101 protein-coding genes, 2 tRNA genes and 2 riboswitches (2 of these 105 cut by a window edge) are annotated in these 115,343 nt (G+C 30.3%); of the genes, 45 read left to right on the forward strand and 58 right to left on the reverse strand.

Annotated elements, in window-relative coordinates:
• The 8 genes from H9I45_RS07860 to H9I45_RS07895 form a co-directional block, all read left to right on the forward strand.
• Positions 1-473, forward strand: the end of a protein-coding gene (locus tag H9I45_RS07860; RefSeq protein ID WP_176397606.1) for a RagB/SusD family nutrient uptake outer membrane protein. The gene continues 1,357 nt to the left of window position 1, outside the view; 473 of the gene's 1,830 nt are visible here — the last part of the coding sequence; its start codon lies beyond the left edge, outside the window; its stop codon occupies positions 471-473.
• 21 nt (positions 474-494) lie between these two features.
• Entirely contained in the window at positions 495-1,457 is a 963-nt protein-coding gene (locus tag H9I45_RS07865) for a BT_3987 domain-containing protein (RefSeq protein WP_088355383.1), read from the forward strand.
• Positions 1,458-1,696: 239 nt separating this feature from the next.
• Positions 1,697-2,692, forward strand: a complete 996-nt coding sequence (locus tag H9I45_RS07870; protein ID WP_088355382.1) for a GntR family transcriptional regulator — start codon at positions 1,697-1,699, stop codon at positions 2,690-2,692.
• A gap of 2 nt (positions 2,693-2,694) precedes the next feature.
• A complete protein-coding gene (locus H9I45_RS07875) occupies positions 2,695-3,585 on the forward strand; it encodes an aldose 1-epimerase (RefSeq protein WP_088355381.1) in 891 nt (296 codons plus the stop codon).
• Between the two features lie 12 nt (positions 3,586-3,597).
• Entirely contained in the window at positions 3,598-4,746 is a 1,149-nt protein-coding gene (gene galK / locus H9I45_RS07880; protein WP_088355380.1) for a galactokinase, read from the forward strand.
• Positions 4,747-4,765: 19 nt separating this feature from the next.
• The gene (locus H9I45_RS07885) at positions 4,766-5,788 is read left to right on the forward strand and encodes a UDP-glucose--hexose-1-phosphate uridylyltransferase (protein WP_088355379.1); all 1,023 of its coding nucleotides are present in this window, start codon (positions 4,766-4,768) and stop codon (positions 5,786-5,788) included.
• A 123-nt stretch (positions 5,789-5,911) separates the two neighbouring features.
• Positions 5,912-7,558 (forward strand): solute:sodium symporter family transporter, encoded by a 1,647-nt coding sequence (locus H9I45_RS07890; RefSeq protein ID WP_088355378.1) that lies wholly within the window; start codon positions 5,912-5,914, stop codon positions 7,556-7,558.
• Between the two features lie 147 nt (positions 7,559-7,705).
• The gene (locus H9I45_RS07895) at positions 7,706-8,473 is read left to right on the forward strand and encodes an NYN domain-containing protein (protein WP_088355377.1); all 768 of its coding nucleotides are present in this window, start codon (positions 7,706-7,708) and stop codon (positions 8,471-8,473) included.
• A gap of 71 nt (positions 8,474-8,544) precedes the next feature.
• Here H9I45_RS07895 and H9I45_RS07900 read toward each other — a convergent pair.
• From H9I45_RS07900 to H9I45_RS08010, 23 genes are all read right to left on the reverse strand, one after another.
• Positions 8,545-8,618, reverse strand: a tRNA-Asp gene (locus tag H9I45_RS07900).
• A 62-nt stretch (positions 8,619-8,680) separates the two neighbouring features.
• Positions 8,681-9,601, reverse strand: coding sequence for a DUF58 domain-containing protein (locus tag H9I45_RS07905; protein ID WP_088355376.1), 921 nt, complete (start codon positions 9,599-9,601; stop codon positions 8,681-8,683).
• Positions 9,602-9,603: 2 nt separating this feature from the next.
• Positions 9,604-12,162, reverse strand: coding sequence for a M1 family metallopeptidase (locus H9I45_RS07910; RefSeq protein WP_088355375.1), 2,559 nt, complete (start codon positions 12,160-12,162; stop codon positions 9,604-9,606).
• A gap of 25 nt (positions 12,163-12,187) precedes the next feature.
• Entirely contained in the window at positions 12,188-12,583 is a 396-nt protein-coding gene (locus H9I45_RS07915) for a VOC family protein (RefSeq protein WP_088355374.1), read from the reverse strand.
• Positions 12,584-12,681: 98 nt separating this feature from the next.
• Complete coding sequence (gene trxA, locus H9I45_RS07920) at positions 12,682-12,999, reverse strand: thioredoxin (RefSeq protein ID WP_088355373.1); 318 nt, start codon at positions 12,997-12,999, stop codon at positions 12,682-12,684.
• Between the two features lie 266 nt (positions 13,000-13,265).
• A complete protein-coding gene (metF, locus tag H9I45_RS07925; RefSeq protein WP_088355372.1) occupies positions 13,266-14,222 on the reverse strand; it encodes a methylenetetrahydrofolate reductase [NAD(P)H] in 957 nt (318 codons plus the stop codon).
• A 234-nt stretch (positions 14,223-14,456) separates the two neighbouring features.
• Positions 14,457-17,141 (reverse strand): methionine synthase, encoded by a 2,685-nt coding sequence (metH, locus tag H9I45_RS07930; RefSeq protein ID WP_088355371.1) that lies wholly within the window; start codon positions 17,139-17,141, stop codon positions 14,457-14,459.
• Between the two features lie 15 nt (positions 17,142-17,156).
• Positions 17,157-18,176, reverse strand: coding sequence for a homocysteine S-methyltransferase family protein (locus tag H9I45_RS07935; RefSeq protein WP_088355370.1), 1,020 nt, complete (start codon positions 18,174-18,176; stop codon positions 17,157-17,159).
• A 49-nt stretch (positions 18,177-18,225) separates the two neighbouring features.
• Positions 18,226-18,330, reverse strand: a riboswitch (SAM riboswitch).
• 76 nt (positions 18,331-18,406) lie between these two features.
• Positions 18,407-19,300: a cysteine synthase CysM gene (gene cysM, locus H9I45_RS07940; protein WP_088355369.1), complete on the reverse strand. Its 894-nt coding sequence runs from the start codon at positions 19,298-19,300 to the stop codon at positions 18,407-18,409.
• A 1-nt stretch (position 19,301) separates the two neighbouring features.
• Entirely contained in the window at positions 19,302-20,057 is a 756-nt protein-coding gene (gene epsC, locus H9I45_RS07945; RefSeq protein ID WP_088355368.1) for a serine O-acetyltransferase EpsC, read from the reverse strand.
• A gap of 6 nt (positions 20,058-20,063) precedes the next feature.
• A complete protein-coding gene (locus H9I45_RS07950; RefSeq protein WP_088355367.1) occupies positions 20,064-20,393 on the reverse strand; it encodes a 2Fe-2S iron-sulfur cluster-binding protein in 330 nt (109 codons plus the stop codon).
• 56 nt (positions 20,394-20,449) lie between these two features.
• On the reverse strand, positions 20,450-21,505 hold the full coding sequence (locus H9I45_RS07955) for an NAD(P)/FAD-dependent oxidoreductase (protein WP_088355366.1): 1,056 nt from the start codon (positions 21,503-21,505) through the stop codon (positions 20,450-20,452).
• A 21-nt stretch (positions 21,506-21,526) separates the two neighbouring features.
• A complete protein-coding gene (locus H9I45_RS07960) occupies positions 21,527-22,099 on the reverse strand; it encodes a precorrin-2 dehydrogenase/sirohydrochlorin ferrochelatase family protein (protein ID WP_088355365.1) in 573 nt (190 codons plus the stop codon).
• Positions 22,099-22,872, reverse strand: coding sequence for a uroporphyrinogen-III C-methyltransferase (cobA, locus tag H9I45_RS07965; RefSeq protein WP_088355364.1), 774 nt, complete (start codon positions 22,870-22,872; stop codon positions 22,099-22,101). The genes H9I45_RS07960 and cobA overlap by 1 nt, the downstream gene beginning before the upstream one ends.
• On the reverse strand, positions 22,865-24,970 hold the full coding sequence (locus H9I45_RS07970) for a ferredoxin-like domain-containing protein (protein WP_088355363.1): 2,106 nt from the start codon (positions 24,968-24,970) through the stop codon (positions 22,865-22,867). Before H9I45_RS07970 ends, cobA begins: the two co-directional genes overlap by 8 nt.
• Positions 24,971-25,125: 155 nt before the next feature.
• On the reverse strand, positions 25,126-26,382 hold the full coding sequence (locus H9I45_RS07975) for a sulfate adenylyltransferase subunit 1 (RefSeq protein ID WP_088355362.1): 1,257 nt from the start codon (positions 26,380-26,382) through the stop codon (positions 25,126-25,128).
• Between the two features lie 189 nt (positions 26,383-26,571).
• The gene (cysD, locus tag H9I45_RS07980) at positions 26,572-27,477 is read right to left on the reverse strand and encodes a sulfate adenylyltransferase subunit CysD (RefSeq protein ID WP_088355361.1); all 906 of its coding nucleotides are present in this window, start codon (positions 27,475-27,477) and stop codon (positions 26,572-26,574) included.
• An 11-nt stretch (positions 27,478-27,488) separates the two neighbouring features.
• On the reverse strand, positions 27,489-28,103 hold the full coding sequence (locus H9I45_RS07985) for a phosphoadenosine phosphosulfate reductase domain-containing protein (RefSeq protein WP_088355360.1): 615 nt from the start codon (positions 28,101-28,103) through the stop codon (positions 27,489-27,491).
• The gene (locus H9I45_RS07990; RefSeq protein WP_088355359.1) at positions 28,103-28,366 is read right to left on the reverse strand and encodes a DUF2061 domain-containing protein; all 264 of its coding nucleotides are present in this window, start codon (positions 28,364-28,366) and stop codon (positions 28,103-28,105) included. The genes H9I45_RS07985 and H9I45_RS07990 overlap by 1 nt, the downstream gene beginning before the upstream one ends.
• 214 nt (positions 28,367-28,580) lie before the next feature.
• A complete protein-coding gene (locus H9I45_RS07995; protein ID WP_088355358.1) occupies positions 28,581-28,994 on the reverse strand; it encodes an RrF2 family transcriptional regulator in 414 nt (137 codons plus the stop codon).
• Positions 28,995-29,023: 29 nt separating this feature from the next.
• On the reverse strand, positions 29,024-30,190 hold the full coding sequence (locus H9I45_RS08000; protein ID WP_088355357.1) for an O-succinylhomoserine sulfhydrylase: 1,167 nt from the start codon (positions 30,188-30,190) through the stop codon (positions 29,024-29,026).
• Positions 30,191-30,318: 128 nt separating this feature from the next.
• Positions 30,319-33,720, reverse strand: coding sequence for a bifunctional aspartate kinase/homoserine dehydrogenase I (gene thrA, locus H9I45_RS08005; RefSeq protein ID WP_088355356.1), 3,402 nt, complete (start codon positions 33,718-33,720; stop codon positions 30,319-30,321).
• Positions 33,721-33,760: 40 nt separating this feature from the next.
• Complete coding sequence (locus H9I45_RS08010; RefSeq protein ID WP_088355355.1) at positions 33,761-35,035, reverse strand: O-acetylhomoserine aminocarboxypropyltransferase/cysteine synthase family protein; 1,275 nt, start codon at positions 35,033-35,035, stop codon at positions 33,761-33,763.
• 121 nt (positions 35,036-35,156) lie between these two features.
• Positions 35,157-35,267: riboswitch (SAM riboswitch) on the reverse strand.
• Positions 35,268-35,629: 362 nt separating this feature from the next.
• Here H9I45_RS08010 and metK point away from each other — a divergent pair.
• The 3 genes from metK to H9I45_RS08025 all read left to right on the forward strand — a co-directional run bounded on the left by metK (position 35,630) and on the right by H9I45_RS08025 (position 40,876).
• Complete coding sequence (gene metK / locus H9I45_RS08015; RefSeq protein WP_088355354.1) at positions 35,630-36,886, forward strand: methionine adenosyltransferase; 1,257 nt, start codon at positions 35,630-35,632, stop codon at positions 36,884-36,886.
• 162 nt (positions 36,887-37,048) lie between these two features.
• Complete coding sequence (locus tag H9I45_RS08020; protein ID WP_088355353.1) at positions 37,049-39,541, forward strand: zinc-dependent metalloprotease; 2,493 nt, start codon at positions 37,049-37,051, stop codon at positions 39,539-39,541.
• 384 nt (positions 39,542-39,925) lie between these two features.
• Positions 39,926-40,876 (forward strand): tRNA dihydrouridine synthase, encoded by a 951-nt coding sequence (locus H9I45_RS08025; protein WP_088355352.1) that lies wholly within the window; start codon positions 39,926-39,928, stop codon positions 40,874-40,876.
• Between the two features lie 20 nt (positions 40,877-40,896).
• Here H9I45_RS08025 and H9I45_RS08030 read toward each other — a convergent pair whose 3' ends face one another.
• Positions 40,897-41,874: an endonuclease/exonuclease/phosphatase family protein gene (locus H9I45_RS08030; RefSeq protein WP_088355351.1), complete on the reverse strand. Its 978-nt coding sequence runs from the start codon at positions 41,872-41,874 to the stop codon at positions 40,897-40,899.
• Positions 41,871-43,514: a mechanosensitive ion channel family protein gene (locus tag H9I45_RS08035; RefSeq protein ID WP_088355350.1), complete on the reverse strand. Its 1,644-nt coding sequence runs from the start codon at positions 43,512-43,514 to the stop codon at positions 41,871-41,873. Before H9I45_RS08035 ends, H9I45_RS08030 begins: the two co-directional genes overlap by 4 nt.
• 92 nt (positions 43,515-43,606) lie before the next feature.
• Here H9I45_RS08035 and H9I45_RS08040 point away from each other — a divergent pair, with 92 nt between their 5' ends.
• Together H9I45_RS08040 and H9I45_RS08045 are read left to right on the forward strand one after the other, a co-directional pair.
• Entirely contained in the window at positions 43,607-44,011 is a 405-nt protein-coding gene (locus tag H9I45_RS08040; RefSeq protein ID WP_088355349.1) for a DUF4890 domain-containing protein, read from the forward strand.
• Positions 44,012-44,182: 171 nt separating this feature from the next.
• Positions 44,183-44,650: a DUF4890 domain-containing protein gene (locus tag H9I45_RS08045; RefSeq protein ID WP_088355348.1), complete on the forward strand. Its 468-nt coding sequence runs from the start codon at positions 44,183-44,185 to the stop codon at positions 44,648-44,650.
• A 188-nt stretch (positions 44,651-44,838) separates the two neighbouring features.
• Here H9I45_RS08045 and H9I45_RS08050 read toward each other — a convergent pair whose 3' ends face one another.
• From H9I45_RS08050 to H9I45_RS08065, 4 genes are all read right to left on the reverse strand, one after another.
• A complete protein-coding gene (locus H9I45_RS08050; protein ID WP_088355347.1) occupies positions 44,839-45,351 on the reverse strand; it encodes a gamma carbonic anhydrase family protein in 513 nt (170 codons plus the stop codon).
• A 61-nt stretch (positions 45,352-45,412) separates the two neighbouring features.
• The gene (locus H9I45_RS08055; RefSeq protein WP_088355346.1) at positions 45,413-46,261 is read right to left on the reverse strand and encodes a glucosaminidase domain-containing protein; all 849 of its coding nucleotides are present in this window, start codon (positions 46,259-46,261) and stop codon (positions 45,413-45,415) included.
• Positions 46,258-47,199, reverse strand: coding sequence for a 1-aminocyclopropane-1-carboxylate deaminase/D-cysteine desulfhydrase (locus H9I45_RS08060; protein ID WP_176397605.1), 942 nt, complete (start codon positions 47,197-47,199; stop codon positions 46,258-46,260). The genes H9I45_RS08055 and H9I45_RS08060 overlap by 4 nt, the downstream gene beginning before the upstream one ends.
• Before the next feature lie 52 nt (positions 47,200-47,251).
• Positions 47,252-49,171, reverse strand: coding sequence for an ABC-F family ATP-binding cassette domain-containing protein (locus H9I45_RS08065; RefSeq protein WP_088355345.1), 1,920 nt, complete (start codon positions 49,169-49,171; stop codon positions 47,252-47,254).
• 50 nt (positions 49,172-49,221) lie between these two features.
• On the opposite strand from H9I45_RS08065, the gene H9I45_RS08070 reads away from it, so the two are divergent.
• Positions 49,222-49,605, forward strand: coding sequence for a DUF983 domain-containing protein (locus H9I45_RS08070; protein ID WP_228455084.1), 384 nt, complete (start codon positions 49,222-49,224; stop codon positions 49,603-49,605).
• A 247-nt stretch (positions 49,606-49,852) separates the two neighbouring features.
• Here the strand turns inward: H9I45_RS08070 and H9I45_RS08075 are convergent, their stop codons facing one another.
• The 9 genes from H9I45_RS08075 to glpK all read right to left on the reverse strand — a co-directional run bounded on the left by H9I45_RS08075 (position 49,853) and on the right by glpK (position 63,445).
• On the reverse strand, positions 49,853-50,893 hold the full coding sequence (locus H9I45_RS08075; protein ID WP_088355343.1) for an NAD(P)/FAD-dependent oxidoreductase: 1,041 nt from the start codon (positions 50,891-50,893) through the stop codon (positions 49,853-49,855).
• Positions 50,894-51,159: 266 nt separating this feature from the next.
• A complete protein-coding gene (gene porN, locus H9I45_RS08080) occupies positions 51,160-52,014 on the reverse strand; it encodes a type IX secretion system ring subunit PorN/GldN (RefSeq protein WP_088355342.1) in 855 nt (284 codons plus the stop codon).
• A gap of 15 nt (positions 52,015-52,029) precedes the next feature.
• Entirely contained in the window at positions 52,030-53,562 is a 1,533-nt protein-coding gene (gene porM, locus H9I45_RS08085; RefSeq protein WP_088355341.1) for a type IX secretion system motor protein PorM/GldM, read from the reverse strand.
• Between the two features lie 46 nt (positions 53,563-53,608).
• The gene (gene porL / locus H9I45_RS08090) at positions 53,609-54,250 is read right to left on the reverse strand and encodes a type IX secretion system motor protein PorL/GldL (protein WP_088355340.1); all 642 of its coding nucleotides are present in this window, start codon (positions 54,248-54,250) and stop codon (positions 53,609-53,611) included.
• A 39-nt stretch (positions 54,251-54,289) separates the two neighbouring features.
• A complete protein-coding gene (gene porK, locus H9I45_RS08095) occupies positions 54,290-55,663 on the reverse strand; it encodes a T9SS ring complex lipoprotein PorK/GldK (protein WP_088355339.1) in 1,374 nt (457 codons plus the stop codon).
• Positions 55,664-55,768: 105 nt separating this feature from the next.
• Positions 55,769-56,929: a formimidoylglutamase gene (locus tag H9I45_RS08100; protein ID WP_088355338.1), complete on the reverse strand. Its 1,161-nt coding sequence runs from the start codon at positions 56,927-56,929 to the stop codon at positions 55,769-55,771.
• 37 nt (positions 56,930-56,966) lie between these two features.
• Positions 56,967-59,477, reverse strand: coding sequence for a type I DNA topoisomerase (topA, locus tag H9I45_RS08105; protein WP_088355337.1), 2,511 nt, complete (start codon positions 59,475-59,477; stop codon positions 56,967-56,969).
• Between the two features lie 121 nt (positions 59,478-59,598).
• A complete protein-coding gene (gene bglX / locus H9I45_RS08110) occupies positions 59,599-61,905 on the reverse strand; it encodes a beta-glucosidase BglX (protein WP_088355336.1) in 2,307 nt (768 codons plus the stop codon).
• Positions 61,906-61,954: 49 nt separating this feature from the next.
• Entirely contained in the window at positions 61,955-63,445 is a 1,491-nt protein-coding gene (glpK, locus tag H9I45_RS08115; RefSeq protein WP_088355335.1) for a glycerol kinase GlpK, read from the reverse strand.
• 112 nt (positions 63,446-63,557) lie between these two features.
• Here glpK and miaB point away from each other — a divergent pair, with 112 nt between their 5' ends.
• From miaB to H9I45_RS08160, 9 genes are all read left to right on the forward strand, one after another.
• Positions 63,558-65,012, forward strand: a complete 1,455-nt coding sequence (gene miaB, locus H9I45_RS08120) for a tRNA (N6-isopentenyl adenosine(37)-C2)-methylthiotransferase MiaB (RefSeq protein WP_088355334.1) — start codon at positions 63,558-63,560, stop codon at positions 65,010-65,012.
• Between the two features lie 68 nt (positions 65,013-65,080).
• On the forward strand, positions 65,081-65,422 hold the full coding sequence (locus H9I45_RS08125; protein ID WP_088355333.1) for an avidin-fold protein: 342 nt from the start codon (positions 65,081-65,083) through the stop codon (positions 65,420-65,422).
• 53 nt (positions 65,423-65,475) lie between these two features.
• A complete protein-coding gene (locus H9I45_RS08130; protein ID WP_088355332.1) occupies positions 65,476-66,702 on the forward strand; it encodes a sigma-54 interaction domain-containing protein in 1,227 nt (408 codons plus the stop codon).
• Positions 66,703-66,777: 75 nt separating this feature from the next.
• Positions 66,778-67,284 carry an LptE family protein gene (locus H9I45_RS08135; protein ID WP_088355331.1) on the forward strand — a complete coding sequence of 169 codons (507 nt, stop codon included), beginning with the start codon at positions 66,778-66,780 and terminating at the stop codon, positions 67,282-67,284.
• Between the two features lie 82 nt (positions 67,285-67,366).
• Positions 67,367-68,143 carry a DUF8458 domain-containing protein gene (locus H9I45_RS08140; RefSeq protein ID WP_088355330.1) on the forward strand — a complete coding sequence of 259 codons (777 nt, stop codon included), beginning with the start codon at positions 67,367-67,369 and terminating at the stop codon, positions 68,141-68,143.
• A complete protein-coding gene (secG, locus tag H9I45_RS08145) occupies positions 68,140-68,472 on the forward strand; it encodes a preprotein translocase subunit SecG (RefSeq protein WP_088355329.1) in 333 nt (110 codons plus the stop codon). Before H9I45_RS08140 ends, secG begins: the two co-directional genes overlap by 4 nt.
• Before the next feature lie 182 nt (positions 68,473-68,654).
• Positions 68,655-68,930, forward strand: a complete 276-nt coding sequence (locus H9I45_RS08150; protein ID WP_088355328.1) for a co-chaperone GroES — start codon at positions 68,655-68,657, stop codon at positions 68,928-68,930.
• 78 nt (positions 68,931-69,008) lie between these two features.
• Positions 69,009-70,643, forward strand: coding sequence for a chaperonin GroEL (groL, locus tag H9I45_RS08155; protein ID WP_088355327.1), 1,635 nt, complete (start codon positions 69,009-69,011; stop codon positions 70,641-70,643).
• A gap of 217 nt (positions 70,644-70,860) precedes the next feature.
• Complete coding sequence (locus H9I45_RS08160; RefSeq protein ID WP_088355326.1) at positions 70,861-71,631, forward strand: T9SS type A sorting domain-containing protein; 771 nt, start codon at positions 70,861-70,863, stop codon at positions 71,629-71,631.
• Between the two features lie 54 nt (positions 71,632-71,685).
• Here the strand turns inward: H9I45_RS08160 and H9I45_RS08165 are convergent, their stop codons facing one another.
• Positions 71,686-73,227, reverse strand: a complete 1,542-nt coding sequence (locus H9I45_RS08165; RefSeq protein ID WP_088355325.1) for a glycine--tRNA ligase — start codon at positions 73,225-73,227, stop codon at positions 71,686-71,688.
• Between the two features lie 153 nt (positions 73,228-73,380).
• Here H9I45_RS08165 and H9I45_RS08170 point away from each other — a divergent pair, with 153 nt between their 5' ends.
• From H9I45_RS08170 to H9I45_RS08180, 3 genes are all read left to right on the forward strand, one after another.
• On the forward strand, positions 73,381-74,076 hold the full coding sequence (locus tag H9I45_RS08170) for a ComF family protein (protein ID WP_088355324.1): 696 nt from the start codon (positions 73,381-73,383) through the stop codon (positions 74,074-74,076).
• 47 nt (positions 74,077-74,123) lie between these two features.
• Entirely contained in the window at positions 74,124-75,734 is a 1,611-nt protein-coding gene (locus H9I45_RS08175) for an Ig-like domain-containing domain (protein WP_088355323.1), read from the forward strand.
• Positions 75,735-75,800: 66 nt separating this feature from the next.
• Positions 75,801-76,592: a THC0290_0291 family protein gene (locus H9I45_RS08180; protein ID WP_088355322.1), complete on the forward strand. Its 792-nt coding sequence runs from the start codon at positions 75,801-75,803 to the stop codon at positions 76,590-76,592.
• On the opposite strand, the gene H9I45_RS08185 is transcribed toward H9I45_RS08180, so the two are convergent.
• Together H9I45_RS08185 and H9I45_RS08190 are read right to left on the reverse strand one after the other, a co-directional pair.
• Positions 76,589-76,768: a hypothetical protein gene (locus H9I45_RS08185; protein ID WP_088355321.1), complete on the reverse strand. Its 180-nt coding sequence runs from the start codon at positions 76,766-76,768 to the stop codon at positions 76,589-76,591. The genes H9I45_RS08180 and H9I45_RS08185 overlap by 4 nt on opposite strands.
• Positions 76,769-76,772: 4 nt before the next feature.
• A complete protein-coding gene (locus H9I45_RS08190) occupies positions 76,773-77,339 on the reverse strand; it encodes an RNA polymerase sigma factor (protein ID WP_088355392.1) in 567 nt (188 codons plus the stop codon).
• A 224-nt stretch (positions 77,340-77,563) separates the two neighbouring features.
• On the opposite strand from H9I45_RS08190, the gene H9I45_RS08195 reads away from it, so the two are divergent.
• From H9I45_RS08195 to H9I45_RS08250, 12 genes are all read left to right on the forward strand, one after another.
• A complete protein-coding gene (locus H9I45_RS08195) occupies positions 77,564-78,427 on the forward strand; it encodes a sigma-70 family RNA polymerase sigma factor (protein ID WP_088355320.1) in 864 nt (287 codons plus the stop codon).
• Between the two features lie 270 nt (positions 78,428-78,697).
• On the forward strand, positions 78,698-79,207 hold the full coding sequence (locus tag H9I45_RS08200; protein ID WP_088355319.1) for a hypothetical protein: 510 nt from the start codon (positions 78,698-78,700) through the stop codon (positions 79,205-79,207).
• 170 nt (positions 79,208-79,377) lie between these two features.
• A complete protein-coding gene (locus H9I45_RS08205) occupies positions 79,378-79,947 on the forward strand; it encodes a hypothetical protein (RefSeq protein ID WP_088355318.1) in 570 nt (189 codons plus the stop codon).
• Between the two features lie 164 nt (positions 79,948-80,111).
• On the forward strand, positions 80,112-80,627 hold the full coding sequence (locus tag H9I45_RS08210) for a YdbT family protein (RefSeq protein WP_088355317.1): 516 nt from the start codon (positions 80,112-80,114) through the stop codon (positions 80,625-80,627).
• 149 nt (positions 80,628-80,776) lie between these two features.
• Positions 80,777-81,406, forward strand: coding sequence for a hypothetical protein (locus H9I45_RS08215; protein WP_088355316.1), 630 nt, complete (start codon positions 80,777-80,779; stop codon positions 81,404-81,406).
• A 15-nt stretch (positions 81,407-81,421) separates the two neighbouring features.
• Positions 81,422-82,318, forward strand: a complete 897-nt coding sequence (locus H9I45_RS08220) for a GIY-YIG nuclease family protein (RefSeq protein WP_088355315.1) — start codon at positions 81,422-81,424, stop codon at positions 82,316-82,318.
• Between the two features lie 160 nt (positions 82,319-82,478).
• The gene (locus H9I45_RS08225) at positions 82,479-83,144 is read left to right on the forward strand and encodes a hypothetical protein (protein ID WP_088355314.1); all 666 of its coding nucleotides are present in this window, start codon (positions 82,479-82,481) and stop codon (positions 83,142-83,144) included.
• A gap of 152 nt (positions 83,145-83,296) precedes the next feature.
• Positions 83,297-83,992, forward strand: a complete 696-nt coding sequence (locus H9I45_RS08230) for a hypothetical protein (RefSeq protein WP_088355313.1) — start codon at positions 83,297-83,299, stop codon at positions 83,990-83,992.
• A 183-nt stretch (positions 83,993-84,175) separates the two neighbouring features.
• Entirely contained in the window at positions 84,176-84,874 is a 699-nt protein-coding gene (locus H9I45_RS08235) for a hypothetical protein (protein ID WP_140422783.1), read from the forward strand.
• A 160-nt stretch (positions 84,875-85,034) separates the two neighbouring features.
• The gene (locus tag H9I45_RS08240) at positions 85,035-85,448 is read left to right on the forward strand and encodes a hypothetical protein (protein ID WP_191141223.1); all 414 of its coding nucleotides are present in this window, start codon (positions 85,035-85,037) and stop codon (positions 85,446-85,448) included.
• A 165-nt stretch (positions 85,449-85,613) separates the two neighbouring features.
• Positions 85,614-86,591 carry a hypothetical protein gene (locus H9I45_RS08245; protein ID WP_140422792.1) on the forward strand — a complete coding sequence of 326 codons (978 nt, stop codon included), beginning with the start codon at positions 85,614-85,616 and terminating at the stop codon, positions 86,589-86,591.
• A complete protein-coding gene (locus tag H9I45_RS08250) occupies positions 86,581-86,757 on the forward strand; it encodes a hypothetical protein (RefSeq protein ID WP_176397611.1) in 177 nt (58 codons plus the stop codon). The genes H9I45_RS08245 and H9I45_RS08250 overlap by 11 nt, the downstream gene beginning before the upstream one ends.
• A gap of 146 nt (positions 86,758-86,903) precedes the next feature.
• On the opposite strand, the gene H9I45_RS08255 is transcribed toward H9I45_RS08250, so the two are convergent.
• Complete coding sequence (locus H9I45_RS08255) at positions 86,904-87,347, reverse strand: SRPBCC family protein (protein WP_088355503.1); 444 nt, start codon at positions 87,345-87,347, stop codon at positions 86,904-86,906.
• Positions 87,348-87,442: 95 nt separating this feature from the next.
• On the opposite strand from H9I45_RS08255, the gene H9I45_RS08260 reads away from it, so the two are divergent.
• The 5 genes from H9I45_RS08260 (at position 87,443) to H9I45_RS08280 (ending at position 92,205) form a co-directional block, all read left to right on the forward strand.
• Complete coding sequence (locus tag H9I45_RS08260) at positions 87,443-87,862, forward strand: winged helix-turn-helix transcriptional regulator (RefSeq protein ID WP_191141224.1); 420 nt, start codon at positions 87,443-87,445, stop codon at positions 87,860-87,862.
• Positions 87,863-88,005: 143 nt separating this feature from the next.
• On the forward strand, positions 88,006-88,407 hold the full coding sequence (locus H9I45_RS08265) for a GNAT family N-acetyltransferase (protein ID WP_191141225.1): 402 nt from the start codon (positions 88,006-88,008) through the stop codon (positions 88,405-88,407).
• Positions 88,408-88,590: 183 nt separating this feature from the next.
• Positions 88,591-89,991: an AraC family transcriptional regulator gene (locus tag H9I45_RS08270; protein ID WP_088355451.1), complete on the forward strand. Its 1,401-nt coding sequence runs from the start codon at positions 88,591-88,593 to the stop codon at positions 89,989-89,991.
• A 180-nt stretch (positions 89,992-90,171) separates the two neighbouring features.
• Positions 90,172-90,828: a ribulose-phosphate 3-epimerase gene (gene rpe / locus H9I45_RS08275; protein WP_088355450.1), complete on the forward strand. Its 657-nt coding sequence runs from the start codon at positions 90,172-90,174 to the stop codon at positions 90,826-90,828.
• The gene (locus tag H9I45_RS08280) at positions 90,829-92,205 is read left to right on the forward strand and encodes an exonuclease domain-containing protein (RefSeq protein WP_088355449.1); all 1,377 of its coding nucleotides are present in this window, start codon (positions 90,829-90,831) and stop codon (positions 92,203-92,205) included.
• A gap of 117 nt (positions 92,206-92,322) precedes the next feature.
• Here H9I45_RS08280 and H9I45_RS08285 read toward each other — a convergent pair.
• The 4 genes from H9I45_RS08285 to H9I45_RS08300 all read right to left on the reverse strand — a co-directional run bounded on the left by H9I45_RS08285 (position 92,323) and on the right by H9I45_RS08300 (position 94,173).
• Positions 92,323-92,396: transfer RNA gene (locus tag H9I45_RS08285), tRNA-Arg, on the reverse strand.
• Positions 92,397-92,412: 16 nt separating this feature from the next.
• Positions 92,413-92,865 carry a GatB/YqeY domain-containing protein gene (locus tag H9I45_RS08290; protein ID WP_088355448.1) on the reverse strand — a complete coding sequence of 151 codons (453 nt, stop codon included), beginning with the start codon at positions 92,863-92,865 and terminating at the stop codon, positions 92,413-92,415.
• Positions 92,866-92,880: 15 nt separating this feature from the next.
• Positions 92,881-93,336: a retropepsin-like aspartic protease gene (locus tag H9I45_RS08295; protein WP_088355447.1), complete on the reverse strand. Its 456-nt coding sequence runs from the start codon at positions 93,334-93,336 to the stop codon at positions 92,881-92,883.
• Positions 93,337-93,384: 48 nt separating this feature from the next.
• Positions 93,385-94,173 carry an alpha/beta hydrolase gene (locus H9I45_RS08300; protein WP_228454806.1) on the reverse strand — a complete coding sequence of 263 codons (789 nt, stop codon included), beginning with the start codon at positions 94,171-94,173 and terminating at the stop codon, positions 93,385-93,387.
• Between the two features lie 123 nt (positions 94,174-94,296).
• Here H9I45_RS08300 and H9I45_RS08305 point away from each other — a divergent pair, with 123 nt between their 5' ends.
• On the forward strand, positions 94,297-94,758 hold the full coding sequence (locus tag H9I45_RS08305) for a Na(+)-translocating NADH-quinone reductase subunit F (protein WP_088355445.1): 462 nt from the start codon (positions 94,297-94,299) through the stop codon (positions 94,756-94,758).
• An 85-nt stretch (positions 94,759-94,843) separates the two neighbouring features.
• Positions 94,844-95,035, forward strand: coding sequence for a hypothetical protein (locus H9I45_RS08310; RefSeq protein ID WP_088355444.1), 192 nt, complete (start codon positions 94,844-94,846; stop codon positions 95,033-95,035).
• Positions 95,036-95,379: 344 nt separating this feature from the next.
• Here the strand turns inward: H9I45_RS08310 and H9I45_RS08315 are convergent, their stop codons facing one another.
• From H9I45_RS08315 to H9I45_RS08370, 12 genes are all read right to left on the reverse strand, one after another.
• Positions 95,380-96,111 carry a LytR/AlgR family response regulator transcription factor gene (locus H9I45_RS08315; RefSeq protein WP_088355443.1) on the reverse strand — a complete coding sequence of 244 codons (732 nt, stop codon included), beginning with the start codon at positions 96,109-96,111 and terminating at the stop codon, positions 95,380-95,382.
• A gap of 5 nt (positions 96,112-96,116) precedes the next feature.
• On the reverse strand, positions 96,117-96,842 hold the full coding sequence (locus H9I45_RS08320; RefSeq protein ID WP_088355442.1) for a sensor histidine kinase: 726 nt from the start codon (positions 96,840-96,842) through the stop codon (positions 96,117-96,119).
• Between the two features lie 63 nt (positions 96,843-96,905).
• On the reverse strand, positions 96,906-98,000 hold the full coding sequence (locus H9I45_RS08325) for a tetratricopeptide repeat protein (RefSeq protein ID WP_176397609.1): 1,095 nt from the start codon (positions 97,998-98,000) through the stop codon (positions 96,906-96,908).
• 398 nt (positions 98,001-98,398) lie between these two features.
• The gene (gene nqrF / locus H9I45_RS08330; protein WP_088355440.1) at positions 98,399-99,709 is read right to left on the reverse strand and encodes an NADH:ubiquinone reductase (Na(+)-transporting) subunit F; all 1,311 of its coding nucleotides are present in this window, start codon (positions 99,707-99,709) and stop codon (positions 98,399-98,401) included.
• Position 99,710: 1 nt separating this feature from the next.
• Positions 99,711-100,436 carry an NADH:ubiquinone reductase (Na(+)-transporting) subunit E gene (gene nqrE, locus H9I45_RS08335; RefSeq protein WP_088355439.1) on the reverse strand — a complete coding sequence of 242 codons (726 nt, stop codon included), beginning with the start codon at positions 100,434-100,436 and terminating at the stop codon, positions 99,711-99,713.
• An 82-nt stretch (positions 100,437-100,518) separates the two neighbouring features.
• On the reverse strand, positions 100,519-101,163 hold the full coding sequence (locus H9I45_RS08340) for an NADH:ubiquinone reductase (Na(+)-transporting) subunit D (RefSeq protein ID WP_088355438.1): 645 nt from the start codon (positions 101,161-101,163) through the stop codon (positions 100,519-100,521).
• A 1-nt stretch (position 101,164) separates the two neighbouring features.
• Entirely contained in the window at positions 101,165-101,959 is a 795-nt protein-coding gene (locus H9I45_RS08345) for a Na(+)-translocating NADH-quinone reductase subunit C (protein ID WP_088355437.1), read from the reverse strand.
• A 2-nt stretch (positions 101,960-101,961) separates the two neighbouring features.
• On the reverse strand, positions 101,962-103,164 hold the full coding sequence (locus H9I45_RS08350) for an NADH:ubiquinone reductase (Na(+)-transporting) subunit B (protein ID WP_088355436.1): 1,203 nt from the start codon (positions 103,162-103,164) through the stop codon (positions 101,962-101,964).
• Between the two features lie 4 nt (positions 103,165-103,168).
• Entirely contained in the window at positions 103,169-104,518 is a 1,350-nt protein-coding gene (locus H9I45_RS08355; protein WP_088355435.1) for a Na(+)-translocating NADH-quinone reductase subunit A, read from the reverse strand.
• A 240-nt stretch (positions 104,519-104,758) separates the two neighbouring features.
• The gene (locus H9I45_RS08360) at positions 104,759-108,349 is read right to left on the reverse strand and encodes an MBG domain-containing protein (RefSeq protein ID WP_088355434.1); all 3,591 of its coding nucleotides are present in this window, start codon (positions 108,347-108,349) and stop codon (positions 104,759-104,761) included.
• A 3-nt stretch (positions 108,350-108,352) separates the two neighbouring features.
• Positions 108,353-109,642: an SGBP N-terminal domain-containing protein gene (locus H9I45_RS08365; protein ID WP_088355433.1), complete on the reverse strand. Its 1,290-nt coding sequence runs from the start codon at positions 109,640-109,642 to the stop codon at positions 108,353-108,355.
• A 4-nt stretch (positions 109,643-109,646) separates the two neighbouring features.
• Positions 109,647-115,343, reverse strand: partial view of a LamG-like jellyroll fold domain-containing protein gene (locus H9I45_RS08370; protein WP_228454809.1) — the 3' portion only. The gene runs 2,769 nt beyond the window's last position; 5,697 of the gene's 8,466 nt are visible here — the last part of the coding sequence; the start codon falls outside the window, past its right edge; it ends in the stop codon at positions 109,647-109,649.

The raw sequence follows: 115,343 nt of genomic DNA on the forward strand, positions 1-115,343 counted from the left end.
GTGTAAACCCTTATGTAGCTGTAAGCAGACCAGCAATGCTTATAAGAGTTGCAGAATTATACTTAAATTATGCAGAAGCACTTAACGAATCTAGTCCTGGAAATCCAGATATTACTAATTATTTAAACAGAGTTAGAAATAGAGCAGGTTTACCAAATATAGCAAGTGGGTTAAGTCAATCTCAAATGAGAGAAGAAATAAGATTGGAAAGAAGAATAGAACTTTGTTACGAAGGTGCTCACAGATTTTCTGATGTAAGAAGATGGATGGTTGCAGAAGAAGAAGGTTATAAACAAGGAGGAGACTACTTTGGAATGACAATGGACGCTGGAAATACATTATCAAGCCCAGAATTTCATGTTAGATCTAAAGCATTCGAAAGAGCATCTTGGCAACGTAAATACTATTTTTTACCTTACGGTCAGAATGAAGCTGATAGAAATTTAGAATTAGTTCAGTTTCCAGGATATTAATATTTAATTAAAGTTATAATTATGAAAACAAATAATATATACAAATCATTTTTAATTGTAATAATGGTTTCTCTTTCAATTTCTTGTGAAGATGAAACACCAGCTTATGAACAATTAACAGATTCAAAAGAGAATGCTCAAATATTTATTGCAAAAGCTGTAAATGGAGCTGTAGATTTAGAAATTTTTCCTTATGCAGACCAAAGAGAAACTAACTTTGGTATTGGTTTTGGAGGTGTAGGACTTCCTGCTAGTGATATTTCTGTTAAACTAGAAATAAACCAAACTGCTTTAGATAGTTTAAATCAAATAAGAGTTGCAAGTGGTAGAGATCCTTATTTAATTTTCCCATCAGATGCATATGAAATAGGAGATTTATCTTTTACAATTCCAGCAGGAAAACAATCTTCTGGAGTAACTAAACTTACTTATTTCCCTAATAAATTTGATAGCTCTTCCGATTTTGCTTTGCCATTGACAATTGTAGAATCTTCAGGTTACAATGTAAACCCTTCAACTAAAAATATTATTTTTTTAGCAAATGCACCAAGAGAAAGAGTTGCAAATACAAATGGTTGGATAGCAACTGCGTCTTCATCTCAAGACAATGGTTGGGAAAATACAGGTTTAGCTAGTGCACTTTTAGATGGTGATCTAAATACGATTTGGCACTCAGAATACAGTCCTACAACTCCAGGCTACCCTCATACTGTAAGTTTTGATATGACAAAAAAGATATTTGTTACAAAAGTACAAATAGCTCCACGTCAAAATAATAACTCTGGGCCTACTAAATTTTATTTAGAAGGTACAAATGGTGGAGATTGGATAAAACTAACAGAAGAATTAGATTTTAATCCAGCAAACATTGATTTTCAAGAATACGTTATAACAGGGCAAACTTTAGATAAGATTAGAATGGTTATGACAGAAGGAAGGCAAACAGTAAGCTTCTTATCAGAATTTAAAGTCTTTGCGTTCTAAAAAGAGAAGAATCTTATAATTTATACTTATTTTAATATAGAAAAATCTGTGGAAAATAATTCCACAGATTTTTTTATTTACTATAGTTTTAGAAAGTAACAGTTTTAATTCTGTTACTATAAAAAAAATTTTCATGATATCTGTTTAAATTAATTTGAAATATATTGAATAATTATTACAAATAAAACATACCAGTACCTACTAGTTGTTTTATAATAAAATATTGATATCTTTGCAACATGAAAATAGTTTCTCTAAAAAAATCTGGTGTTCCAAAATACAAGCAAATTGTAAACTCAATTGAGCGTGCAATTGTTAGTGGAAAACTAAAAAAAGGAGACAAGCTACCTTCTTTAAATGTTGTAAAAGACCAACATAAATTATCCAGAGACACTGTTTTAAACGCTTTTAACGAACTTAAAACGAGAGGAATCATTCATTCTGTGGTTGGAAAAGGCTATTTTGTAAGTAGTGAAGATGTACTTGTAAAAAAGAAAATCTTTCTACTTTTCGATGAATTAAATTCTTTTAAAGAAGATTTATACAACTCATTTTTAGATTGTTTGGGCGATAATTGTCAAGTAGATATTTTTTTTCATCATTTTAACGAAGATGTTTTTAACAAATTGATAAACGACAATAATGGCAATTACAGTTCTTATGTAATAATGCCTGCAAATCTAAAAAATGTAAATGTTGCAGTTGATAATTTACCGAAAGAGAACGTTTATATTTTAGATCAAAAACATCCTGAGCTATTAGACTATCCAGTAATTTTTCAAAATTTCGAAAAAGATATTTTCAACGGACTTTCCAGTGCTTTATCAAAACTAAAAAATTACAAAAAACTGATTTTATTATTCCCAAAAGTGAAACAACCTAAAGGAATTTTAAATGGTTTTCAACTATTTTGTGACGCAAACAATTTTAATTCGGAAGTAATTTCTTCTTTAGAAAACAGCACTCCCAAAAAAGGAGAAGTCTATTTAATTTTAGATGATAAAAACCTGATTCGAATCATTAAAAAGATAAAAGAAAACAACTTACAATTATCTAAAGATATTGGTTTAATTTCTTTTAATGATACTATTTTAAAGGAAGTTGTTGCAGATGGAATTACAACCATATCTACCGATTTTAATTTAATGGGAGAAAAATTGGCGCAAATGATTTTAAATAACGAGCACACGAAAATTGAAAATCCGAGTGCCTTAATTTTAAGAAAATCTTTATAAATATGTTTACTATTAAAGAAAAAAACGAAAGTAGTTTCAACTTAGTAGAACTAAATAACACCAGAAACAATTCGCATGCTCGTATTTCTCTAAATGAAGGTGGAAGATTACAAAACTTAAAATTTAAAGGGATTTCTATTATTGAAGATCAACCAAATTTCCATTATAAAGACTGTTATTCCTCTGCGATTTTATTTCCATTTGCCAATAGAATCGAAGAAGGAAAATATACTTACAAAAACAAAGAATATCAATTTAAAAGCAACGAACCTAAAAGTAAAAACGCCTTACATGGTTTGGTTTTTAACAAAGATTTTAAAATTTTAGAAAAAGAAATTACTTCTAATAGTGCTTCTGTTACTATATATTATTCAGAAAAAAATGACTGTAAAAGCTTTCCTTTTAAATATTCGCTTTATGCAACCTACACGCTTTTAGAAGAAGAATTACAACTAAAAATATCTGTAAAAAACGATGACTCAACATCATTTCCATTTGTTTTAGGCTGGCATCCTTATTTTAATTGCGACGATTTTAAAAACAGTTTCCTCAATTTTAAAAGTGATAAAAAAGTAATTTTCGATAAAAATTTAATTACAAAAGAAATAGTAGACCATAAAACAGCTTCAAAATTTGAATTGGAGAACAAACATTTAGACGATGGATTTGTTCTTGAAAATGATGTTATAAAGTTTTCTACGCCTAAATATCAATTAGAATTATCATCAACATCTAAAGAAAACTTTTTACAATTATACACTCCTAAAGATAAACCAATTATTGCTATTGAATCTATGACAGGGATTTCTAATAGTTTTAACAACAAAATAGGTTTGCAAGAATTAGAAGCTAAAAAAAGCTATGCTTTAACTTGGACTGTAAAATTTTTATAAAACCGAATTAATATGAGTAACCAATTAATTAAAGAAGTAAAAGACGAATTCAAGAAAACATTTTCTGCGAATCCTTTATTGGTATTTTCACCAGGAAGAATAAATATTATTGGAGAACATACAGATTATAATGGCGGTTTTGTATTTCCTGCAGCTGTAGATAAAGGAATTGCAGCCGCAATTCAAAAAAGCGATACTGGGTCTTGTACTGCAATTGCAATGGATTTAGAGAGCACAATAGAATTTGAATTAGACAAATTAAAAACCTCCAAAGAGGGAAATTGGGAAAATTACGTTTTTGGTGTAGTTGCAGAAATTCAAAATAGAAATAAAATTATTGGCGATTTTAATATCATTTTTAAAGGAAATATTCCTGGAGGAGCAGGCATGTCTTCTTCTGCTGCTTTAGAAAACAGTGTGGTTTTTGGTTTAAACGAATTGTTCGATTTAGGGTTATCAAAAACAGAAATGATTTTAATTTCACAAAAAGCAGAACACAATTATGTGGGGGTAAAATGTGGAATTATGGACCAATATGCAAGTATGTTTGGTATTAAAGATAATGCTTTACTATTAGATTGCAGAACGATAAAATCGAAACCTTATAAAATCGATTTTAAAGAGCATCAATTAATGTTAATCAACACAAATGTAAAGCATAGCTTGTCTGACAGTGCATATAACGATAGACGTTCTGCCTGCGAAAGCATTGCAGAATTATTAAATGTAGAAACTTTAAGAGAAGCTTCTGAAAAAGATTTAGAAAAAATTATTGATAAAGTTACGCCAGAAAATTACCAAAAAGCATTGTATGTAATTCAAGAAATTGAAAGAACACAAAAAGCTGCAAAAGCAATTGAAGAAAATGATTTGGAAACTTTAGGTGCTTTAATTTATGGTTCTCATAATGGTTTGCAACACCAATATAAAGTAAGTTGCGATGAGCTGGATTTTTTGGTAAACCAAGCTAAAAAAAACAAAGACGTTTTAGGCGCAAGAATGATGGGTGGTGGTTTTGGTGGTTGTACCATTAACTTAATTAAAAAAGATGAAGCAAAAAACTTTGCAAAAACTGCATCTAAAGCATATAAAAATAAGTTCGACAAAGACTGTTCTGTGTATTTTATAGAACTTTCTAATGGTACACATTTGGTAAAATAATCAACTAACAAACAATCGTATGAACAATACAAATTTGCAAGATTACTCGCATAAAAGATTTAATATTTTAACTGGAGAATGGGTTTTGGTTTCTCCTCACAGAGCAAAAAGACCTTGGCAAGGACAAAATGAAGAAATTTCTACTGAAAAAAGACCTTCTTATGACGAAAGTTGCTATTTATGTGCAACAAACACAAGAATTAACGGGGAAGTAAATCCCGATTATAAAGACGTTTTTATTTTTACCAACGATTTTGCTGCGCTTCAAAAAGATTCGCCAAAATTTAATGTGAATGATGGTTTATTGCAAGCAAAAAGCGAAAATGGAATTTGTAAAGTAATTTGTTTTAGCCCAGATCATTCAAAGAGTTTGGCAGACATGGAAGTTGCTGACATTAAAAAGGTGGTAAATACTTGGCAAAAAGAATATGTTTCTATTGGTGAAATTGAAGGCATAAATTATGTTCAAATTTTTGAAAACAAAGGAGCAGTAATGGGTTGTAGCAATCCTCATCCTCATGGACAAATCTGGAGTCAGACTTCGTTACCTAATGAAGTTGATAAAAAAAATCAGCAACAATTAGCCTATTATAAAGAGAAAAAAAGTAGTCTTTTAGGAGATTATTTACAACAAGAACAAACATCTAAAGAAAGAATTATTTTTGAAAATGACGATTTTTTAGTGTTGACTCCTTTTTGGGCAATTTGGCCTTTTGAAGTGATGATTGCTCCTAAAAAAGCGCAAAAAAACATCACAGAAATGACCGAAAACGAAGCTTTAAATTTCGCAGAAGCAATTTCTGTTATTACAAAAGCGTATGACAAGTTGTTCAACACTTCTTTCCCATATTCTTCTGGAATACATCAAGCACCCACAGATGGAGAAGAAAATAAACATTGGCATTGGCATATGAGTTTTTATCCACCTTTGTTAAGAAGCGCAACTGTAAAGAAATTTATGGTGGGTTATGAGATGTTTGGATCGCCACAAAGAGATATTACTGCAGAAATTGCTGCAGCTAGATTAAAAGAATTAGTTTAAAGATTACCTTTCAAGAGGAATTCAAAAATAAAAGTCCTAAAAAAAATTAACAATTACATCTTCTAAAAATTCTGATGTATATTTAGACACATTTAAAATCAACTTACAACTAAAAACCAAATTATGCAATTTCTAACCTTTATAGGATTTACGGCTTTAGTGGCAATTATCGCTTATTTAAAAACAAGAAGCACAAAGGAAGATTCTTCAGATGGATATTTTTTAGGAGGACGAAGTTTAACAGCTGGAGTTATAGCTGGTTCTTTATTATTAACTAATCTATCTACAGAACAAATCGTTGGCTTAAATGGAGCTGCTTACGAAAGTGGATTATCTGTAATGGTTTGGGAGACATTAGCAGCAATTGCAATGGTAGTAACAGCCATGTTTTTATTACCAAGATACTTAAAAGGCGGTTTAACAACAGTTCCTGGGTTCTTGGCGAAAAGATTCGATGTTACCACAAAAACACTTACCTCTGGATTATTTCTAACAGGTTATGTAGTTGTTCTGCTTCCTGTAATTTTATATTCTGGTTCTTTAGCCATTAGCGGAATGTTCGATGTTCCTGAATTATTAGGTGTTACTCAAAAAGAATCTATTTGGATTTGTGTTTGGGGAATTGGAATTATAGGTTCTATTTATGCTGTTTTTGGAGGATTAAAAGCAGTTGCAGTTTCAGATTCTATTAACGCAATTGGTTTATTAATTGGAGGTATTTTAATTCCTATTTTTGGATTGATGATGATTGGAGATGGAAGTTTGTTAGATGGTTTATCCATCTTAACAACAGAAAATCCAGATAAATTTAAATCTATGGGAGGAGAAGCAGATCCTGTTCCTTTTTATACGATTTTTACAGGAATGATGCTAGTTCAATTATTTTATTGGGGAACCAACCAACAGATTATACAAAGAGCTTTAGGAGCAAAAGATTTAAAAGAAGGGCAAAAAGGTTTATTATTAGCTTCATTTATAAAAATATTGGGGCCAATAATTGTTGTTTTGCCAGGTTTAATTGCTTTTCACTTATTTCAAGGGAATTTAGAATCTGCAGACAGTGCATATCCAGAATTGGTTAGAAAAGTATTGCCACAAGCTTGGGTTGGTTTCTTTGCTGCTGTTTTATTTGGTGCAATTTTAAGTTCTTTTAATAGTGTTTTAAACAGTTCTGTAACTTTATTTGGTATAGATATTTACAAACAGCACATCAACAAAGAGGCAGACGAAAAAACAGTAGTAAAATATGGTAAAACATTTGGAGTTATATTAGCAATTGCAGCGATGTTTATTGCTCCATTAATAGCAAATGCAGGAAGCTTATTTGATTATTTACAAGAAATTAACGGAATATATAGTATCCCTATTTTAACGATTATTATTGTTGGTTACTTAACAAAATATGTTCCAGCAATAGCCGCTAAAATTGGTTTAGTTTCTGGATGTTTATTGTATGTAATGAGTCAATTTTTTATGCAACCTTATTTTGTAGATGCTGCAATGGAAGAAGCAAACATAAAAGGAATTACAGATGCAACAGAACTAGCTATTATTGAAGCACAAGCATATCCTCACTTTTTAGATGTTATGGCTATTTTATTCATTCTAAACGTAATTATTATGTTGATAATCGGAAAATTATATCCAAGAAAAGAACCTTTTATTCAAGAATATACAAAACAAGTAGATATTACGCCTTGGAAATACACAAAACATGCTGGTATAGCTATTTGCTTAATTGTGGTTGGGGTTTATGTTTACTTTGCTTAAATAGGATATTATTATTCTAAAATATAGATGTCCTGATAAATTTATTTTATTGGGACTTATTTTTTGAATTCATTATTGAATAAATTGCAACGATTTTATTTAAGGAATAACTACCTTTAAATTTAATAAAATTACACCTCAGAAGTTATGGATATAAAATTAGCAGTATTAATAGATGGCGATAATATACCATCTGCTTACGTAAAAGAAATGATGGAAGAAATTGCTAAATATGGCAATCCAACCATTAAACGTATTTATGGAGACTGGACCAAACCACACTTGTCTAAATGGAAAAACATGCTGTTAGAAAATGCCATTACTCCTATTCAACAATATGGTTATACAACTGGTAAAAACGCTACAGATTCTGCAATGATTATAGATGCAATGGATATTTTATATTCAGAAAAAGTAGATGGTTTTTGCTTGGTTTCTAGTGATAGCGATTTTACACGTTTGGCAACTCGTTTGCGAGAAGCAGGCATGAAAGTGTATGGTTTGGGCGAAAAGAAAACGCCAAATCCTTTTATTGTTGCTTGCGACAAGTTTATTTATATTGAAATCTTAAAACAAGAAGCCTCTGAAAATGAAGAAGAATCTACAGAAATAGAAAAAAATACTAAAAACAAATACGATAAAATAACTCAAAAAGAAATTAAATTTATAGCATCTACCATAGAAGATGTTGCAGATGATGATGGTTGGGCATTTTTAGGTGATGTTGGTAGTTTACTCCAAAAGAAACAACCCAATTTCGATTCTAGAAATTATGGTTTTCAAAAATTAACGCCTTTAATTAAATCGATAAATAATTTTGAAATCGAAAAAAGAGACACTTCTAAAGGAAGATTAAAACTTATTTATGTAAAGATTAAAGAAGTAAAATCTAAAAGGGAAAAAAGTAGTAACTAAAATTATTTCACTTTTAATAAAATGAAATATTATAAACAAAAAAAAGCATCTCAATAAAGAGATGCTTTTTGCGGTCTGGACGGGACTCGAACCCGCGACCCCCTGCGTGACAGGCAGGTATTCTAACCAGCTGAACTACCAGACCGTTGCTATTAGCGGTGGCAAATATATAATAGATTTTAATATCTACAAACAAAAAAATGATTTTTATTTAATTTTTTTTCTACTAATTAAATATTTTGTGAGAATTTGATTAAATCCAGAATGAATATCTACAGGAACATAATCAATTTGATATTGTAAACATTTATTTTTCAATTCTTTAAAATAATTTTCTACAATTTCTTTGTATTTTTCTTGCACATTCTCTGCGTAGACATTTATTTCTTCTCCAGTTTCTAAATCGACAAATTTTTTGGGTGAATTGTCAAAATTGAAGTTTAATTCTGTTTTTCCATCGAAAGTGTGAAATAAAACCACCTCGTGTTTGTTATATTTTAAATGACGTAAGGCTTCAAAAAGTGCTTCGTCGTCTTTAGAAGTTTGAAACATGTCTGTAAAAACAAAAATTAAAGAGCGTCTGTGAATTTTTTCAGCAATTTCGTGTAAATATTTATAAGTATCTGTAGTTGCACTCGATTTTGAAACCAATAATTGCTCTAATTGATGCAATAACATCTTTCTATGGCGCTCACTACCCTTTTCTGGCGCATAATATTCATAAGAATCTGCATAAATACTTAAACCAACTGAGTCTCTTTGTTTTTTGAAAATTTCCATTAATGCAGCTGCTGCAACTGCAGAAAAACCGACCTTATTTAAAGAATCTACTGTTTGCTTTTTTACAACAGGATAATGCATTGAAGCTGAATTATCTATAATAATATGACAACGCAAGTTCGTTTCTTCCTCATATTTTTTAGTGTAGAGTTTCTCTGTTTTTGCAAACAGTTTCCAATCGATATGTCGTGTGCTTTCGCCTTTATTGTATAATTTATGTTCGGAAAATTCTACAGAAAACCCATGAAACGGACTTTTATGCATTCCTGTGATAAAACCTTCCACCACTTGTTTTGCAAGGATATCTAAATTTTTAATTTCCGAAGATTGTACGTTTGATAAATCCATACTTATTTTTTAATTTCTTGGGCTCTCGAAAGATTATCTGTTGTTTGCAGTAATTTTTTCTCTAAAATAGGATTGTAATTCGGATTTTCATCTAAAAATTTACTTAAAATTTCAAATGCTTCTTTTGATGAATAATTTCCAATAGAACTTGCCAACCAACCTTTAGGAAAGAAAATATCTCCAGTTAATTGTACTTCTTCTAATTTTTCTAAAATAGATTTTAAATGTTTTGTAGAAGATTTTTGTCTTAAAGGATGATGTATGTTGTTCAAAGCACTTTGCACCCAAGATTCTTTTTCTCTGTTTTCTTTTTGTAAAAGTGATTCCATAAACGCATCTCTAACATTTTCATCATTAGAAAGCGATGGTAACAACCATTTAAAACGCTCTAATCTGTCTAGATTTGAAATTCGGGTTTGCTGTTCTTCTAAAATTTCATTGGCTTTTGGATGCTTGAAAATTGCTAATTTCATTGCCAAAGAAGTGTAATCGTTTTCATTTAAAAAGAGGTTTTTGATATTTTTATCTTTCTTCCAAATTGTATACAAATTGTTTACACCAACTTCTGAAAAAGCAATAGATTGATATAGCCCAAAAAGGGTTCTTTTGATATTTTTAGGCAACTCACTTTCTAATAAATTAAAAATTGAAGTTTCTGAATTCTTCTGAATATTATTTTGCTCTTCCTCATTTAAGAACGTCCAAAATATATGCTGAATTCTACCTGATAAATAACCAGTAATTAGTTCGTTTTCTTCTTTCTGAACTGCCTCTAAATACACATTGTAGGTTTCTAATGGAGTGATTTCTCCATTCAACATATTTTCGTATAAATTTATATATTGATATCCTCTTGAAACTTCATCTTTTATGTTTTTATAAGAATCTATTTTATCTTTATAAATAGGAAAAACACCATAACCAAATCCGTTTGTATTGTACAAAATTTGCCCTGGTTTAAAATCTTTTGTTGCTAAAGTAATATCAAAAGATTTACCCATATTCTTTATGTTAATGTTCTTTAAATATCCTCTTTCATCTAACAATTGAATTCTAAAAGATTGCGTCCAAATTTTATCTGAACCATCTTCTGCTTTTTGATGAATAACAAACTTGGTAACGTTTCCTTTTTCATTTAATTCGATTTCTTCATAAAAAACAGGCCTTCCAGCTGAATTCACCCAAACATCACTCCAATTTTTAATATCTCCAGCAGATTTTTTATCTAATATTGAAACCAATTCGTTCCAATCTGCATTTGAGTTCTGGTATGTTTTTATATATTCTTGAATTCCTTGTTGAAAAGCTTCTTCTCCCAATAAAAACTCCAATTGACGCATCATAATTGGTGCTTTGTTGTAAATAATTCTCCCATATAAAGAACCCGCATTTTTTAAGTTTCCTAAATATTGGCGAATGGCATTTGTACCTTTTGTTCTGTCTTCTGAATACGCACTTGGGTAATGAGACATCATAAAACTTAAATCGTGATTTATCTCTGGAAAAACAGGATTCATAATTTTATCTGCCATAAAATTGGCAAAAACCTCTTTCATCCAAACATCGTTAAACCATTTCATGGTAACCAAATCGCCAAACCACATGTGTGAAGTTTCGTGTGCAATTAATTTTGCTCTGCTTAATTTTCTATTTTGAGTCGCATTTTTATCTAAAAATAAAGAAGAAGCTCTGTATTGAATCGCACCAACATGTTCCATTCCACCATATTGAAAGGGCGGAATTGCTGCAAAATCCATCTTTTGAAACGGGAATTTTACTTGTGTATAACTCTTTAGAAAACCCAACGAATTTTGATGAATTTTGTATACTTCATCCACACTTTCATCAATTTTTTCTTGGTTGTTTTCTCTGTATAAAAAACGCATATCGAATGCACCCGGATTTTTAATTTCTTCCGTAAATTTTCCAGCGACAAAAGAAAATAAATACGTGCTCATTAAATCGGTTTTCGCAAACGTGTGTTCTGTAAAACCATCTATTTCTAATGCGCTTTCTTCAAAAGCTCCACACAACACTTTCCAATCTTTTGGCGCAGTTATTCTTAATTTATAATTTGCTTTTATATCTGGTTGATCGAAACAAGGAAACAAGGTACTTGCCCTATCTGGAACTAATAAAGTGTATAAAAACTCTTCGTTTCTATTGAGAGAAATTTCTCCAGCATTAAAAAATATTTCGATTGAATTCGCTCCTTTTACAAGATGTTTTTTATCGATAATTAAATGCTCTTTTTCGTGTTTTATTTCTAAAATTTGTCCATTTACTTTTAATGATTTTAAATGTGATTTTTCTTCATTAAAATCTAAAATTAAATCATTTTCAAGATTATTCAAAGTTAAATCTAACTGTAATTTAGAAGAAATTGGGCTCGTTTTTTCCTTTGGAATTTTAAAATCTAAATGATATAAAACGTCAGAAATTTGTTGTTTTCTTAATTGTGCTAATTCTAAAGAAATTCCTTTGTCGAGAATAATATCATCTTGTTTAGAAGTACAAGAAAAAATAAATAAAATAGATAAAAAGTAAAATGCTTTTTTCATTTAAATTGAATTTTTGAAATAATTTCTATTGAGCTTTAATTGGCGAACAAATTTCAATAATAAACCCATTATTATCTGTTACATAACCCACTTTTTGACCCCAAGGTTTTTCTCTTATAGGTTCAAATTCTTTTGCTCCAAAAGAAATCGCTTTTTTAAAATCTATTTCTATATTTTCTGAAGTAAAAGCTAATTCTATACCAAAAGGTTTTCTCGAAATTGAACTTTTGACAAAACCTTTTTTAAAATTAGAATTCCCCAATTCAAATGAAGCAAAAGCAATGGTAGTTTCACCTGAAATTAACTCGCCATAATCTTTTTCTGGAGTCATAAATTTTTCAGAAAAACCAAAAACTTTTTTATAAAACTCAAGTGTCTCAAACACACTTTCTACATATAATATAGTGTAAGCATACTTCATATATTAATAATTTAAAGTTATGTTATACAAAACACCTAAAATAAAAAAAGGTTTAGCGTTAGCCAAACCTTTTTAATATTATAAAATGTTAATTGTTACTATAATGCAGCATCAATTTTTCCTGTGTATGTGTTTTTTGGAGCAACACCTACTTGCTTATCTACAACTTCTCCGTTTTTAAAGATTAAAACAGTTGGTATGTTTCTTACTCCGTATTTTGCTGCAAATTCTTGGTTTGCATCTACATCTACTTTACCAACTACAGCTTTACCTTCGTATTCTGCATGAATTTCATCTACAATTGGTCCAACCATTCTACATGGTCCACACCAAGCTGCCCAGAAATCTACCAATACTGGCTTGTCTGATTTTAATACTACTTCTTCAAAATTCGCGTCTGTTATTTCTAATGCCATTTTTTATATTTTTAAATTCTTATTTCAGTTTTATATTACAAAAGTAAACAATTTATTTAGGTTCTATATTTCTAAAAAATTACTTTTTACTATTTGTCTATCAATTGTATTTATTATTACAATTGATTGTAACTAATTATAATATTAGCTGAATTTAATTTGAGTAAGCGCGTTAGGGATTGAGCGGTTTGTTTGAGCTCTTTTTTGTTTTTACAAAAAAAGCGAGTAGCGAAAGCCCGACCTTTTTAGGGAACGCCCAAAATATTTTAAAATAATTCGGATGCTATTGCATGTACATTATCGCTTTTTCCCATAGAATAATAGTGCAAAACTGGTACTCCTGCCGCCAATAATTCTTTCGATTGCTGAATAGCCCACTCAATACCAACTTGGCGAACGTCTTTATTTGTCTTACAATTTTCGACAGACGAAATTAAAGTTTCGGGTAAATCGATTTTAAAAACTTGAGGTAATAATTGCAAATGACGCTTTACTGCAATTGGCTTAATTCCTGGAATAATTGGCACATTAATTCCGGCTTTTTTTGCAGCTTCTACAAACGCAAAATATTTCTGATTATCGAAAAACATCTGTGTAACTACGTAATCTGCACCAGCATCTACTTTTTCTTTTAAACGTTTTAAATCGGTTTGTAAAGATGGTGCTTCTAAATGTTTTTCTGGGTAACCTGCAACACCAATACAGAAATCTGCTTTATTTGTAGACTCTATAACATCATGCAAATATTTTCCGCAGTTTAAATCGCTAATCTGTTTTACCAAATCTGTTGCATAATGATTCCCACCTTGATTTGGCGTAAAATATTTTTGATGACTCATGGCATCTCCTCTCAAAGCCATTACATTGTCGATTCCTAAATAATGGCAATCTACCAAAACGTATTCTGTTTCCTCTTTTGTAAAACCTCCACACAACACATGTGGCACTGTATCTACATCGTATTTATGCTTAATTGCAGCACAAATACCTACAGTTCCAGGACGCATTCTGGTTATTTTTCGATCTAATAAACCATTGCCTTTATCGATATAAACATACTCTTCTCTGGAAGTTGTAACGTCTATAAAAGGCGGATTAAATTCCATTAATGGGTCTATGTTATTGTATAAATCATTGATGTTATTTCCCTTTTTTGGCGGAATAATTTCAAATGAAAACAATGTTTTTCCGTCTGCTTTTTTAATGTGTTCTGTAATCTTCATAATAGGCCTCCCTTAATCCCTCCAAAGGAGGGAAAATTGTCGCGGGTATTTTATGTTATTAATACTTTATTTGGGCGTTCCCTAAAAAGGTCGCGCTTTACACTATATCTTTTTGCTGAAAAAGCAAAAAGGATGTCGTTTCAATCGCTAACGCTACTTGTTTAGCAACTTTATTCATCATCAAAACTCTTTGCAAACTAATTTACACAAGAGTGTTTCTTCCCTTTGGGAAGATTAAGATGGGCTCTCCTCTGCTAAAGTTGGATGCAACCACTTTCTTGCTTTCTCTTTTGTAATTCCTTTTCTTGTGGAATAATCTGTTACTTGATCGTCTGTAATTTTTCCTAAACCAAAATATTTTGCTTCTTTATTTGCAAAATAATATCCAGATACTGCTGCTGCAGGCCACATTGCCAAACTTTCTGTTAGAGTAACTCCTATGTTTTCTTCTACGCTTAATAAGTCCCAAATGGTTTCTTTTTCTAAATGATCTGGACACGCAGGATAACCTGGTGCTGGTCTAATTCCTTTGTAATTTTCTTTTATTAAATCGTCGTTTGTTAAAGTTTCGTCTGATGAATATCCCCAATGTTTTACTCTAATTTGTTTGTGTAAATATTCTGCCATTGCTTCTGCAAATCTGTCTGCAATTGCTTGGGCCATAATTGCATTGTAATCGTCTTCTTTTGCTCTGTAACTTTCTGCCAATTCTTGCGCTCCAAAAATACCGACACAAAATGCGCCCATATAATCAGTTTTATTGGTTTCTTTTGGCGCAATAAAATCTGCTAATGCATGGTTTGGAATTCCTTCTCTTTTCTTTAATTGCTGACGTAAAGTTCTAAAAATGGCAACTTCTTCTCCTTTTTTCTGAACAGAAATATCATCATCATTTATTGAGTTTGCTTCAAACAAACCGAAAACTGCCTTAGGTTTTAATAATTGTTTGGCAATGATTTCTTTAATCATTTCTTGAGCTTCTGCATACATTATAGTCGCTTGTTCTCCAACTACTTTATCTGTTAGAATGTCTGGGAATTTCCCATGTAAATCCCAACTTCTAAAAAATGGACTCCAATCTATAAAAGGCAACAATTCTTTTAAACTCAATTGTTTTAAAACCTGAATTCCTAATTCGTTAGGTTTCTTAATTTCCGAAGTTTCCCAATCAATTTTATATTTTCTTTTTCTTGCTTCTGTAATAGAAATATAAGATTTTTCTTTTCCTCGTTTTAGAAACTTGGTTCTAAATTCGTCGTAATCTTTCTTTAATTTTGCTGTATATAAATGGCTCGATTTCTTGTTCAGTAAATCTCCAACAACAGTTACTGCTCTACTTGCATCATTTACATGAACCACTGCATTTTTATATTGTGTATCTATCTTAACAGCCGTATGCGCTTTGGATGTTGTTGCACCACCAATTAACAAAGGCAACACAAAATTCTGACGTTGCATTTCTTTAGCCAAATACACCATTTCATCTAAAGAAGGTGTAATTAAACCAGATAAACCAATTGCATCAACACGTTCGTCAATAGCAGTTTGTATGATTTTTTCTGGCGGAACCATTACACCTAAATCTACAATTTCGTAATTATTACAAGCCAAAACAACACTCACAATATTTTTTCCAATATCATGCACATCACCTTTTACAGTTGCCATTAAAATTTTACCAACAGGTTCTTGTTTGTCTCCTTTTTCTGCTTCAATAAACGGATTTAAATAAGAAACCGCTTTTTTCATTACTCTTGCAGATTTTACAACTTGTGGCAAAAACATTTTTCCTGCGCCAAATAAATCTCCAACCACATTCATACCAATCATTAAATTACCTTCGATAACTTCAATTGGTTTTTCTGCTTCTTGTCTTGCTTGCTCTACGTCTTCAATAATAAAAGCATCTATTCCTTTTACTAAAGCATGTGTAATTCTTTCTTGTAGTGTATTTTCTCTCCAAGATAAATCTGCAACTTTTTCTTTTTTAGAACCTTTTACTGTTTCTGCTAAATCTAATAATCGTTCAGTTGCGTCTTCTCTTCTGTCTAATATTACGTCTTCTACATGTTCTAATAATTCCTTCGGAATATCATCATAAACCTCCAACAAAGCAGGATTTACAATTCCGATATTCATACCAGCCTGAATTGCATAATATAAAAACACAGAGTGCATAGCTTCACGAACACCATCATTTCCTCTAAACGAAAACGACACATTACTTACACCTCCACTTACAGAAACATTTGGTAAATTTTGTCTTACCCATCTTGTTGCTTCAATAAAATCGATGGCATTTCTTCTATGTTCGTCCATTCCTGTTGCTACAGGAAAAATATTCAAATCGAAAATGATGTCTTCACTTGGAAAACCAACTTTATTTACCAAAACGTCATAAGAACGTTTGGCAATTTCTATTCTTCTATCGTAATTATCTGCCTGACCTTCTTCATCAAAAGCCATTACAATTACTGCTGCTCCATAGCGTTTTATTTGTTTTGCTTCCCAAATAAATTTTTCTTCTCCTTCTTTTAAGGAAATAGAATTTACCACACATTTTCCTTGTACAACTTGTAAACCAGCTTCTATGATTTCCCATTTGGAACTATCAATCATAATTGGGACTCTGCAAATATCTGGTTCTGCAGCAATTAAGTTTAGGAAACGAATCATTGCTTCTTTTCCGTCAATTAATCCATCATCGAAATTAATATCGATAATTTGTGCACCACCATCTACTTGATGTCTTGCAATGTCTAATGCTTCATCGTATTTTTCTTCTTTTATCAAGCGTAGAAATTTACGAGAACCTGCTACATTTGTACGTTCACCAACATTTATAAAATTGCTGTTTTCGTTTAAAACCAAAGGTTCTAAACCAGACAATTTCATGTATTTATTTTGTTTCACTTTCATCTTCTTTCTTCCCTTTTAGTTAGCACTTTCAACCGAGTTCAAAGCATCTGCTTTTCTCGGTTTATATTTCTTCGCAATCTTTGCAATCTCACGAATATGCTCTGGACTTGTTCCACAACAACCACCAATAATATTGATTAGATTTTTCTTTAAATATTCTTCAATTTGTTCTCCCATTTCTTCGGCAGTTTCGTCATATTCTCCAAAAGCATTTGGCAATCCTGCGTTTGGATGAGCAGAAATCGCAAAATCTGTTTTATTTGCAATTGCTTCTAAATGTGGTTGTAATAAATTTGCTCCTAAAGCACAATTAAATCCGACTGATAATAATGGAATATGAGAAACAGAAATTAGAAAAGCTTCAGCAGTTTGCCCTGATAAAGTTCTACCTGATGCATCTGTAATTGTTCCACTTAACATTACAGGAATATCTATACTTCTTTCTTCTTTTACCTGCTCAATTGCAAATAATGCTGCTTTTGCGTTTAAAGTATCGAAAACGGTTTCTACTAATAATAAATCTGCACCACCATCGATTAATGCTTCTGTTTGTTGTTTGTATGCGATTCTTAATTCATCGAAAGTTACAGCTCTATACCCAGGATCGTTCACATCTGGAGACATGCTTGCTGTTCTGTTTGTTGGACCAATTGAACCTGCAACAAAACGAGGTTTGTGAGGTTCTTTTGCTGTAAATTCATCTGCAACTTCTTTGGCTATTTTTGCAGATTGATAGTTTAATTCATATACCAAATCTTCCATTTGATAATCTGCCATTGCAATTGTAGTTCCAGAAAAAGTGTTGGTTTCTATAATATCTGCACCTGCTTCAAAATATTTTCCATGAATGGTTTTTATTGCTTCTGGTTGCGTAATAGATAACAAATCGTTATTTCCTTGCAATGGTGTTGGGTAGTCTTTAAAGCGTTCTCCTCTAAAATCTTCTTCAGTGAATTTATAAGCCTGCAACATGGTTCCCATGGCGCCGTCTAAAACTAAAATTCGTTCTTGTAATGCTTTGTAAATATTTGACATTTTTTGATATTTTTATCAATATATGTCATCAGGAAAGGTGTTTTTTTCGCTGTTATCTTTCAAGCCAAAGCTTGTAGAATGTAGCACCTTTCTCATAAGTGAGAGGTTGCCAAGGCTTCAACGGGTCTAATCCCTCTGCCTTTCGTGATAACGTAAATCAATAAGTTTATGAACTATACTGCAAATAAACGGATTATTTTTTTATTTGCAGTATTTATACATTTAAAAATCTATTCTTTTTCAAAAAGAGTGGAAGATAAATAACGATCTCCTCTATCGCAAATAATTGCCACAACTACACCTTTATCTAATTTTTCGGCAACTTTTATTGCTGTTGCAACAGAACCTCCACTACTCATTCCTGCAAAAATTCCTTCTTCTGCAGCCAATCTCTGTGTCATTTCTTTAGACTCTTCTTCACTAACTTCTATTACTTCGTCAACTTTATTTCTATTGAAAATTGCTGGCAGATATTCTTCTGGCCATTTTCTAATTCCTGGAATTTTAGCTCCGTCTTTAGGTTGTGCACCAATAATTGTAATATTTTTATTTTGCTCTTTTAAATAATCTGAAACGCCCATAATTGTTCCAGTAGTTCCCATTGCAGAAACAAAATGCGTTACTTCTCCTTCAGTATCTCTCCAAATTTCTGGTCCTGTAGTTTTGTAATGTGCTTTAGAATTGTCTGTATTATCAAACTGATTCAATCTAAAATACCCTTTTTTGTATTTTAATTTTAAGGCATAATCTATAGAACCTTCCATACCAGATTCTTGTGGAGTTAAATGTACTTTTGCTCCATAAGCACGCATGGTTTTTACTCTTTCTATGGTAGAATTTTCTGGCATTACTAACACCATATTCACTCCTAAAACTTTTGCCATTAAAGCCAGTGCAATTCCTGTGTTTCCACTTGTTGCTTCTACTAAAGTATCTCCTTTTTTAATATTTTTTCTTCTTAAAGCTTCAGAAATCATATTATAAGCAGCTCTATCTTTTACGCTTCCTCCAGGATTATTACCTTCTAATTTCAGCAATAATGTAACTCCTTCTTTTTTGAAAATCTGTTGCGCTTCCACCAAAGGTGTGTTTCCAACAAAATCTATAATACTTTTAGTCTTCATCTTAATTTCTTTGAAAAATTTTATTTTCTGCCTGCACAGTTACTACCGAATTTTCAAGAACAGTTTCTGTAATACACACATTTGCTCCAATTATTGAATTCTCTCCAATAACAACATCTCCTCCTAAAATAGTAGCATTTGCGTAAATAATTACATTGTTTTCTATAGTTGGATGACGTTTTGTAGAAGCCATACTTTTCTTTACTTGGATTCCACCTAAAGTAACTCCTTGAAAAATAGTTACATTATTTTTGATGATGGTGGTTTCTCCAATTACAATTCCTGTTGCGTGATCTATAAAAAACGAATCTCCAATTTCTGCTCCAGGATGAATATCTGTTCCTGTTGCTCCGTGTGCAAATTCGCTCATCATTCTTGGTAAAACAGGAATTTCTTGTTTTAACAATTGATTGCTTAATCTATAAACAGCAATTGCATAAAAACCTGGATAAGCCAAATAAACTTCTCTTAAACTTTTTGCAGCAGGATCGCTATTTAAAGCAAACAAAGCATCTAAATCTAATTTTCTTCTTAATTCTGGAAATGAATTTTCAAAAGCCGACCAAGAACAATCTTCATTATTAATAGACAATCTTTCTAAAATCTTGAAGAATTTATTTTTAGTTTCTGCACCTTTTTCCTCTTGATAATTTTTATCAAACAGACAATTTATAAGTTCTTTTGTAAAAACTTCCACAGCATCTCTTAAACACATACTGTAATTTTTTACGGGAACTTTTTGTGCTACTTCTTTCATTTTTAATTATGATTCTGGCGCTAATTCTACTTCTAAACCATTAATTTCTGGCGTAATTTGAATCTGACAACCCAATCTACTATTATCTTCTACATTAAAAGCTTCTGCTAACATTGCATCTTCATCATCAGACATTTCTGGTAATTCGTGATCTGATTTTACATAACATTGACACGAAGCACACATTGCCATTCCTCCACAAATACCAATAGTTCCCTCTTCTGCCAATTCGTACGAACGAACAACTTCCATTAGATTCATTGCCATATCTGTTGGCGCAATCACATCGTGAGTTACTCCATTTCTGTCTGTTATTTTAAGATTTACATCTTGCATTTTGATACTACTTTTTAGTTCTGTCTGCAAAGTTACGCAAACCTATCAATAATTTGTTACTGAATTGCTTTTACTACAGCTTTTGGTGCTTCTTTTCTTGTTCCATCAAAACCATCTACACCACCAACTGTTGTATATTTCATTACATATTTCTTATCTGGAAAGATTCTTTTATATGCACTCTGACACATTAAAGTTGCTTCATGAAATCCACATAAAATCAATTTTAATTTTCCTGGATAGGTGTTTACATCTCCAATTGCATAAATTCCTGGTATGTTTGTTTGATAGTCTAAAGCGTTATTTACTTTAATAGCATTCTTCTCGATTTCTAATCCCCAATCTCCTATTGGACCTAACTTTGGTGATAATCCGAAAAGTGGAATAAAATGATCTGTATCAATAATAAAAGCATCTTCACCTTTTTTCTCTACAGCAACTCCTGTTACTTTATCTGTTCCTAAAATTCCTTTTACTTCTGCAGGTGTTATAATATTTATCTTTCCTAAATTCTTTAATTCTTGTGCTTTTTCAACAGAATCTAAAGCGCCTCTAAATTCATTTCTTCTATGAATTAAAGTTACTTCTGATGCAATATTAGATAAGAAAATTGCCCAATCTAAAGCAGAATCTCCACCACCAGAAATAACTACTTTTTTATCTCTGTAAAATTCTGGTTCTTTAATAATGTATTCTACTCCTTTATCTTCGAAATCTGCAATATTAGGAATTAATGGTTTTCTTGGCTCAAAAGAACCTAAACCACCTGCAATTGCAACAATTTTTGCGTGATGTTTCGTTCCTTTATTTGTTGTTACAATAAATGTACCATCATCTTGTTTATCGATTGTTTGGGCTCTTTCACCTAATGTAAAACCAGGCTCAAACTGCTTACTTTGTTCTATTAATTTATGCGTTAAATCTCCTGCTAAAATTTCTGGATATGCTGGAATATCATAAATTGGTTTCTTCGGATAAATTTCTGAACATTGTCCTCCAGGTTGTGGTAAAGCATCAATTAAATGACATTTTAGTTTTAATAAACCTGCTTCAAAAACTGTAAATAAACCTGTTGGTCCTGCTCCAATAATTAGTATATCTGTTGTAATCATAATCTTTAATTTCTAATATTTTTATTCAACTAAACTCTTCGTGAATTCGTTTAGTTTTTCTACTTTTTCTTCAAAATTCCCTTTGATCGATTTTCTGTATTCGTTTAGATTCTTAACTAAATCATCAATATTATTTGGAATTACATCTTCAAAAAACTGACGTAATCTTTTGGCAGTTGTTGGCGATTTTCCGTTTGTAGAAATCGCAATTTTTACATTTCCTTTGGTTACAATTCCTCCCATATAAAAATCGCAATATGGAGGATTATCAGCAACATTTACCAAAATATTTCTTTCTTTACAATCTTTGTAAACTTCAACATTTACAGCTTCTTTATCTGTAGTTGCAATGACGATACTTTTGTTTGATAAATATGATTTTTCATACTTATCAACAATCATTTTTATTCCGAATTTATTCGCCAATTCTTGAGTTTCTTCTCTAAAAAAAGGAGAAACCATTGTTACTTTCGAATTAGGACTCGACTTCAACAAAAAAGATAATTTCTCTAATGCCACAAAACCTCCACCAACAATTAGGGTTTCTAATTGATTCGTTTTTAAAAAAATTGGATATAATTCGTTTTGTTCCATTATGAAGCAATTAATTCTCTTGAATATTCTTCTTGTACATTCGCTAAAACTGCTCTATGATTCACAACTTCGCCCAAAACAATAATTGCAGGATTGCTTAATTCCTGTTCTTTAACCACCTCTAAAATGGTATCTACAGTTCCAATACCTATTTTTTCGTTGCTTCTTGTTCCATTTTGAATGATAGCAACTGGTAAATCGTTTTTATTTTCTTGTTGAAATAATTTAATGATTTCTGGCAGTTTTCCCATTCCCATTAAAACTACAACTGTTGCATTCGATTTTGCAGCCAAAGCAACATCATTAGATAGTTTATGCTCTTTTGTAGTTCCTGTAATTACCCAAAAACTTTCGGCACTTCCACGTTTTGTAACTGGAATATTTTGATATGCAGGAACCGCCAATGAAGATGAAATTCCTGGAACCATTGCAGTTTCTATTCCGAAACTTGCTGCAAATTCCATTTCTTCTGCTCCTCTTCCAAAAATGAAAGGATCTCCACCTTTTAAGCGAACTACATGTCCATGTGTTTTTGCTCTTGCAACAATTAACTCGTTAATTTGTTCTTGCTGATATCTATAACAACCTCTTCTTTTTCCTACAAAAATTAGTTCTGCATTTGGGTTTATAAAATCTAATAATTCTTCGTTTACCAGAGCATCATACAAAACAACATCTGCCTTTTTTAAAACTTTTACTGCTTTTAATGTGATTAAATCTACATCTCCAGGACCAGCTCCAACTACTGTTAATTTTGGTGTTTTATTATACATGACTTACTTCTTGTTTTCTAAACGCATCTGCTTTTTTATAAAATGATTTTGCATCATTCAAATAACTTTCTGCAAACGTTTTGGTTGGTGCTTCTTTTTTAATTTGATATACTAAATCTTCAAAAGAACCATTCAATTCGAATTTATTAGTGTCTACAAAATGCTTCTGAAAATCAGAAATAATTACTGCTTGTGTATTTGTTTTTACATTTTCTGCAATCAATAGTGCTTTTGCTGTATTTACCAAAGATGTATATGCATGATAAATACTATCTGAAAACTGATTTTCTTTTAACGCTTCTTCTGAATTGGTAATTTTTTCTTCACTTTCAAATAAAAGTGTTGCAATTAAATCGATTACAACTCCTGCACATTCTCCTACTCCAATTGCTTTTACGTAGTTTTCTGAATGCCCCCAATCTATAAAATCGCTTGGTTCTAAATTAGTGGTGTCTTGCAATCCTTTTAATAAATCGTAGAAATAAGTTTTTCCTTGTCTGTCGTAATATTGTAAAAAAGTCTCTTTTTCTTGCTGATTTTCTTCAACATCATTCAATAAAATACGTAAAGATTCTGGTCCTCTTTTACTTGGTACTTTTACCAATTTGTCTGAAAAACGTCCTTTTCCATCACCTAAAATTCCTCCACCAATTAAAATTTGTAATGCTGGCGCTTGTAAATTTCCTACTTTAATAGACATTCCTTGAAAACCAATATGTGCCATATTATGTTGCCCACAAGCATTCATACAACCACTAATTTTAATGGCAATTTCTTTGTTATTTAAGTAATTTGGATATTCTTCTTCCAATACTTTTTCTAACTCCACTGCAATTCCTGTACTGCTTGAAATTCCTAAATTACACGTATCTGTTCCTGGACAAGCTGTAATATCTGCTGTAGAATTATAACCTGCTTTTGCGAAACCTAATTTTTGCAATTCAACATAGAAAAATGGTAATAATTCTTCTCTAATATGACGAATTAAAATATTCTGTCTTAAAGTCAAACGGATTTCATTTGCTCCGTATTTTTTAACTAAATCTGCTAACAATCTTGCTTTTGGCGTGTAAAAATCTCCTAAATGTATTTTTAAACCTATGGCAAATAAACCTTCTTGTTTTTGTGGAATTACATTAGTTTCTTTCCATTTTTTATAAGCAACTTCATCTTCTATTTTTACTGAAGGAATTACTGTTTCTTGAAAAACGATTGGTTGTTCAAAAGCAGTTGTATCAACTTTAAAAGTTTTGTTTTCTAACGCATTTACTTCCGCAGAAACCAAGTCTAAAAACGCTTCAACACCTAAATCTTTTACTAAAAATTTTAATCTTGCTTTTGCTCTTTTTGCACGCTCACCAAATCTATCGAAAATTCTTAAAACTCCTTCGATTGTAGGTATTAAAACATCTTCTTCTAAAAATTCGTAAATAACATCTGCATGTCTTGGTTGCGAACCTAAACCTCCACCTAATAAGACTTTAAAACCTTTTTTAGTAACTCCGTTTTCAGTTTTTACTTTGGCAATAAAACCTAAATCGTGAATAAAACTAATTGCAGTATCATCATCTGTTCCCGAAAAAGACATTTTAAATTTACGTCCCATTTCTTGACAAATTGGGTTTCTTAAAAAGAATTTAAACGTTGCATCTGCATAAGGTGAAACATCGAAAGGTTCGTTAATGTCTATTCCTGCAGTTTCTGATGCAGTAATATTTCTAACTGCATTTCCACACGCTTCACGTAAAGTAATATCGTCCTTTTCTAATTGCGCCCACAATTCTGGAGTTCTATCTAAACTCACATGATGAATTTGAATATCTTGTCTTGTAGTAATGTGCAATCTTCCACGAGAATATTCGTCTGAAACATCAGAAATTCTGTGTAATTGTTCGCTGGTTACTTTTCCGTAAGGTAATTTTATACGAATCATTTGAACACCAAATTGACGCTGACCATAAACTCCTCTTGCCAAACGTAAACTTCTAAAACGTTCTTCGTCTATTTTACCTTCTTTAAAAAGTTGAATTTTTCTCTCTAATTCCAGAATGTCTTTTTCTACAACTGGGTTTTCTATTTCGGTTCTAAAACTTTGCATACTAAAAGCCCATCCTAACCTTCCCAAAGGGAAGGAATTCTTACTCGGGCGTAAGAATATTGTTAATTATTTTTTCTTTTTATACCTATAAGTTCAGCGTAAGAACTTTGTCTGATTTTCTATTAACAAACTTGCTAAATTCCCCCTTTGGGGGATTAAAGGGGGCTTTTTATAAAACCGACTCCAACTGTATTATTTGTTTTTGGATTGATTAAAATAAACGATCCATTTGATTTGTTTTGATTGTAAGCATCTACCAATAAAGGTTTGCTTAATTTTAATTGAATATCTCCTATTTGGTTCAATTCTAATGCTGATGGATTTTCTATTTTTCCAGAGAAATCCGTCTTAATAATTGTATTTAATTGCGTAATTTTTGCTTGTGCATCATTTACACCATGTTTGATATAATATTTTTGAGACGCTTGCAATGGCTCTTTATCCATCCAACAAATAGTAGCATTTATTTGCTTTGTAATTGTTGGTTCTTCTGCAACTTTTACCAACATATCTCCTCTACTCACATTCACATTATCTTCTAAAGTGATGGTTACAGAACTTCCGCTTTTTGCTTTTGCGAACTCTTCATTAAAAAAATGAATACTTTTTATTTTCGATTTTGTTTGAGAAGGCAATACAGATACTTCGTCTCCAATTTCTAAATCTCCTCCGTAAATTTTACCAGCATATCCTCTAAAATCGTGGTATTCCTCTGTTTTTGGTCTAATTACTGTTTGCACAGGAAAACGAACTTGAGTTTCCTCTTGTACATCTTCTGCATCTAATCTTTCTAAATGATGCATTAATGTTTCTCCTTTATACCAAGGCATATTTTCTGAAGTAGAAACTACATTATCACCTTGTAAAGCAGATAATGGAATGAACGTTAAATTCTGATTTTTATATTCGCTTTTGCTCGCTAAATATTCGATTTCTCCTTTGATAATGTTGTATTTTTCTTCTGAAAAATCGACCAAATCCATTTTATTAATAGCAATTACAACATCTTTAATTCGTAATAAATTATTGATAAAAAAGTGACGATACGTTTGCTCTACAACACCATTTCTCGCATCAATTAAAACAATAGAAGCTTGTGCTGTTGAAGCACCAGTAACCATATTTCTGGTATATTCTATATGACCTGGAGTATCTGCAATTATGAAACTCTTTTTTCTTGTTGAAAAGTAAATGTGAGCAACATCAATAGTAATTCCTTGTTCTCTTTCTGCCACCAAACCATCTGTTGCTAAAGAGAAGTCTAAATAATCGAAACCTCTTTGCTTGCTTTTTTCTTCAATCGCTTCTAACTTATCGTCAGTTAACGATTTTGTGTCGTATAATAAACGCCCAATTAAGGTACTTTTACCATCATCTACACTTCCTGCTGTTGCTATTTTTAATACGTTCATTTCTTTTATGCTGTTCGCTATTAGGTTATGACTAATCGCTTAATTCGTATTCTTTTTATTGATATTTACAAGCTTTTGAATCTTGCAAAATGTTTTTTAATTGTTGCGTTAGGGATTGAAACGGCATCCTTTTTTTGTTTTTTCAAAAAAAAGATATAGTGGAAAGCCCGTTAAAACGCCCAAATAATTCTAAAAATATCCTTGCTGTTTTCTCTTTTCCATTGCGGCTTCCGAACGTTTATCATCGATTCTTGCACCTCTTTCTGAAATGGAGGAATCTCTAATTTCTTCGACCACTTTTGCAATATCAACTGCGTGCGATAAAACTGCGGCTGTACAACTCATGTCGCCAACCGTTCTAAAACGAACCATTCTTTCTACAACTTCTTCCTCTTCGTCTCTAAAAACAACGGCATCATCTGCAGACCAAATAAGACCGTCTCTTAAAAAAGTGTTTCTTTTGTGTGCAAAATAAATGGAAGGAATTTCGATATTTTCTTTTTTTATGTAAGACCAAACGTCTAATTCTGTCCAATTAGAAATTGGAAAAACACGTACGTTCTGACCTAAATCTATCTTTCCATTTAACATATCAAACACTTCTGGACGTTGGTTTTTTTCATCCCATTGACCAAAATCGTCTCTTACTGAAAAGATTCTTTCTTTTGCTCTTGCTTTTTCTTCATCTCTTCTTGCGCCACCAATACATGCATCAAAACCAAATTCTTCAATAGCATCTAGAAGTGTTTCTGTTTGCAACATATTTCTACTTGCATATCTACCAGTTTCTTCCTTTACTGTTCCATTGTCGATATTGTCTTGTACGTTTCTCACGATTAATTCAACACCTAATTCTTGTGTTAAACGATCTCTAAATTCGATAGTTTCAGGAAAATTATGACCTGTATCTATGTGCATTAAAGGAAATGGAATTTTTGCTGGATAAAATGCTTTCTGCGCTAATCTTACTAACGTTATACTATCTTTTCCTCCAGAAAATAATAACACCGGTTTTTCGAACTGTGCTACTACTTCTCTAAAAATAAAAATTGCTTCGCTTTCTAAAGCATCTACTTGTATTGTTCTTTGATTCATAATCATGTCTTTTAGATATGTAAGCCACATTCTCTATTGCTTTCTACTTTTGTTGGGTCGAAATATGTAAATTCATTTGGCAAATTGTATTGCTCTAAATACGTGTCTAAATCTTCATCTGACCAATGATAAAAAGGACTCACTTTTATAATGCCGTCTTTACTTTGTGAAACGATATCTATACTATCTCTAAAGGCTGTTTGCCCTTTTCTTAAATTTGTAAACCAAACATCTGGTTGATGCTCTTTCATTGCTCTTGCAAAAGGCTCTAATTTTACTTGTTCTGTAAAAAGTTGATGCTTTTTATCTTCTATTGAAGGAACTCCCAATACCACATTTCTATGTGCAACTGTTTGTTTTGGCACATATAATTTGATGTTTAAATCTAACTTTTCTATAATGTCTTCTGCGTGTTTATAAGTTTGAATGGTATTATAACCAGTATCGCACCAAATTACTTTTACATCTTTTTTCACTTCTGTAACAGCATTTAAAATTGCTACCTCATAAGGTCTAAAGTTTGTAGTTACTACAGGATTTTTAGCAATAGAAATTGCCCACTTTATAATTTCTAACGGATTTTTATCCGCTAATTGTTTGTTTATTTCGTCTATATTAAAACTCATTACTTTCCCCATTTTATTTTGTTCCAAATTCTTTCGTGAAAGAAATATAAAACCAGTTTTGTTACAAAATCTACTGATGCAATTGAAGCTGCTAAAGTTATTTCTCCTGTTAAAAAGTAAGAAACGACTAAAGTATCTAACGTACCAATTGCTCTCCAGCTCAATGCTTTTACCACACTTCGCAAAGGTTTTTCTGAAGTTTTATCTTCTTCAAAACCTCTACTTTGTGCTTTTTTACTAAAAATGATTTGGTTTAAAATCATAAATATTAATTCAAATAATTACCCTACTTAATTAATAGGGTATGCAAACATAGTCCAAAAAATACTATTAGAATAATATTGAAGTTAAATAATTCTTAAAACCCTACAATTTTAGTAGATTAATAAAAAAAGCGATAAATATTTAAGAATATCTAATTACTAAAAGGTTTTAGTTAGATATATTAATGGTGAGTAATTTTTAAAAAAATTGAGACTAACTACAACACAAATCTGCTAAAGAAGTATTTCTGAAAATCTGTAAAGAACTGTCTCTTACTTGAATCATTAACTTGTTTACTGCACAAGTATTTTCATCTGGACAATCTTCACATTTTTTATAAAAATTTAAGCTAACACAAGGTACCATTGCAATTGGCCCTTCTAAAATTCGCATAACAGTGGTCATTTGAATTTCTGATGGTTCTTTTAATAAATAATAACCACCACCTTTTCCTTTTTTAGAGCCTAAAATGTCGTTTTTACGAAGTGTTAATAGAATACTTTCTAAAAATTTAAGTGAAATATTTTCGCTTTTAGAAATTGTAGCAATTTGAACAGGTACTCTGTTTTCTAATCTTGCTAAATAAGTAAGCGCTTTAATTCCGTATTTTGTCTTTTTTGAAAGCATTTAACAAAATTACACAAATTAAAATAAAATTATGCGTTTAAGGCTTGCTCTAAATCTGCAATAATATCTACCACATTTTCTAAACCAACAGAAACTCTAACCAAACCTTTTGTAATACCAACTTCTAATCTATCTTCTTCAGAAAGTCTACCATGAGTTGTAGATGATGGATGTGTAACAATAGTTCTTGTATCTCCTAAATTTGCAGAAAGTGAGCACATTTTTATATTGTCAAGAAATTTTCTTCCAGCTTCAATTCCTCCTTTTATTTCGAAAGCGACAATATTTCCGCCCAAACTCATTTGATTTTTAGCAATTTTATATTGTGGATGCGATTTCAAAAAAGGATATTTTACCAACTCAACATTTTCTTGAGTTTCTAAAAATTCTGCAACTTTTAAAGCATTTTCTGAATGTTTTTCTACTCTTATTGCCAAAGTTTCTAAACTTTTTGATAAAACCCAAGCATTAAAAGGAGACATTGCTGGCCCAGTATTTCTTGCGAATAAATAAATTTCTCGCATTAATTCTTTGTTTCCAACTGTAACTCCACCTAAAACTCTTCCTTGTCCGTCTATTAATTTTGTTGCAGAATGAATAACCAAATCTGCACCAAACTTAATTGGCTGTTGTACATAAGGTGTTGCAAAACAATTATCTACAATAAAAATAAGTTTATGTTTTTTTGCAATTTTACCAATCAATTCTAAATCTAAAATATCTACAGCAGGATTTGTAGGTGTTTCAATATATAAGATTTTGGTATTTTCTTTAATTAAGCTTTCTACCAAATCAACTTCATCAACTTTAAAATATGAAGTTTCTATATTCCATTTTGGTAAAAACTTTGTAAACATACTGTGTGTAGAACCAAAAACAGATCTACAAGAAACTACATGATCACCAGCATTTAATAAAGCTGCAAATGTTGAAAATATTGCAGACATTCCTGTTGCAAAAGCATAACCTGCTTCTGCACCTTCCATTTGTACAATTTTATCTGTAAATTCTGTTGTATTTGGGTTTGTGAATCTACTATATAAATTACGTTGTTTTTCTTCTGCAAATGAAGCTCTCATTTCTTCTGCATCGTCAAAAACAAAACTCGATGTTAAATATAATGGTGTAGAATGTTCAGAAAATTGAGATCTTTCTGTCTGATTTCTTATTGCCTCTGTTTCGAAATGTTTGCTCATATGTTAGGTTTTAGTAATTAGGTTTTAGTGCCAACTAATACCTAACTACTATTTACTTTTTTTTACTTTTTTTTCAATCAGTTTTTTTCTTGACTAAAATATTGCCAACAGAAAACTGCCTACTTTTTTTAATTATTATGTTTTGCTAATCTTAAAATATCTCCAAAAACCCCTCTGGCTGTTACTTTAGATCCTGCTCCTGCTCCTTGAATTACAATTGGTTGTTCTCCATAAGATTCTGTATAAATTTCAAAAATTGCATCAGAACCTTTTAAAGATCCTAAAGGTGAATTTTTAGAAACCGACACTAATTTTACATCTAAATTCCCAGTGTCTTGAGATAAATCTCCACTTAATTCGCCAATATAACGTAAAACGTGGTTTTCTTCTTGACTTTCTTTTAATTGTTGATATTCCTCGTTCATCAATGCTAAATTTGATAAGAAATCATCAACAGAACCTTCTCTTAAATTTTCTGGAATTAAATTCTGAATATTTACATCTACGAACTCATTTTCTAATTCTAATTCTCTTGCCAAAATTAGTAATTTTCTGGCAACATCATTTCCACCTAAATCTTCTCTTGCATCTGGCTCTGTAAAACCCGCATCAATTGCTACTTGTAAAACTTCTGAAAAAGGTTTATTTTCTTCAGAAAACGTATTGAATAAATAACTTAAACTTCCAGAAAAAACTCCTCTAATTTTTGTGATATTTTCTCCTGATTCATGTAATAAACGAATGGTATCAATTAATGGTAAACCTGCACCAACATTGGTTTCATATAAATATTGTTTTTTGTATTCTTTTAATTTTCTTCTTAATTCTTTATAGAACTCAAAAGACAATGTATTCGCTATTTTATTACAAGAAACCAGATCGAAACCTGCTTCTACTAAGGGTATATAATTACTTACAAAATTAACACTTGCTGTATTATCTACTGCAATTAAGTTTTCGAAATGATTCGCTTTAGCAAACGAAATAATATCTTCTACAGCAATATTTTCTTCTCCTTTTGATACCAAATCTTCTTCCCAATTTTTGGAGACTCCATTTTTATTCAAAAGTACTTTTTTTGAATTTGCAACAGAAAAAACGTTCAATTGAATTTTTCTTCTTTCTAAAACTGATGCTGTATTTTCAATAATTTGATCAATTAATGTTCCACCAACAGTTCCTTTTCCAAAAATGGCAATATTTATTTTTTTAGCAACTCCAAAAACTTGTCCATGAATTACATTTACAGCTTTATGTAATTGTTCTTTCTTAACCACCAAACTCACATTTTTTCCTGTGATGGTATTGTTGAATAAAACAGGAACAATTTGGTTTTTAATTAATGCATTGTATGGCAAATGAAATTCGCTTAAATCTTGTCCAATAATTGAAATTACAGCCACATTATCTACAATAGAAATCTGATTTACATCTTGAGAATAAAAATCGTTTTCAAACTCTTTTTCTAATGCTAAAACAGCTTCATTTGCTCTATTTGCATCAATAATTAAGCCAATTCCTCTTTCTGAAGAACCTTGAGAAATAATACTTACACTAATATTTTTATCACTTAAAGCTCTAAAAATTCTTGCATCTACACCAACTTTACCCAACAAACCTCTTCCTTCGAAATTTAATAAAGCAACATTGTTAATAGTAGAAATGGATTTTATCCCTTTTGTTGAAGATTCTGATGTGATTAAAGTTCCTTTATCTTCTTTATTAAACGTATTTAAAATACGCAAATTAATGTTCTTTTCTAATAACGGAATAATGGTTTTTGCGTGCAAAATTGTCGCCCCAAAATTTGCCAATTCATTCGCTTCTGAAAATGATAATTGCTCAATTTTCTTTGCATCTGCAACTAAATCTGGATTTGCAGTAAAAATTCCACTTACATGTGTATAATTCTGAAGCTCATCTGCATCTAAATAATTTGCAATTAAAGCAGCAGTATAATTACTTCCATTTCTACCTAAAGTTGTAGTCTCTCCTTTTTTATTGGATGCAATAAAACCTGTTACTACATTTATTGCATCTGAATTTTCTTTGAAATAAGAAATTACATTTTCCGAAGAAACTGCTGAAATCGGTTGTGCATTTCCAAAATTATCATCTGTAATAATTAATTTTCTTGCATCTGTTGGGTTTGCAGAAATTCCTTTTTCTTCCAACAAACTTGCAACTAACTTTACCGATAATAATTCGCCTTGTGCTAAAACTTCATCTTTAATTTTTTCGCTATAATCGCCCAATAAATACACACCTTCGAAAATTGTTGCCAACTTTAAAAACTCTTGTGTACAGTCTAAATTCGGGTTTGGTTTTAACTGATAATCTTTAAAAGCATCAAATGCATCTAAATACGGTTTCTGTTGAGAAGCCAAAGTCAACAAATTTTCTAATTCGTTGGTTGTATTTCCTCTTGCTGAAGCAATTAAAGTTATTTTCTCTCCGTTTTTATGTTTATTAAGAATGATTTCTAGTGTATTCTCTAATCCTTTTCCATTGGCTAAAGATTTACCTCCAAATTTTAATACTTTCATCTTTTTTGCTCTATAATCTTTATTGAAAATAGGTTCAATAATTTTCTGTAATTGGTCATATTCCATTAAAAATGCATCATGACCATGCACAGAATTAATTTCGTTATACGTGACGTTTGCTTTTGTTAAAGCCAACTTTTTATGCGTTTCTCTATTTTCTTCTGCCGTAAAAAACAAATCGGAATCCACACCAATAATGTGAATATTTGCTTCAATTTGGTCTAAAACTTCTATATTTTTCTCTCCGTTTTTAGTGACATCAATACTTTTTAATAATTGATTCATTAATTTATAAGAAGATAATTGGTAACGTTCTTGCAACTTTTCTCCATGATGCAACAACCAACTTTCCACATTGAAAATATCTGAATTTTCTTTTTTAGAACGTTGAAAACGTGCTTTAAAAGATTCTGGCGTTCTATAACATAACATCGCATGCATTCTTGCATCGTGTACAGGATTGCTCGAATTTACTAAAAATTGTTCCTGAATTTGACAGTTTCCAATTAACCAATCAGTAGATTTCCAATCGGTTGCTATTGGTAAAAAATGTTGGGTAATTTTGTTGTTTAACACTATCATTTCCCAAGCAATACCTCCACCTAAAGAACCTCCAATTAATGCAAAAAGTTGCTTAATTTTTAAATCAATTAATCCTTCTAAAAAAATTCTTGCAATATCTCTTGCAATAAAATCTTTATAATTTTCGATTAAAAAACCATCAAAACCATTTCCTGGAATATTGAAAGACAAAATTGTATACACATCTGTATTTATAGCTTTGTCCTTACCAACAATATCTAACCACCAACCATTTTCTCCAGCAACATCACTATTTCCAGTTAATGCGTGGTTGATTAAAATTACAGGCGCAGTTCCTAAATCTTGACCAAAAACTTGGTAACTTAAATTGATTTCAGGAATTTTTGCACCTAATTCTGTGGTGAAATTCTTTATTTTGATATGTTGAAGTTTGTCTTTCATTTTTAAAACAAGGGGTTTAAACCCCTTGCTATTTTATGTTTTATATTTCTGAAAAAGCTGCTTTTAAATCTGCTTTTAAATCTTCTAAATCTTCAATACCAACAGACAAACGAATTAAATCTTGGCTAACTCCAGCTCCTGCTTGTGCAGCTTCATCTAATTGTTGATGTGTTGTACTTGCTGGATGAATAATTAAAGATTTTGTATCTCCGATATTTGCTAACAAGGAAAATACTTTTGTTTTATCTGCAATTGTTTTTGCAGCTTCAAAACCTTTTTTAGGTCCGAAAGTTACAATTCCACTTTGTCCTTTTGGTAAATATTTATCTGCTAATTTCTTGTATTTGTTACTTTCTAAACCAGGATAATTTACCCAAGCAACTTCGTCTTGTTGTTCTAACCATTTTGCTAAAGCCAACGCATTTTCCGAATGTTGTTTAATTCTTACTGGTAAAGTTTCCAATCCTTGAATGATATTAAAGGCATTTGTAGGACTTAAAGCACCACCAAAATCACGCAATCCTTCTAAAATTAATTTGAAAGTATAAGAAGCTGCGCCTAAAGCTTCGTGATATTTTAAACCATGATAACCTGCAGAAGGTTCTGTAAATTCAGGGAATTTTCCATTCGCCCAATTAAAAGTTCCAGCATCTATAATTGCACCTCCTAAAGAAGTTCCTTGTCCGCCAATATATTTTGTTAGAGAGTGAATTACAATGTTTGCTCCGTGTTTAATTGGGTTCAATAAAACAGGTGTTGCAACTGTATTGTCAACAATAAAAGGAACTTCTGCTTTTTTAGCATGTTCTGATATTGCTTCTAAATCTAATACATCTAATTTAGGGTTTCCTAAAGACTCCACAAAAATGGCTCTTGTATTTTCTTGAACGGCTTTACCAAAATTTTCTGGCTCAGAAGCATCTACAAAAGTAGTTGTAATTCCGAATCTTGGTAAAGTAACACTTAATAAATTGTAGGTTCCACCATACAAACTACTTGAAGCCACAATGTGATCTCCAGCTTTTAAAAGTGTTAATAAACCTGTTGCAATTGCTGCTGTTCCAGAAGCAAAAACTACTGCTCCAATTCCTCCTTCTACAGCCGCTAAACGATCTTGTAAAATTTGATTTGTTGGGTTGTTTAAACGTGTGTAAATAAACCCTAATTCTTTTAATGAAAAAAGATTTGCTGCATGTTCTGAATTGTTAAAAACATAAGAAGACGTTTGGTAAATTGGAACTGCTCTTGTTCCTCCATTTGCTTTTACATCATGTCCTGCGTGCAACGCGTTAGTTGCTAATTTGTGGTTACTCATTTTTCTATTTTTTTTGAGTTAATAAATAATTAATTCAAGTTCATCAATATTTGTATTGATGTAACTAATTAGAAAAATGTTATTAAGAAAATAGTATTTTCCAGAACAGGAAAATTCTTTTTTGTTATCTATCCAATTATAAAATAATTGAGTAGAATTTAGCACCTTCTTTATTACTAAAGGGTTGCTAAGGCTTCAATGGGTCTAATCCCTCTGCCTTTCTTGATAACATTTCAATAAGTTATTGAACTTTGTGAGTGCAAATATATGTTCAGAAAAATTTAATATCCTAATAAAAAGTACTTTATTTTTATTTTATGTTAATTTGATATTTTATTTGCCTTTGTATTCATCATTCTTCAAAATGATTACTTTTTCTTCTTTATAATTGATTAATTGATGATGTCATCAAAAATAATTATTACTAAAAACCTTGGTATTTCATTTTATAATGTAACTTTGCATCAGAATTAAGAGGAAAAATTTGAACTGATTGCAACCTCATTAAAAAAATGCTAAAGCAGTAATTATCTACTTCTTTTAGCGACCACGCAATCAATTTCTATTTCCTACAACATTTAAAAGAAGAATATTATGTCATATTTATTTACATCAGAAAGTGTTTCTGAAGGTCACCCAGATAAGGTTGCTGATCAAATTTCAGATGCTTTAATTGATAATTTTTTAGCTTTCGATAAAAACAGTAAAGTAGCTTGTGAGACTTTAGTTACAACTGGACAAGTTATTTTAGCTGGAGAAGTAAAATCTGAAACATATTTAGATGTTCAGCAAATTGCAAGAGAGGTTATCAATAAAATTGGTTACACGAAAAGCGAGTATATGTTCGATGGAAACTCTTGTGGAGTTTTATCTGCAATTCACGAACAATCTCCAGATATTAATCAAGGAGTTGATAGATCTTCACCTGAAGAACAAGGAGCTGGAGATCAAGGAATGATGTTTGGTTATGCAACAGATGAAACAGAAAACTATATGCCTTTGGCGTTAGAATTGTCTCACAGATTGTTAATTGAACTAGCACTTTTAAGAAGAGAGAATAAAGACATTACTTATTTAAGACCAGATGCTAAAAGTCAGGTTACTATTGAGTATTCAGACGACAATGTTCCACAAAGAATTGATGCTATTGTAATTTCTACACAGCATGACGATTTTAACGAATCTGATGATGTAATGTTAGCAAAAATTAAAAAAGATATTGTTGAAATTTTAATTCCAAGAGTTGTTGCTAAATTACCTGCTCATATTCAGAAATTATTTACAGATAATATTACGTATCACATAAATCCAACTGGTGTTTTTGTAATTGGTGGACCTCATGGAGATACTGGTTTAACAGGACGTAAAATTATCGTTGATACTTATGGTGGAAAAGGAGCTCATGGTGGTGGTGCTTTCTCTGGAAAAGACCCGAGTAAAGTGGATAGATCTGGAGCTTACGCAACAAGACATATTGCCAAAAATTTAGTTGCTGCAGGACTTTGTAAAGAAGTTTTAGTGCAAGTTTCTTATGCGATTGGTGTTGCAAAACCAACCAGTATAAATGTGGAAACTTATGGAACTGCAACTGTTGATTTAACAGATGGAGAAATCAGTAAAAAAGTAGAAGAAATTTTTGATATGCGTCCATATTTTATAGAACAACGTTTAAAATTAAGAACACCAATTTATTCGGAAACTGCTGCTTATGGACATATGGGTAGAACACCAGAAGTTAAAACTGTAACATTCTCAAATCCAATGGGAGAAACAGTTTCTGAAGAAGTGGAAACCTTTACTTGGGAGAAATTAGATTATGTCGATAAAGTTAAAGAAGTTTTCAAATTATAATTCTTATTTAAGAAAACAATTTAGCCTTTAAAATTCATTTTTTAAAGGCTTTTTTATGTTTGAAATCCAGTAGAAAACACCAATTCTCTTTAACAAAAATTTAAGATATCGTAAATAAGGGTTTGCGTAACTTCGAAGACAATAATTTTAATCCATTTTATTATGATAAAAAAAGTACTTACTAGCTTTCTTCTGATTGCTTTTGTTTTCGGTTTTTCTACTGAAACTAACGCTCAGTTTTGGAAGAAAAAGAAAAAAGAAGCTCCAAAGACAGCTCAAAAACCGAAACCAAAACCTAAAAAAGGTGATATACAACCTTATGGAAAAGTGGTTACGAAAGATCACAAAACAGACGATGGTTTGTTTAAAGTGCACACAAAAGACCAAACTTATTTATTCGAAATTCCAGATTCTCTTTTAAGAAGAGAAATGTTAATGGTAACAAGAATTGCTAAAACTGCCAGTGGAATTGGTTTTGGTGGTGGAAAAACAAATACGCAAGTATTACGTTGGGAGAAAAAAAATAAAACCATTTTATTAAGAATTGTTTCTCATAATGTAGTTGCAGATACTATTTTACCTGTACACGAAGCTGTTGTAAACTCGAACTTAGAACCTATCTTATATTCTTTTCCTATAAAAGCATTTAGCAAAGATTCTACAGCTACAGTTATAGATGCCACAAAATTATTTACTTCAGATATTAAACCTCTTGGTTTTCCTGCTAGAGCTAGAAGAAGTATGCAAGTTACTCGTTTAGACAATACTAGATCTTATATAGAAAGAGTTAGTAGTTACCCAAGAAATATTGAAGTAAGACATGTAAAAACTTATTTTGCGAACAAAGCACCATCTAATTCTGCTTTAGGTTCTATTACTTTAGAAATGAGTAACTCTATGGTTTTATTACCAAAAGTTCCAATGAAACGTCGTTATTTCGATGAAAGAGTTGGTTGGTTTACTCGTGGGCAGACTGATTATGGTTTAAAAGACCAAAGAAGTAAAACGCTTACTTATTTAGACAGATATCGTTTAGAAGTGAAGGACGAAGATATCGAGAAGTTTAAAAGAGGGGAATTGGTAGAACCAAAAAAACAAATTGTTTATTATGTAGATAGAGCAACTCCAGAAGAGTGGGTTCCATACATTATACAAGGAGTTAACGACTGGCAAGTTGCTTTTGAAGCGGCTGGCTTTAAAAATGCTATTGTAGGAAAAAGAGCTCCTACAAAAGAGGAAGACCCAGATTATAGTCCAGAAGATGTACGTTATTCTGTAATTCGTTATTTAGCTTCTCCAATCCCGAATGCAAATGGACCTCACGTAAGTGACCCACGTTCTGGAGAAATTTTAGAATCGGATATCAACTGGTACCACAATGTAATGTCTTTATTACACAACTGGTTCTTTATCCAAACAGCAGCAATAAATCCTGATGCTAGAGGAAACAATTTTAAAACTGAAACAATGGGAGAACTAATTAAGTTTGTTTCTTCTCATGAATTAGGACACACTTTAGGATTGCCTCATAATATGGGAAGTTCTGCAGCATATCCTGTAGATTCTTTACGTTCTGCAAGTTTTACAGCTAAATATGGAACAGCTCCATCTATTATGGATTATGCTCGTTTTAATTATATAGCACAACCAGAAGATAAAGGAGTTGCTTTAATGCCAAACATTGGAACTTACGACAAGTATGCAATTTCTTGGGGTTACAGACCAATTTTAGACAAATCTGCTGAAGATGAAAAAGAAATATTAGATGGCTGGATTTTAAAACATGCTGGAGACCCAATGTATCGTTTTGGACACCAACAAGCAGCAGGTGTTGTAGATCCAAGTTCTCAAACAGAAGATTTAGGAGACGATGCTATAAAAGCTTCTATGTATGGAATTAAAAACTTAAAAAGAATTTTACCAAGATTAGAAGAATGGACTTCTGAAAAAGGAGAAAATTACGATGAGTTGTCTACTATGTATGGTCAATTATTAGGTCAGTTCAATAGATATATGGGACATGTTTCTGCTAATATTGGTGGTGTTTATGAAAACTTTAAAGCATCTGACCAAGCAGGAGCAGTTTATACTTATGTTTCTAAAGAAAAGCAAAAAGAAGCTTTACAATTTGTTGTAAACGAATTGTTTAAAACTCCAGAATGGATGTTAGATGAAAACATTTTTAGCAAAACTGAATTTTCTGGTTCTGTTGAAAGAGTTAGAAGTATGCAAGCAAGAACTCTTAATAACATTTTAGACGCTGGAAGAATGGCTAGAATGATTGAGAATGAAACTTTAAACGGATCATCTGCATATACTTTGGTAAATATGATGAGTGATGTTCGTAAAGGAGTTTGGAGTGAAATTTACTCTGGACGTTCTATAGATACTTATAGAAGAAATTTACAAAGAGCACATTTAGATAGATTAGACTACTTATTAAATAAAGCAGGAAACCAGAGAGGAATTAATCGTGGTTACTTAAAAATAAGTGGAATTAACGTAAACCAATCTGACGTGAAATCTGTTGCAAGAGGAGAATTAAAGCGTTTACAAAGGGATGCTAAAGCCGCTTCTAATAGAGGTAACACACTTACACGTTATCATTTACAAGATGTTGTAGACAGAATTGATGCGATCTTAGATCCTAAATAAATTCTTAAAAATTATACTGAAGAACCTCATCTTAATTGATGAGGTTTTTTTTATACCTTTATTTTTTGATTCAAAAATTCAATATCCTATTTGTGATACTTTTAATCATTGGAAATGCGTATTTTATATACTTATTAATCTTGTTGATTTATATTGGTTTTGGCACTTTTGGATTTGGTATATTTATAGTGCCATTTATATTAATTGCTTTACTTTTCTTAATACCAAGCATTTTAGTTTTGAAGAAAAAAAACCATCAAAACCCTGTGTTCTTATTAATCAATTGTGTTGGGGTATCTTATTTTATGTTTTAACTTCATAAAGAGATTTATTATAGTGGCTCCAAAATGGAAATGGTAGTATATTTGCATAACTATTATTTTTATGAGCAACACATTATTATCTTCTCCTCTACAAGGATTTACCGACTTTAAATTCAGAAATGCTTTTAACAAATTCTTTGGTGGTATAGATACTTTTTATTCTCCTTATATAAGATTGAATGGAAAATTGGTGATTAAAAACTCATATCAAAAAGATATTCTTCCAGAAAATAATACAACTTTAGAAGTAATACCGCAAATTATTACGAATGATGCAGATGAGTTTTTGTTTGTATCTAAATACGTACAAGAATTAGGTTACAAAGAATTGAATTGGAATTTAGGTTGCCCTTATCCAATGGTTACAAAACGTGGAATGGGTTCTGGTTTAATTAGCGATGCTCAAAAAATAAATAGTATTCTTCATAAAATTCATAATGAGTCTAACATTATCGTTTCTATGAAAATGAGAATGGGTTACGAAAATGCTGAAGAAATTTTAGATGTTTTACCAATTTTAGACAATTATCCATTAAAGAACATTGCCATTCACGCAAGAATTGGAAAACAATTATACAAAGGAGGAACAGATTTAAATGCGTTTCAAAAATGCTTAGATAACAGCAAACACAAAATGTATTATAATGGAGATATTACTTCTGTTGCAGCGTTTAAAAAATTACAAGAACGCTTTACTTCAATAGATCATTGGATGATTGGTAGAGGCTTAATTACAGATCCTTTTTTACCTAATATGATTAAAAATAACACCACAGAATATCCAAAAAATAGGTTTGATATTTTCGAGGAATTTCACGACCAAATTTTTGAACAATATGATGCTGCACTTTCTGGCCCAACTCCAATTAAAATGAAAATGTTAGGTTTTTGGGAATACTTTTCTCAAAGTTTTTCTAATCCGCAGAAAACATATAAAAAGATTAAAAAAGCCAGTAATGTAAAAGCGTATGCTGTTGCTGTAAGAGAAATTATTAAGGAAGCGAAAAGATAAATAAGAAAATTTATTATAAATTACTTCAACTTAAATTTCATTTCTACAGGCAAATGGTCTGAAGATTCGCCAAATTCTACCAATACTTTTCCTGAAATATATGCTATAGAATTCTTTGTGTAAAATATATAATCGATTCTTTTAAATGGATTTTTAGAATCGTACGTGTTTTTAATATTTTCTTTTTTAAACGCTGCATTTCCAACATCGTCCATTAAAAATATTTTTTGAATGATTCCTTTTTCATCTCTCGCCAAAGAATTAAAATCGCCCAATAAAATGGTTGGGTATTCTTTTTTATATTCATTAAATAGTTCTAGAACTGTATCAAACTGATTGGCTCTTGTTTGTTTATCGAAAGCTTCTAGATGCACATTTATCAATACAACTTCTTTTCCGTTTAAAGTTACTTTTGCAACTTGCGCCAAGCGTTCTAAATACAAAGCTTCTCTATAAAAAGGAGCGTTTAAAACTCTTTCTAAGACAATTCTTTTGTGATCTTTTAAAGGATATTTACTAAGAATAGATTGTCCAGAAACAATTTTACCAAAATGCATTTTCGTTGGCCAATATGGAAAAGGAACATAACTTTTGTCCCAATTTATAGCTTGCGATACATAATTATAACCCAGTTTCGCAATTTCGTTTTGCTGATTTACAAAATAACTTCTCTTAGAATTGTAATCTATTTCTTGAAATGCAATAATATCTGGATTCAGTTTTTCAGTTTCAACTAATACTTTTTCTAAATTATTATCAAATAATTCTTTTGGTTTTAAAATGGGTAGATTGTTCGTCATTCCACTTAAATAACCAATATTGTAAGTTACAATACTAAAAATTGAATCGTTTTCTAAGACCTCATCATAATTATTAATAATTAACTTTGAATATTCTTTATCACTTAAAGTTGCGGATGATGCCCAAAAGAAAAATACGAGCACAGCAATTATCAGCAATAATAAAAACCTAAATAAATATTTTAAAAATTTTCTCAATTATTGGATTCTGTTGGATTTTCATTCGTAAACTCTGCTAATACTTTATCAATAGAATTAGCGATTCTCTCTTTATCTATATTGTATTTTGGTAATAAACCATTTTTCTCTGGAAATTGTTCTATAGTTACAGTTGTAGATGGGAATGCAAAATCGACACCTAATTCTTTCGCTAATTTTACAATGGCAATGTGTAATCTATGTTTCGAGGATTGCTCTACACCCCAAGCCAAACTTTTAAAATAAACGTTAACCATTACTAACAAAGCAGAATCTCCAAAACCAGTAAATTCTACATTATAAGAATCGGATCTTGTTTCTGGATGTGCAATTACAATTTCGCGAATTCCTTTTACAAAAGCCTCAATTAATTCTGGTGGCGTGTCATAACGCAAACCTAAATTAGTATTATAACGTCTAAACAATCGTAAACCTTTATTATTTATAACAATTTCCGATAATTTACTATTTGGAATTTTATAAACAGATGTATCTGCGGCACGAACACTTGTAGATCTAAAACCAACTTTCTCCACAGTTCCAACAACTTCTCCAGCTTCTATCCAATCTTCTATATGGAAAGGTTTATCTAGAAAAATCATGATGGTTCCTATCAAGTTTTTTACTGTGTCTTGCGATGCCAAAGCAACTGCTAAACCACCAATTGTTGCTCCTGCCAAAATCGTTGTGGTATTTACTCCAAAAAGCGATAAAAGTTTAAAAACACCAATAACAAGGACTAAACCAGTAAAAAAATTATTTACAATTGGCACTAATTGGTCGTCCAACCTACTATGGGTTCTCTCTGTAAACTCAGAATAAATTTCCATAACAACTTTTACCAATTTCAGAAAAACATAAATCCAAAAAACAGTTTTAGCAATATTTAATGCTAAAAACACCCAAGTATTAGTATCTAAACCAAATTGTAAAGAAGGAAAAATTTTATCTATAAAAGCAACTGTACATAACAAACCTATTGGATGTGCCAATTTTTTTAAAAAGCTGTCTATTTTTAAATTTGTAGTCTTATTTATTAAATATTTAATTTTTTGAAGAATAAAAAATGCAATTTTTTTTATGATAAAAAACACTAAATAAGCCAATATAAAGAGCACTATTAATCCTACAAACTGCCATAATTCTATTCCTAAAAATTCTTTATGACCTGCAACAGGAATTATATTCTGCAATTTTTGAACATACCAAGGAAAAGTTTCTTTGTATAAAGTATCTATTTTCGCCACAGTTTCAGAAGAATAATACCATTTACCTCCTATTTTTTCGACATAAATCTCTGGCATTCTTTCAGGGAATATTACATATCTGTAATAAGAAGTATAACCAATTGTGTCTTTGTAATTATTGTTTGTAGGAACTTTATTTAATTCTACATACAAACCTTTACCATCTAAAACCTGCTTAATTTTAATCGCTTTTTGAATTGCTTTTTCTTCAGAAAGGCCTAAAATAGATTTTGCCGCTTTTTTGGGTTCGTAAGAATCGGATTGCAAAAAATACAAATGCGTGTAAATGGTAGCATGTGGATTGCTTAAATTTACTTTAATGGAATCCTTTTCTTGTTCTTGAGAGACTAAAGTAGATGTAATAAAAAATAAGAGTAAAAATAAGTTACGCATCACTAATTTGTTAAATTATTGTTAATCGATTTTGCAAATTTAAACCTTTTCAAATTTGATTAGTCAAAGAAGTATAAATAATAAAAAATAGAATGAAAAAAATAGTTAGTATACTCGTATTAGTTTTAGCAGTTACGTTTTCTGCTCAAGCTCAAAAAAAAGGTAAAAAAGGATCTGCTGAAAAACAAGTAGAAAAAACCTTAAAAAAAATGACTGCAGATTTAGATTTAACAACTGCACAACAAAATGAAATTAAACCTTTGTTAATTGCACAGATTGCTGATAGAAAAGAAATGATGAAAAGCAGAAAAGCAATGAGAGATTCTGGAGAAAAGCCTTCTAAAGAAGCTATGAAAGAAATGAGAAAGGCAAGAAAAAGCAAAGAGAAAGAAATGAATGAAAAAATGAAAGCAATTTTATCTGAAAGCCAATTTTCTACATTTGAAAAAATGCAAAAAAAAGGAAAAGAGAAAATTAAAAAAGGAATAAGTAACTAGTTTTTTGGGTTGATTGATTAGTTAATTGATGGTGCTCAGATTCTTAATTGAATCTGAGTTTTTTTATTTAAAAATAAACTTAAATAATTGTTAATTAAGACAATACAATTAAACCTTTCTTATTATCGAAAGTCTTAGTAGTATAAAAAATAACATTAAAATTTATAAAAGATGAAAAAATTAGCAAGTATTTTAGTAATGGTTTTCGCATTTACTTTTGCGACACAAGCACAGAAAAAAAGAAAACAAGAAAGACCACAATTAACAGTGGAACAACATACAGATTTAGCTATTAAACAAATGACTTTGGCTTTAGATTTATCTGAAAAGCAACAATATAGAATTAAACCTATGATTGCTACAAAAATGGCAGAGAGAAAAGCTTTTATGGAAAAAAGAAAAGAAGCTAGGAAAGATAAAAAAAGACCAACTTCAGATGAGATTTATGCTATGAAAAGCAAAATGTTAGACAACAAAATCGCAGTAAGAAATAACATGAAAGAAATCTTAAACAAAGAACAGTTTGAGAAATTTGAAAAAATGCAGAAAAAGAGAAAAATGAAAGGGAAAAAAATGATGAAAAAAGGCAAAAAAGGAGAAAGAGGAGAAAGAGGTAAGAAAAGAAATAAAAAAGAATAAAATAGTTTTGGTTAATTAGTTTAGTTGATTGATAAAACCCGATTTCTTAACTGAAATCGGGTTTTTAGTTTTTATGAATTGTTACAGATTGCGTTAGGGATTGAAGCATTTGTTTGAGCTCTTTTTTCTTTTTCAGAAAAAAAGCGAGTGCGTAAAGCCCGACCTTTTTAGGGAACGCCCAAATATTACTATTTAAACCAACTTGAATACTTTACATAATTATTAGCAATTCTATTGATTTCTCCAGAAATTAATTCTTGCGAAATATCTTTTACTTTCTTGGCAGGAACTCCTGCATAAATACTTCCACTTTTTACGTGTGTATTTTTGGTAACTACTGCTCCTGCTGCAATAATTGAGTTAGATTCTATAATACAATCGTCCATAATTATAGAACCCATTCCAACCAAAACATTATCGTGAATTGCACAACCATGTACAATAGCATTGTGCCCAATAGAAACATTATTACCAATTGTTGTTGGCGATTTTAGATAGGTTGCATGGATTACTGCTCCATCTTGTATGTTTACCTTATTTCCAATTTTAATATAATGTACATCTCCACGAATTACAGCATTGTACCAAATAGAACATTCTTTCCCTAATGAAACTTCTCCAAGAATAGTGGCATTTTCTGCGACAAAACAATCAGTTGGTATTTGTGGGTGTTTTCCGTTTACAGATTTAATTATTGGCATAATTTATACTTATTTAATGTAGAGAAGTAAATTTAGACTTGGCAAGATTATTAGTTATTTTTTATTTGGTTAACAAGTGTTGACCAATAGAAATTGTATTATTTTTTAAACCGTTAATTTCTTTTAAAACTGCAACTGTAGTATTAAATTTTCTTGAAATAGAATATAAAGTATCGCCTTTTTTTACGGTGTAATATTGCCCTGCAACTTTTTCAATTACAATAGGTTTCTCGAAAGTTTCTCCGTCATTTAACTCCTTAATTTCTTCAGAAAACTCGTCTTTTTGTACTATATCGAATTCGTATAATTTATAGTCTTTTATAATTTTTAACAACTTTACTGGGTATTTTCTATCGGTTGCATAACCAGCTTTACGTAGACCATAAGCCCATTTTTTATAATCTGTTATTCTATAATTAAACAAAAATGCATAACGTTTTCTTTGCGTTAAAAATAAGGAATGATCGTTGTACGAAGTTTCTGGATATACGTATTTTCGGAAACATTCTCCCTTTTCATCATCATCGTGATAAACTCTTTCGCCTTTCCATTGTGTATGGCATTTTATTCCAAAATGATTGTTAGATTTTAAGGCTAATTCGCTTCTTCCTTTTCCAGATTCTAAAATTCCTTGTGCTAAAGTAATACTTGCAGGAATTTTATATTCGTGCATTTCTTTTACAGCAATTGCAGCATATTTACGTATGTAGGCAAGTGTGTATTTATTTAATTTCGGGTTTGTATCTTTAAGTTCTTTGGTAAGCTTTTCTTCATCCACAGAAGGTAATTCTACTGGTTCTGGCTCTATTATTACAACTCCAGGGTTTTTCTTGTTAATTACCTTTTTCTTAGAACCACAATTAGATAATAACAACAATAAAACACAGCCAAGTAAAATTTTTAACTTCATAAATTATTAATAATTTGCTGGTTCTTCTTTTCTAATTTTTGATTAAAACCCTCAATTCCCTGAATTCCTCCTGTATGAATTGCCAGTATTTTACTATTCTCTGGAAAATAATCTTTTTCTATTAAATCTAAAATGCCAAATAGCATTTTTCCAGTATAAACTGGATCTAACAAAATATTGGTTTGTTTAGAAAAATCATTTATAAATTGAATTAATTCCTCTGTATATTTTGCATAGCCACCAAAATGATAGTCTTTATTTAACGACCAGCTATCGTTTTTAATTGCATACTTTTTTATTTCCTCAACAATAAAACCTCCATTTAAAGCAGGGAAACCAATTACTTTTTGCTTCTTTTTTTTAGACTTAATTAACCCTGCAATAGTACCTCCAGTTCCAACAGCCACACAAATATAATTAAAAACGGTATCTTCTTTTGTTAAAATTTCTTGGCAACCTTCTACTGCTAAACCATTTGTACCACCTTCTGGAACCAAATAAAAATCGCCCCATTTGTTTTTCATCTTTTCTGTAAAGCCAAAAGAATCTTTTTGTCTATAGATTTCTCTAGAAACAAAATTAAATTTCATTCCATTGTTATGCGCTTCTCTTAAAGTTGCGTTTTCTTCTAAAGTTTTTTTGAGATTTTTACCCAACTCATCTCCTCTTATAATTCCAAAAGTTTTTAAACCTGATAATTTTCCAGCGACTGCAGTTGCTGCAATATGGTTGGAGTATGCTCCTCCAAAGGTTAAAATTGCTTTTTTTTTCAGTTTTTTAGCTTCTGCTAAATTGTATTTTAATTTTCGAAATTTGTTTCCGGAAACAAAAGGATGAATTAAATCTTCTCTTTTAATGAAGAGTTCTACTTTTTTTTCTTCTAAAATAGAAAGATGAATTTGTTGATTTTCGGATATTATTTGTTTGTTAAAGTTCATATTTGAAAAAACCTCACAGATTAATAATAATCTCCGAGATTAGGATTTTGTTTTAAGAGAAATTAGCAACTTCAGATTCAACCTTTTCCCATTGTTCCATTAAAGAATCTACTTTTGCTTTTTTTGCTTTGTATTTCTCGAAGAAGTTTGGCCTTGAAGAAACTTCATCATAATTTTGCGCCAATTCTAAATCTATCTTTTCTATTTCTTTTTCTAAATCTGCAATTTCAGTTTCTATATTAGAAAGCTTATTATTTAATTTTTTTAGCTGTTTTTCTTGCTCTCTAGATAGTTGATGTGCTTCTTTTTTAGACGTATCTTTATCTATCTTAACAACCGTTTTCTTTTCTGCTTCACGTAAATTTTCCATTTTGTGTTGCTCTAAGAAATAATCGATATCGCCTAAATATTCTTTAATTTCTTTGTCTTTAAAACCATAAACTGTTGTGGTTAATCCTTGTAAAAATTCTCTATCGTGAGAAACTACAATTAAAGTTCCATCAAAATTATTTAAAGCTTCTTTTAATACTGTTTTAGAGGCAATATCTAAGTGGTTTGTTGGCTCATCCATTATTAACACGTTAAAAGGTGATAATAATAATTTACACAATGCCAAACGATTTCTCTCTCCTCCAGAAAGTACTTTTGCCTTTTTATCTACTGCATCTCCACCAAATAAAAACGAACCTAACATGTCTCTAACACGCATTCTGTTTCCATCTGTTGCAGCATCTTCCATAATTTCTAAAACCGTTTTTTCTGGCGGTAAATGCTCTGACTGATTTTGGGCAAAATACCCAACTTCTACATTATGACCCAGTTTTAAATGTCCTTCAAAAGGAATTTCGCCAACCATCATTTTTGCTAGAGTAGATTTTCCTTGTCCATTTTGACCTACAAAAGCAATTTTACTATTTCTTTCAATTAGCAAATCTACACCTTCTAAAACGTGTTTATCTCCATAACTTTTCGAAAGGTTTTCTGCTTCCACAATAATTTTACCAGGATCTTTAGAAATGGCGAAACGCACATTCATGGCTTGGTTATCATCTTGGTCTACTTCAATTAATTCAACTTTATCTAGTTGTTTCATTAAAGATTGCGCCATAGAAGCTTTACTGGCTTTTGCCTTAAACTTATTTATTAAATGTTGTTTTTGTTTGATTTCTTTCTCTTGATTTTTCTGAGCTTGTAACTGCTTTTCCTTAATTTCTCCTCTTAGTAATAAGAATTGAGAATATGGTTTTTTGTAATCGTAAATTTGCCCTAAAGAGATTTCAATTGTTCTATTGGTTACATTATCTAAGAACATTTTATCGTGAGAAACTAATACAATTGCACCAGAATAATTTTTTAAAAAGTTCTCTAACCAAATAATAGATTCGATATCTAAGTGGTTTGTTGGCTCATCTAAAAGTAGAATATCGTTATTTTGAAGTAACAATTTTGCCAACTCGATTCGCATTCTCCAACCTCCAGAAAATGTGTCTGTTAACTTATCGAAATCTTCTCTTTGAAAACCTAAACCTTGTAATATTTTCTCAGTATCTCCTTGATAATTATAACCTCCTAAAAGCTCATAACGTTCTGTTTTTTCGGTTAAATCGATAATTAGTTGGCTGTAACCTTCACTTTCGTAATCTGTTCTTGTAGCTAATTGCTCGTTAATTTCGTCTAATTCTAATTCAATCGCTTTTATTTCTTCAAAAGCTTGGTAAGCTTCTTCCAAAATAGTTCTTCCTTCTACAAAATCGATATCTTGTCTTAAGAAACCCATTCTTATATCCTTGTCAAAAGCCATGGTTCCACCACTAGTTTCTAAATCTTTAGAAAGTACTTTTAAAAGTGTAGATTTTCCAGCTCCATTTTTACCAATAAGTCCTATTCTATCTCCTTTGTTCAACTTAAAAGTGATTCCTGAAAACAAGTCAGTTCCCATAAAGGAAACCGTTAAATTATGTACGTTTAACATGAAAATTTTGTAAATTTGTAAGGCGCAAAGCTACTTAAAAAAATAGAGTTATGATGTTTAAAAAAGGGACAAAAATATACAGCGTTTTAAATGGAAAATGTCCAAGATGTCAAGAAGGTAATTTTTTTAAATATAAATTTACTTTTAATCCTTCTAAAATTACTCAATTACATAGTAATTGCTCGAATTGTAATTTAAAATACATGATGGAACCTTCTTTCTTTTATGGTGCTATGTATGTAAATTATGGAATTACTGTAGGCCTTTCTATAGTTATTTTTTTAATATCAAAACTACTTTTTAATTTAACATTGTTGCAATCTTTTATGGCAATTATTGTTGCTTTAATTGTTTTAGCTCCTGTAAATTTACGTTTATCTCGAATTCTTTGGATAAATATGTTTGTAAGTTTTAAAAAGACTAACACATTTTAAACTACGAATTTATTTAAATATTTAATTTTAAAAAACAGGTATTTATACTCTTATTTGGTTCATTTATTTTTTAGACATTTGCTTTCTAACCAAACTTTTTGAATAATGTTTTTACTAAAAATTATTTCAAAAAAAATTGAAAAATTAAAAGAAAGAAGAAATTACAGAAGAGAACGAAGATTTGCTAATAGTCGTAGAAAAGGATATTATTATCTTAAAAAAAGTGATAAATTAAAAGCAGAACGACCTATTTAAATCTTTTAATGTTTATTTCATCATCTAGCTTTTCGTTATTTGTTAGATGATGAAATAAATTTTTCGCTACTGTTGGAGCAATCATTACTCCACGAGTTCCTAAACCATTTAAAACCGCTAAATTTTTAAATTCTGGATGTACACCAACCATTGGCCTTCTATCTTTTACAGCAGGTCTAATTCCTGCAGACTGGTCTATAATTTTATAAGGTACTGAAATTACTTTTTGTAATTTTTCCACCAACTCTTCTCTTCCTTCTTTGGAAGGTTTAGAAGTTTTATCTAAATGATTAAAAGTTGCTCCAATTTTATAAGTATTGTTTCCTAAAGGCATTACAAATAAAGTTGATTTTAATAAGAAATCGATTTTTAATTTTGGAGCATGAATGGTAATTAATTCGCCTTTTACTTCGTCTAATGGCAAGTGTTTAAAATAGGGGTTTTCTTTTACTCCAAAACCTTCTGCAAATACAATTGTATTGGCTTCTATATCTTTATATTTCGCTAAATTTTCCTCTAAAACAATTTCTTTATGATTGAATTTCTCGAAACGAATCCAATTTTTTTCTTTTAAATAATTTCTGTAAGTTTCTACTAATTTTAGAGTATTTATTCTTCCTCCTTCTTTTACATTTCCAAAGTGATGTTCTCCAATAACACCTGAATAACTACCTTTATCTAATTTCTCATCTAAGAAAGGTGCAACATTTGGTTTATCGAAAGCTGCAAACCAATTGTTTTGGTCTTTAATGGATTTAAAAACCTTTTTGATAACAAATTTTTCATCGAACTTTATATTGAATTTCTTTTCTAATCTTTCGTAGAATGGAAGTGCTACTGCCAATTGTTCTTTGGCGTTCCAAACTGGAGAAAACCTTTTTAAAATTACAGGATTGTATACTCCACCTGCAACTAGAGACGATGTTTGTGAGGCATCTTCGAAAACCATAAATGTTTTTTTTGCAGTTATTAATTCTTCTGCAAATGCTAATCCTGCCAATCCTAAACCAACAATAATATAATCTACTTTCATATTCCAAAAGTAATTAAGTTCTGCTAAAAATTATAGTAATTTAATAAAACATCTAAGTGTGCTTAGCCCTGATTGTAGCATTTGTTTGAGCTCTTTTTTTATGCTATACTCGATTAAGTATCTGTTATAATAATAAAATTACTTTTTAAAAGGTGAGATGCTAAAAAAATTAAGCATAAAAAAAAAGCGAGTGCGTAAAGCAGGAAACAGCTTCAAATAAAAAAACGCTTGCTTGCGCAAACGTTTTTAGTTTTATTAGGATGGAATTAGTAATTCCACATATCCATTTCTTTATTTCTAATATCTTCTTTGATTTTGTTCGCTTCTAATAGCTGGAATAATGAGTTTCCACGAACGTAATCTTCTATTCCTCTATTTCCATAAATATTCTCTTCACGAACAATTACTGAACTAAATCTTCTTGCATTTAATAAATGATCGAATGAAATTGGGTGAGAAGCATTTTGTGGGTTAAACACTTTTGCATCGTGTAAGACACCTCTTGCAGATGGAAAGAAAATCCAGAATAATTCGTACAGTTCTTCGTCTTCAATTTCTTGAACTCCTAGTGTTTGTACATCTTTACCCATTGGTGCTATTGCTAACATTCTGTATTTTAATTCTCCTTGACGTTTATCGAAATACCACATTCCTTTTATCATATAACCTCCAACATCTTCCGATTGAATTCTATAAGTGTCTGAATATCCATTTTCATCACGAACGTTTACCAAACGAGAGTTTATTTCTTCTGGAGTCATTCTAGATGTAAAAAAAGAATCGGAATATGCTTCTTTAATTTTTCCTTGTTGGATTCCTTTGATTAAAGTATCGAACAAAGATCTTCTATCTGTAGAAATATTGGTGGTATCTATTGGAAAATAGTAAGGTAAATTTATTTTCTGATTTAAATCTATAAATTCCCAAACAACTTTCGACCACATAACATCTCTATCATCCACATAACCATAAGGTAATGGACCATCGTTATCTGCAGCTAGTTGTTGCTCACTTTTTACACCAATTTGATCTACAGATTTAGCATTTAATAAGTTTGCTTGCGCACTTACCAAACCTGTTGTTAAAAAAGCGAAAAATAGTATTATACAATTTTTAGTCATAACTAAGTTTATTTTCTAGTTTGTTAACTCTATATTAACGGGTAATACTTTCTTTATTTTGTAAGAGTTATTTTTTATTACTGCTTTAATATCAAAAATATTAATCATATCTCCTCTTCTTGCTTTGGCTAAAGCTTTTTTAGCTGCTGCATTTAATACAGTTCCATTAACAACTATTGCTAATTGTCCAGGAACCTTTACTTTAAAACTTGTTACTCTTAAATCTAAATCGAATAAGAAATCTGGTAAACCTGCACCAATTGGTGTATTTGCTAAACCAGATTTTGGCATTCTTACTGTTCCAAATTGATTTCTAACAGTTCCCATTGCAGCAGGAATATCTTTAATTCTAAAAGTTGAGCTTGTATTTATTGAATTACCATCTGCTAATTTTGCATTTACGCTAATTTTTACAGATGTTCCTCCTTGAGGACTCATCATATATTTACCAGCTCCTGTTTTCCTTAATCCAGGTGCACTAGCTTTAATATCTTTATCTGGAACTCCAGGTAATGAAATAGAAATTGGGTTTTGTAAACCTCTATAAACTACATTCATTTTATCTGCAGAAACTACTGGGGCATTTGGTTTAGAAATTACAGAGTATGTACTTTTAAATGGAACTGGAATTTCCTCGCCATTTTCCATAAAATAAATTGTTCCTTTAATGTCTTTTTCTCCAACACTACCTGCTCTTAAATCTAAAACGACACTACCGTCTTTAAAGTTGTCGTATTTACTACCATTCAATTCTACTCTACTTGGCTTTAAATTGGGGTCGTATCTACCTAAAACTACAGAACCTGTAACTTTATCTCCAGGATAAAAAGCATTTTTGTCTAATTGAACAATTCCATTGTAGTTAGACATAGAAACTTCACTTTCTAATTGACCTCCTAATAAATCTGAAATAATATCACTCTCTGTATTTTTAATATCTGCTTGAATTTGTGTAAAATTTGTTAAAGAAGCAACCATTGGAAATCCTTCGTAACGCGCTTTTAAAAATGGAACAGATTTTTCTGATTCACTAACTTTAACCTCTGCTGTAGAAAATCTACTGTTTAGTACAGGAACAAATTTACTATCTGTACCTAAAACCTGAATAACACTTGTTCTATAACCGTTTATTTTATCTAAAAACTCTTGACCTTCTGCTGTATAACCATCTCCTTTAAAGAAATAAGCATCCAACCAATCTGTTTTATCCATTACTTCATAATCATTCTTATCTTCAATTTCAGAAATCATTTTAGTTTTTAAATCTCCTAAATAGGAATAAAAATCTGATGAATATTCTCTAACCTTATCTGCTTTCGCTTTTAAGGGACCAAATTTCGCTGGTTGTTCTGATGCTTTTGTAGCTAAATTATCATATGCTAAAGCATTTTTTTCTGTTGTAGAAATATTATTTTCTACTAATTTTTCGTTCATAAAACCAAAAGCTGATAACACTTCTTTACTCATATTTAGTGCTAACATTGCAATAAATACAAGATACATTAAGTTAATCATCTTTTGTCTTGCGGACATTTTTCCTCCTGCCATTCTAATTAGTTTTTTAAGTTGTTATACATTTCGTTTTAACTAATTATTATTTTGTTGACATTGCTGAAAGCATTCCTCCATAAACTCCGTTTAAAGAAGACATGTTTTTAGCTAAAGCATCCATTTGTTCTTTTAATCTTTCTGTGTTTTGTACAACTTCTGTATTTAATTCTGTTTGTCTGCTAGAATTTTCTACTTGAATTTTATATAAATTATTCAACGATTCCATTTGAAGTGCTGCCTTAGACATTTCTTCATTATATTTATTTGTTGAAGCTACAGAGCCAGATGCTGCAGATAAACCTTCTGCTGCATTTTGAAAGTTTTTCATACTAGAACCTAAGCTTTCCATTAAACTTGAATCTATTTTTGCTTCTTGTAATAAATTGTCTAATTTTTGAGACAACATACCATCTGCTCCTAATTTCTTCTGGTCTTTTTCTGAAGATATACCATCTGCTAATTCAGGATAAACTTTAGACCAATCTAAATCGTCTTCTGGTGTATCAAAAGCAGAAATTGCAAATACAATTGCTTCCGCAATTAAACCAATAGTTAACATCATTCCTCCAGTTATACCCCAAATTTCGATATGTTGTATTTTAAATAAAGCTCCTATAATTACTACTGCTGCTCCAATTCCGTAAACGAAATTCATAGTTTTTTTGTATGTTCTTGATTGTGCCATAATTTTTTAATTTTTTTTAGGGGTTTTTATGTTATTTATTTACTTGTTAGTTGTTCCTATGTAATTTTGTACGGTTCTAAAACCAATATAACTTCTTGCAGTATCTGCATATTCGTAATCTCTAGAAGCAACTTCCAAGAAATACGCTACATCTTTCCAAGAACCACCTCGTACAATTTTTCTTTTATTTTTTCTATCCTCTACATTAGGGTTCATTGTTGAAGCCATGTAATAAGAAGATAAATTATATGCTGTATTTGTCCATTCCGAAACGTTACCAGCCATGTTGTATAAACCATAATCATTTGCGTTAAAAGATTGTGCTTCCATTGTATATAAAGCGCCATCTACTGCATAATTTCCTCTTACTGGTTTAAAGTTTGCTAAAAAACAACCTCTGTCGCTTGTTGTACTTCCAGTTCCCCAAGGATATGTTGCAAATTCCAATCCACCACGTGCAGCATATTCCCATTCTGCTTCTGTTGGTAGTCTAAAATCTGGAACTTGGGTTACATTTTTTCTAGTTCTTAAATAATCGTTTTTCTTTTTTGTTCTCCAATTACAAAATGCGTTTGCTTGTCCCCAAGTTACACCAACAACAGGATACTCTCCATAAGATTGATGGTAAAAGTAATCTTGATGCATTGGATCGTTATAAGAATAATTAAAATCTTTTACCCAAACAGTTGTATCTGGATAAATATTTAATACTTCCGATTGTACAAAATCTTTTCTATTTCCTCCTTTTCTTGCAGCGTTATCTCTATCGAACCAAGAATATCTATACTTTAAAAATTTTGTGTTAAATGTTCTAATTCCATCTACAGCTTCGTCTCTACTGATATATAGAGAATCCATAACTTCTACATAATCTATATCTGGATATTCTTCTGTTTTCCAAAATAATTCTTTTTGCCAGTTTAATGGTTTTATAGAATCGATTCCATCTCCCAAACTCCAATAGTTTTCGTACATGTATCTTTGGTATGGAGTTGCATTGGTAGTATCTACTGTTGCAAATGCATAATCGTGAATTCCACCAGAAGGTAATGCTCCTGTAGGGTCTGGAGTCGAACTCATTGCTGCAAATTCTGCTTGATATCCTAATCTTGTTCTAATTATTGAATCTCTAACCCAATGAACAAACTCTTTGTATTCGTTATTTGTAATTTCAGTTTCGTCCATGTAGTAAGGTCTAACTGTTACAGTTTTGGTTGGAGTACTCATTGCACCAATTACATCTTGGTCTTGTTTACCCATTGTAAAAGAACCTCCTGGAATTAATGACATGCCAAAAGGCTTCTCTGAAAACCATTTTTTCTTGGCTTTTACACCTACCAATTCTCCTCTATCATTAGAGCCACAACTGTAAATTACTGTTATTAAGAGTGCAAATATTGCTGCTTTCTTCATATTCTAATATATCTTTACTAAAAAGTTCGTAAACCTATTATTTTTTTTGCTAATAAACAACGTTCAAATTGCATTTTAACGTATTACTTTTCAATATTATTTAAATTACACAAGTTTTCTCATTGCTTTATACCACTTTTCTGGTATTATTTGCCTGGTAGCATCTTGGTAATCTTTATATGTACATGGTATTAACGCATGTCTTTTGTATTTATTATCTGATAAAATATTTATCTCTATCCACCATCTTCCAGATTTGTTACTTTTATAGAATGTTAAAGGATCGTCGTCTTCTAGTAAGACTGTAAACTTCTGGTAATTTTCTTTTCCTGAAAATGGATAATCTTTTACTCTAAAATTAACACCTTCGATAAAATACCAAATCATTTGCGCAATTAAATGTGCTGTTTGATGGTTATTATCGTGTTTAGAATTGTACTCATAAACTCCAAAGGAAGAAACTTTATCGCTAATTCCTGCATATCTAGCAAGGGCACAGATTTCTTCTCCATAAAATCCATTTGGAGATGCATTATTATTTGCTGGCGCTTCACTTTGTCTAATGGCTCCAATATCTATAGAAACAATGTCTGCGTTTCTAAAAGCGGGTTCTATTGACTCTAAATCTTTTGATTTCCCTAAACGAATCGTATCGAAATACAAATTATCTAAAAGTTCTATTTCGTCTTGCGAATTGAAATAAGTTTGATACCCAATATTTGTATAATTAAATAAATTATTAGGCTCTTGCATAATAATTTTACTCAAATATGATTGAGAACTTAGCTCATCTTCTAGATTTCCTAAATCGAAACGACTGTCTACAGTAGCTAAATTTACAGTTTGCTCTAAAGAATCGTAAGCTCTGTAATTAACGTAGGTAATATCTTGACCTCCACCAATAATAACTGGAATGATATTTCTTTTCAGTAAATAAGTGATAATTTCTGAAACTGCAAAATACGTGTCTGAAACTGCATTTCCTTTTAGAACATTTCCTAAATCTGCAATACTTGTACTCCAATTTCCTGGAAAAAGTTGATATAATTTTTTACGAATGTGATGTAAATCTTCTCCACAACCAAAATTGTTTTGAGAATTTCTATCTTCTTGAACTCCTAAAATTGCAATTTTTACATTTTCCAAGTCTGGAAAACCTTCTTCTTGCGTATAAATATTAATTTTATTTCCTAAAGAGAGGGAAGATTGCAACGCTAAATGCGCCACAACAGTTTCTTTCACAGGAGTTAAAAAGTCTATATTCATTTATTATTTTAAATAAAGTATGCAAGATACTAAATCATTACTTTTTCTTGGTCGTTTTCTTCGGCGTTTTTTTGGCTGTAGTTTTCTTTTTTGTAGCTTTTTTCTTCGGCGTTTTTGCTTCAATCATCTTAACTGCTTCATCCTTAGAAAGTTTTTCTATTTCTGTAGTTTTTGGCAATTCAATTTTAATTTTACCTTTTAGGACATTGTATCTTCCCCAACGTGCTTTTTCTACGCGAATACCAACATCTTCCCAATTATGAATTACTTTATCGATCTCTTTCTGCTTCTTTACTTCAATTAACTCAATAATATCATCATCTGAAAGATTATCGAAATTGTATTTTTTATTTACATTGATAAACATTCCGTTCCATTTTATAAATGGTCCAAAACGTCCCACTCCTTTTTGTACAGGCAAATCTTCGTAATGATAAATTGGTGCATCTGCTTTTTGCTTTGCAACAATTAATTCTTCTGCTCTTGGCAAATCTACCTCCATTGGGTTTTCACCTTTATCTAAAGAAACAAACATGGTTCCGAATTTGATATAAGGCCCAAATCGTCCGTTAGAAACAATTACCTCTTCTCCTTCATAAGTTCCTAACGTTTTTGGAAGCAAGAACAATTCTAATGCTTCTTCCATTGTTATGGTTCCTAAATTCTGGTCTTTATTCAAGCTTGCAAAAGATTTCTCTTCGTCTTCTGGTGCTCCAATTTGTGCAATTGGTCCGAATTTACCAAGTCTAACTAAAACTGTTTTTCCAGATTCTGGGTGTTTTCCTAAAATACGTTCTCCACTTTCTCTATCTGCATTTTCTTTTACATCTTCTACATTGTCGTGAAATTTGTGATAGAAACCTTTAATCATTTCTGTCCAATCTTCATTTCCTTCAGAAATATCATCAAAAGAATTTTCGACTTTAGCTGTAAAACCAAAATCTAAAATGTTTGAAAAATTAGCGACTAAAAAGTCGTTTACGATATTCCCAATATCTGTAGGAACTAATTTATTTTTATCTGAACCTGTCTTTTCTGTTAAGGTTTGTGTTTCCACATTTCCACCAGATAAAATTAATTGCTGATATTCTCTCTCTACACCTTCATTTGTTCCTTTTTCTACATAACCTCTTCTCTGAACTGTAGAAATTGTAGGTGCATACGTAGATGGTCTTCCAATTCCTAATTCTTCTAATTGTTTTACTAAAGATGCTTCTGTAAAACGATAAGGTGGACTCGTAAAACGCTGTGTTGCGTTTATAAAATTGTATTCTAAAGCTTCATTTACCTTTAAATTTGGCAACATTCCAGCTTGCTCTTCATCTTCATTATCATTTCCTTCTAAATACACTTTCAAGAAACCTTCAAACTTAATCATTTCACCATTTGCAGTAAAAATCTTTGAATTTTCAGAATTCTCAATCTTCATATTTGTACGCTCCAATAAGGCATCGCTCATTTGTGAAGCTAAAGTTCGCTTCCAAATTAAATCGTATAATCTCGTTTGGTCGTATTCTGTATCGATAGAATGCATTTTCATGTTTGTAGGTCTAATCGCTTCGTGCGCTTCTTGCGCTCCTTTAGATTTTGACTTAAAAACACGTTGTTTGCTATATTCTTTTCCGTAATAATTGCTAATTTCTTCTTCGGCCGCGTTTCTTGCATCTACAGATAAGTTTACACTATCTGTTCTCATATACGTAATTAAACCTGCTTCATACAAACGTTGTGCAACTTGCATGGTTTTACCTACTGGAAAACCTAATTTTCTTGATGCTTCTTGTTGTAATGTTGAAGTTGTAAATGGTGCTGCAGGGGATTTCTTTGCTGGTTTTTTTGTTAAATCTGCAATTGAAAAATCTGCTTTTGTACACGATTTTAAGAAAGTTTCGGCTGCTTTTTTAGAATCGAAATTCTTTGGAATGGTTGCCTTAAAGGTTTTTCCTTCATTATTAGCAAATTCTGCAACTACCTTATAATGTGTTTCTGCTTTAAAGTCTTGAATGCTTCGTTCTCTTTCTACAATTAAACGTACTGCAACAGATTGTACTCTACCTGCAGATAAACCTCCTTTTACTTTACGCCATAAAACTGGTGATAGTTCATAACCAACAAGTCTATCTAAAACTCTACGTGCTTGTTGTGCGTTAACCATATTATAGTCGATATCTCTTGGATTGTCGACTGCTTTTAATATGGCGTTTTTTGTAATTTCATGAAAAACGATACGTTTTGTACTCTCGTCTTTTAAATCTAATTGCTCTTTTAAATGCCAAGCAATTGCTTCTCCCTCTCGATCCTCATCACTTGCTAACCAAACAGTATCTGCTTTTTTTGCTAATGATTTTAATTTTTTTACAACTGCCTTTTTATCGTCTGAAACAATATATTTGGGACTAAAATCTCCATCTACATCTATTCCTAATTCTTTGGAAGGTAAGTCTGCAATATGCCCATAACTAGATTCTACTTGAAAATCTTTTCCAAGAAATTTCTCGATGGTTTTTGCTTTTGCTGGTGACTCTACAATTACTAAATTCTTTGCCATGTATCTTTTTTTGTCGTAATTCTCGCAATCGAAACCGCAAGTTTTTGGACTGCAAAAGTATGTAGTTTTTTTTTATTAATTTTTTTTTGAAGCGTTTTTACTTCATTTTTTTATAGAAATTTTATTCTACAGTGATTTTTCGCTTCAATTTTGTTGTTGAATTTCCTCCAACAAATAATAAAAATTCTCCTGCCTCTACTTCCCATTTTTTGTTTGAAGTATAAAACTGAAGCACTTCTTTATCAATAGTAAAAGAAACTGTTTTTGTTTCTCCTGCTTGCAACATAATTTTTTCGAAGCCTTTTAATTCTTTAATTGGTCTTACAATACTTGCCACTAAATCTCTAATATATAATTGTACAACTTCTTCTCCTGCAACTTTTCCTGTGTTTTTTACATCTACTGAAAGTATAATTTTTCCATCGGCATTTATTGTTTCTTTATCTACTTTTAAATTGTTGTAAGAAAACGAAGTGTAACTTAAACCAAAACCAAAAGGATATAATGCTGTTTTTTTAGAATCGTCGTAACCAGCATACGTAACATGAATATCACTATAAGGTCTTCCTGTATTTTTTTGATTATAATATAAAGGTACTTGCCCAACATTTCTTGGAAACGAAACAGGTAATTTTCCTGACGGATTATAATCTCCAAACAAAACATCTGCAATTGCAATACCAGATTCTGAACCCAAATGCCAAGTAACTAGAATCCCTGGTAAAATTTCACTTGCATGAGAAATATCCATGGGTCTTCCGTTTGATAAAACCAAAACAATATTTTTATTCACTTCATAAACAGCCTCTAACAATTCGTTCTGCAACCCTGCAAAACCAATGTTTGTATAACTTCTTCCTTCCCCTGATTGATATGCATCTTCACCAATTGCTAAAAAAACGATTTCTGCTTTCTTTGCAGCCGCAACTGCTTTTGCAATTCCAGATCTATCTTCTGTATTCATTTTTAGAGGAATCATAAACTGATTATCGCCAGGTTTTACAGTTGGTATTGTTAATTCTACTCCTTTTTCGTAATATATTTTTGTGTTTTTATCAACTTTTTCTTTTACACCTTCTAATAAAGAAACAGCAGAATTATAAGTTGCTTTTGCTCGCCAATTTCCTAAAGGTTGATTTTTATCATCCGCAAAAGGACCAATAACAGCAATGCTTTTTACGTTTTTAGAAATTGGTAAAATATTATTTTCGTTCTTAAGTAAAACAATAGATTTTTTTGCGACATCTCTTGCAATTGCTAAATGTTCTTTTGTATAAATTTCGTTTTTCTCTCTTTCTTCATCACAATATTTAAAAGGATTATCAAACAAACCTAATTGAAACTTTACTCTTAAAATTCTTCTAACAGCATCGTCTAAATTTGCTAAAGAAACTTTATTCTCTTCCAATAAACTCGCCAAATGAGCTCCATAAGAATGCGATTCCATATCCATATCACTTCCTGCATTTAGAGCAATAATTGCAGCTTCTTTTTTATCTTTTGCAAAACCATGATCAACCAATTCTCCAATAGAACCCCAATCTGAAACAATAAAGCCATTCCAGTTCCAACCTTCTTTTAAAATATCTCTTTGTAAAATTTTATGACCAGTTGCAGGAATTCCATCAATATCATTAAATGCATTCATAAAAGTGGCAACACCTGCTTTTGCTGCTGCTTTAAAAGGAGGTAAAATTGTGTTATGCAATTCATTTTCGCCAATATTTACAGTACTGTATTCTCTACCAGCTTCTGCAAAACCATAACCTGCAAAATGTTTTGCACAAGCTGCAATCGTATTTTTATTTGATAAATCTTCACCTTGAAAACCCTTAATTCTTGCAACTCCAATTACAGCATTTAAATACGGATCTTCTCCTCCACCTTCCATAACTCTGCCCCATCTTGCGTCTCTTGCAACATCTAACATTGGTGCAAAAGTCCAGTTTAAACCAGAAGCTGCTGCTTCTTTTGCAGCAATTTTAGCAGATTGTTTCATAATTTCTAAATCCCAACTTGCACTTTCTCCTAAAGGAATTGGAAACATTGTTTTAAAACCATGAATTACATCGTAACCAAAAATTAATGGAATTTTTATGCGAGATTGCATTGCCAGTTCTTGTGCTTCGCGAACTTCTTTTACAGTAGCAACATTTAAAAGAGAACCTACCAATCCTTTTTTAATTTTGCTTGCTTTCTCTTTGTTTCCTCTAGAAGATTCTGGCCCTGTTAAATCTCCACCTGAAGCATATTGCACCAGTTGTCCGATTTTCTCTTCCAAATTCATTAATGCTAAAACAGAATCTACTTTCTGTTCTATATTTTCGTCTAAATTTGAGTTTGTCATTGTCTTTTTAGAGTCTTTACAATTAAAAAAAACAGCAATAAAGATTAAAGCAGTTATAAAAAGTGATTTCGATTTTCTCATAATATTTATTTCGTACAAATATATAAAAGTGGTTTATAGAAAATTTTAGTTATTTAGCCCAATATTCTAAAGCTGCAATTGCTTTATACCAACCTTTAATATTCTCCTCTATTTTTTCTCTTTTTTTTGATGGTTTATAAGTTTCATCTATTTGCCAGATTTTTTTAATTTCTTCTTCACTTTCCCAAAAACCAACTGCTAAACCTGCTAAAAAAGCGGCACCCATTGCTGTGGTTTCTACTATTTTTGGCCGAATTGTTTTTGTGTTTAAAACATCTGCTTGAAATTGCATTAAAGTATTATTAACTGTTGCTCCACCATCAACTCTTAATTCTTTAATTGTAGTTTCTGCATCTGCTTCCATCGCTTTTAAAATATCCATAGATTGGTATGCAATCGCATCTATAGTTGCTCTTGCAATATGTGCATCTGTGGTTCCTCTTGTAATTCCAAAAATAGTTCCTTGCGCTTTCTGATTCCAATGTGGTGCTCCTAAACCAGCAAAAGCTGGTACAAAATAAACACCATCTGAATCTTCTACAGATTTTGCCAATGCTTCTACTTCCGAAGAATTTCTAATAATTTTTAATCCATCTCTTAACCACTGTACAGCTGCTCCTGCTATAAAAACACTTCCTTCAAAAGCGTAGGCAGTTTTTCCGTTAATTTTCCAAGCAACTGTAGTTAATAAATTGTTTTTTGAAACAATTGGTTTGTCGCCAATATTCATCAACATGAAACAACCTGTTCCATAGGTGTTTTTAACCATACCTTTTTTGGTGCACATTTGTCCAAAAAGCGCTGCTTGTTGGTCTCCTGCAATTCCTGCAATAGGAATATTGCAATCAAAAAAAGAGGACTTTGTATGTCCGTAAATTTCGCTGGATTGTTTTACTTCTGGTAACATCGATTTAGGAATGGTAAATAATTCTAACAATTCGTCGTCCCAAGACATGGTATTTATATTGAATAACAAAGTTCTAGAAGCGTTTGAAACATCTGTAATATGTTTTTGTTTTTTTGAAAAATTCCAAACCAACCAAGAATCGATAGTTCCTAATAATAATTCTCCATTTTCTGCTTTTTTTCTTGCTCCTTCAACATTATCTAGAATCCATTTTACTTTTGTTCCAGAAAAATAAGAATCGATAACCAAACCTGTTTTCTCTTTAATTATTTCAGATTTTCCTGCTACCTTTAATTCATCACAATAATCAGCTGTTCGTTTATCTTGCCAAACAATTGCATTGTAAATGGGTTTACCTGTGTTTTTATCCCAGACAACAACAGTTTCACGCTGATTTGTAATTCCGATTGCAGCAATTTCTTCCATTTCTATACTTTTCATAGCAATAGCTTCTGCTGCAACACCTGCTTGTGTAGACCAAATTTCTAAAGCATCGTGTTCTACCCAACCTGGTTTTGGAAAAATCTGTGTAAATTCTTTTTGAGCAATAGATTTTATGTTTCCTTTTTTATCAAAAACAATCGCTCTAGAACTTGTTGTTCCTTGATCTAATGCTAAAATGTATTTTTTCATTGTGATGCTGCTTTTCAGAAACTCAAATCTATAAAAATCATTTCTTTGTTTTTCTGCCAATTTGTCACAATTTTTCATTTTTGGTTGTATATTTGCAATTCATTTTTTGAATATGGAACACATCGAAAAAGTTATCGACGAAAGAATACAAGGAAAAGCACTTGTAACTGAAAATAAAAAAGAAAATACCAAGAAATTATTCATTGAAAGTTACGGCTGTCAAATGAATATGAATGATAGTGAAATTGTTGCTTCAATTTTAGATAAACAAGGTTACAACACCACTCAAATTTTAGAAGAAGCCGATTTAGTTTTGGTAAATACTTGCTCAATTCGCGAAAAAGCGGAAACTACAGTTCGTAAACGTTTGCAAAAATACAACAAGGTAAAACGCATAAACCCAAAAATGAAAGTTGGGGTTTTAGGTTGTATGGCAGAACGTTTAAAAGAAAAATTTTTAGAAGAAGAAAAAATTGTAGATTTAGTTGTTGGGCCAGATGCTTACAGAGATATCCCTAATTTATTAGAAGAAGTTTCTGAGGGTAGAGATGCTGTAAATGTTATTTTATCGAAAGAAGAAACCTATGGAGATGTTTCTCCTGTTCGTTTAAATTCTAACGGAGTTACTGCGTTTGTTTCCATTACAAGAGGTTGCGATAATATGTGTACTTTTTGTGTGGTTCCTTTTACAAGAGGAAGAGAAAGAAGTAGAGATCCTAAAAGTATTTTAGAAGAAATTCAATCTATGGTTGACCAAAACTATAAAGAAATTACGTTGCTTGGGCAAAATGTAGATAGTTTTCTTTGGTATGGTGGTGGTTTGAAAAAAGACTTTAATAAAGCTTCTGAAATGGCACAAGCAACTGCAGTTGGTTTTGCAGAATTGTTAGATATGTGTGCTACCAAATTCCCAAAAACACGTTTCCGTTTTTCAACTTCAAATCCTCAAGATATGAAGTTAGACGTGATTCATACCATGGCAAAACACAAAAACATTTGTAAATATTTACACTTACCTGTACAAAGTGGAAGTAACGCCATGTTAAAAGCCATGAACAGACAACATACGCGTGAAGAATACATGGAATTGGTAGATAATATCTTTAAAATTGTTCCAGAAATGTCTTTATCTCAAGATATGATTGTTGGTTTTTGTGGAGAAACTGAACAAGATCATCAAGATACTTTAGAATTGATGAAATATGTAAAATACGATTTCGGTTTTATGTTTTCTTATTCTGAAAGACCAGGAACTTTAGCTGGTAATAAAATGGAAGATGATGTTCCTTTTGAAACTAAAAAAAGAAGATTACAAGAAGTTATCGACTTACAACAAGAACACGCTTTATACAGAACACAACAACATTTAGGAAAAACTGAAGAGTTTCTTATTGAAGGAACTTCAAAGAAAAACCCGAATGAATGGAAAGGAAGAAATACACAAAATACAGTTGCCGTTTTTGAAAAAGGCGATTATAAATTGGGTGATTTTGTAATGGTAAAAGTAGAAGATTGTACTTCAGCAACCTTAAAAGGAACTGTTGTTGGGTATTCTGATAATAATTAAGAAACCCAACCTTAATCCTTCCCAAAGGGAAGGAAACTATTGCGAATACAAAAGAAAAAAGATTAATAATGGATGAATTCAATTTTAATAACAAAGTTTTTCACTTGATAGAAAATTCTAAAAGTGGAAAAGTGAATTCTGAAACTGTTTTTAATTATCAACAAAAAGGAAATATAGTAACTGCAGATTATAATGGAGGAACTATTAAATACGGAAAAATAATTGCAACTCTTGATAAGGATATTTTAAATATGATGTATCAATGTGTAACATCAGAAAACGAATTAAAAGCTGGAAAAGCAACTGCGAAAGTAAGTTTTAAGAAAGAAAATAAAATTCATTTAAAACTGAATTGGCAATGGCTAAATGACAATCAAGAAAAAGGCGTTTCAGAATATATTGAAAATTAAAATACAGTTGATAATACAATTTTCCCTTTTGGGGAAATTAAAAGGGGCTATTTATGGAAAACTTACAAGCAATAAAACAACGTTTTGGAATTATCGGTAACGATGTTCAATTAAATAGAGCTTTAGAGAAAGCTGTAAGAGTTGCGCCTACAGATATTTCTGTTTTAGTTACAGGTGAAAGTGGTGTTGGTAAAGAGAATATTCCAAAAATTATACATTCTTTATCTCATAGAAAACACGCAAAATACATTGCAGTAAATTGTGGTGCAATTCCTGAAGGAACAATTGATAGTGAACTTTTTGGGCACGAAAAAGGTTCTTTTACTGGAGCAACACAAGACAGAAAAGGTTATTTTGAAGTTGCAGATGGAGGAACTATTTTTCTTGATGAAGTTGGTGAATTACCATTAACAACACAAGTTCGTTTGTTACGTGTTTTAGAAAATGGCGAATTTATAAAAGTAGGTTCCTCTAAACCACAAAAAACAGATGTTAGAATTGTTGCTGCAACAAACGTTAATATGCAACAAGCTATTGAAAAGGAACGTTTTAGAGAAGATTTATATTATAGATTAAGTACAGTAGAAATTCATTTACCTGCTTTAAGAGAACGTAATGAAGATATTCATTTATTATTCAGGAAATTCGCTGCAGATTTTGCACAGAAATACAGAATGCCTTCTATTCGTTTAGATGAAAATGCTGTAGATGTTTTATTAAATTTCAGGTTTCCAGGAAATATTCGTCAACTTAAGAATTTAGCAGAACAAATTTCTGTAATAGAAGAAAGCAGAACAATTACTGGTTCTAAATTACAGCAATATTTACCTAACAATAAAGGAAATTTCCCTGCAGTTATAGGAAGTAAAAAAGAAAATGATTTCTCTACAGAAAGAGATATTATGTACAAAATTTTGTTTGACATGAGAAATGACATCAACGATTTAAAAAAGTTGACGTTAGATTTAATGAAAAACGGAAATCTAGAAGAAGTTCAAGAAGAAAACCATCAATTAATAGAAAAAATTTACAGCGATAAAGAATTAAGAGAACATGATATTGAGGTCTTAAACATTCCTCAAAAATCTTCTTCTGCCGAAAAAGATTATGATTTTATTGAGACTATTGAGGAAGACGAATCTTTATCTTTACAAGACAAAGAAATAGAAATGATTAAAAAATCTTTAGAGAAAAACAACAATAAACGTAAATTAGCTGCTAAAGAATTAGGCATTTCTGAAAGAACTTTATACAGAAAAATTAAACAATACGATTTGTAAAATCAAGGTTTACTATTTAAAGTTCAAAGTTAACCGAACTTGAAACCCTTAATTTTGAATTTTGAATAAATGAATATGAAAAAACTTTTTTACATAATAGCTTTTATAGTTAGCTCGACACTATTTATTTCTTGTGGTATTTATGGTTTTACAGGAGGAGATGTTGGCGATGCAAAAACAATACAGGTAGATTATTTTCAGAATCAAGCACAATTAATTGAGCCTGAATTGAGCCAACAACTAACTCAAGAACTACAAGACTTATTTACAAGACAGACGAATTTAACTCTAACCTCTACAAATGGAGACTTGTATTTTAGCGGAGAAATAACAAGCTACAGAATTACACCTATGAGTGCTACATCTCAACAAACAGCAGCACAAAACAGACTTACTATTTCTGTAAATGTCCGTTATATAAATAAGTTAGATGAGAAGAAAAATTTCGAACAACAATTTTCTTTTTACTCAGATTATCCTGCAAGACAACAATTAACAGGTGGAGTAAAAGAAACCGCATTTAAAGAGATTTTAGAAAGGATAACACAAGACATTTTTAATGCGTCTGTTGGAAAATGGTAGTTTTTGAAGTTAGAAGTTAGAAGTTAGAAGTTAGAAGTTAGAAGTTAGAAGTTAGAAGTTAGAAGAAAAATAAAAGTTAAAATTGAAAAGAGAAATATTTTTAGACATATTAGAGGATAAAAAAGACGTTCAGCAATTAGAAACTGTTGAATTAAAATCTGTTGTCGAAAAGTATCCATTTTTTCAATCGGCAAGAGCACTATATTTAAAAGGATTAAAAAATCAAGACAGCTTTAAATATAATAACGAGTTAAAAATTACTGCTGGTTACACAACAGATAGAACAGTTTTATTTAATTATATTACAGCTTCTAACTTTAGTTCACAGAAAGAAAATATTCATCAAAAGATCACAGAAAAAATTTCTAAAGAAAACCTCGAAGAAAATTCAATTTTAAAAGTTGAAGAAAATACTCCTCAAACTACAGAAAATACTATTCCAGAAGTCAAAGCTGTAGAAGAAACTTTAGAAGTTGGAAAACCGATTGCTTTTTCTTCAAATGAAAATCATTCTTTTAATCAATGGTTGCAACTTTCAACAAAAAAACCGATTGTTAGAAAAGAAAAATTAGTAGTAAAATCACTTCCTAAAAAAGAGGAGTTAATAGAAAAATTCATACAAAATAATCCAAAAATAGAACCACTTCCTAAAGATAAAAAATTCGTTGTTCCTGTTGATAAAAACGAGCAAGATGCAGCTCTAATGACAGAGACTTTAGCGAAAGTTTATTTAGAACAAAAGAAGTACAACAATGCTATACAAGCTTATAGAATTTTAAGTTTGAAATATCCAGAAAAAAGTGGTTTCTTTGCAGACCAAATTAAAAGAATACAAATTTTACAAAAAAATAAATTATGAGTTATACAGCTTTTTTAATTCTGATTTTAATTATTGCAATCGCTTTAATTTTAATAGTTATGGTACAAAACCCTAAAGGTGGAGGATTATCTTCTTCTTTTGGTGGTGGTGGAGCACAGTCTTTAGGAGGTGTGCAAAACACAAATAAATTTTTAGATAATACAACTTGGACATTGGCAATTGCAATGTTTGCTTTAATTTTATTAGCTAATATAGCGATTCCAAGAGGTGGTGATGATAACTTTAAACTAGACAATACTTTAGATGGTATCGAAAGTACAACACCAGCTCCAGCTACTCCAACAACAACTACAAACGATAGTTTATAATAATAAACTTTTGTAACAAATATTTAAAATGCCAATGTTAATGACACGTTGGCATTTTTTTTGTTTTATCTTTTACTAAGAAATCGTTTCAGAGAAAAAATGTCAGTATTATTGTAATGGCATACTTTCTGACAGTATAATAAGTGTAAAAAATATTTAATTAATCAAAATTTATATAAAAAATGGGATTAAACATTAAACCTTTAGCAGATAGAGTTCTTGTAGAACCTGCTCCAGCAGAAACAAAAACAGCATCTGGATTAATTATACCAGATAATGCAAAAGAAAAACCACAACAAGGAACTGTTGTAGCCATTGGAAATGGTAAAGTAGATGAGCCATTAACTGTAAAAGTTGGTGACACTGTTTTATATAGCAAATATGGTGGTACAGATTTAAAGTTAGAAGGAAAAGATTATTTAATGATGCGTGAATCTGATATTCTTGCAATTATATAAGTATTCAGTTTACAGTTGCAGTAGGCAGTTGTAACAATTACACTTTTAAACAATTAAACGATTAAACAATTTAAAAAAATGGCAAAAGATATAAAATTTGATATTGAAGCAAGAGACGGATTAAAACGTGGAGTTGATGCTTTAGCAAATGCAGTAAAAGTAACTTTAGGACCAAAAGGAAGAAATGTAATTATCTCTAAATCTTTTGGTGCACCAACTGTAACGAAAGATGGTGTTTCTGTTGCAAAAGAAGTAGAATTAGAAAACGAGCTTGAAAACATGGGAGCTCAAATGGTAAAAGAAGTTGCCTCTAAAACAAACGATTTAGCAGGTGATGGAACAACAACTGCAACTGTGCTTGCACAAGCAATTGTAAAAGAAGGCTTAAAAAATGTAGCTGCAGGTGCAAATCCAATGGATTTAAAACGCGGAATTGACAAAGCAGTTGCTGCAATTATTGCAGATTTAGAAAAGCAGGCTCAAAAAGTGGGTAATTCTTCAGAAAAAATAAAACAAGTTGCAGCAATTTCTGCAAATAACGATGATGTTATTGGAGATTTAATTGCAACTGCATTTACCAAAGTTGGTAAAGAAGGTGTAATTACTGTAGAAGAAGCAAAAGGTATGGAAACCTATGTAGATGTTGTGGAAGGAATGCAGTTTGACAGAGGTTATTTATCTCCATATTTTGTAACAGACGCAGATAAAATGATTGCAGATTTAGAAAACCCGTATATTTTATTATTCGATAAAAAGATTTCTAACCTACAAGAAATTCTTCCAATTTTAGAACCAGTTTCTCAATCTGGTAGACCTTTATTAATTATTGCTGAAGATGTAGATGGACAAGCATTAGCAACTTTAGTTGTTAATAAATTAAGAGGTGGATTAAAAATTGCTGCTGTAAAAGCTCCTGGTTTTGGAGACAGAAGAAAAGCAATGTTAGAAGACATCGCTATTTTAACTGGTGGTACTGTAATTTCTGAAGAAAGAGGTTTTTCTCTTGAAAATGCAACATTAGATTTATTAGGAACTGCTGAAACAATTACTGTAGATAAAGACAATACAACTATTGTAAATGGTTCTGGAAACGCAGAAGCTATAAAAACTAGAGTAAATCAGATTAAATCTCAAATTGAAACTACAACATCTGATTACGATAAAGAAAAACTACAAGAACGTTTGGCAAAGTTAGCTGGTGGTGTTGCAGTTTTATATGTTGGTGCTGCTTCTGAAGTAGAAATGAAAGAGAAAAAAGACAGAGTAGATGATGCTTTACATGCTACTAGAGCTGCAGTAGAAGAAGGAATTGTTGCTGGTGGTGGAGTTGCTTTAGTGCGCGCTAAGAAAGTTTTAGAAAAATTAGCAACTGAGAATTTAGACGAAACTACAGGTGTACAAATAATTAACAAAGCAATAGAAGCTCCATTAAGAATTATTGTTGAAAATGCTGGAGGTGAAGGTTCTGTAGTTTTAAACAAAGTTTTAGAAGGTAAAAAAGACTTTGGTTACAACGCAAAAACAGATGAATATGTAGACATGCTAAAAGCAGGAATTATAGATCCTAAAAAAGTTACACGTGTTGCATTAGAAAATGCTGCATCTGTTGCTGGAATGATTCTAACAACTGAGTGTGCTTTAATAGATATTAAAGAAGATGCTGGTGCAGCAGGAATGCCTCCAATGGGTGGTGGAATGCCAGGAATGATGTAAGCAGCGAATCGCCATAAATAAATTATTTCACTCTTTTGTGATAAATTTATTTTATTCCTTTTTTGTCATTTCGACTTTATGGAGAAATCTCAAAAAGTATCAAATATAAAAATCCGTAAGAAATAAATTTCTTACGGATTTTTTATTTTAAAATATACCTAAATATAGGTATTGATTTGCCTTTGCTTTCCTTGTAAGTTTGGCAAAAACATCAACCATGAAAACTTTACGCCTAAAATTATTTTATTTATTATTTGGATTTAGCTTATTAACGTTTGGACAAACTTTAGAGAAAACATATATTTCAAGCGCTGGTCAAGTTGAAGAACCACCTAATTTTGCCTTTTATGCAAATGATGAAATGCATTATTTTACCACAGAAGGAAGTAAAGGAAATATTACTTTTAATATAAAATTTTACGACACTTCGCATCAAGAGAAAAAAAACATTACAATAGCAACTTCCTCTAGAGGTATTGAAAAAGTTGGACTTCCTTCTGATAAATTATTCAATTCAGATTCTAAAATAGAGTTTCTACTTTTGATAGAAAGTGATGAAGTTGAAAGATATAGCTTTAAACTTTTTAACGAAGATGGCGATGAATTATTTGATTTTGGAATGGGGTATAATTATAAATTATTTAAAGATCATAATAATAATTTTAAACTTTTAATAACGGATTCAGATAAAGCCAAAGGGCAGAATTTTAGAGTATATGGACTTTCTGGCACACTCTCAACTGAACAAGAAAACTTGTTATTAAGTAAAGTAACAACGTTTCCAAATCCTTCTTCAAAAGTTTTAAATATTTCAAACTTAAAAAAACATAATGGATTCCTAGAAGTTTATACAATTACAGGTAAAAAGGTATTTACCAAAAAAGTTGATAAATCACTAACAGAAATTTCTTTTGACATCTCTTCATTATCAAAAGGAGTGTATTTTTATAAGATTGGAAAAACTTCTAATAAGTTTATCAAAAAATAAAAATCCGTTAGAAATAAATTTCTAACGGATTTTTTATGTTTAAGAAACGTTGCTTTACATTTTCTGTAACCAAGTTTTTACGTCTACTTCTGCTTTTATAATCTCTTTTAAATCGTCAATTGCAACACGTTTTTGTTCCATTGTATCTCTATGACGTATTGTTACACAATTGTCTTCTAAAGTATCATGATCTACTGTAATACAGAAAGGAGTACCAGCTGCATCTTGTCTTCTGTAACGTTTTCCTACAGCATCTTTTTCATCATAAAATACGTTGAAATCCCATTTTAAATCGTCCATAATTTTACGTGCAACTTCTGGTAAACCATCTTTTTTAACTAACGGAAAAATTGCCGCTTTAAATGGTGCTAAAACTGCAGGTAATTTTAAAACAGTTCTTGTAGTTCCGTTTTCTAATGCTTCTTCTTGTAAAGAATTAGAAAAAACAGCTAAAAACATTCTATCTAAACCTATAGAAGTTTCTACAACATAAGGCACGTAACTTTTGTTTTCTTCATGATCGAAATATTGTAATTTCTTTCCAGAATATTCTTCGTGCGCTTTTAAATCGAAATCTGTTCTTGAGTGAATTCCTTCTAATTCTTTAAAACCAAAAGGGAATTTAAACTCAATATCTGCAGCTGCATCTGCATAATGTGCTAATTTATCATGGTCGTGAAAACGATAGTTCTCTGCTCCCATTCCTAATGATAAATGCCATTTTAATCGTGTTTCTTTCCACTCTTTATACCACTCTTTTTGAGTTCCAGGTTTTACAAAAAATTGCATTTCCATTTGTTCGAACTCACGCATCCTAAAAATAAATTGTCTTGCAACAATCTCATTTCTAAAAGCTTTACCTGTTTGTGCAATTCCGAAAGGAATCTTCATTCTTCCTGTTTTCTGAACATTTAAGAAGTTTACAAAAATACCTTGTGCAGTTTCAGGTCGTAAATATACTTGTGTAGAGTTTTCTGCAGAAGCTCCAATTTGAGTTCCAAACATTAAATTGAATTGCTTTACTTCCGTCCAATTTTTTGAACCAGAAACTGGGCAATTGATTCCTAAATCTATTATTAATTGTCTAAAACCAACCAAATCACTTTCTTCTTGAACTCTTGTAAGCTCTAAAGTTATTTCGTCCATTTGTTTTTGACGGCGCAAAACATTCGGATTTGTATTTCTAAATTCCTCTTCGTTAAAAGCTTCTCCAAAACGTTTTTTAGCTTTATCTACATCTTTTTGAATTTTTTCAGAAATTTTCTCTCTAAAATCTTCCACTAAAACATCTGCTCTGTAACGTTTTTTAGAATCTTTATTATCAATTAAAGGATCGTTAAAAGCATCTACGTGACCAGAAGCTTTCCAAGTGGTTGGGTGCATTAAAATTGCAGCATCTATACCCACAATATTTTCGTGCATTTGCACCATTGCTTTCCACCAGTAATCTCTTATATTTTTCTTTAATTCTACTCCATTTTGAGCATAGTCGTAAACTGCACTTAATCCGTCGTAAATTTCGCTCGACTGAAATACATAACCATATTCCTTCGCATGCGATAACACCTTTTTAAATTGATCTTCTTGTTTTGCCATAATGCCGACAAAGATACACGTTTACAGAATTTTTCAATAAAAAAATATTGAGTTTTTAACATCAAAATCATATAACATTAATTCAATTTTTTCTAACTCTTTTAATGAAGTTATATTTTTGTACTATCTTTAAAATGAACCATTTACATAAAAATGAAAATATTAACTGATCTTTTTCAACTTTTTTATCCTAGATTATGTGCAAATTGCGATACTCAACTGATTGAAAACGAACTTATTTTATGTACATTTTGTAGACACGATTTACCGTTAACAAACTTCAATAATTATAGAGAAAATAAAGTTGCAAAAATTTTTTATGGAAGAATTGCTGTAGAAAAAGCATATTCATTATTATTTTATAGAAAAGAAGGCATTTCCAAAAAACTAATTCAGGAATTAAAATACAAAGGAAATGAAGATATTGGTATTTTTTTTGGTAATTGGTTGGGCGAAATGTTAAAAGAAAATAAAGAATTTAACGATATAGACTGCATTATACCTGTACCACTTCATCCTAAAAAAAAGCGACAAAGAGGTTACAATCAAGTTAGTAAATTTGGTGAAACTGTTGGAAAACACTTACAAATTACTTTTAACGAAAGGCTTTTAACAAGAATATCCTCTTCAAAAACACAAACCTTACAATCTCGTTTTGAGAGATTTACAAATAACGATACCAAATTTTCATTAATGGATTACACTACTTTAAAAAACAAACATATTTTAATAGTAGATGATGTTATTACTACTGGTGCAACTTTAGAAGCGTGTGCGAAAGAACTTCAAAAAACAGAAAATATTAAAATTAGCTTTTTAACAATTGGCTATACAGAGTTAAATTTATAATTTTTAAGTAAAAAATAAATTGTTAATTTGTATAAAATTTATTGCTTGTGATATTTTCTAAAAAAATTATTTTTTTACTTTTTTTCGTTGTTTTAATTAGCAGTTGTGCAAAAACAGGAAGACCAGATGGTGGCCCAAAAGATGAAGATGCTCCTTTATTTGTTACATCAAATCCACCCTACGAATCTATTAATTTTAAAGAAAAAGAAGTAGAGTTGTATTTTAATGAATTTGTAAAATTAAAAGATTTAAATAAACAATTGGTAGTTTCTCCTCCTCTAAAAAATCCACTTATAGTAACTCCACAAAGTACAGCTAGTAAATTTTTAAAAATTGAAATTTTAGATACATTAGCGACCAACACCACATACATTTTTAATTTTGGAAACGCTATTGAAGATAATAATGAGAGTAATATATTAGAAGGTTTTAAATATGTTTTTTCTACTGGAACATATATAGATTCTCTTAAAACTTCAGGAGAAGTACAAGATGCTTTTTTTAGAGAAAAACCTAAAAAAACAAATATTGTTTTATATCGAATAGATAGCACCTATACAGATTCTCTTATTTATAAGAAAAAACCAAACTATGTAACATCTGCATTAGATACAACCAAATTTAACTTTAGTAATCTTAAAGAGGGTAAATATCGATTAATGGCGCTACAAGAAAGTTCGAGCGATTATCTATTTAATTCGAAATTAGATAAAATTGGTTTTTATAATGATACTATATCGTTACCAAGAGATAGTATTCTTTTGCGACCTATTGTTCTTTTTAAGGAAGTACAGCCTTATAAATTTAGACGAGGAAAAGAAATTACAAAAGGTAAAATTCAGTTTGGTTACGATGGAAAAATTAAAGATTTAAAAGTAAATTTATTATCTAAAGTTCCAGATTCATTTAAAAGCATTTCACGTTTTGAAGCGAATAAAGACACCCTTAACTATTGGTTTACACCTATTGATGTAGACTCTTTAAATTTTACTGTTTCCAACGATATTTATATAGATACTGTAACTGTTCGATTAAGAAAAAATAAGATAGATTCTTTAAACGTAAACTTTCCTTCAAATAAATTATTACATTTTAGAGACACCTTATTTATTAAAGCTAACAACCCTTTAACAGCGATAGATACTAGTAAAATTTCTTTAATTGATTCAGATACTTTAAGGGTTGCGTTCAATATCTTTAATTCTAAAAAAGAAAATAAATTAGGAATTATTTTTGAGAAAAAACAAAAGAGCGCTTACAATTTAAAACTTTTACCAAAAGCAGTATCCGATATTTATAAAACAACAATAGATACTTTAAATTTTAGTTTTAGAACACAAGAAATAGAAGACTATGGAAAAATAACACTGGACGTAGTAAATTCTAAAAACGAAAATCTAATAATTGATCTTATTTCTGTAAAAGAAAAGAATAAAATTATAGAAAGACGCTATATTAAGAGTTCCGAAAATTTAGTTTTCGATTTATTAGAACCTAAATCTTATATTTTTAGAGCAATTATAGATAGTAATAAAAATAAAATCTGGGACACAGGTAACTACCTAAAAATGAGACAACCAGAGAAAGTTTTTTATTATGAAACACAAATAGATTTAAGAGCAAACAACTATGTTTTTGAAACATTTTCTATAAATTAATCTTCACAATCTACAATTAGTTATTTTTTTTTATATATTTGGTTTTTTACTTAAGACCCCTAAATCTTGAAAAACCCCTTAACAATTCTTTTTGTAATTGTTTTTTTTCTAGAAATAAAGGCTCAACATTACACACACGATATTGGTGGTTTTGTGGGCTCTACTAGTTTACAAACTGATTATGGAGAGAGAAACCATTTTGGTAGCGAATTAAACAATCAAGGAATGTCCTTTTCAGTGGCATATTACCTTAGTTTTTACAACAGAACTTTACGTTGGGACCCCAACAACGTTTTGCACAATCACTTGATGGTTAAAACCAACTTGCAGTATTTAAGCAAAACAAAAATGCAACATCATGGAATTTATGCTTCTAAGCAAAGTTATGCTGGAGAGCAATTAAGATCTATGAAAGGTACTGTAAGAATGATGAATGTTGGTGTACATCTAGAGTACTTTTTACGTCCTTTAGAGGAATTTGTATATCCATATTCCGATATTTTTTTCAATCCGTTTTTTACATTCGGATTTCAATATTCCTTCTTTAACAATACTGCAACTTCCGATTTAGGAGATTGGCAAAATGATATCACTGTATTTCCTAAAAAATACCAAAATAACGGACATGTAGAAGTTGGTGCGAACGAGTCTTTCGTATTTTCTATTGGGCTTGGTTCTCGATTTAAGCTAACAGAAAAATTAGATTTAGCTGCGCAGTTTAACTATCAATATTTCTTTTCTGATAAAGTAGATGGATTACAGGCAGCAGTTATTGAGAATAAAAATAACGAATGGGCATTAAACATACAAGTTGGTTTAGTTTATCACTTGAACTTTAGTTTGCCTTTATTTTATTAATATTCGCTTGTTTTTTTTCCAATAAAAAAATCTGTAAGTGTATTTGGGTATTTAAGAACATACCTATCTGCAACATCAAGCGTACGTTTTACCATACTTGTGTCTAAAAGTACTTTCTTCTTTACAATTGGAGAAGCTTTATGATTGGGGAGAATTTTTTTAAACGGATTGCTCATTATTTTACAACTCTTCGTATAATTTAATTACTTTTTGTTTTGCTCTTTTAATTCGCATTTTAACAGCACTTTCGCCAATATTTAAAATGTCTTTTATTTCTTTAATACTCTTTTCATCTTGGTATTTCATTAATAAAATCATTTTATCTGATGGTTCTATTAAAGCTAACACCTTAACTAACTTCTTAGACTTTAATTCAAATAAACTATTGTCTTCAATTTCTTCAAAAGAACTTTCTTCTTTAATTTGATCTGTTACTACAGTTACTCTTTCTCTTTTTTTGTGTTGATCTCTTTGTACATAATTCACACAAAAATTATAAGTGAAAGAATATAACCAAGTAGAAAATTTAGAATTCCCTTTAAAAGTTCTCAATTTTACAAACAGTCTCACAAAAACATCTTGCATTAAATCTTCTGCCTCTTGCCTATTTTTAGAAAAACTATAACATTTATTATAAACAACAGTAGAAAATCGGTCATATAAAGTTGCAAACAACTCTGTATTGTTGGTTCTTACTATTTCAAATACTAATTCTTCGTCGGTAATTCTAGCGGTTAATGTTTTCAATGTTCTTAATTTTGACACTAAATAAAGAATTTAGTCACACCTAGATTGGAGAAAAAAGATAAGCAGTCGTATTCTGTCGTTAAATGGTAACTTTTATTCTTTATATAAAATCCACTTATATTTATTTTAAAAAAATAAATTTTTTTGTAACATAAAGTTCTTTTCTTACGTATAAGTAATTGTAAGCCTCTCAATAATCTTAAAAAGCTTACGGTTTAGAATACATGAGACAACTTAAAATTACCAAGCAGGTTACCAATAGAGAAACTGCATCGTTAGACAAATATTTACAGGAAATTGGAAAAGTAGATTTAATTACTGCAGATGAAGAAGTTGAATTAGCACAGCGAATTAAAGCTGGCGATCAAAGAGCATTAGAGAAATTAACAAAAGCAAATTTACGTTTTGTAGTTTCTGTAGCAAAACAATATCAAAACCAAGGATTAACATTACCAGATTTAATTAATGAAGGTAATTTAGGTTTAATTAAAGCCGCAAAACGTTTCGATGAAACTAGAGGTTTTAAATTTATATCATACGCAGTTTGGTGGATTCGTCAATCGATCTTACAAGCATTGGCAGAACAATCTAGAATTGTACGTTTACCGTTAAATAAAATTGGTTCTATCAATAAAATTAACAAAATGTACGCCTTCTTAGAGCAAGAAAACGAGCGCCCACCAAGTGCCGAAGAAATTGCGAAGAAATTAGACATGACTGTGAATGACGTAAAAGAATCTATGAAAAATTCTGGACGTCACGTATCTATGGATGCACCTTTAATTGAAGGTGAAGATTCTAATTTATACGATGTTTTAAACTCTGGAGAATCTCCAAATCCTGATCGTAAATTATTACACGAATCTTTAAGAATCGAGATTAACAGAGCGTTAGAAACATTAACACCTCGTGAAGCAGATGTTGTAAAATTATATTTTGGTTTAGGAGAACACCAACCAATGACTTTAGAAGAAATTGGAGAAACTTTCGATTTAACAAGAGAAAGAGTTCGTCAAATTAAAGAAAAAGCAATTCGTAGATTAAAACATACGTCTAGAAGTAAAATTTTAATGACATACTTAGGCTAGCAATCGCAGATTGCATTGGGTATTTCACTTATGCTTTAAGAATATACAAACTCTCGAATTCATTTTCGGGAGTTTTTTTTTAGTGAAAAATATCTAAAAATTAAACAAAGCTTTTAAAATTAAATAACTTTTAAATCTGTTTAAATAATTTATCTTTACAGGATAACAGTAACATAAGAGATATGATATCCAGATTTATTTACGGGATATCGTTAATAAAAGTTATTATATAACGAGTTGCCACCAATACGAAAAAAACCAATCTGACGAATGAAAAAAATTCTGATTTTATTAATAATGTTGAATTTTATATCGTGTAGTAAAATCACACCTTCAGGATTTTGGCTGAATTACGAAACCGACTTTATTACAGAAAAACAAAATGACCAAGGACCTTTTGGAGGAACATTGCTTATAAATTGGATTGCGGATAACGATTATGAATTTGATATTAAAAAAATAACTGAACTTGCCGATAAAAACGATTGGAAACTGATTGACAGTATGAATTATAAAAAAGCGGATTTGAGAAATATGACGGATTTTGGAAAACCGACAATCAATCTTCCTCTCAAAAATTTTACGCCTGAATCAAAAAAAGCGGATTTGAAATCGGAACCTTTTCCTCGCTGGATTGAAACGAATTTTAAGCTTTACCGATTTAAAACTGGTTGGTTGATTTTTGAACCTGGAACTAATGACTCGACTAATGAAAATGGATTTTTATTAATAAGTTCTGACAATAAACAAATGACTGTTTATCATTTATGGGGCGAATAAATAGAAAAAGTACTGGTGGCAACACCGTATATAATTTATTGCTAGTTCTAGCCTACTTACGAAAATCCTCGCGGATTTTCTTGGTCGGTTTTTATTTACTAACTTTAGTGCTTGAAACACGCAACAAATCATATACAACAACGTTGTAAGTAATTTGCCAAAAACCGAAAATGAAGTATCTGATTTTAATTTTAGTCTGTTTATTTATACAATCTTGTTCTGATTGCACAAATGTATATTTTACGGAAAACGACAAAACTTGGTTTACTAATTATAATGTTGGAGATAAAATAATATTCAAATCTCAACTAAATGATTATGACACAATTTTTATTACAAATAAAGTTGTCAAAGAACCAAAAGGTGAATGCAATCCATTTGTGTCTGAATTTGACAAAGATTTTGTTAGAGTAGATTACGAAATTAAAAAAGATACTTTCAAATTAGTAAACGATTACTTTGTACAAATTGGAGCGAATGAAAATCTGAAAGACGCAAGTCCTGTCATTCGTTTACTAAATATGGAATATAGTAATTCTAGAAATAATTTACCTACACCAAAAGTATCTGAATTGAATGCTGACTGGAAAAATGTTTATACTTTCGACAAAAATAATTGTCCATATTCAAATTTGAATGGAAAATTTGGTTTAACTGAATTTCAATGGGATAAAACTTATGGACTTGTCTCGTATAAAAACGAAAGCGGAGAAAAATGGATTTTATTAAAGAAAGAATAAAAACTACTTACAACAACGTATATAATTTATTGCTAGTTCTAGCCTACTTACGAAAATCCTCGCGGATTTTCTATTCGGTTTTTATTTGCTAAATTAGGTGTTTAACCACGCAACAAACCATATACAAACCGTTCTACGCAATTTACCAAAAATACCGCTGAAAAATGAAAACCGAAAAAATAATTTATGAAACTAAACCGAAAATAATTAGTCTTTATGGAGTTCTTTTTTTGTTTTTAATTGGAACATATTTCGTTTATACTTCTGAATCATTGACAATCAAAATTTTTATGGGTGGAATTTTTTTATTCGCACTAATTTTTGGAATGATTAGAAATTATCTTGCAAACGGAATTATAATTACTGAAAATAGAATAGAATTACTGAAAACGAATATGACTGGAAAAACTGAATCTGAATTTATTAATTTTTCTGAAATTAAAAGCGTAAAATATAATCAAGGTCAATATCGACAAGACAGCGCAATTTATTTAAGGAGAAAACTGAAATCGGAACTGAAGGTTCTTATTCCAATTAATTCATTTGAATTTGGTCACGTTTTAAAGTTTTTAAACGGAAAAGGAATTGAAATTAATTTAGTTCATTCTGACCAGGAATTACGAATGTTTATAGACGGAAAAATAACTGAATTTCCAATGACGAATGAAAAAACTGCGTAGAACACCGTATATAATTTATTGCTGGCTTCTTGCCTACTTGCGAAAGTCCTCGCGGACTTTCTTGGTCGGTAATTATTTATTAAATTAGTTGCTTGAAACACGCAACAAACCATATACAACAACGTTGTACACAATATGAGAAAAACCCTATGAATACTGAAAAAATAGACATTCAGATTTTATCCAAAACGGATAATTTGAGGCTTTACATAATTGAACATACTTTACATATTGAAACACTAATCTCTGAAGCAATAGGTAGTCTACTAAATATTGATTACGAAACTTCAAAATCATTTGGATTTCGTTCAAGTTCTCTTTCTTTCAGCCAAAAAACATATATAATTCAAGATATTAAAGGGCTTGAATCAGAAATGGCGAAAAAACTAAATGCTTTAATGAATATTAGGAATAAATTCGCTCACGTTCAAGTAATTGATTCTTTTGAGAAATTCTTTGAAATTGCAAGTAATGGAGAACAAATAAAAAATAGCCTTGAAAAATGGTATAGTGTTGAAAATAAAAAAGAAGAAGACAATAAATACAAATTTTTATTTTTTTTACTATCAGAAGAAATAACTAAAATGCTTTGGGATTTAAGAGTAAAAGATAGGTTAGAAAAAAGTGTGCTTCAAGCTGAAAAGGTTTTCCAAAAAGGTCAATTGGAATCTTTTAAAGAAATAATGAATGAATCTGAAAATCCAGAGGAAATAAACGCAGAAGTTTTAAAAAGAACAATTAAAAAAGTTCCACAACTTCGAGTTGAAAGTAAAAAATAAAGTTCTGTACAAAAGATGAAAAAAACTACAGATAAAACTCATAAATGGGAATTTGGTATGTATCCAATCTCAAAAGAAATGTCTGATAGATATGAAAAATCTATTTTTCGCATTATAAAATTTCTCAATGATTTTATTATTTATAATAAGGTTCTTGATGATTTTTCCGAATTAAAAGGAATGTTAAATAGAACAGTTAAAAAAAATCAATTAGATTGGTTTACAGTTTATGAAAAGTTACATTATCCTAATGAACGTGAATTAGTTGGAGTAATATTTTTAATCACTGAATTAAGAAACCTACTAAAAAACAACAACTCATTAGAAGAGTTCAAACAAAATGAAAAAATATTCTTGTGCTATTTAAAGAAACTAATTGAAAATTATAATTCAAAAATAAATGCACCAGAAGAATATCTTTATATTTTATCGTTAAAAAATGAGCCTGATATTCTCAAAATTGGAATGACAACTGGAAAAGTTTCAAAAAGAGTTAATCAAATTAATTCAAGCACAGGAGTTTTGAATCCATATGGTGTTAGAAAAGTCTTTAAAGTTAAAAACTGTAAAGTTGCAGAGCGAGAAAGTCATTTAATATTAAGTGATTATAGAATTAGAAAAGACCGAGAGTTTTTTAAAATCCCTTTTGCTCAAGCATTAGATTTAATTGAGAAAAGTTTTACTCAAAATGGTCTTAAAATTCGGAATATTGGAAAAATCATTTATTTTAATCCTGCAAGTAAAATAGGAAAAATCAAATATTGTGGCATTGAAAACATTGAGTTTTCTAAAGAAGATTTAGTTTTTGAGAACGAAACTTTTGAAATTGGAAATTTAGTTGAATATGATATTAATATCGTTAAGAAAAAACTAAAAAAGATAGTGAAAAATACTGTGTACAACACCGTATAAACTTTATTGCTGGCTTCTCGCCTATTTGCGAAAGTCCTCGCGGACTTTCTTGGTTTGTGTTTTATTTACTAAATTAGTTCCTTAAAACACGCAACAAAGCTTATACAACAACGTTACCACACATTTGAGAAAAACGCTTTTCATATCGACAATTTTAGTTTTGAATTCATTCTTTTCGTTTGCCCAAAACAGAATTGAATTAGTTGCGAATGATTGTAGTCAAGAAAATGGATTTACAATGTTTTTATTGGATAGAGCTAAACCGAAAATTCTAACTGAACAAAAATTTGAACAAGAAGAAAAATATTGGAATAATCAAAAGAAGATTTTACTCAATAATTCGGACATTATAAAAATAGAATACACGAATATTTTTGGACAGATAATCGACACAACTTTCACAAACGCAAAGGAACTGAATGAAATAAAAATCTGTGTAAATAAATTCAAAGATTACGAAAAGAAATCTCTAATAAAAGAATCAATCCAAAACGACCAAAGCTGGGTTTTAAACTCAACTTGGGGACATCAAACTTTTGAATCTGATGAACTGACTTTAAAACCTAAAAACGGATTTTTAAAATATAAATATTACAAAAACGGAAAAAGAATAAAGCGTGGAAAAATAAAAATAACGGAATCCGTTATGGACAGAATAGCTTTATTTGAGCGTAAACTGAATTTAATGCAAAATGCTGACAATTCTTGTAATTTCGGAATTAGTTATAATCTTGACAATGGAATTGAAAAAATTAATTTTCAAGACGACAGTTGTTCTGGATTTTCGAATGAACAATTACTGACTGAATTAAAAATAGTGAAATAAAAAACGTGTGGTAACACCGTATATAATTTATTGCTAGTTCTAGCCTACTTACGAAAATCCTCGCGGATTTTCTATTCGGTTTTTATTTGCTAAATTACGTGCTAAACCACGCAACAAACCATATACAAACACGTTGTAAGCAATTTGAGAAAATGGCGAAATATTTAACAGACATAAGTATTGAAAGTGAATTTTCGCAGGAATTTTCAAATGGATTTACGAAATTAGACTTTAACAAAACTACCAAAGTTGTTCAAGACATATTTTGGTATCTAATTCCAAATAAATTCGAATTTGATGGAATTGGAAAATTAAATATTAGAATCACTTCTGCAATTCCAGATAATAAATACAAGGAAACAGCTGTTGGATTTGCACAATATACATACGGACAATTTGAATTTTCTAAATATTTTAAATTACATCAAACCGAACAGAATAAGGTTATATTAAAAATATTACAGAAAGCTATATCTGATATCCTAAAGCACAATCAAGAAAAAGCTAATACTTTAATTGAAATTACGAATAGAATAAGTGACATCGGATTTGAATACGAGACAGAGGACAAAAAACTATCTAAGTGGAATAGAAAACGTAATTATAGAGGTTTAGTCATTTACAAAATTGACAAAAACGGACAAAATGCATACGTTACGTTAACTGATAAAAATGGAGTTGTATTTTTTAGAGAACACCTTTTAAAGAATAGGGTTTACGACTTCTTTAATAGTTTATATAAAACGAAATGGATTGGAGAAAAATTTCAGATTATTAATAGAGATGGAAATTTATTTAAAGAATTTGATGCGGAAAAAACTGCTTACAACAATGTATATAAAAAATAGCGCAAGTCGTTGCTAACACTAAGTCTTGGGCATTTTTCGGAAGTCGCCAAATTTTTAAATTTGACGATTTCCCAAAAATAAAATAAATAGTAAAATTTAAAAATTCGGCTTGTGTTTATCCGAAAAGTAACAGCTTATTTTCAGCACTACTTTTCATATACGGAGCCGTTGGGTTTAATACGAATGAAACATATAAACTACATTTTAATATTTCTATTTTTAGTTGGTTGCTCATCAACAAAAAAACTGACTAAAAACAGTTCCAAACCGACAAAGTTTGTTTTTAAGAAATCTATGGTTTCTTCCCAAAATGGAATCTCGAATTTAAAATCAAAGCAGGATTCTTTAATTGATGCAACTTACAAGCCGAATGGAAAAGATTCTTTGATGAATAAAAAACTTAAGGAAATGCAGATGACTGATTTTCTAACTCAAACACCAGAAACGGAAATTTATGTAGAAATTCAAAATGACTCTATTTGGCGTTATACCAAACAAAAAGGTAAAATGATTGGCGATTATTTTATGATTCAAAAAAATAGCGGAATTTTAAACTATTACGACAAATCCAAATCTGTCAATTATAGAAAGTATGACCTGTTTGCTAAAAATCACGAATACGAAATAGTTGAAAATCGAAAAGACAGAAAGGAAATAAAGGGTTTTGATTGTTACAAATTGACTTTAATAAAAAAAGACACAGAAAGCGACTTAGGAAATACGATTTACGAGATGTATGTGACTGACCAAATTGAATTACCAATACATTCCGTTATTAATTTAACTAAACTTATTCCGAATAACTTTCCAATGGAAATTAAAGTCTGGGAAGAAAAACTTTCTGGAATGGCTGAATTATATGAATTAATCGGTATTGAATAAAGTACTAAACCCAACAACGTATATAATTTATTGCTAGTTCTTGCCTACTTATGAAAATCCTCGCGGATTTTCTATTCGGTTTTTATTTGCTAAATTACGTGCTAAACCACGCAACAAACCATATACAAACACGTTGTGTTTAATTTGAAAAAGAAAATTAATGAAACAAAGTAAGATTTCTAAAACTTGGAATTATTACAAAAAAAATAGTTGGAAATTAGGAGTCTTAATTTTATCAATAGTTCTTTTTTACTTTGTTATTCAGAAAATTGAATTGAAACAAAATTCCGTTGAAACTTATGGTAAAATATATGAAAAAAAACGAATTGTAAGTGGAATCAGAGTTGGACCTCTATTTAAGTACAAGTTTTGGTTTATGTATAATGGGAAAAAACATTTTGGAGAAACAACAAAAACTCTTGAAGGAGAAAATAATATTGGAAAAGTATTTAAAGTGAGAGTTTTAATGAATAAACCTGAGAACTATGAAATTCTTTTTGACCAAGAATATGTTGAAAAATATATTATTGACAAAAACGGAATTAAAAAAACTCTATATTTTGAAAAAAACTAAACACAACAACGTGTATAATTAATGGCTAGTTCTCGCCTACTTACGAAAATCCTCGCGGATTTTCTATTCGGTTTTTATTTGCTAAATTAGTTGCTTAAACACGCCACAAATCATACACAAAACCGTTGCCAGTAATACAAAACCAAACTAACTAAAAATCGAAGTATGTTTAAAAAAGCAATAATAGAAGCCTTTCACTGGAGTATGAAATGGTATTTTGGTTCATTTGCTGTAGCCATAGCAACTTTTTTCTTTTTTCAAAAAACCTTGGACTTCACAACTTGGCGTTCTATTAGATATGGTTTAGCAATTTTCACTATAACATTTATTGTACGAGCATTTATACAATACATACAAAAAATCGATGATCTTGAGCAAACTGTAAATAAAAAACAAGAAAAAATCGATGTTTTTGAAAAAAGTAATAGTAAATCAGACTTAATTAAAAAATATAATTATTACGGAGAAGTACTTATCGCTTTAAAAGATATTTTTTCTCAAATAAACAAAATTAAAAGAAATGAAAATGTAACAAAAAAAGATATAAGTAATCAATTAATAAAACTTTCAAATAGGTTAAAATCTGTTTTTGAGAAACGATTTAATAATAATTACTCTATTTCAATAAAGGTTATTTTAAAAGAAAAAGATATTCCTATATCTGAAAACTCTGAAATAATAACATTGATTCGTGATGAAGAAAGTTATTTTGAAAGAAGGGATAATGCAAAAAACAACAATAAACATATTATAAAAGATAATACTTGTTTTAGTGAAATTCTAAAAAACATTGAATCTCCAAATAAAGCATATTTTTTCTCTAATAATTTACCTAAATCGAATAACTATTGTAATAGTAGTGAAAAGGATTACGGAACAATGCAAAAAAATTTAGAAGAAAAAGAGAAATTAAAATACTGGACTTTACCTTACAAAAGCGAATTGGTTGTTCCAATTTCTCCTATATCATATAATACCAATGAAAGAAAAAATCATTTTTTCGGTTATTTATGTGTAGATTGTAACGAAATTGAAGGATTCCATAAAAAATATGACGTTCATAATTTACTTGGATTAGCAGATGGAATATCTGATTTATTAGAACAATGGTTAATACTAAAAATTAAAGAAAATGGCGAATAAAAAAAATTATAATTCAGAAAATAAAGATAAAAATACAAATTTTGACTTTTTTGAAAATTATAATAATAATGTTGAAGTAGTAGGATTTAGAACCTCTTGGATTTCTGAATTTAAAGATGAAATGAAAAGTATATATGAAGGTGGAAAAAAATCTGAAAAAAAATAAAAGTACTACTGGCAACACCGTGTATAATTAATTGCTGGTTTTAGCCAATTTACGAAAGTCCTCGCGGACTTTCTATCTATGATTTATTTGCTAACTTTAGTGCTTAAAACACGCAACTAATCTTACACAACAACGTTGTGGGTAATTTAAGAAAGATGAGGCATTCCAGTTCCAGTTTCAACAAAACTCTTTAAACTTTGAGTTACAAATCTTTCCCAAGCCGGAAAACAAATTTCATAACAGTTTAACTCAGGAACTAATCCATTATGTGCGAAATTTAGAATTGTTTCGTTTTGACCTTTTTCTTCCAAAACCCATTCAACAAGAGTTCCTTCCCACTCTTTTTCAATTCCATCATAACCGTTGTGAATATGTTTAGCCTCAATACATTTCCATACAATTTTTGTATTTGGTTCAAATTCGGAGATTTTAAACTTCCAATAAGTACTATCAAAACTTGTTGTGAATTCATCACCAACTGAAGAAACTGAATTATCTGTATTTCCCCACCATTTTTGGACGTGTTGTGAAATAGCATTGAATACTTGTTGTGTAGTTCCATTAATCGAAACCATTGTTGTGTATGACATAATTTAATTTTAAAATATTAATAGTGCTTGCGAATTACAAGTGCAAATATATAAAAGTACTTTTATTTTACAAGTGCATTTTTATATATTTGCATATGAAACAGATTGAAAGAAGGTCGGACTGTCCAATTAGCTTATCGCTTGACATTTTTGGAGACAAATGGACTTTACTAATTTTAAGAGATTTTATTTTCTTTAACAACAGACACTTTAACGAGTTAGTAACAGTTGAAAAAATATCTACAAATATTCTTGCTGACCGATTAAATCGACTACTTGAAAATGATGTTGTAAAAAAAGAAGTTGATAGGAATAATAAATCTTCATATCTGTATTCGTTAACAGAAAAAGGAATTGAATTAATTCCGATAGTTATTGAAATTTATAAATGGGGAGCAAACAATATTGACGGAAATAATGCTAATCGTGAATTTAAAAATGAATTGAATTCTAATTTTAATAAAGTGACATCGGAAATAGTTGACAGAATAAAAACTACCCACAACAAAGTATAAAATCAATGCTTGGTTCTGTGCTTAAACCAGCGATAAGTCCTGTTTTGCTACATCTGATTTTCCTGCGGAAAATCCTTGCACACAAAACCGCACTAATCTTATACATAAACGTTGTGCACAAGCTAAAAAAACGACTAATCGAAATGAAAAATATAGAATTTAAAATCGGAATAGTTCCAAAAACATCTGAAATAATTGAGGTTTATGATAGTTCGGGAATCAAAAGACCGACAAAAGATAGCGACCGAATTACTAAAATGTATAAAAATTCTAATCTGATTATAACCGCGTGGTTGAATAATGAGCTGATTGGAATATCACGCTCAATAACTGATTTTTGTTATGCTTGCTATTTGTCGGATTTAGCTGTGAAAAGCGAATACCAAAAAGAAGGAATCGGAAGGCAACTAATAAAACTGACAGAAAAAGAAATAGGTAAACAAACTGCATTAATTTTGCTTTCCGCACCATTAGCAATGGAATACTATCCTAAAATTGGATTTGATAAAGTTGAAAATGGATTTATAATACGTCGAACTGAATAATTTAATTTAGATATAAAAAAGCCTGATGCACAACACTGTATAAAAATAATTGCGGTTTAGTGCTTAACCAAAGGTCGTTGCGAGTTTGTAACGTCTGATTTTCCTTCGGAAAATCCTCGCATACAAACCCGCAACTATTCTTATACAAACACGTTGTGTGGCATTTGAGAAAACCGAAATAAAATGGTCGAAACAAGACAAGAATATCTCAAACGAATAAATTTCGTCTTAGATTTTATTGATAAAAATCTTGATGTTGACCTATCACTTGAATATTTATCAAAGAAAGCTCATTATTCACCTTACCACTTTCATAGAGTATTTCTAACAGTAGTTAACGAAAGATTAAATGAGTTTATCAATAGAAAAAGAATTGAGCGAATTGCTTCAATTCTACTTGTTGAACCAAAGATTCCCTTAATCGATTTAGCTTACAAATACGGTTTTAATAGTGACAACTCTTTTTCACGAGCATTTAAGAAATACTATGGTATCAGTCCAACTAAATTTAAATCTGAGGGAAAAGAAATACTTAGCAAGATTGGTATAGAATTTTTTTCAACCGAAAAATACATTTGTTCCATTAATGATATTAAACAATGGACTAAAATGAATACACAAATAACGATTAAAGAACTTCCTGAATTAAAACTTGCAAGTATATCTCATATTGGGAGCTTCGAAAAGGTAGCTAATATGTTTCAAAAGTTAATGGAATGGGGACATCAAAAAGGAATATTAGACACTTCAAATTTTAAAGCAATAACAATTTATCACGACAACCCTAATGTTACCCAAGCTTCAAAATTAAGATTCAGTACTTGCATAACAATTAGTGAGAACATTAATGCAGATGGAGAAATTAGACAAATAGACTTACAAAAAGGTACTTATGTCGTTGGGCATTTTGAAATTAAAGCAGAAGAAATTTCAAAAGCGTGGAAAAGTATGTGTATTTGGGTAATAGAAAATGGTTATGAATTTAGAGATGGTGATTATTTTGAAATGTATCATAATGACCACAAAACTCATCCCGAACAAAAATTCATATTAGACATTTGTATTCCTTTACAAAAGACTAAAAACATTAAACTTGGAGAAATCAACAAAGTAAATCTGTCGAAATATAAAGCTCAAAACCAAAAATGTGAAAACAACTTAGATTATCATCAATTGATAAACTATATGAAAGAATTGAGGCTCTTTTTTCAAAAAGAGTATGGCACAATTTTTAGACTCGGAAAGATTTATCAGGGAGACCCTAATTTCTCTTACTTTTCTCTAACGACAGATGAATTAAAAAAGCAAAAACTTAAATTCGTTATCATTTTAAATCACAAAGAATTGTATTTTTCGATTTGCTTATCAGGTCAGAACAAAAGTATTCGAAAAAAGTATTGGAAGATTTTTAAAGGTAGCGATTGGAATAAATATCATTTGGCAGAATCAATTGATGACAGTTTATCTATTATAGACCAGATAATTGTTGAAGAACCAAATTTTAATAATAAAAGAAGTTTAACCGAAAAGATTGAAAAGGAATCAATGAAATTTACTAGAGAACTAAAAGGTATACTTGAATAAAAACGACCACACAACATGCGTATATAACAAATAAAAATAGTGTAAATTTTAATTATTAAAATAGAGAATTCTAAAATAGCTATTTTTTTTTCAAATTTTAAACTCTTTTAAAGGCACACTGTATTACAAAGTATCTCTTTCTTAGTATCTTTGTAAAACAAAATATATACAATAAATAAAATGAGTAATTTAATTGCACCTTCAATTTTAGCAGCAGATTTTGGTAATTTGCAAAGAGACGTAGAAATGGTAAACAATAGCGAAGCAGATTGGTTTCATATTGATATTATGGATGGTGTTTTTGTGCCAAATATTTCTTACGGTATGCCAGTTTTAAAAGCAATTTCTAAACATGCTACAAAAACTATTGATGTGCATTTAATGATTGTAAACCCAGATCAATACATACAAACATTTGCAGATTTAGGCGCAAATATTCTTACAGTTCATTACGAAGCTTGTACACATTTACACAGAACAGTTCAAGCAATAAAAGCTGCAGGAATGAAAGCTGGAGTTGCATTAAATCCTCACACACCTATCTCTGTTTTAGAAGATATTATTGTAGATTTAGATTTGGTTTGTATTATGAGTGTAAACCCTGGTTTTGGCGGACAATCTTTTATAGAAAATACGTATAAAAAAACGGCACAATTAAGACACTTAATTGAATTCTCTAAATCTAACTGTAAAATAGAAATTGATGGAGGAGTTACCAACAAAAATGCTAATGAATTAATTGAAGCTGGAGCAAATGTTCTAGTTGCAGGAAGTTATGTTTTTGGAGCAGAAAACCCAACAGAAACAATAGAAAATTTAAAAAACCTAATAAACTAATTGCTATATACAGTAATAGACATAGAAACTACAGGAAATGGATATAAAGGTTCTAAAATAACCGAAATATCCATTTTTGTTTTTGATGGAAAAAAAGTTGTAGACGAATACACAACACTTATAAATCCAGAACAAAATATTCCGCCATTTATTACCAATCTTACAGGCATTACAAATGCAATGGTAAGGAATGCGCCTAAATTTTATGAAGTTGCTAGAAAGATTGAAGAAATTACAAAAAACACCATTTTTGTAGCACATAATGTAAACTTCGATTATAACATAATTCAAGCTGAATTTAAAAGTTTAGGATTCGATTTTAAACGAAAAAAACTATGTACAGTTCGTTTGTCGAGAAAAATTATTCCTGGTTTAAATTCTTATAGTTTAGGTAATATTTGTACTTCAGAAAATATTCCAATTAACGGCAGACACAGAGCCAAAGGCGATGCAGAAGCCACAACAGAATTATTTAGAAGGTTAATTGAAAGAGATGATCAATTTATTATTAATTCATTTCTGCACCCACGTTCTAGACAAGCAACCTTACCACCTCTTTTAGATAAAAAAGTTGTTGATAATTTACCCGAAACTTTTGGCGTTTATTACTTTAAAAATTTAGCAAAAGAAGTTATTTATGTTGGTAAAGCTAACAACATAAAGCAACGTGTAATCAGTCATTTTTACGATAAGAAGAAAAAGGAACAAAATATGTGTTTAGAAACCGCAGACATTTCCTTTATAGAAACTGGTAGCGAATTACTAGCACTACTTTTAGAGTCTGAAGAAATTAAACACATTTATCCAAAATATAATAGAGCGCAAAGAAGAGCAGGAGAAGCTGTTGGTTTATTTTCTTATGAAGATCAAAAAGGGATTATTCATTTGGCTTATAACCGCTTAAAATTAGCTCCCAATCCAATAATGAAGTACTATTCTGTTGCAGAATGTAGAAATCATTTAGAGGTTCTTTGTAAAGAATTTGAATTATGCCCTAAATATTGTCATTTACAAACCAATGTCTCTAGTTGTTTTCATTATCAACTGAAAGAATGTAAAGGTATTTGTTGCGATAAAGAAGCTGTGGATGATTATAATATTCGTGTTAGACAAGCCATTAAATCTGTAGGAATTGATGCAGAAAATTTAATTATTAAAGAAACAGGAAGAACAAAAGATGAAGTAGGTTTTGCTTTAATTTTAGATGGAATCTACAAAGGAATTGGTTATTTAGATACTTCTCAAGATGTGCTGTTAGAAAACCCAGCAGATTATCAATTCTTTGTTGAACCAAAAAAAGATAATAGAGATATTCAAAGAATATTAACGGCTTATATTAGAAAAACAGAAGAAATTAAACTTCTAGCTAATGATTAAAAAAACAACTCTACTTCTATTAATCTCAATTATTTCCTGCAAATCACAAAAAATACAGATAAACTAAATTCAAATATAGAAAAAAACCTCAGAATTTTTAAATTCTGAGGTTTTTTGCGACTCCAGCAGGATTCAAACCTGCAACCCTCAGAGCCGAAATCTGATATTCTATTCAGTTGAACTATGGAGCCTTATTTATACAAATAATTATTTCGCCAAATGCTTTTTAACCAACATAGAAATTGTTTTCCCATCTGCTTGGCCAGCTAATTCTTTAGAAACAATACCCATTACTTTTCCCATATCTTGCATTCCTGAAGCTCCTACTCCATCAATAGTAGAAATTACAACTCCTTCTATTTCTTCTTCTGTTAATGCTTCTGGTAAAAACTGTTCTAAAACTGCAATTTCTGCTAATTCTGGTTCTGCTAAATCTTGTCTGTCTTGTTTTATGAAAATTGCAGCACTATCTTTTCTTTGTTTTACCTGCTTCTGGATAATTTTCATTTCTTGGTCTTCTGTCAATTCTGTTTGAACACCAGTTTCTGTTTTAGCCAATAAAAAAGCCGATTTTACTGCTCTTAAAGCTTGTAAAGCAACTGTATCTTTTGCTTTCATTGCTTCTTTCATTTTATCCATTACTTGTTTTTGCAAACTCATATTTTTAGTTTTTAATTATTTATTTTTCTTCAACTTTTTTAAATACAAAACATTCTTATTATAATCTATAAATGCTTTTCCACTTTGTAAAATATCTGCGCCAATAATACCATCTACTTCTTTAGCATTGTGTTGCGTTAAAGCTGTATTTACGTGAGATAAATCGAACAATACCAAGTGGAATTTCTTGGTTTTCCAACTACCAATTTTTAAAAGATTATTTTCAGAAAGTTGCGTTTCCATGTCTGTTGCTCCTGCTCCTGCAGCTTTTGTCTCACTTTCTTCGGCAATTAATTTAAAGTTTTCTACAGCATTTAAACCTACGCAAGAATTAGATGCACCTGTATCTAAAATAAAACGCCCATTAACTCCGTTAATTTTTGCTTTTAATTCTAGATGATTTGTTGCAATTTTTTTTAATGAAATCTTTACGTATTTATTCTTCTTTAAAATTTTTTCTAAACGTTTCATATAAATTTTTAAGATTTCAAAAATACAATTTATAAAATTTAGAAAATACTATCGCTCCAAAATTTCTTTCAGGTTTTCTTTGTAGGTTTTAGACATTCTAATATTATGGTGTGTTCCTTTATCAATTTCTATACATCTATTTTTTGTTGATTTGTTTAATCTTACTAATGCTTTAGAATCTTTAAAAGAAGTTACTTTGTCTAAATTTCCATGAAAAATTGTAATTGGAACCGAAACCTTAACAATATCTAAATCTGACCTGAATTTATACTTCAATAAAAATGTGGGCGCAAACTTAGCATAGAATTGTACCGCTTTTTTAAAATTGAAAAATGGCGCTTCTAAAATTAATTCTTTTGGGAAGTTTACTGCTGCAATTTTTGTCGCAAAAGTACTTCCCAAGGAAAAACCATAAACCACAATTGTTTCTTCTTTATAATTTTTCTTTAAATAATCGTAAACAGACAAGGCATCTTCGTACATTTTATTTTCGTTGAATTTACCTGTGCTTTTTCCGTAATTTCTATAATCGAAAACCAATACTTCATAATTATATTCAATAAAATAAGAAACTCTTTCTCCCCATTTTATTAAATTTCCATTATTCCCATGACAGAATAGAACAATTCCTTTTGGATTTTCTAATTTAAAATGAAGTGCATTAATCTGATTCCCATCTGTTGTATCTATAAAAATTTCTTGAAATTTATTTGAGAATTTGTATTGATAATCTTTATCAACCTTTCTACCATTTAGAAAGATTAATTTTTCTTGAAAAAAATAAATCCCAAAAAAAATGAACATTAATATGATAAAAAACACTCCTAAATACATCATTTTAATAAAATAAATTTCACGAAACTACTCATTTTTAAAGATTCTAAATAGAAACTTTAACATTATTAGGTTTGACTTCCTTTTAAATAATTACTATTTTTAGTTAATTGTAAATAAAATGATATGAAAACTTCCAAAAGATTAGAGCAGGCTTTAGTGAAATTGTACAATGCTTTTCATAACAACAGGTTAAATCCTGAAGACTGTACAGCTTGTGCTGTTGGTAATATTTTAGATAATTTAGATAGTTGGAAGCATCTTTCTAACGAGCATGGTTCTTTAGAATTGAGTTATGTTGGTCGAGTTCACGAAAATTTGGGTAGGAAATTCAATGGATATTCGCCATTAGAGATTCTACAAATCGAAAAAATATTTTTAGAAGCTTGTGGCTTTAAAACACCTTTATGCCACTATAATTCTAAACCACAAAACCCAACAAATAAAGACATTTTATTTAAGGGTTTGTGTAATGTTGTGGCTTATTTGTGTGAGTTGGATAAAACACCTAATGTAATGGATTATTCGAAACTGTTTGAGTTTGAAAATGACGAACCCATATATCATCTTGAAACTTTTTTAAATTAATGTAAATGGGATAACAAATAACTTTAATGTGTTAAAATTGCTCTTAGTTAAGTATTAATTTGCGGGAAATCTAAAATTATAAGTTATGAAAAAATTAATATTTGCAGCTCTTTGTATATCAATATCTTTTAGTTCTTGTAGAGAAGATAAGAAAAAAGAAAAAACAGTAAAAACAGAAGTTGAAGCAAAAAAGAAAATAAGTGTTGAAACTTCTAAAGGAAGTGTAAAAGCTGATGATAAAGGAAATGTTGATATTAAGATTAAAGATAAAAACTAAACATTCTTATTATTTAATAATATCTTACAAAAGCTTTAACTAAATATTAAAGCTTTTTTTTATGCGAGAAATTTATAGTAGTGATTTTCTTGCCAAAAAATAATTTTCACGTAAAAGACGAATCCAGATATATTTCTTTCTACAGTTGAAACATTTTTTTTGTTTTACAACAGGAAAAAAATCATCTACGACTAAGTCTCTTTTTTCTTCTCTTTTACAATTTGGACATTTACTCATCTAATGGTATTGTTTACCAATAGTAAGAATTAAAAGCAAATTGTGTAAATATATTCTATAGAAACCTACTATTTATAGATGAAACGCTCTATTTTATAGATAAGAAATTATTTTATTTGCAGTATCTTATACAATTCTTCTTTATAAGAATTACTTAATTGAACAGTATATTCTCCCAAAGAAATTTGAAGTTTGGTAATAGAATCTATCTTTTTTGTATTGATAATAAAAGATCTATGCACTTGTAAAAAAGTTTTTGGCAAAAGTTCTTTTATTTGCGATAAAGAACTTCTTAACAAATAATTTGAGTCTTTTGTAAAAATTTGAATGTAATTTCTATCTGACTCAATAAAGTAAATATTATCTGTAATTAATTTTACATACGCTTCTTTTACTTTAATATAGATTACATTTTCTTCTAATTTTAAAACCGTTTTTTCTTTATTTAATAAGTTATCTTTTTCAGTAAAATTAACGAGTGCAATTTTTATGGAAGCTAATAAACTTTCTTTTACAAACGGCTTTAGTAAATATCCATAAGGCCTCGTTTCTGTAGCTTCTAAGATTGTTTTTTCGTCGCCAAAAGCGGTTAAAAACAAATATGGAATATGATACGATTTACGAATATAATTGGCAATCCAAATTCCGTTTTTGCTTCCTTGAATATTTATATCTAAAATGGCTAAATCTACTTTTTCATTCACTAAGACATCTATTGCATCTAATGCATTATTAACAACACCAGCAATTTCGTACCCTAAATTCTTTAAAGTTAAACGTAAATTTTCTGCAATAATTTCTTCATCTTCAACAATAAGTATTTGTAGCTTTTGCCCCATAAGTTTTAAATTATTACATCGTCTTTAAAAGTAATTAAGAAACTACTACCATTATCATTCACATACTCCATAGTTCCTTGTAATTGTTTTGCTAACAATTTAACTAATTTTAAACCTAATGTATCTATATTATTAAAATCTATTGGATTGCTCATACCAATACCATTGTCTTTTATCAATAATATATATATATTTTCTCTCGACTTTTTATTTAACTGAATCGTTATTTTACCTTTATTACGATTTGTAAAAGCGTGTTTGTATGCATTTGTAATTAGTTCATTTATAATTAAACCTAATGGAACCGAAATATTTACTGGAAAAGTAAAGTCTTTTGTATCAATTTTAAATTGAACAACAACAGATTCTTGATAATTAGATATTTTAATATGTTCTATTAATGTTGAAATATATTCTTTAAAATTTATGGAACTGATGTTATTATTTTGATACAATTGCTGGTGTATTAAAGACATTGCATGAATTCTATCTTGCCCAACTTTTAAAATCTTACTCAATTCTTTATTATCGCTTTTTAAAGATTGTAATTCTAAAATACTCGATATTACTTGTAAATTATTTTTTACACGATGGTGTAGCTCTTTTAATAACAACTCTTTTTCTTTGGCACTTTTCTCTGCTTCTATTTTTTGATTGGTTATTATTTCTTTGTTTTTTATGGTCTTTCTAAGAGAAAAATACATTGCTAATAATAAAGCAATTAAAAGCAATAATGCTACTTTTTGGTATGTTTTGGTTGCCCTATCAATTTCATTTTTCTGTAAACTCTTTTTTTATTCCAGTTCTTTCTTTTCTGTTTCGAATTTTACTGCTGCTATTAGATACTGGTTTTCAAGTTTTACCAACTCTAAAGAATCTTTATACTTTTCTGCAGCGATTAAAACTTCATCTGCTTTGTTAAACAGATTCAGTTTTAAAAAAGTTTTCCCTTTTAAAAATAAAGATTCTTCTTTTAAATTAGGGTTGTTATCTTTTTCTAAATATATAAAAATGCTATCTATATATTTTAGAGCTATTTTAGGTTCGTGCTTTAAATAATACACATTTGCAACTTCATGGTAGGCGTGTGCCATTCTCTTAAAATCTTGTTGCTTTCTACTAAAATTTACTTCGCCTAGTAAAATGGGTAATGCTTTGTTATAATTTCCTTTTTCTACCCAAATACTTGCAATGTTTTCTTCAATAACTTTTCTAAAACCTATAGCCCTTTTAAAATCAATTTTATCATCTAAAATAGCGATTGCTTTTTCGAAATAAAATTTAGCACTATCTAATTGATTCATCTTAAAAAAACACAAACCAATATCGTTATTAGCACTACTGTAACCAAAATAATCGTTTTCCTCTATAAAACCTTTTCCTCTTTCTATAAAATACTTCTTGGCTTTTTCGTAGTTTCTTAAACGATAATAGGCTAATGCTATTCTGTTGTTTTTACTAGATTTCCTAGAAGGAATATTATGCTTTAATAACAAGTTATGGTATAGTGTGTAGCTATTTAATAGATTGTTATATTGCTCGGTTCTAGAATATGCTTGGTTTAAATCTTGTAACATATAAACCACATCTTTTAGTTCTGCTACTTTTGTGCTTTTTAATAAAAACTCTGCTTTATTTATTACTTCTATATCTTTTTTAAGCTTATTTAGATAACTTATTTCTAAAAGTTTTATGGTAAGTTTTTGGTCTTCTGTACCTCTATTTTCTGCCCAATCTAAAGATTGATAAAGTAAGTTTTTTGTTGTAGTTGCTACTATATCTTCAGTTTTATTTTCCTTATCTATTTTTTTGAAATAAGTAACAAAATTCTCGAAATCTTTTTTTGTAGTAATTTGATCTTGCTTTTGAAAAGCAAAAATGCTACACAAAATTATACAGAGGGAAAAAAATTTGATAAAATTCGTTTTGTACATTATCTGTGTAGCTATTTTTATAAAAGTAAGTAAATTTTAATCAATTATTAAATGTCTTAAAACAGATATTAAAAAGTGGATGCCATAAATAATTAGAATAACATTTTCCACATTTATACAACTTAAATCTTAAAATTTTTTGGTAAAAAGATCTTTGAACTTTTGTTCTAGAAAACGATTTACATTTTGGACATTGTTTCATTATATAATAAAACTACAGTATTTAAAGTACTTAAAAAATAAAATGGGATTAAGCTATTTTTTTTGAGGACAAAGTTTCTATTTTCAGGGACAAAAAAAAACCGATTCATTTCTAAATCGGTTTTATATAATATTTAATTTAATATTGAAGTCTATCCTCCAAAATCATCAAATCGGATATTTTCATCTGGCATACCAAAATCTTCTCCCATTTTTTGTACTGCTTTGTTCATTAATGGTGGTCCACAGAAGTATAATTCTAAATCTTCTGGAGATTCGTGAAGATTTAGGTAGTTATCTATTACACAATTGTGAATAAACCCTACAAAACCATCTCCAGCTTCATCATTAATATCTTTTTTAACTTTCCAATTATCCGAATCTAAAGGGTCTGATAATGCAATAAAGAACTTAAAGTTTGGAAAATCTTTTTCTAATGCTCTAAAGTGATCGATGTAAAACAATTCTGCTTTCGAACGTCCACCATACCAATAAGTTACTTTTCTACCTGTTTTAAGAGTTCTGAATAAGTGATATAAGTGAGAACGCATTGGCGCCATTCCTGCTCCACCACCAACATATAACATTTCTGCATCCGATTCGTTTATGAAGAATTCTCCATAAGGTCCAGAAATTACACATTTGTCTCCTTTTTTCAAATTGAAAATATATGAAGAGGCAACTCCTGGATTTACATCCATCCAACCACCTTTTGCTCTATCAAATGGCGGTGTTGCAATACGAACGTTTAACATAATTTCTCTTCCCTCTGCTGGGTAAGAAGCCATTGAATAAGCTCTTTCCACAGTTTCGGTATTTTTCATAACTAACGGACGTAGTTTAAACTTATTCCATTCTGCTTCAAATTTATCTGGAGTTTCATGTTCTTCTGGGTGTGCAGTAATGTCCATATTTTCGAACTTTACTTCACAAGGAGGAATTTCAATTTGAATATATCCACCAGCTTTATAACCCATATCTTCTGGAATTTCTACTACAAATTCCTTAATAAAAGAAGCCACATTGTAATTTCTTACTACAACTGCATCCCATTTCTTAATTCCGAAAACTTCTTCTGGAATAGAAATGTTCATGTCTTGTTTTACTTTAACCTGACAAGCCAAACGTGCTCCTTCTTTTAGTTCTTTTCTAGAAAAATGAGGAACTTCTGTAGGTAAAGCTTCTCCTCCACCAGAATTCACATGACATTCGCATTGAATACATGTTCCACCTCCACCACAAGCAGATGGTAAGAAAATTTTATTACTACCTAAAGTAGTTAGTAAAGAATCTCCTGAAGCTACTTCAATTTCTCTTTCGCCATTAATCATAATCTTTACGGGACCTGATGGCGATAATTTTTGTTTTACAACTAGTAATATTGTAATTAATAATAAAGCTATTATTAAAAACGCTACTACTGTTGCGATTACAGTTCCTGTTGTTCCTGCTGCTAAAATCATATTAATTTATAGTTTTAGTATTTTTTGCTATTTCTTCTTTTTCTAAATCCTTTTTTACCACCTTTTCAGTAACAACTTCTGGCTCTGTAGAAGGTTCTCCCTCTTCATCTCCACCAGTTAACATTCCTCCAAAACTTAAGAAACCAATTCCCATTAAACCAGTAATAATAAAAGTAATTCCTAAACCTCTTAATGCTGGAGGAACACTTGAATATCTAATTTTCTCACGAATGGCTGCAATTGCTAAAATTGCTAAAAACCAACCAATTCCAGATGAAACTCCGTAATTAAATGCCAAACCTAAAGATTCAATCTCTCTTGCTTGCATAAATAAAGAACCTCCTAAAATTGCACAGTTTACTGCAATTAATGGTAAGAAAATACCTAATGAGTTATATAATGATGGTGAAAATTTCTCTACAATTATCTCTACCAACTGCACCATTGTTGCAATAGTTGCAATAAACATAATAAAAGAAAGGAAACCTAAATCGTAATCTGCATATTCATCTCCCAACCAAACTAACGCACCTGGTTGTAATAAATATTGATCTAATAACCAGTTCAATGGAACTGTTATTGCCAATACAAAAATTACGGCAGCTCCTAAACCAACTGCTGTTGCTACTTTTTTAGATACGGCTAAGTATGAACACATACCTAAGAAAACCGCAAACACCATATTATCAATAAAAATTGATTTGAAAAATAATTCTACGTGCTCCATATTTTTTAGTTTTCAGTTTTCAGTTTCAGAAATCAGTTAGCTTTTTGACTGCAAACTGCTACTGCAATTGTAAACTTATTTGTTAATCTTCTATTAATGCTTTATTTCTACTTCTTTGTACCCAAATAATTAATCCTACAACTATTAAAGCCATTGGTGGCATTAACATAAATCCGTTGTTTTCGTAACCTGTGGAATACAAGCCTGTTTTTTCGATTGGATCTCCTAAAACTGGAATTCCGAATAAAGTTCCAGAACCTAACAATTCTCTAAAAAAACCAACAATTAATAAAATAACTGCGTATCCTAAAGCATTTCCAATTCCGTCTAAGAAAGATTTCCAAGGTCCGTTTGCCAAAGCAAAAGCCTCAAAACGTCCCATAATAATACAGTTCGTAATAATTAAACCTACGAATACTGCCAATGTTTTACTTAACTCGTAAGCGTATGCTTTTAAAACTTGATCTACAATGATTACCAAAGAAGCAACTACAATAAGTTGTACAATAATTCTAATTTTAGAAGGAATAATGTTTCTCATTAAAGAGATTACAACATTACCAACTCCTAGTACAAACAATACAGCAACTCCCATTACTAAAGAAGCTTTTAACTCTGCAGTAATTGCTAATGCAGAACAAATACCTAATACTTGAATCGTAATTGGGTTATTATCTGCTAATGGATCTGTGATTAACTTCGTGTCTTTTTTTGAAAGTAGTCCCATCTTAGTTTTTATTTTTTAAATTTTGGAAGTATGGTAAGTACAACTTTAAATCCTTTTTAATCATTGCAGCAACACCATCTCCAGTAATTGTTGCACCAGCTAAAGCATCTACTTCAAAATCCTCTTTATCTTTATTTAATGGATCGTTATTTCCTTTTGCAACTGTAATTCCTTTGAATACACCTGCATCTGTCAATAATTTTTCACCATAAAAATCGTCCATAAAATAACGTTGTTTTATGTTGGCTCCTAAACCAGGAGTTTCTCCTGCGTGATCGAAAAATGCTCCTTTTACAACCATATCTGTATCTAAAGCAACATAACCCCAAATTGCATCCCAAAGACCTTTACCTCTTATTGGTGCTACATAAACAGTTTTTCCTTCTTGTTCTCCTTTAAATAAAGGTAAGAACCTAGATTTACCGTTTTTTGCTCTGGTTTGTTGTTTTTTAATATCAATTAAATAAGGCTCTTTTTTATTATTAGCTGCCATGAATTCTTCACGATTCATTTCTTTAATAATTTTGCCATCTTTAACTTCTATAACAATTTGTTCAGAAATTTTTTCAGCAAAAACATCTGCTACTTTATCTGTAGAAATAAAAGTGATACTTCCTTCTTCATTTTCATTAACACCTAAAGCGTACAATATATTTTGTTGCTTTTCCATTCGCTCATTTTCCTTAATTGTAGGTTTTAATGACGATGCTGTAAATGCTAATAACGAACCAACTACTACAACCATTATAATGGCGAAAATAATTGTGTAACTATTACTATCTGTTTTATTACTCATAATTAAGCAGTTTTAGCTTTTAAACGTTTCATTCTTCTCTTAACGTTTCCTTGCACAACATAATGATCTATGGTTGGTGCAAATACATTCATTAATAAAATTGCTAAGAATACTCCTTCTGGATATGCTGGATTGAAAACACGAATCATAATTGATAAGAAACCAATTAAGAAACCGTAAATCCATTTTCCTTTATTTGTTTGTGATGCTGTTACAGGATCTGTTGCCATAAAAACAGCTCCAAATGCCAAACCACCAATCATTAAGTGTTCCCACCAAACTGTGTTCATTAATCCGTAAAATTTACTAGATTCTGTAATAATATCTGCTGCAACAACTTGATTGAAAATTAAACCCATTACTGCTGCTCCAATAAATGTTGAAAGAATTATTCTCCAGCTTCCAATTTTTGTAAAAATTAAAAAAGCTGCACCTAATAATATTAATAAAGTTGAAGTTTCTCCTACAGAACCTGGAATGAATCCCATAAACTTGTCCCACATAGAATATATTACTTCATTTCCTTGGGCATAGCTTCCAAGAATTGTTTCTCCAGAAATTGCATCTGCAGTTCCTGTTCTTTCAACTGCATCATACACCCAAACCTTATCTCCAGACATCCAAGTTGGATATGCAAAAAATAAGAATGCTCTAATAGTTAAAGCAGGATTTAAAATATTCATTCCTGTTCCACCAAATACTTCTTTACCAATTACCACTCCAAAAACCACTGCAACTGCTAACATCCATAAAGGTGTGTCTACAGGTACAATTAATGGTACTAACATTCCTGTTACTAAATAACCTTCTTCAACTTCGTGCCCTTTTATTACCGCGAAAATAAATTCCACTAAAAGACCAACTCCATAAGAAACAATTACTAATGGTAAAACTTTTATGATTCCTATCCAAAGGTTATCCCAAGTAAAAAAATTAGCTAAGACATCTGTTCTTAAAGAACTATCTATAGCTGCATAATGTTGGTAACCTGCGTTAAACATTCCAAAAATCAAACAAGGAATTAAAGCCATAATTACAATATTCATTGTACGCTTTAAATCGTCTGCTGCTTTAATGTGAGTTCCTCCTTTGTGAGTAACTTCGTTAGGTAAATATAAAAAAGTATGGATTGCGTTAAACGCAGGTGCCATTTTTGTTCCTTTATATTTCTCTTTTAAATTGTGTAAGTTTTGTTTTAAGCTCATAACCTTATCCTAATTCTTCTCTCATTAAATCTAAACCTTCACGAATTATCTTCTGATGAGGCTGTTTAGATACACAAATAAATTCTGTTAGTGCAAAATCTTCTGGTGCTACTTCGTAACCACCTAAAGCTTCCATTTCATCTAAATCTTTATACATAAATGCTTTTAACAATTGCATTGGATAAATATCTAAAGGAAACACTTGTTCGTAAGCACCTGTAACCACAAATGCTCTGTGCTCTCCATTTGTATTTGTATTTAAATCGTACTTTTTGTTTGGTGTTAACCAAGAAAAAGTTAAAGCTCTTGAAGCAGAAATTTTATTGAAAATTGGTTTGTTCCAACCAAAAAATTCATAATCGTCTCCTTCTGGAATCGCTGTTATTTGATTATCGTAATAACCCAAAAATTCGTCTTCTTTTACTTCCTTCCCAGAAAGTACGTTCCCGCTAATAATTCTTGTATTATCGTCATTCAAATTGTTTGCAGTAACATCCGAAATAGTTGCTCCTGCAATTGCAGTTACATATTGTGGATTCTTAAATTGAGAACCAGTTAAAGCTACTGTTCTTGTTAAATTTAACTTTCCAGTTAATAACAACTCTCCAATAACTACTAAATCTTGTGGTGATACTATCCAAACAACTTCACCTTTATTAATAGGATCTATTTTTGCAATTTGAGTTCCTACATTTCCTGAAGGATGTGGTCCTGAAACCTTATGTAATTCAACTCCTTTTAAACCTGATAAAGGAGAATTAGAATTTGCGCCAACAGAAACATGCACTTTACCTTCTGTAAGTTTAGAAACTGCATCGATTGCTGCTTGCAATTGTGTTTCTTTCCCTGCTAAAGTATAATCTAAGTCTGCAGCTAAAGGTGCACTTGCGTATGCAGATACAAAAATAGCTTTTGGAGCCTGATTTGGATTTGCAACAACATCATAAGGACGCTGTTTTATAAATGGCCAACAACCTGCTGCTAATAAATGATTTTTAACTTCTTCTGAAGACATAGAGTCTGCATTTTTAGTTTCAAAATCTTTATGAGTTTGTGTTGCATCTGCAGAAATTTTAACTGCTAATACCTTTCTTCTTGCTCCACGAACAACCTCTACTACTTTACCAGAAACCGGACTTGGAAATAATAGACGTTCATCACTTTTCGAATGAAAAAGTGCTTCTCCAGCTTTTACTTCTGTGCCTTCTTTAGCAATAAGTTTAGGTGTTATTCCGTGAAAGTCTTCTGGCTTTACTGCATAAATGCTACTCTGAGTATTATTCATAGTAGTTTTTTCTGCAACGCCAACAAGCTTAATATCTAAGCCTTTTTTAATACGAATGTCTTTTGACATAGTAAATTGGAATATTTAGTTATCTAAAAAAATCATGCAAATTTAAAGATTTTGAGGGTTAAGAGTGATATAATTTGAAGGTAATCTTACTGAATTAATCTTATTTATATTAATTCTAAATAAAATATATTTTGAAGAGAAACAACTTCTTATCTTTAATTTAATTTCCTTAAAATGACACATATTTTAAATAAATCGGATTAAATAAGGTTTTATAATTTTGAAAACTGAAAAATTATATTATTTCTTTACGATTCTTTTAATTACAACTCCATTATTTGTGAATATTTTAAATAAATAAACACCTCTTTGTAAATGCCCTATTTGAATGGTGTTTTTAGGTTTTAATAATTTAAAAACCGTCTTTCCTAATAAGTTATAAGCGATAATTTTATCAATTTCTAATTGACTACTTCCTTTTATGCTTAATTGATATGTAGCTGGATTTGGATATAATTTAACTTCAGTATTTAAAATTTCATCATTAATATTTGCAGTTGTTGAGATTTCAAAATTAGCTCCTATAAAAAACAATTCGTAGTTATTATTTAAACTAAGTGAACCTATTTTTATTAAATAAGCCCCTATTTCTTCTCCTAATTCTCTTGTTAAATTCCCAGTAAAAACATCTTTATTTACTAAAATTCCATTCGTTATTTGATAGGTTAAAGGAGGATCTGCATCATTTTTACCTTTTATTATAGAATCTGCAGTAACTGTAATTTCTCTTTTTGAAATAGTTAAAAAACTACTTATAAAATTAATTTGATAATTTCCATTTTCTAATGTTGATGAGATTTCGTAATCTCCAATATTCTCTCCTACTTCTCTTTTTAAGGTACCTGATAAAACGTCTCCATTTAATAAATTCCCTGAAGTTATTTTATAAGTAAAATCTGGGTCTGAATCTCCATAGATTTTTGTTTTAAAATCTGAATTAATAGATATTTCTTTTTTTGAAATTGTAAAGTTACTACCGATAAAAGTAATTTCGTAATTGCTATTTACCAAAGTTGATAAAATCTTATAAACACCTACATTTTCTCCTAATTCTCTATTTAATGTCCCTGATAAAACATCGCCATTTATTAAACTTCCTGAAGAAATATTGTAGGTAAACTCAGGATCTGATTCTCCATAAATTTTTGTTTTTGCATCTGCTGTAATTGATATTTCTTTTTTTGAAATTATAAAGTTACTGCCGATAAAAGTTATTTCGTAATTGCTATTTACCAAAGTTGATGAAATCTTGTAAACACCTACATTTTCTCCTGATTCTCTATTTAAAATACCTGATAAAACATCGCCATTTATTAAACTTCCTGAAGAAATATTGTAGGTAAACTCAGGATCTGATTCTCCATAAATTTTTGTTTTTGCATCTGCTGTAATTGATAATTTTCTTTTAGCAATGGTTAATTTTCCTGAAACATAAATAATATCGTAATCTGTGTTCGATAAATTCGATGAAATTACATATTCCCCAGCATTTTCTCCAATTGTTCTACTTAAACTTCCTGTTAAAACATCACCAGAATCTAAACTTCCAGATGTAATTTTATATGTTAAAATTGGGTCTGTTTCTCCGTAAATTTTAGTTTTTGAATCTACTGTTATTACGATTCCTTTTTTTGCAGTAATTCTTAAAAAACCAGATTGAAAGGTAATATTATAATTAGAATTTGAAAGCGAAGAACTTATTAAATAATCACCCAAACTCTCTCCAGCTTCTCTGCTTAAATTTCCAATTAAAACATCTCCATCAACTAAATTACCTTTGGTAATTCTATAAGTTAAAACCGGATCTGTATTTCCAATAATCTTAGTTTTAATATCTGCTGAAATTGTAATTTCTCTTTTAGTAATTGTTAAATCACTTGCAATAAATGCAATCTCGTAATTATCGTTATTTATAGTAGATGTAATTGCATATTCTCCAATATTCTCGCCAATTGCTCTAACTAAACTTCCTGATAAAACATCGCCATCTACCAAACTTCCTGAAGTAATATTATAAGTTAATGCTGGATCTTCGTCTCCGTAATTTTTTGATTTTGAATCTACTGTAACTGTAATTTGTCTTTTTAAAATCGTTAAATTATCAGCAATAAATGTAATCTCGTAATTATCGTTATTTAAAGTAGATGTAATTGCATATTCTCCAATATTCTCGCCAACTACTCTAACTAAACTTCCTGATAAAACATCGCCATCTACCAAATTGCCTGAAGTCATTTTGTAGGTTAATTCTGGGTCTTCGTCTCCGTAAATTTTTGTTTTTAAATCTGCTGTAACTGTAATTTCTCTATATAAAATCGTTAAATTATTAGCGATAAATGTAATCTCGTAATTATCGTTATTTAGATTTGATGTAATTGCGTAAGTTCCAATATTCTCGCCAATTGGTCTAGTTAAACTCCCTGATATAACATCGCCATTCACCAAACTTCCTGATGTAATCTTGTAGGTTAATTCTGGATCTTCTTCTCCGTAAATTTTTGTTTTAAAATCTGCTGTAATTGTTAGTTTTCTCTTGGTTAAAAAATAAGATTCGTGTTTTATTTCAACTAAAGAGTTACCAACCAAATCTGTAATATTATTTGAGTTTTTCAACCCTAAAGAAACCACTCCAAGATCTGTGTTTTTTGCAGAAATACTTACTTTATATTGGTTGTTAGAAAGGTTTTCAACATTTGAAATTGTTATATTCGAAGAAGCCAATCCATTTAATTCAAAATCAGATAGATCTACGTTTTTAACTTCTTCATTAAAAGTGACTAAAAACCACCAAGAATCTACATTCGATTGTTTAGAAATATCTTGAATAATAGGTTTTGAGATATCATAATTGAATCCAATTTTATTAGAAACTGTATTCTGATTATTATTTAAATCTAAAGAAACATTTTCAGGAACTTGAACCGAAAATTTACCTTGAGAAAAAGGAACAACTTCAATTTTATAGTTTTTATAGTCTGAAGTTAAAAAAGAGGAAATCGTACAATTTTCTAGTAAAAAATCTGATTTTTCAAAACCAGCAACTGCTTTAGAAAAAGCAACGTCTAAAGAAACAGGAACTGTGTTTGTATTCAAATTATCTGTTGTGGAAACAACCACATTTACTGGATCTGTATTTTTAGCTACAGCAACCGAAACTACATATTTGTTTAAATTGGCTTCATTCTCTGATAAAACTGAATAAGTAATTGGATTCGTAAAATCTTGCAGAGATACCCCTGATTCTTGCAGAATTCCATCTACATAAACCTTAGAATTTCCACTTGAATTAAAAACGGCTTTTAAGTTTGAAATACTTGTGTTTTCAGGTAAAACGATATGTACTTCATCTTGCGAAATAGTTGAAACCAAAGTATTAATTCCATCAAAATTAAAGGAATTTAGAACTGCATTAGCATTCAATTGCGGATTTGCAATACTATAAGACTGGAAAATTCCTCCCAAATTTCCATCGATAGAAAATGTTTCAGTGTTATCGATATTTACTACTTTATCTGAATTGCTATCATAGATTTTGAAATTAATGGTTTCATAATCTGTATTTGCAAAAACTGATAAATACGCAACATATTTATTGGCATTTGGCACGAAAACAACATTAGAAACTCCTCTTATTTCTCCATTTACAAAGGCACCAATTTTATCGTTTGTAGATGTTAAAGTGGTTCCATTTACATTTAAAAACGTTGTAAACGTCATACTATATTGATAATCTGCAGAATTTACGGTCCAATTTGGGTCTTGTGCATTTACAAATTGTAGGAAAAAACCTAAAAAAACAGCAAAAAAGAAATTTAGTTTTCGTGTTTTCATTGGTTAGTTTTGATGAACATTAATTACGGAATGCAACAATAAATTACCTGCTTTGTCTTGTATTGTATTTGTCGATTTTATGTTTAAAGTAACTGCTCCAAAATAATTTTGAATATTATTTACAGTTACTGTATAAACAGAATCGCTTTCTTTTACAATACTAATAGTTGCATCTGCATTCAATTTAAAATCTGTTGCATTTACGTTTTCCACAGCTTCACTAAAAACGACTGTAAATGTTAGATTTTTATTCTGGGTTATTTCGTTTGTAGCATTTTTCCTTTTTATTGATTTCAAATACGGACTCACTAAATCATACGTAAAAGCTAGTTTATTTGAAGCTGAATTCCCTTCATTTTGAGAATTAAAAACTTTATTTTCTGGAATTTCAATCGAAAATTCTCCTTGTTGAATGGGAACTATTTCAACTTTATAAAAGACATTATTTTCTTTAACTATGGATGAAATTACAGCATTTGTAAGTAAAATATCTTCTTCTAAAAAATCTAAAATAGCAAAGTTCGTTTTTACATTTATTGAAACTGGCGCTTGTTTTACAAAAGTATTTACATCGCTTTCTAATAAGATTTCTGGAGGATCTACATTTTCATCAGCAATTGTTACTTTAACATCATAATCTACTAAATTGGCTTCATTTTCGGATAATAATTGATAAGAAATTGTGCTCGAAAAATCGTTGGAAGTGGTTCCTGAGACTTGTTTTATTTTATCAACATAAAAAGTTGCTCCTGAGCTTGTATTAAATTCAGCAATTAAATTCGAAACATTGGTATTAAAAGGTAAAACAATGTCTACTTTATTATTGCTAATCGTTTGTGAAACACTTGTAATTCCAGAAAAAGAAAAGGAACTTAAAACAACATCGTTACTTAAAGCTGGTTGTGCAATACTATGTGTTTGAAATATACCACCAACATTTCCATCGATTACGAAATTTACTTTTTCGGAAACATCGTACACAGTTTCATTTGAACTATTGTAAATTTTGAAGTTTAAAATCTCTCCAGTTGTATTTGCAAAAACCGTTAAATAGGCTACATATTTATTAGCATTTGGTACATAAGTAACATTTGCAACTCCCCTAATTTCGCCATTTACAATGACTGCAACTTTATCTTGGGGGGAAGATAAAGTTGTGCCATTAACGTTTAGAAACGTAGTAAACGTCATACTATACTGATATTTAGAAGCATCTACAGACCAATTAGGATCTTGTGCTTTTAAATGAAAAGCGAGAAAACCGAATAAGATTATGAAAACTAATTTGTTCATTTTCTTATTTTTTTACCATTTTTTGAATACTGCTTTTCCCAGATTCAGCATTTATTTTTATCAAATAAACACCTCTAGCTATGTTGCTGGTATCAATTGTTGTTTTGTCTGAATTTACAATCACTTTTTTAACCAAAACACCAATAGTTGAAAAGATTTCTATGTGTGTTAATTTTTCATTTTGATTGGAAGCATCTATAATTATAGAGCTCGAAAATGGATTCGGATACAAAACTACATCACTTAAAAATAAATCGTTATTTGATAAACTTTTTGAATTTAGAATCACTGGAATTTTCATATTTCCAAAGACTTTATTGTTCTCGAAAACAAACTCTGAAGAAACATCTATTTCTGAAATACCATCTGAAAGTCTAAATTGTAAGGCATCTTCTGTATCACTAAAAACAGTTACAAAACTCATCTTTTTATCTCCGAAATTAATTATTGGAGATGCTCCTCTAAGAACTCCTTTTGCATCGTAAACAACAACAGAAGTCATTTCTTCGCTTCCAATTATTTCTGCTACAACACTCATATTAGAGCTGTATTTAGAAAATTGATGGATGGTTTTAGATGAATACTCTTGACCAGTTGTACTCGGTTTTGCTAGACTATTAGAATTCGGATAATTAATAGATTGTGAGGCTCCAGATTTAATCATATAACCTCTGCTAGATTGCATATAATTTAAAGTTCCACTCCAACCAGAATTGGCATCGTAAATTGCAAATGTGTATTGGTCTTTTATAACATCGCCATCTGTAGGATTGTAAAATGTAAGCGCTTCTTGCAGACTAATATTTCTATGAATTGGAAATGGTAACCAGTTCCAACCTTCGTTAATTATTAGGTTTACACTACTTTCATCTACATCATTCCCAATTAATTTTAAAGAATTTTCGTTTGCTAATTTTACTTTGTACATTTTAGTATTCTCTATGGTTGTTAGAGAACCAAACCAATTATCGGCTTCGAAACGCGTAAATTGGTTTTGCGATTTAACTTGGTCATCATCTTGTAAAACAAGGTCGTTAAAAACCGATTTTACATCTGTAAATCTGCTGTCTTCTACAAAGAAAGAAACCCAAGTCCAACCTTTATTTAAGACAGTTTCTTGTTCTGCAAACTCTGCTCCAGAGAAAATTGTGGGGTTAGTTTTTGAACCCAAAACTTCATTCTGTAAAAATGCCATTTTTGGAGAACCATTTATGGAAGCCACTAAAATTTTCCCATTTACAGCGTCCCAAATTTTAAAAGTAACTTCTTCTCCACTTGCAACATTACTATAGGTTGTTAAATAAACAAAGTAACTATCGAAAGCAACATCGTATCTTAAATACCCTTCTCCTCTTGGATTATTATCTACAAATGCACCGATTTTTGTGTATTGGTCTCTAGAGAAAACATCGTTTATTTTAATTTTTCCAATTACATTCATACTATTAGAAAAATCCGGAGAATTTACAGACCAATCTGGAGCTGGCGTTAAAACTCTTAAATCTAAAGTTAATCTGTCATTAAATTCGGAAGCAGTTTCTAAAAAAATATTCGCATTGTAAGTTCCCATTGATAATTCTTTATCAACTGTAAATACAATTTGTTTTGTTGCATTTGGAGTTACAGTTCCACTGCTGTTTTTAACGGTTACCCAAGTTGGTAAACCGCTAATTTTATAAGGCTGATTGCTTCCTCCTTTATTTACAATATCCATCGTAAAAGAATAATCTTCGTTTACATTTTTCTCTTCTACAATTTCTTTTGTTTGCTCTTTTGTAAACCATTCTATTTCTTGTCTGTTTATAAAAGCAGACCAACTTACAGGAGATAATTGCTCATTAAAATGTGTATCTGACATTCTTGAAACAGAGAAATCTAAAATTTGCCCTTCGAAAAGCGACCATTCTTCTGTGGTTAATTCTGGCTGAATAATCATTTGATCTCCATTGATAACCGTCGAAAAAGGAATGTTTGTAAATTGTAATTTCGGTTTTAAAGCTGGTGAATCTTCAGTATAACTCTGTGTGCTTCCACTTAAAATTGAAAAAGTAGCACTCACTTTATTATTAATTGCTAGATGATTGTATTTTGGGCCATTTGTAGTGTTTGTATCTTCTTGATTAAAATCTACATAGAGCATTAAACCTTCAGTTTTTGCATCAATTTCGAAATAACGATCTCTTTTTATTTGCTCGAAACTTCTTGCAGTATTCCACAGACGAATTTCGTCTAAACTTCCAGTAAAATGATTGTCAATTGTTACATTTGAAAATGTATCTTTAAATAATCGTGCTCCAATTAATATTTGATTTCCAGAAATACCACCAATGTTTTCGGAAGAAACAGAAGTTGTTTCCAAAGCATCTACATAAGAATTTATAGAACCTCCTCTTTTTACAACTAATGCAATATGATGCCAAACACCATCTGCAACAGATATTGTCGTTAAATTATAACCAATATTTTCTGATATTAATTCTAAATTTCCATCCGATTTCATGTTTATAGACCATTTATTTCGAAGTCCATTTGTTTGTACGAAATCTTCGTCATTTCCTTTTCCGTTAGAAAAAATGGTGCTTTCTGATGCTGTGGCTGTTTTAATCCAAAATGAAAGTGTAATATCTTCTGAAATACTTGGTTGTACAAAACCGACATTTTCTAAAGATAAATAAGAATCATTTGCGAAAACATATGCAGTTCCTTTTGGTTTAATGTCCCAATCTAAATTTACAATGGCATTTCTTCTTTTTGCTTTATCTACACCCGTTTTTCCATTTCCTTCAGCTAAAGTCCAATATCCTAAAAGATTCAATTCTCTTCCTGTTAAAGTTTTATCTTTTGCAACAGTTGCTTGTGCTCTTGTAAAAGTCTTAGACCAAAAACGAATGTCGTGAATGTTACCAATTGTGTTATTTCCTCCAATAAAAATTGAACTATTGGAATTCAAATCTAAATTATCGTCTAACATTTCTGAAACTAATTCAGTTCCGTTTTCTAAAATTAGTAACAAAGGTTTCTTTGTATCATCTCCAGAAACTCCTTTTTGATACACCAAAGAATAAAAATTATATTGAGCAGGATTTATTACTGCTTTCACAGATTCTGAACCCACACTAAAAGTTAACTCATTTCCTATTAAACTCGCATTAATTCCGTTTTCTTGTGTTATTAAATTTCCATTTCCTGTAGTTGAATTTTTGTACCAAAACTGAACCGTAAAAGATCCTTTTGGCAACACTTGGTTTGGCAATTCAATTTGATTTTCACTTCCGTCTAAAAACACAGAAACATTATGATCGATTGCTTGTTGATTGCTTAAACCTGTTACTTTTATGGCAGTTGTTCCGCTTTCGAAAATTGCTTCATTAAAACGAACAGAAACATCTTCGCCAACATCTAAAATTCCATCAGAAGGTTGTGGAGTTCCGAATAAAACTGGTGCATTTAAATTGATTGTTCCAGAAATTATTGGAGAAATATTGGTAACATCGTCTGTACAATAAGAAATTGCTCTAAACTCGTATTTTCCATCTGGGATTTTATCTCCAACTACATCCCAATTAAAAGTATAATCGGAATTTGCACTGTCTATTACTTCTCCAGAAGTGTCACTTGCTTCGTTTAATAAAGTTTGGGTTCCATAATAGGTTTTAAACTTAATCCAATTTGCAGAACTTGCATTTCTATATTGCAATTCTATTTTTTTGAATCCGTTAAAATCTGTATTAAAATCGGTAAATGTAATTGGCAAACTATTGTTAATTGTATTGCCATTTACATCTTGCGAAAATGCTTCTGCTCTGTTGAAAATAAAATTATTTTCTGGAGCAGAAACTGTTACTTTAGAGCACGATTTTTTAAATTCTACAGAAACATCTATAAAACCTTCAGAATCATTTATATCGTCACAAGGACTTTTTAAATAAACTCTAATATTATTATATTCAAAAATACTGGAAGCAGACGATTTGTACACTTCAAAAGGAAATTCTACAGTTTCGTTATAAGGAATATACACGTTTACTCCATTTGCTTCTACATTTGTGGTTGCTCCATTTAATGTTAATGCATCTACTTCTATAATGTATTCCAAATCGGATTGTGTATCGCTATTATTCTTCAATAATAATGTAAATAAAGCACCTTCGCTTTCTGGAATATTTTTTAAAACTGTTTTGTCTGATTTTACTTCTGGTAAATAAACTCTGTTTGTTGGGTCAGATAAAATTTCTCCTCCAACACCAATAACATCTTTATTATAACCTGTTGTTTTGTAAAAAAGCGATGTTGTTTCAGCTTCATAAGGACAAGAAGTTGCACCTGCTTTTGTGATAAAAACTGGGCCATTTCCATCGAACATATTTACTATATCTACACTTAAAACATTGTATAAATCATTGTCTTTTAATGTGTAAGAAATCGTACTAGAAACCTCTTGCTCTGAAGTATTTGCATCTGCATTTATCCAAGAATTTGTTTTGGTATAATTCGCAAAAGCACCCACATTATTTACCAACAAACCTAATTGTGCTTTAAATTCGTTACCAATATCTATAGTGTTTTCATAGGTATAACTTCCTATTTGAGCTGTGGTTATGCTACTTGTAAATTCGCCAACTCCTGCATCGAAAGATTGGTTGGAAAAGAAATTTTCATTTACCAAGGCATCCATTTCTGCTTGATACTCGTTTGTGTAAATTATTTCCCCTGTAAAAGGATTTTTATAACTTTCAAATTCATTTTGTATGGTTGCTAAAACAGCACTTCTGTAGGCTTCTTTATTGTTTTTAGCATCGTATTTTGTTTTCTCGTTATTCTGAATTACTTTTCTCCACAAATTCGCTTGATTCGTGTAAGAATCTGCTGTAACTAATGGCAAACTAGGATCTGGAGTTGGATTTGGAACAAAATTAGCGGCCAAAGCTTCCAATTCCGGAATTAAAGTTTCTACAATATATTTTTGAGAATATGTAAAAAACGTTTTGGTAGGTTGTTCTCCAATAAAATAATCTTTGTTTGTACTTATATACAGTGTAACATCGTTATTATCTTTGTCTTTTGCAGTTACTTCTATATTATCGATGGTTGCTCCATTATTATTGACTATTGGTGCATCTGTAACAAACATATTATTAAAAATACCATAATATACATTTTTAGAATTTCCAATGTATAAATCTCCATCTGAACCTACGAAATCTACATCGTCGCTTGTAGAAATTGTTTTGTTAAAAGTATAGGTTTTTGTAACTGTATTTGTTTTCGTTTCTTCTATTGTATGTGAAAAATTATTTTCTACATCTGCAACAAAATTAGCCTCATAACCAACAGCAAAAAAAGGTGTACCTGCACTAGTTTCGAAAGTTGGTCCAAGAGATACATAAAGACCTCCTCCATTTCCATCTACATTTGTATTTGCATTTTCTGTAGTAAAAGTAATTGTAGTTCCTTTTTCTATAGACGCAAAACTGTTAGAACCTGGTGGATCTCTTAAAATAATATCTGGCACTTCTGGTGCATAAGTTGCAAAAGCAACACCTCCTGTACTTGCGCCACCTTTTACAATTCCTTCTGATTTAAAATCGGAAATATTAGAAATCGTTAAAGCATTACTACCAGCAATATTATAAGCAACAGAAATTGCACTTTTAAAATTATCTGCAATTGCAGTATTGGGTTCACCTGCTTTGAATGAATA

It is taken from the genome of Polaribacter haliotis (assembly GCF_014784055.1).
In the GTDB taxonomy this organism is placed as follows: domain Bacteria; phylum Bacteroidota; class Bacteroidia; order Flavobacteriales; family Flavobacteriaceae; genus Polaribacter; species Polaribacter haliotis.

Bases quoted from the DNA above. Each gene is read 5' to 3' on its own strand.
- H9I45_RS07865 (WP_088355383.1), top strand. From the start codon at position 495: ATGAAAACAAATAATATATACAAATCATTTTTAATTGTAATAATGGTT.
- H9I45_RS07870 (WP_088355382.1), top strand. From the start codon at position 1,697: ATGAAAATAGTTTCTCTAAAAAAATCTGGTGTTCCAAAATACAAGCAA.
- H9I45_RS07875 (WP_088355381.1), top strand. From the start codon at position 2,695: ATGTTTACTATTAAAGAAAAAAACGAAAGTAGTTTCAACTTAGTAGAA.
- galK (WP_088355380.1), top strand. From the start codon at position 3,598: ATGAGTAACCAATTAATTAAAGAAGTAAAAGACGAATTCAAGAAAACA.
- H9I45_RS07885 (WP_088355379.1), top strand. From the start codon at position 4,766: ATGAACAATACAAATTTGCAAGATTACTCGCATAAAAGATTTAATATT.
- H9I45_RS07890 (WP_088355378.1), top strand. From the start codon at position 5,912: ATGCAATTTCTAACCTTTATAGGATTTACGGCTTTAGTGGCAATTATC.
- H9I45_RS07895 (WP_088355377.1), top strand. From the start codon at position 7,706: ATGGATATAAAATTAGCAGTATTAATAGATGGCGATAATATACCATCT.
- H9I45_RS07905 (WP_088355376.1), bottom strand. From the start codon at position 9,601: ATGGATTTATCAAACGTACAATCTTCGGAAATTAAAAATTTAGATATC.
- H9I45_RS07910 (WP_088355375.1), bottom strand. From the start codon at position 12,162: ATGAAAAAAGCATTTTACTTTTTATCTATTTTATTTATTTTTTCTTGT.
- H9I45_RS07915 (WP_088355374.1), bottom strand. From the start codon at position 12,583: ATGAAGTATGCTTACACTATATTATATGTAGAAAGTGTGTTTGAGACA.
- trxA (WP_088355373.1), bottom strand. From the start codon at position 12,999: ATGGCATTAGAAATAACAGACGCGAATTTTGAAGAAGTAGTATTAAAA.
- metF (WP_088355372.1), bottom strand. From the start codon at position 14,222: ATGAAGATTACAGAACACATTAAAAAAGCAGACGGAAAAACATTGTTT.
- metH (WP_088355371.1), bottom strand. From the start codon at position 17,141: ATGAAAGTGAAACAAAATAAATACATGAAATTGTCTGGTTTAGAACCT.
- H9I45_RS07935 (WP_088355370.1), bottom strand. From the start codon at position 18,176: ATGTCAAATATTTACAAAGCATTACAAGAACGAATTTTAGTTTTAGAC.
- cysM (WP_088355369.1), bottom strand. From the start codon at position 19,300: ATGAAGACTAAAAGTATTATAGATTTTGTTGGAAACACACCTTTGGTG.
- epsC (WP_088355368.1), bottom strand. From the start codon at position 20,057: ATGAAAGAAGTAGCACAAAAAGTTCCCGTAAAAAATTACAGTATGTGT.
- H9I45_RS07950 (WP_088355367.1), bottom strand. From the start codon at position 20,393: ATGCAAGATGTAAATCTTAAAATAACAGACAGAAATGGAGTAACTCAC.
- H9I45_RS07955 (WP_088355366.1), bottom strand. From the start codon at position 21,505: ATGATTACAACAGATATACTAATTATTGGAGCAGGACCAACAGGTTTA.
- H9I45_RS07960 (WP_088355365.1), bottom strand. From the start codon at position 22,099: ATGGAACAAAACGAATTATATCCAATTTTTTTAAAAACGAATCAATTA.
- cobA (WP_088355364.1), bottom strand. From the start codon at position 22,872: ATGTATAATAAAACACCAAAATTAACAGTAGTTGGAGCTGGTCCTGGA.
- H9I45_RS07970 (WP_088355363.1), bottom strand. From the start codon at position 24,970: ATGCAAAGTTTTAGAACCGAAATAGAAAACCCAGTTGTAGAAAAAGAC.
- H9I45_RS07975 (WP_088355362.1), bottom strand. From the start codon at position 26,382: ATGAACGTATTAAAAATAGCAACAGCAGGAAGTGTAGATGATGGTAAA.
- cysD (WP_088355361.1), bottom strand. From the start codon at position 27,477: ATGAATCAAAGAACAATACAAGTAGATGCTTTAGAAAGCGAAGCAATT.
- H9I45_RS07985 (WP_088355360.1), bottom strand. From the start codon at position 28,103: ATGAGTTTTAATATAGACGAAATAAACAAACAATTAGCGGATAAAAAT.
- H9I45_RS07990 (WP_088355359.1), bottom strand. From the start codon at position 28,366: ATGATTTTAAACCAAATCATTTTTAGTAAAAAAGCACAAAGTAGAGGT.
- H9I45_RS07995 (WP_088355358.1), bottom strand. From the start codon at position 28,994: ATGCTTTCAAAAAAGACAAAATACGGAATTAAAGCGCTTACTTATTTA.
- H9I45_RS08000 (WP_088355357.1), bottom strand. From the start codon at position 30,190: ATGAGCAAACATTTCGAAACAGAGGCAATAAGAAATCAGACAGAAAGA.
- thrA (WP_088355356.1), bottom strand. From the start codon at position 33,720: ATGAAAGACAAACTTCAACATATCAAAATAAAGAATTTCACCACAGAA.
- H9I45_RS08010 (WP_088355355.1), bottom strand. From the start codon at position 35,035: ATGAGTAACCACAAATTAGCAACTAACGCGTTGCACGCAGGACATGAT.
- metK (WP_088355354.1), top strand. From the start codon at position 35,630: ATGTCATATTTATTTACATCAGAAAGTGTTTCTGAAGGTCACCCAGAT.
- H9I45_RS08020 (WP_088355353.1), top strand. From the start codon at position 37,049: ATGATAAAAAAAGTACTTACTAGCTTTCTTCTGATTGCTTTTGTTTTC.
- H9I45_RS08025 (WP_088355352.1), top strand. From the start codon at position 39,926: ATGAGCAACACATTATTATCTTCTCCTCTACAAGGATTTACCGACTTT.
- H9I45_RS08035 (WP_088355350.1), bottom strand. From the start codon at position 43,514: ATGCGTAACTTATTTTTACTCTTATTTTTTATTACATCTACTTTAGTC.
- H9I45_RS08040 (WP_088355349.1), top strand. From the start codon at position 43,607: ATGAAAAAAATAGTTAGTATACTCGTATTAGTTTTAGCAGTTACGTTT.
- H9I45_RS08045 (WP_088355348.1), top strand. From the start codon at position 44,183: ATGAAAAAATTAGCAAGTATTTTAGTAATGGTTTTCGCATTTACTTTT.
- H9I45_RS08050 (WP_088355347.1), bottom strand. From the start codon at position 45,351: ATGCCAATAATTAAATCTGTAAACGGAAAACACCCACAAATACCAACT.
- H9I45_RS08055 (WP_088355346.1), bottom strand. From the start codon at position 46,261: ATGAAGTTAAAAATTTTACTTGGCTGTGTTTTATTGTTGTTATTATCT.
- H9I45_RS08060 (WP_176397605.1), bottom strand. From the start codon at position 47,199: ATGAACTTTAACAAACAAATAATATCCGAAAATCAACAAATTCATCTT.
- H9I45_RS08065 (WP_088355345.1), bottom strand. From the start codon at position 49,171: ATGTTAAACGTACATAATTTAACGGTTTCCTTTATGGGAACTGACTTG.
- H9I45_RS08070 (WP_228455084.1), top strand. From the start codon at position 49,222: ATGATGTTTAAAAAAGGGACAAAAATATACAGCGTTTTAAATGGAAAA.
- H9I45_RS08075 (WP_088355343.1), bottom strand. From the start codon at position 50,893: ATGAAAGTAGATTATATTATTGTTGGTTTAGGATTGGCAGGATTAGCA.
- porN (WP_088355342.1), bottom strand. From the start codon at position 52,014: ATGACTAAAAATTGTATAATACTATTTTTCGCTTTTTTAACAACAGGT.
- porM (WP_088355341.1), bottom strand. From the start codon at position 53,562: ATGGCAGGAGGAAAAATGTCCGCAAGACAAAAGATGATTAACTTAATG.
- porL (WP_088355340.1), bottom strand. From the start codon at position 54,250: ATGGCACAATCAAGAACATACAAAAAAACTATGAATTTCGTTTACGGA.
- porK (WP_088355339.1), bottom strand. From the start codon at position 55,663: ATGAAGAAAGCAGCAATATTTGCACTCTTAATAACAGTAATTTACAGT.
- H9I45_RS08100 (WP_088355338.1), bottom strand. From the start codon at position 56,929: ATGAATATAGACTTTTTAACTCCTGTGAAAGAAACTGTTGTGGCGCAT.
- topA (WP_088355337.1), bottom strand. From the start codon at position 59,477: ATGGCAAAGAATTTAGTAATTGTAGAGTCACCAGCAAAAGCAAAAACC.
- bglX (WP_088355336.1), bottom strand. From the start codon at position 61,905: ATGAGAAAATCGAAATCACTTTTTATAACTGCTTTAATCTTTATTGCT.
- glpK (WP_088355335.1), bottom strand. From the start codon at position 63,445: ATGAAAAAATACATTTTAGCATTAGATCAAGGAACAACAAGTTCTAGA.
- miaB (WP_088355334.1), top strand. From the start codon at position 63,558: ATGGAACACATCGAAAAAGTTATCGACGAAAGAATACAAGGAAAAGCA.
- H9I45_RS08125 (WP_088355333.1), top strand. From the start codon at position 65,081: ATGGATGAATTCAATTTTAATAACAAAGTTTTTCACTTGATAGAAAAT.
- H9I45_RS08130 (WP_088355332.1), top strand. From the start codon at position 65,476: ATGGAAAACTTACAAGCAATAAAACAACGTTTTGGAATTATCGGTAAC.
- H9I45_RS08135 (WP_088355331.1), top strand. From the start codon at position 66,778: ATGAAAAAACTTTTTTACATAATAGCTTTTATAGTTAGCTCGACACTA.
- secG (WP_088355329.1), top strand. From the start codon at position 68,140: ATGAGTTATACAGCTTTTTTAATTCTGATTTTAATTATTGCAATCGCT.
- H9I45_RS08150 (WP_088355328.1), top strand. From the start codon at position 68,655: ATGGGATTAAACATTAAACCTTTAGCAGATAGAGTTCTTGTAGAACCT.
- groL (WP_088355327.1), top strand. From the start codon at position 69,009: ATGGCAAAAGATATAAAATTTGATATTGAAGCAAGAGACGGATTAAAA.
- H9I45_RS08160 (WP_088355326.1), top strand. From the start codon at position 70,861: ATGAAAACTTTACGCCTAAAATTATTTTATTTATTATTTGGATTTAGC.
- H9I45_RS08165 (WP_088355325.1), bottom strand. From the start codon at position 73,227: ATGGCAAAACAAGAAGATCAATTTAAAAAGGTGTTATCGCATGCGAAG.
- H9I45_RS08170 (WP_088355324.1), top strand. From the start codon at position 73,381: ATGAAAATATTAACTGATCTTTTTCAACTTTTTTATCCTAGATTATGT.
- H9I45_RS08185 (WP_088355321.1), bottom strand. From the start codon at position 76,768: ATGAGCAATCCGTTTAAAAAAATTCTCCCCAATCATAAAGCTTCTCCA.
- H9I45_RS08195 (WP_088355320.1), top strand. From the start codon at position 77,564: ATGAGACAACTTAAAATTACCAAGCAGGTTACCAATAGAGAAACTGCA.
- H9I45_RS08200 (WP_088355319.1), top strand. From the start codon at position 78,698: ATGAAAAAAATTCTGATTTTATTAATAATGTTGAATTTTATATCGTGT.
- H9I45_RS08205 (WP_088355318.1), top strand. From the start codon at position 79,378: ATGAAGTATCTGATTTTAATTTTAGTCTGTTTATTTATACAATCTTGT.
- H9I45_RS08210 (WP_088355317.1), top strand. From the start codon at position 80,112: ATGAAAACCGAAAAAATAATTTATGAAACTAAACCGAAAATAATTAGT.
- H9I45_RS08215 (WP_088355316.1), top strand. From the start codon at position 80,777: ATGAATACTGAAAAAATAGACATTCAGATTTTATCCAAAACGGATAAT.
- H9I45_RS08220 (WP_088355315.1), top strand. From the start codon at position 81,422: ATGAAAAAAACTACAGATAAAACTCATAAATGGGAATTTGGTATGTAT.
- H9I45_RS08230 (WP_088355313.1), top strand. From the start codon at position 83,297: ATGGCGAAATATTTAACAGACATAAGTATTGAAAGTGAATTTTCGCAG.
- H9I45_RS08235 (WP_140422783.1), top strand. From the start codon at position 84,176: ATGAAACATATAAACTACATTTTAATATTTCTATTTTTAGTTGGTTGC.
- H9I45_RS08240 (WP_191141223.1), top strand. From the start codon at position 85,035: ATGAAACAAAGTAAGATTTCTAAAACTTGGAATTATTACAAAAAAAAT.
- H9I45_RS08245 (WP_140422792.1), top strand. From the start codon at position 85,614: ATGTTTAAAAAAGCAATAATAGAAGCCTTTCACTGGAGTATGAAATGG.
- H9I45_RS08250 (WP_176397611.1), top strand. From the start codon at position 86,581: ATGGCGAATAAAAAAAATTATAATTCAGAAAATAAAGATAAAAATACA.
- H9I45_RS08255 (WP_088355503.1), bottom strand. From the start codon at position 87,347: ATGTCATACACAACAATGGTTTCGATTAATGGAACTACACAACAAGTA.
- H9I45_RS08260 (WP_191141224.1), top strand. From the start codon at position 87,443: ATGAAACAGATTGAAAGAAGGTCGGACTGTCCAATTAGCTTATCGCTT.
- H9I45_RS08265 (WP_191141225.1), top strand. From the start codon at position 88,006: ATGAAAAATATAGAATTTAAAATCGGAATAGTTCCAAAAACATCTGAA.
- H9I45_RS08270 (WP_088355451.1), top strand. From the start codon at position 88,591: ATGGTCGAAACAAGACAAGAATATCTCAAACGAATAAATTTCGTCTTA.
- rpe (WP_088355450.1), top strand. From the start codon at position 90,172: ATGAGTAATTTAATTGCACCTTCAATTTTAGCAGCAGATTTTGGTAAT.
- H9I45_RS08290 (WP_088355448.1), bottom strand. From the start codon at position 92,865: ATGAGTTTGCAAAAACAAGTAATGGATAAAATGAAAGAAGCAATGAAA.
- H9I45_RS08295 (WP_088355447.1), bottom strand. From the start codon at position 93,336: ATGAAACGTTTAGAAAAAATTTTAAAGAAGAATAAATACGTAAAGATT.
- H9I45_RS08300 (WP_228454806.1), bottom strand. From the start codon at position 94,173: ATGATGTATTTAGGAGTGTTTTTTATCATATTAATGTTCATTTTTTTT.
- H9I45_RS08305 (WP_088355445.1), top strand. From the start codon at position 94,297: ATGAAAACTTCCAAAAGATTAGAGCAGGCTTTAGTGAAATTGTACAAT.
- H9I45_RS08310 (WP_088355444.1), top strand. From the start codon at position 94,844: ATGAAAAAATTAATATTTGCAGCTCTTTGTATATCAATATCTTTTAGT.
- H9I45_RS08315 (WP_088355443.1), bottom strand. From the start codon at position 96,111: ATGGGGCAAAAGCTACAAATACTTATTGTTGAAGATGAAGAAATTATT.
- nqrF (WP_088355440.1), bottom strand. From the start codon at position 99,709: ATGATTTTAGCAGCAGGAACAACAGGAACTGTAATCGCAACAGTAGTA.
- nqrE (WP_088355439.1), bottom strand. From the start codon at position 100,436: ATGGAGCACGTAGAATTATTTTTCAAATCAATTTTTATTGATAATATG.
- H9I45_RS08340 (WP_088355438.1), bottom strand. From the start codon at position 101,163: ATGGGACTACTTTCAAAAAAAGACACGAAGTTAATCACAGATCCATTA.
- H9I45_RS08345 (WP_088355437.1), bottom strand. From the start codon at position 101,959: ATGAGTAATAAAACAGATAGTAATAGTTACACAATTATTTTCGCCATT.
- H9I45_RS08350 (WP_088355436.1), bottom strand. From the start codon at position 103,164: ATGAGCTTAAAACAAAACTTACACAATTTAAAAGAGAAATATAAAGGA.
- H9I45_RS08355 (WP_088355435.1), bottom strand. From the start codon at position 104,518: ATGTCAAAAGACATTCGTATTAAAAAAGGCTTAGATATTAAGCTTGTT.
- H9I45_RS08360 (WP_088355434.1), bottom strand. From the start codon at position 108,349: ATGAAAACACGAAAACTAAATTTCTTTTTTGCTGTTTTTTTAGGTTTT.
- H9I45_RS08365 (WP_088355433.1), bottom strand. From the start codon at position 109,642: ATGAACAAATTAGTTTTCATAATCTTATTCGGTTTTCTCGCTTTTCAT.